The following is a 115,343-nucleotide window of genomic DNA, read 5'->3' as shown; positions in this document are numbered from 1 at the left end:
CGACGATGGCTGCGCATGCCGACGACAGAGGTGAGGCGAGATCAATGGCACCGCGCATCCGTAAGACCCTGCTGGTCGTCCACATCGTCGCCTCGGTCGCACTGACCGGGGAGGTGTGGGGGCTGGTGGTGCTCAACACGGTCGCCACGCTGACCGAGGACCTGGAGCTGGCGCACACGGCGTACCGGCTGATGCCCTTCATGATCTTCGCGGGCGGCGTACCGCTGAGCCTCACCGCGTTGATCACCGGCGTCACGCTGGGCCTGGGCGGTCATTGGGGGCTGCTGCGCTACTACTGGGTGGCGGTCAAGCTGGTCCTGCTCGTGGCCGTCATCGGGGTGGGCATCTTCGTGTTCGATCCCGAGGAGATGGCCGCGGCCACCGAAGGCGCGCGGCAGGTCGCGGACTCGCGCCAGTGGGGGCAGGTCGCGGCGTTGAGCACGCAGATCGTCATGCTGCTGGCCTCGACCGCGCTGTCGGTCTTCAAGCCGCGGTGGCGGCTGCGGTGAATATCCTGGATGGCTCTGTTGATCGTTCGCTGTCATCGGAAAGGATGAACGTCATGACGGAGCCCGTGTCGATCGAGAAGGTCGTCGCCACGCTGCCCGGTCCCTGGCAGCCGCGCGACCTCGCCACGGCCAACGAGACCGTGGTGCGGGTCGCCCGGCTCGACGGTGAGTTCCCCTGGCACGAGCATGATGAGGACGAGCTGTTCCTGTGCTGGGACGGCGCTTTCCGCATCGAGATGGAGGGCCGCGACCCGGTGACCCTTTCCAAGGGCGAGCTGTTCGTGGTGCCGAAGGGCGTGCGGCATCGCCCGGTGGCCGAGCAGCCGGCGCACGCGCTGCTGATCGAACGTCCGGAGACCGAGCAGTACGGCAACCGCTCCTAGATGGTGGGCCGCCCGCGTCACCCGCCGGGCGGCCCCTTCAGCGCACGTCGAAGTTGGCCATCATCATCATGTCCTCGTGCTCCAGGTTGTGGCAGTGGAAGACGTACTTGCCCCGGTAGCCGTCGAACTTCACCAGCACCTCGGCCTGGTCGCCGCTGCGCAGGTCGACGGTGTCCTTCCAGCCGCCGGCGTACGGGCCGGGGTCGAGCACCTGGAACGGCGCGAGGTGGATGTGGATCGGGTGCGGCACGTTCTGGGCGCGCAGCTTCCACAGCTCCACCGTGCCGAGCTTGGGCGTGGCGGCGATGGTGTCGGGGCTGAACGGCGTGCCGTTCACCGTCCACAGGGTCACCCCGTTGTGCTCGGCGCCGCCGCGTTCGAAGGTGAACTCCCGCTCGGCCACGGCGTCCGACCGTGACAGCGGCCGGATGTCGGCGAGCCGGTCCGGGATGCGGCTGTCGTCGCTGCCCCTGCGCGCGACGATGAACCGCATGACGTCGCCGGTGCCGTCCTTGCCGAGCTTGTTGCGCAGCGTGACCCGGGTGCCGATCGGGTAGCGGGAGAAGTCGACGACCACGTCGAAGCGTTCGGCCTGGGCGATCTGCAGCTCGTCGTGGCCGACGGGCGCGGCGAGCAGGCCCTGGTCGCTGCCGATCTGCGTGAACGCGGCGCCGTCCGGCGGCGGCGGGTCGAGGGCGAGCAGGTAGCGGCGGGCGTTGGAGGCGTTGAGCACGCGGAAGCGGTAGCGGGCGGCGGTGACCTCCATGACGGGCCACGGCACGCCGTTGACCAGGACGCAGTCGCCGAGCACGCCGCTCATGAAGTCGCCGGTCACGCCCGGCTCGCCCTGGAGCGACGGGTCCAGCGAGGGGTAGCTGAACGAGCCGTCCTCGGCGAACGCCCGGTCGGTGATCATCAGCGGGACGTCGCGGTCGCCGCGCGGCAGCGGCAGCGCCTCCTCCTCGTCGTCGCGGTGCAGGTGGAACCCGGCCAGGCCGCGATAGACCTGCGGGCCGGTGAAGTCCATGCGGTGGTCGTGGTACCAGAGCGTGGCGGCGGGCTGGTCGAGCGGGTAGGCGTACTCCTTCGTGCCTCCCGATGCCTTGACCAGGTCGGTGGGGTAGCCGTCGCTCTCGGGCGGGGTGCGGCCGCCGTGCAGGTGCACCACGACGGGGACGGGCAGCTCGTTGCGGTGCCGTACGACGGTGCGCCGCCCGCGCCGCGACACGATCGTGGGCCCGGGGAAGACGCCGTTGTACCCCCACACCTCCGTGCGCAGCCCTGGCAGGATCTCCACCTCGGCCGCCTTCTGGGTGATCTCGTAGTGGTCGGTGTCGCCGTCGCTGCGGCTCGGCCGCAGGACCGGCGGCACCCGGAACGGCAGCGTGAACGGCTCGGGCAGCTTCGCCTTGCTGCGCAGCAGGGCGCCCGCGCTGGACTCGGTCTCGACGTTGGCCCCGCCGCTGACCGCGATGCCCGAGCAGGCGGTGGCGAACGGCGCGAGCGCCAGCCCGCCCGCCGCCATCCGCAGCAGCTCACGGCGCGAGAGCGTCATCGCGACTCGCCTCCGCCCCTGCGCCGGTCGATCAGGACGGCGGCCGCGGCGCCCACGATCGCGAGGACCTGCGGGCCGAACCCGATCACGAAGGTCCAGGGCGGGTCCACCGTGCCGTCGTGGACGACGAGCCTGGCCACCAGTTCGCTGAACAGCAGGAATCCGGCCGCCAGGCCGACGAACAGGCCGAGGATGGCGACGCCGAGGGTGCGCATGTCGTGTGTCCCTTCTCCTTCGGGGGTCATGGACGGCGACGACCTTAGGCGGGCGGGGGTGCCGCGCACATCGGCGTACGGTCGTCGATCGGCGTCGACTTCCGGAGGATGACGTACGGCGCTATGAAGTGATTTTTGACGACATCAGGTGTCAACTTCTGACGACTGTGGATGTCAGCGCCGCTGGCCTATCCTGTGCCGGGTGGAGCTGGGAAGGAGCGGATTGCGCGCGGTGCTCACCGACGCCGCGATCGGCCTGAGCACGTCGCTGGTGGTCACCGTGGCGATCGCGATGGACCTGGGCGGCGCGCGGAGCCCCGACTTCCTGGCGTACCTGTTCGCCGTCTGCCTCGGCGCGCTGATGTTCGTCCGCCGCCACTTCCCCGTGCTGGCGCTGGTGGCGACGGCCTCCGGGCTGCTCTCCTACTACGCGGCCGGCTATCCCGCGATCGGCCTGGCGCTGCCCGTGGCCGCCGCGCTCTACTCCGCGGCCGAGGCGGGCAAGCTGCTGATCTCCGCGGTGACCGGGGCCGCGCTGATCGCGGTGAGTACGTTCTTCCGGCTGCGCGAGGGCGAGAGCCTCGCCTACCTGCTCGGCTTCGAGCTGGCCTCCACCGTCGGGCTGATGTTCGCGGCCATCGCGCTCGGCGCCGCCGTACGGGCGACCCGGCTGCTGCGCGCCGAGCAGCTGCGCACGGCGCGGCAGGCAGAGGCCGAGCGCGAGGCGGAGGCGCGCAGGCGCGTGCAGGACGAGCGGCTGCGCATCGCCCGCGACCTGCACGACGTGATCGGCCACACGATCGCGCTGGTCGCCGTCCAGGCCGACGTGGCCGAGGAGGCGCTCGACGACGACCCCGAGACGGTCAGGGCCGCGCTCAAGACCATCAGGTCGGCCGGTGAGGAGGCGATCCACGAGCTGCGCGGCACGCTCGGGCTGCTGCGGTCGCCTGGGGAGCCCGAGGACCGGGCGCCGACGGGGACGCTGCGCAACCTCGACAGCCTGCTCGCCGCCACCGGCGAGAGCGGCCTTGCGGTGGAGCTGCGCACCGAGGGCGAGCCGGTGCCGCTGCCCGCCGTGGTCGACACCACCGCGTACCGCATCGTTCAGGAGGCCCTGACCAACACGCTGCGGCACGCGGAGGCGAGCAGGGCCGAGGTCGAGCTGCGCTACGAGCGCGGCGGGCTGGGCATCCGGGTGACCGACGACGGGCGGGGCGTGGGCGGGTTCGGCGGGCCGGCGCGGGAAGGCGGCGGGCAGGCCGCCGATCCCGGCGGCGGCTCCGGCTTCGGCATCGAGGGCATGCGCGAGCGCGCCGCGCTGCTGGGCGGCAGGGTGGACGTGGCCGGGGCGCCGGAACGCGGCGGGTTCGTGGTGGACGCCTGGCTGCCTGTGGAGGTTGGACGACAGTGATCCGGGTGGTGCTGGTCGACGATCAGGACCTGATGCGCGCGGGGCTCGCCGCGCTGCTCGACCGTGCCGACGACATCACCGTGGCCGGGGAGGCGGGCGACGGCGCGGCGGCGTACGAGCTGGTGCTCGCCGAGCGGCCCGACGTGGTGCTCATGGACATCCGGATGCCCGGGGTGGACGGCATCGAGGCGACCCGCAGGATCGCCGCCGACGAGCGGCTGCGCGACGTACGGGTGATCATGCTGACCACGTTCGACACCGACGAGCACATCTTCGACGCGATCAGGGCGGGCGCGGCGGGCTTCGTGATCAAGACGACCCGGCCGGAGGAGCTGCGCGCCGCCGTCCGCACGGTGGCGGCCGGTGAGGCGCTGCTGTCGCCGTCGGTGACCAAGCGGGTGATGGCCGCGGTCGCCGGTTCGTACCGGCCCGCCGATTCCGGCCTGATCTCGCAGCTCACCGAGCGGGAGCGCGAGCTGCTCGCCGAGATCGCGGCGGGCCGCCCGAACGACGAGATCGCCGGGCGGCTGTTCATCAGCCCGGCGACCGTGCGCACGTACGTCAGCCGGCTGCTCACCAAGCTGGGCGCCCGCGACCGCGCGCAGCTCGTGCACATCGCGTACGAGAGCGGGCTGGTGCCGCCAGGGCGCGCCGGTCAGGCGTAAGGGCCGATCACGTGGACGGGCCGCCTTGTGCGTACGGGCCGCCTTATGTGTATGGGCCGCCGCGCCAGGTCGGCATCGGGCGGCGGCCGACTGCGACGTCGAGGGCCGCCCTGGCGAGCAGCCTGGTCGAGTCGAGCGTGGGCAGCGGTGACGACTCGGGGGTGACGAGCAGCGGGATCTCGGTGCAGACGAGCGCCACCGCGTCGCAGCCGCGCTCGGCGAGCCTCTGGATGATCTTCTTGAACGTCTCGCGCGAGGCGTCGGTGAAGACGCCCTTGACCAGCTCGCTGAAGATGATCTCGTTGACCAGCTCGCGGTCGCCGGGCTCGGGCACCACCGCCTCGATGCCGCGCGCCCCGAGCGCCGCCGGGTAGACCGGGCCGTCCATGGTGTAGCGGGTGCCCAGCAGGGCGACCCTGCGGTGTCCGGCGCGTGCCGCGTGGTCGGCCACCACGTGGGCGATGTGCAGGCCGGGGATGGGGAAGTCGCGGCCCGGCCGTTCCAGGGCCTGGTGGACGGTGTTGTCCGGGCAGACGAAGAAGTCCGCGCCCGCTTGGGCGAGGCGGTCGAGGCTGACCTCCATGGTCGCCCTGATCTCGTCGAAGTCGCCGCGGTCGTAGGCGGGCATGCAGCGCGCGAACGAGATGCAGTCCAGCGTCACGTCCGGATGCTCGTGCTCGCCGAGCGCCTCCTCGCCCAGCCGGCAGAAGGTGCGGAAGCACAGCGCCGCGCCCTCCGCGCTGTGGCCGAGGATGCCGAGGTGCTTGGTCATGCGGTCTCCCTGTCGTGGTGCCCTTCCATCCTCGCGGAGTGCGCACCAGGGGTGGTATGCCGGGCATGGATTAGCATCGCGGTCATGCCCTGGAAGTATGACCTGCGGGTGCTGACGTACGTCACCGCGATCGCGGAAGAGGGCTCGATCGGCGCGGCGGCCCGCCGGCTGCACCTCACCCAGCCGACGCTCAGCAGGCAGCTCCGCGAGCTGGAGAACCGGCTGGGCGTCGAGCTGTTCGTCCGGGGCAGGCGCGGCCTGACGCCGACGGCGGCCGGGCGGGCGCTGGTGGATCGCGCGGCGCGGGTGCTCGCCGAGGCGGAGGCGATCCTGGACGACGTCGCGGCGGCGGCGCGCGGGCTGAGCGGGCGGCTGACCGTGGCGTTCGCCGGGTCGGGGATCAACGGCGGGCTCGGCACCGCCCTCGGCCGGCTCCGCGACGAGCTGCCCGGCGTGCGGCTCGACCTGGTCGAGCTGTTCGACGACGTCGAGATGTCCATGGGGGTGCTGGACGGCGGCTTCGACCTGGCGGTGCACCGGCTGCCGGTGCGCCACGCGGGGCTGGTCGCCGAGCCGTGGGTGAGCGAGCCGCTCGTGCTCTTCCTCCCGGCCGCCCATCCCCTCGCCCGGGGCACCGACCCGGTGGACGCCTCCGCGCTCGCGGACCTCCCGCTGCTGCTATGGCCACGGGAGTCCGCGCCCCGCTCGTACGACGAGGTGATCGCGCTGTGTCACCGCGCCGGGTTCGCGCCCCGGGTGGTGCGGCAGGGGCGGACCGTGCAGACCATCCTCGCGCTGGTGGCCGCCGGGTTCGGCGCCACCGTGATGGCCGGCTCCTACCGCACCCTGCACCGGGAGGGCGTCGCCGCGCGGCCGATCCGCGGCACGGTCAGCAGGCTGCACCTGGTGTACCGGGCGGACGATGCGAGCCCGCTGCTCGCGCGGGCGCTGACGCTCCTCAGGCGGTCTCGCCCTTGAGAGCGTCGGTGATGGTCTGGACGGCCAGGACGTTCACGCCGATGCCGGCCACCTCCGTACGCCCGGCGTCGTGGATGCGCGAGGTCGCGTCGTCGGCGAGCACCAGCCGGTAGTCCCGCTCGCTGCCCTCGATCAGCGTCGCGCGGGGGCAGTTGGGGAAGTTGCAGCCGGCCACCACCAGCGTGTCGACGTCCCAGCCGCGCAGCAGCTCGTCGAGGCGCGTGCGGTAGAAGCCGCCCCAGCGCGGCTTGTACAGCGCCACCTCGCGCTCGCCCAGGGTCTGCGGCTCGCCGGACAGCAGCAGGTCCGCCTTCAGCGGCGGCGCGCCCGCCGGCAGCAGCTCGCCCGCGATCTCGCTGCCCTCGCTGCCCGGCAGCACGATCTTCGCCCCCTGGGAGAGCAGCGTCCGCCGTACCAGGTCGGCGTCCTCGCCGCTCGGGTCGTACAGGCGGATGAGGTGCACGATCGGCCGCCCGGCACCGCGGAACGCCTCGGCCAGCCTGGCCACCTGCGGCAGCACCTCGGTGGTGCCTGGGATGCCGTACGGCGACTCGGACAGGAAGTCGCGCTGCACGTCGATGGTCAGCAACGCGGAGGTGACCCAGTGAGGTGTCAGATGGGGGTCGGTGATGGGGTTCACGAACGCCCTCCCTCCCGGAAGTCCGATGGGCTTCCTGGAGTCTACGCCCATGATCATTTCACTGGTCGGGGCGGATGACCGTCAGGTGGAACGGTGCGGACTTCTCGGCGGCGTGCGCCACGGCGTCCCGCGCGTCGTCCAGCGTGAACTCGGTGACCTCGAAGTGGGTGAGGTCGAGCAGACCTGCACGGGCCAGGGCTATCAGCCGCGGCGGGGCCTCGCGCGGGTACATCCACTGGCCGCGCACCGTCACGTTGCCGCGCATGAGCCACCGGTACGGCAGCGCCAGCTCGGCGCCGTCCAGCATGCCGACGCCGCCCATGAGCACGACCCTGCCGCCCTCGCGCACGGCCATGGCGGCGGCCCGTACGGAGCCGGCCCCGCCGCGGGCGGGAGGATGTCGAGCACCAGATCCACCGGGCCCTGTGCGGCCATGCGCGCGCTGTCAGCGTCCGCGTCGCCGGTCAGCCGTACGGTGGCGACCCGGTCGCCGAAGCGGCGGCGCAACTCCGCCAGCGCGTGCTCGTTGCGTCCCGGCGCGACGACGCGGGCGGCGCCCATCGCCAGCGCCACGGCCACCGCCGCGCCGCCGAAGTTGCCGGTCGCCCCGCTGACCAGCGCCGTCTCCCCCGGCCGCAGCCCGCCCGCGAGGAACCCGCCGTACGGCACCAGGCACAGCGTCAGCCCCAGCCACCGCCCGGCGTCGGCGGGGTCGATGGGGCCGAGCGGCACGGCGTTCTCGGTGGGGATCAGCAGGCGCTCGGCGAACGACCCCTGGCCGTAGTGGCGCTGCAGCAGCAGCCCGCCCTCGCCTCTGGCGCTCAATCCCTGCAACGTGATGTCGGGGGTCAGCGCGCCGTCCCTGGAGCGGATGGTGGGGTCGCACAGCACCCAGTCGCCCGGGGCCAGCCGGGTGGCGTCGGGGCCGCACGCGCGTACGACGCCGATCGCCCCCGCCCCCGGCGTCACCGGCAGGGTCAACGGATACCGCCGCTCCCCGCTGAACACCTCGGCCGCGTACGGCAGCACCGGCGCCGCCACGACGTCCACCACCACCTCGCCCGTGCCCAGCGCGGGGTCCGGCACCTGCTCCACCGACAGCGGAGACCCGAACTCTTTCAGTACAGCCGCCTTCATGGCGCTCCTTCTCTTTGGGTGGTTCGTCTGCTGACCGCCCGGCTCTTCCGACGGCCCCCATGCCGACCGCCCGGCTCGTTGAACGGCATTCATGCCGGCCGCCCGACCCCAGGGACGGCCCGCACGCCGAACGCCCGGCTCGTTGGACGCCCGCCGACCGCCCGACTCCAGGGGACGCCCTCAGGCCCACCACCCGACTCGTTGGACGGCACTCATGCTGGCCGCCCGACCGGGGCGTAACCAGGACCGGTATCGTCCTGGGATGGCCCGATACCACCCTGGGAACCGCCAGACGTCGGGAAGGGGACGATCATGCCCGAGTCCACCGGCCGCGCGCTCGGCGACTTCCTGCGCTCCAGGCGGGAGCGCCTGACCCCCGAGGCGGTGGGCCTGCCACCGCGCCCGCGCCGCCGCGCTACCGGCCTGCGCCGCGAGGAGGTGGCCGAACGCGCGGGCATCGGCATCGACTGGTACGTACGCCTCGAACAGGGCCGCGCCGTCACCCCCTCCCCCGCCACGATCGACGCCCTGGCCGCCGCCCTCTGCCTGGACGAGACCGAGCACGCCCACCTGCGCACCCTCGCCCGCCACCCCACCCGCCCCGCGTTCACAGAAGAACACGCCCCGGAGGGCACCGTCCGCCTGGTGCACAGCCTCGACCGGCCCGCGTACGTGACCGGCCGCCGCTGGGACATCCTGACCGCCAACGCCGCCGCGACCGACCTGTTCACCGGCCTCGACCGGCTACCCTCCGACGATCGCAACGTCCTCGTCTACCTGCTGCTCACCCCGATGGCCCGCGAAGTCTTCGGCGAGAACTGGGCCGCGCAGGCGCGCCACACCACCGCTCAGTTCAGGGCCGCGTACGACCTGCAGGCGCCGGACGCGGCCTTCACCGCCCTGGCCGACCGTCTGCGGCGCGGCTTCCCCGAGTTCCGCCGCTGGTGGGAGGAGCACGACGTCGCGAGGAGCGGGGCGGGCGGGAAGGTGCTGCGCGGCCGCGCCTACGACTACGCGACTTTTCAAACCAACGAGGACCCGGCCCTGCGCCTGACCGTGTACACGCCCCGCTGAGCGTGGCCGGTGCCACGTGCGGGATCACCCACGTGGGATCGCTCCGCGTGCGAATAGGCGACCATGCTCCTCCCTGGTCTCCTCGAAGCAGTGGCCGGTGCCCTTCTCCAGGCCGAAGGCGGTGTGCCGGCGGACGAGACAGCGGCTGTCGGCCGACACCGAAATTCCCTCGAAGTCGTCGTCTCCAGCCAGCCCTGATGGGTTCGCAGGCGACCTGAGCGCGGACCTTCCCCTTGGCGAGATCGAAGACTGCCCACGTCTGGCCGCATCCGTCCTCGTTGTACCAACGCGCGATGAACTTGTCCTGGACCCCGAGTTCAGCAATCCGAGACTCACCCAGACGTTCGACTCGGCGGAGTGCCGCGTGCACGCGGTCAGCACCAGGCGTGCGTGTGACAGCACGGTCGCGGGGGAACACCACGGCCTGTCCGCCTTACTCCTTACCAAAAACGGTATTCCGGCCATCATGGACACCGGCGCTGACGTACGCTCCGCATTTAGCGCCAACAAAAGGCTTTTGTCATGATCTAGAAGGGAATTTCGAGTCGCATCGTCGGCCCGGAAAAAATGTCAGTGCCGATGCTTATCTTCGAGCCGACGCATTCCTCCGGCAGGTGAGTGGCTCATCACCGCTGGCCGGCCCTCAGGAAAGGCGGACAAAACATGGAACAGAGACCCGGATCGGGAACGCGCGCCGTGCAGCCCCGTGCGGCCCTATCCCCGGGCTCGCGCAGCGAGACCGGGACCTCGGCCGGGTCGGCCTCCCACCACGAGGTGCCGGCCGTGGCGCGCACTCCTGCCTCGTCGGGCCCCATCAGCAGGTGCCGCGAGGGGTAGGCGCCGAAAGCGGCGACGAAGATACGATGCGCCGTCTCGGTGTCGGCTTCGGCGAACCACGCGGCGAGGCGCAGGAAATCGTCGCGGCGGGACACGCCTGTCCGTGAGGCGGCCAGCATGTGCTTGGCGTTGGTGAGGAGCTGCCCGAGCGCCTGCTCGGCGGCGGCTCGGAGCTGGGCGGGACCCGACCGGCCGTCCTCACCGCTGTACCACGAGATCAGCTCCTGCCATTCGGCCTCCGTCCGCCCCGGCGAGCGCTCGGCGGGACTTCCGTCGGGACCGGTGAGCCGGGGGAGGGCGGCCAAGGTCGTGAGCAGCCGGTCGAGATCGGCGACGATCCTCTTGAGCCGGGCGGCGACTGCCGGCGCGTGCCGGGCGACGTCGGCCGTGATGAGGTCGACGTACTCGAGGAGAAGGGTTTTGAACGCCGAGTACTCGCCGCCGGACAGGTCATACCGTGACAGGACCTGATGGAGATAGGCGTAGAAGTCCCGGACGCTCTCCATGAACAGTCTCTGGTTGTTGAAGATCGTCGTGACGTCGGCGGCCAGCGCCTCAGCGTCGATGTCGTGGTCATGGGAGAGCCGCTGCAGGATCCGGTCGAGAACCTCGACGGTGCCGTTGAGCAGCTCCCGGGCCACTTCCCGTGCGCCGTCGGTCGCCGACAGCACCTCCTCGATCTGGCGGTGCACACGTCCGCCGAGTTTCGACACCTGATAACACGAACGGGAGCGCAGCCATTCGGCGACCGTCGCCACACGCGCGTCGCGCCCTGACCGGGTCAGATTCCCCCAATCCATGAGCCGGCGGCAGCGAGCCTCCACCTCGTCGACCGAGAGCGTGATGCCGGCGCCTGCCAGGAGAACGGCTGCCTCCGACGCTGACAGGTCCGTGAGAAGAGTGCCGGTGAACAGCCGCATTAGCGCGATGTAGTCGTACGCGAAGTCGGCGGTGGCGTAGCGATAGAGATCGAGCCGCGCCCGCGGCTCGCTTGACGCGTCGACGTCATCATCCTCTCGTCCGTTCGAAACGGACCGTCAACTCGCGCAATAAAGCTACGAGCAGCAGGGTGACGAGGGCTGGCGCCCATCAGACGAGCAATTGTCGCCGAAATCGGACGTCGCTTTCCGGGCGTTCGGGCGGCGGTCTCGCTTTTTCCGGTTACCTGTGGTGGTGCTATTCCAGAGGCAGGAGGGCGTTGATGAGGGCTTGGGCGGCGGCGTCGGTGCGGGTGGTGTCGTGGGTGGCGTAGCGGTCGAGGAGCAGGCCGCGGAGCCCCGACAGCAGGGCGGTCGCGCGGGCCTCGGCTTCCGCCTCGTCGAAACCGATACGTACGAAGGCGGCGGCCAGTGGCGTCACCCAGGCGGTCACCGCCTCCTGGACGAACGGCCGGTAGTGGTGGCCTGGTGCGGTCGCGAGGGCCATCGTCTCCAGCAGCAGCTTGACGTTGCGGCGTTGGGCGCCCTCCGCACTGTCCTGCCAGAGCGCGAAGGCCGCCTCGCGCAGGCCGGCGGCATCGCGGACGGTGCCGAGCAGGGCGGGGACGTCCGGCCGGGACGCGGTGAGCGCCTGGCTCAGGAGGTTCTCCTTGGTGCCGAAGTAGTGGACGAGCATGCGGGCGCTCGTGCCGATGGCCTCGGCGAGCCGCCGGAGCGAGAACTCGCCGACGCCGTGCCGGTCGAGGTGGTCGATGGCCGCCTCGATGAGCCGCCTGCGTTTCTCCTGGTCCGCCGCTCGCGCCACGCGCTTCGCGGACTACGAGCGGCGCAACGCCTCGTCGTGATCGGAACCGTGCCGGTGCGGCGTTCGTTTCCCAGGGCAGACGCATCTGTGCGATCGGGAGGTACGCGCGGTGGAGATAACCGGCATTTTCTCCGGCCTCATCGTCGGCATCGTGATCGGCGCGCTCGGGCGGCTCGTCATCCCGGGACGGCAGCGCATCCCGATCTGGCTGACGATCGTGATCGGTGTGGTGGCGGCCCTGATCGGCACCGCGATCGCCGCCGTTCTCGGCGTCGCCGACACCTCGGGCGTCGACTGGATCGAGCTGGGCATCCAGGTGGCCCTGGCGGCGCTCGGCGTCTCGCTGACGGCAGGCACGTACGGTAAGCGCCGCAGATGACCCGCCACGAGCAGCCGGCGTCCTCCGGCGACCCCACGCCGACCCCTCGGTACGAGGCGGTCGTCGAGGACGCGGCGCGGATCGCGCGTTCGATGGGGCCCGGGTACGTGGGCGCCGAGCATCTCTTCCTCGCCCTGCTGCGCGACCGTGACGCGGTGCCCACGCAGGTGCTCGCCGGGATGGTCGAGCTCGGCGAGCTGGAGGCGAAGCTCGTGGCGACGATGGGCGGTGATGGGTATCGCACGCCCACCACTGACGTTCTGATCGATGGGCGGGTACGGCCCTCCGGTCACCCGCCGTCCGCCCCTTGAACCCCTTCTCAGGCGATGACTCGGTGGTACTCGGCTTATGCTCAGCCGACGTCCCTTAATACTCCAGCCGCATTTAGTGATCGATGATTCGTCGCTGTCGCTGGTAATGGCAGCGGCGGGCGCGGGCTTGATGCCGACGTCGCCACTGTGACCAGCGGATTCGATGACTGGCAGGGTGCCGGGGCTGGGCAAGATGAGCATGCAGACGCCGGATCTCGTTGACGGTAAGCGGGATCAGCTCGCCGGAATCGTCACCGTTCGCACCCTCAAGCTGTGATCGTCCCTGTCGGCAGGGCCCCCTGTGTGGCCAGGCCCGAGAAAGCCTCGCCCTGCTGAGCGCCCGTTGCGCCGGGTGGGCCGGCGGCGAGGAAAGCCAGGTGAGCGTGAGCGACCATGGCCAACGTGACGTGCCGATACCAGGCCAGGTGCTTGCGGACCTGGTAATGGTCCAGGCCGACCTCGTTCTTGGTGGCCTGGAAGCATTCCTCCACGCTCCACCGCGATCCCGCCACTCGCACCAGCTCCGGCAGCGCGACCGGGCCGGTGGCCCAGCAGGTGTAGAACGCCAGCTCGCCGGAATCAGTGATGGAGCGGCGGGCCAGCAGCCACTCGGCCGGGCCGAGCGGGATCCACGCCCAGTCGTAGTAGCGGTGGCCCTTGGCACCCTGGCCGCAGGAGTAACGCTGCCACGCCTGCTCCTCCAGCGCGGCGAAGACCTCATCGGCACGCATCTTCCGGCCGGCCAGCACGATCGGGTGGTCACAGGAGACAGCGAACACGTAGCTCAAACCCCGGCTGCGGCACCGCTCACGCAACACGGGGTTGTCGCCGTAGCCCTCATCCGCGGTGAGCCAGGCGAAGGTGAGCAGCGGATCGTCGGCGGCCCGCTCGATCATCCTCCAGGCCAGCTCCGGTTTGGTCGCGAACTCCACCTGCTCCGGGATGCCGGCGTCGGTGCGCCGCTCGGGTGCGGTGAACCAGGAAGCGGGCAGATACAGTTCCCGGTCGATCAGCACCCGTTGCCGGCCGGGGTGCAGGTAGGAGGCGAACACTCCGACCTGACAGTTGGTGATCTTTCCGGCCGTGCCGGTGTACTGGCGCTGCACCCCGGCCGAGCGGCGGCCCTTCTTCTCGAACCCGGTGTCGTCGACCACCAGCACCCCGTCCAGGCACCCGAGCCGCTCGGCGACCTGGGCCCGCAGTGCATCCCGGACCGCATCGACGTCCCAGCGGGCGTGGTTGAGCAGTCGTTGCATCCCGTCGGGTGTCGCGTCTCCGGCGAACTCGGCCAGGGACCAGCCGTTCTTGCGTTCCAGCGAACTCAGCAGGCCCAGCAGGTAACCACGCGCTCTGATCCGCGGCTCACGCCGGCCGAAGAACGGTGCCACTACCTGCGCGAACAGGTCATCGAACGCATCGGCCCATACACGCGGGTCGATTTCGGCTACCGTGGCTGCCACGGCCACCGCCGATCATCTGGATTCCACACACCCACATGATCACTGCGGTGGCCGTCTCACGTCTCAGCCTCGACCAGATCGAGATCTCGAAGTGCGGCTGGAGTATTAATCGTCCGACATTATCAACTCCCCTTTGCGGACATATGGCCACGGCCCTTCACCGGTCTTGATGTTGACCCAATCGCAGTTGTCGCGATTTCCGTCTTCGTCTGCGAACCAGCAGTCCAGCAGAATATGGGGTCGGCCGCCTCTCGCGAAGCACACGTAGTAATCACGGCCGCCGATCTCGGACGCCTTCTTGATCTTCGTGTACTTGACTCGCCGCTTCACAGGCGCGAGTTTATCAATGCACGCTCGGGCGGAATGAATATAACTAGTCGGATAACCTGTCGCCGGCTCACCAAATAGGCAGATGGCCGCCGCTCCCACGGCGGCGGCCTGCGTCCTGCTACCGCTGAGCGGCCACCAGGTCGTTCGCGCTCCGGAGCACCGGCGGGGCGGCGAACGCGTCCGGGTCGGCGTCCGCGGCGCCCCTGACGGCGATGGTGACGCTCTCCCCCGGCAGGAGCGTGACGAGGCCGTCCTCGACGACCGCGTCCGGATCGAGCGCGTCGGCGAGCAGCACGAGGTCGCGTACGAGGGTGGCGGCGCGGATCGTCACCGCCCATCCGTCCGGCGTGCGCTCGGCGCTGACCTCGGTCTTCGGCGCCTCCAGGGCGGAGTCCCGGTAGTCGGTGAAGAACCAGTGCGCGCGAGCCCCGCTGAACGCGGCGACGAGCAGCTCGTTCGCGGCGTCTCCGGGCGTGGCCAGGGACGGGCCGGCGGTGTGGCGGGCGGTGCCGCGCGCCGGGATGTCGAGTTCGGCGGTCTCGGTGGCCAGCACGGTGCCGTCGTAGCGGCGGCGTTCCAGCGTGAGCGTGCCGCGCCAGGGCTCGGCGGTGTCGTTCACGGCGGTCAGCACCAGCCCATCACCGTCCGGCTGGATGGTGAGCAGCCGGTCGGCGTGGGCCTGGCGGAGCGCGTACAGCAGCGGCTTGCGGCGGCCGTAGCCGTCCACCGCCGCCCAGGACGTGACGGGCCAGCAGTCGTTGAGCTGCCACACCACGGTGCCCGCGCACAGCGGGGTGAGCGAGCGGAACCACTCGATGCCGGTGCGGACGGCGGCGGCCTGGTTGAGCGACATGGCCCAGTGCCAGTCGCGCATGTCACGGGGCAGCTTCAAGTGCGGGAGGAGGCCGTTGGTGAGCTTCGTGTTGCCGCGCGCGGCCTTCTGGTGGACGAGCATGCCCGGCGACTCGGGCGTCAGCGGGTCGTCCGAGATCGACTCGGTGAGCGTGGCCCAGGTGGGCGGGCCCTGCCAGCCGAACTCCGCCACGAAGCGGGGCCGGTAGTCACGGTAGTGCCGGTAGTCCTTCTCGTTCCAGACGTCCCAGATGTGGACGGTCCCGTGGGCGGGGTCGTTCTGCCGCTCGTCGCGCGCGGGGTTGAAGGGGCTGCCCGGCGTGTACGCCACATGCGGGGCCAGCTCGGAGACGATCGCCGGGAGCAGGTCGTAGTAGTAGCGCTCGCCCCAGGTCTGCCCGTCGAGCCCGGCGTCCCAGCCCCACTCCTGGCGTCCCCACAGGTTCTCGTTGTTGCCGTTGAACAGCACCAGGGAGGGGTGCGCGCCGAGCCGGGCCACGGCCTCACGCGCCTCGGCCTCGATCTCCGGCCACAGCGGCTCCTCCTCGGCGTAGGCGGCGCAGGCGAAGAGGAAGTCCTGCCAGGTCAGGATGCCGCGTTCGTCGCACTCGGCGTAGAAGTCCTCCTGCTCGTAGATGCCGCCGCCCCAGACCCGCAGCAGGTTGATGCCGGCGAACTCGGCCTGGTCGAGCCGGTGGGCGTACCGCGCCCGGTCCACGCGGTGGGGGAAGGCGTCGTCGGGGATCCAGTTGGCGCCGCGGATCAGCACGACCTCGCCGTTGACGGCGATGCGGAACGGCGTGCCGTGCTCGTCCGGCTCGGTCTGCAGCTCGACCGTGCGGAAGCCGATGCGGCGTTGCTGCGCGTCGAGGATCTCGCCGTCGTGCAGCAGCTCCACGCGCAGGTCGTGCAGGGCGGGGTCGCCGTGCCCGCGTGGCCACCACAGCGCGGCGTCCGGGGCGGCGAGCTCGATCGTGGCCTGCTCGCCGGTCAGGGTGTGTACGGTCTCGCGGCCGGCGAGCGTGACGCGCAGCGCCAGGCCGGCGTCGCCGGTGCGCTTGACGGTGGCGTTCACGACGGCGGTCGGGACGCCGTCGCGTACGACGCCCGACACCCGCAGCTCGGACAGCGCCGCGACGGACCAGGTCTCCAGCACGACCGGCCGCCACAGGCCGCAGGTGGAGGTGTCGATGCCCCAGTCCCAGCCGAAGCCGCAGGCCATCTTCCTGATCGCGTTGTACGGGTGGTGGTTGGTGTGGGGGCGGTAGCCGATCTCGACGCTGGCGGCGTCGGCGGCCCTGATCGAGGAGGTGAACTCGACGGTCAGCTCGTTGGCGCCGTCGCGCAGCAGGCCGGTGACGTCGAAGCGGTGGCTGCGGTGCATGTTCCTGGTCGTGCCCAGGAGGTGCCCGTTGAGCTTGACGGCGGCGGCGGTGTCGATGCCCTGGAAGAGGAGTTCCTGCCGGTCGCTGCCGTCGGGCCGCCAGCGCAGTTCGTGGCGGTAGGTCCAGTCGGCGGCGCCGATCCAGCCCTGGAGGCGTTCGTTGTCGTCGAGGTAGGGGTCGTCGATGAGGTGTGCGGCGAGCAGGTCGGTGTGGACGGTGCCCGGGACGGTGGCGGGGATGGGGCCGTGGGCGCGTACGTGCTCGGGGAAGCGGCCGGCCGCGCCCGGTTCGAGCGTCCATCCTTCGGTCAGGGCGGTGCGGGTGATGCGTGCGGTACTCATGTGATCTCCGAGTATCGCACCCGGCCGATCTCGGATCTCATTTGACGGCGCCCGCGATGAGGCCGGTGACGTAGTACCGCTGCAGCAGCAGGTACAGCACGATGCACGGGACGGCCGTGACGGCGACGCCGGCCTGGGTGAGCCCCCAGTTGAGGGTGCCGAGCTGGTTGGAGGCGAGCACGGTCAGCGTCACCGGCAGGGTGAACTTGGCCTCGTCGGTGACGAGGATGAGCGCCGCGAAGAACTCGTTCCATGAGGCGAAGAACGTGAACAGCGCGGTGCTGATCACGCCGGGGATCGCGACCGGCAGCAGCACGCGCGTCATGGCGCCGACGAGCCCGCAGCCGTCCATGAGCGCGGCCTCCTCGATGCTCGGCGGCAGGGCGGCGAAGCTGTTGCGCATCAGGAAGATGCCGAACGGCAGCTGGAACGTCGCGTACACGAGGACGAGCCCGAGCAGCGTGTTGCTCAGTCCCATGCCGTGCAGGATGGAGAACAGCGGCGTGATGATCGCCTGGAACGGGATCATGAACGTGATCAGGATGACGAAGAACAGCACCCCGCTGCCGCGGAAGCGCAGCTTGGCGAAGCCGTAGCCGGCGAGCGTGGCGAGCACCACGGTCAGCAGGGTCGCGCCGGCGGCGACCATGAGGCTGTTGCCGACGTGCTGCCAGAGGCCGACCTGGCCGGTGTCGCCGAGTGCGGCGTAGTTCTCCAGCGAGAGGCTGTGCGGGTAGAGGGTGGGCGGGTTCTCCGTCGCCTCTGCCGGTGTCTTCAGCGACTGCGACAGCATCGTGTACAGCGGGTAGAGGATGACGACGGAGACGCACAGGCATGCGGCCCACCAGGCGGCGCGCGGAAGCGTCCTGCGGACGTCGGCGATGAGGTTCATGAGTGGTCCGAGTTGCGCAGCAGGAGCATCTGCACGGCGCTGACCGCGGCGAGCACGACCATGAGCATGGCCGACAGCGCGGCGCCGTAGCCGAGCTCGAAGTTGATGAACGACGTGCGGTAGATCTGGTAGACGGCGGTGATCGTCCCGTTGGACGGCCCGCCGCTGGTCATGATGTAGAACTGGTCGAACGCGAGCAGCGAGCCGGCCACGGAGAAGACCAGCACCAGCGCCAGGGTCGGCCGCAGCAGCGGCAGCGTGACGTGCCTGAACACCTTCCAGCGGCCCGCGCCGTCGATGCGCGCCGCCTCGGTCAGCTCGCCGGGGATCGACTGCAGGCCCGACAGCAGCAGGAGCATCTGCATGCCGGTGACCTTCCACACCACCATCGCGGTGACGATGAGCAGGCCGCTGGTGGCGGTGGCGAACCAGTTGGTGTCGCGGCTGCCGAGCCCGAACCGCACGGCGAGGTCCGACAGCGGGCCGAGGCCCGGCTGGGCGAGGTAGAGCCACAGGTACGCGGCCGCCGCGAAGCCGATCACCACGGGCAGGAAGAACACCGACTGGAAGACCCGCGCCGCCCGGCTCCGGCGATGGACGAGCAGGGCGAGCGCCAGGCCGGCGATGAACAGGATCGGCGTGATCAGTGCCGTGTACTCGAGGGTGAAGCGGATGGCGTTCAGCCACTCGGCGTCGCCCAGCGCCTTGACGTAGTTGGCGAGCCCGACGAACTGGTGGTCGCCGAGCAGCGGCCACTCGTGCAGCGACATCCAGAACGTCATGACGAGCGGGATGAGGAAGAACACGGTGACGACGGTCAGGGCGGGCGCCACCACGGCCATCCCCAGCAGCTGGCGGCGCCGTCTGATGGACAGCCGGGGCCCGCGCGGCCGCGTCGCCGCCGCGGTGTCCGGCGAGCCCGGCGTCACGTTCGGAATTGCGGTCTCGGTCATGCGGCCCTCCTCCGGCCGGCTCGGCCGATGTGGTGCATCCCGCCGCGGCGGCCCGGCGCCGCGGCGGGCATCGGTCCTCAGCCCTGGTCGATGATCTGCTGGGCGGCCTGCTTGGCCGCGTCCTGCGCCGCCTTGATGTCGCCGGTGCCGAACACCGCCTGGTTGATCATCTTGGCCCACGGGCCGTTGTTGTCGTTGATGATCGCGTTTTCGACCACGCTGTACGGGGTCTGCCCGGCGGCCATCGCGTCACCGAGCACCTTGTAGCGCGGGTCGAGCGGGGCGTAGATCTTGTCGATGAGGTCGGTGCGGATCGGGACGATGCCGTTCTCGGCCAGGATGGTCTGCGCCTCCTCGCCGGTGGCCCACTTGACGAAGTCGTAGGCCACGGCCTTGTTCTTGGCGCTCTTGGCGACGCCGATGAGGTCGCCGCCGGCGAACGAGGCGGTGCCGCCCTCCTTGCCGACGATGGGCGTGGCGCCGAAGTCGAACTTCTTGTCCTTCACCAGCGTCTGCACGAAGAAGGCGCCCAGGTTCACCATGCCGACCTTGCCGCTCTGGAAGGACTGCGGCTGCACGGTGCCGCCGTCGGTCTTGGCCGAGGGAGGCATCAGCCCTTCGGTCCACATCTGGCGGTAGAAGGCCAGGGCGTCGGTCACCTCGGGGCTGTCGAACATCGCGGTCTTGCCGTCGTCGGACAGGATCTTCCCGCCGCTGGCCCACACATGCGGGGCGAACTCGAAGACGTTGCAGCCGCCGCACTGCCCGGCCATGGTGAAGCCGTAGTAGTCGCTGCCGAGCTTGCGGATCGCGCGCGCCGCCTCCAGCATCTCTGCGTAGTTGGCAGGCGGCTTGTCGGGGTCGAGTCCGGCCTTCTTGAACAGGTCCTTGTTGTAGAAGGTGACCGACGCCTCGGCGGTGAACGGCAGCGCGTAGGTCTTGCCTTCGTAGACGGCGAGCTTCTTGTGCGCCTCGCTGAGCCCGTCCTTCCAGCTCAGCGAGTTCAGCACCGGGGTGAGGTCCTCGAAGACGCCCTTGGAGGCGAAGTACGGCGCGAACACCAGGTCGATCGAGGTGATGTCCGGTCCCGCTCCGGAGGCGGCGGCGGTGCCGAACTTCTGCACGAAGTTGCCCGACGGCACGATGGTGACCGTCACCTTGCCTTCGTGCGTCTTGTTGTACTGGTCGGTGAGGAGCTTGATGAAGCCCTTGGCACTGTCGCGTACCCAGAGGGTGGCGGTGCCGGTCGGCTTGTCGCCGGCCGCCGACGTCTGGCCTGCGTCGCCGCCCCCGCAGGCCGAGACGGCGATCGCGAGAGCGGCCGCCAGGGCCGCGAGCCTCGTGGTTCTCATGGTGACTTCGCTTTCTGCCCGCGCCGCGTGCGGGCGGTGAGCCGGGCCGCTTCCCGCGCGAGGCCCGGCAGGGGGTGGAGGGGGGTGGATGGAGGGTCAGGCGGTCGGGATCCACACGCGCATGGCTCCTGGGCCGCGGTTCGCCCAGGCGTGGTAGGGGATGGCGGTGAAGGTGATCGGGGTGCGGGCGGCGGGGGCCTGGCCGTACGGGCCGTACAGCTCCGTCCCCAGCGGCTGGATCGTGCCGGACAGGCGCAGCCGGACGGGCGTGAGGTCGCCGGGGGTGCGCTCCTCGGTGATCGGGGCGGCGGTGTCGAGGCGGAGCTGCTCGACCAGGACGCCTTCGGGCAGGTCGGCCTGCTCGACGCAGTACACGATCGGCCCGCGCATGACGGCCGCGCAGCCGCGTACGGCGTCCACGCGCTCGTCGGCGCGCACCAGGCGCGGCGTCATCGGCAGCGTCAGGCGCACGGTGGCGCCGTCGTCGCAGGCCACGCGCAGGTAGTCGCCGGGAACCGGCTCGGCGAGCACGCGCCCTCCGGTGACGGTGGCGGTGGCGCCCTCGGCCCAGGACGGCACCCGGACGGCCAGCTCGCCGGCGCCGCTGACCGTGACCAGCACGTCGCCGTCCCACGGGTAGCCGGTCTCGACGGCGGCGCTCATGTTCCGGCCGGTGAACGTGCCCGCGGTGAGCAGGTGCAGCTGCAGCCCGTCGGGGCCGGACGTGGCCGTGTAGGCGCCGGCCGAGGCCAGCAGGCGGGCCAGGTTCGGCGGGCAGCAGGCGCAGTTGTACCAGGGCAGGCGCTCGCTGGGCGCGTCCTCGTGCGAGCCGTCGTGCCCGGTGCGCAGCTGGAGCGGGTTGGAGTAGAAGAACGCGGTGCCGGTGTGGTCCATGGAGGCGGCGATCGCGTTCAGCAGCGCGCGCTCCATCTCCTCGGCGTAGCGGGCCTTGCCCGTGGCCAGCAGCATCCGCCAGCACCACTGCAGGGCCGCGATGGAGGCGCAGGTCTCGGCGTAGGCGCGGTCGGGGGCAGCTCGTATGGGTCGCCGTACGCCTCGTCGCGGTGCCGGGAGCCGTGCCCGCCGGTGATGTACATCTTGGTGCCGAAGGCGCTGTCCCACAGGCGTTCCATCGCCTCCAGCAGCGTCTCGTCGCCGTTCTCCAGGTAGACGTCGGTGACGCCGGCGGCCAGGTAGAGTTGCCTGACCGAGTGCCCGATCGCCTCGGTCGCCTCCCGTACCGGCAGGTGGTCCTGGAAGTACTGCGAGCCGAAGCGGCCGGCGCCGAGCGAGCGGTGGCCGCGGCGTTCGATCTGCAGCTCGGCCGCGCGCAGGTAGGACTCCTCCCCCGTCTCCCGGTACAGCTCGACCAGGGCCGTCTCTATCTCGGGGTGGCCGTCGATGAGCGGGCGGCCGTCCTCGCCGAGCTCGCGCACGATGAGGTCGGCGACGCGGCGGGCGATCGCGAGGAAGCGTTCGTCGCCGCCGCCGCGGTGCAGGGCCACGGCCGCCTGGATGAGGTGGCCCGCGCAGTAGAGCTCGTGGGTCCACTCGAGGTCGGTGAACGGCTCCCTGCCGGTGCCCTGCACGTAGGTGTTGAGGTAGCCGTCGGGGGCCTGCGCGCGTTCGAGCAGGTCGGCCAGCTCCGTGAGCAGGTCCGCCCAGCGGCCGGTGCCGCTGCGCCCGGCCTCCCAGCCGATGGCCTCAAGCGTCTTGTACAGGTCGGAGTCGGCGAACCACGGCCCCTTGAACGTGCCCTGCGGCCCGTCTTCGCCCGCCGCGGCCAGGCGGCGGAAGTTCTCGATGGCGGAGGTCCGCTCGACGTTGTCGACGCAGTGCGGGATGGTGGCCGTGGCGTTGAGCTCCTGCCAGCCGCCGAGCAGGGACGCGGGGTCCGGCTTCGCCGCGTCCAGCGGTATGGGTGCAAGTCGCGCTGGCCTACGCGGTACGGCCGGGCCCGGGATCCGGGTTCGGGGCGGCGCGTCTTGGGTGTGCACGTTCTGCTGTTGCCTCTCGTGGAGATCGTGGAGCGGTCGACCGGGTCGCTGCTGACGCCGAACCACCGCCGCACGGTGACGTCGGGATCAATCGCGGATGGACGGGAACGTGAGGGCGGCAACACCGCCGGGAAACATGAATGAAACCTTTTCCCGTTCGTCAACATAGGACCGTGCCGTTGAACCGGTCAAGACCCGAGCGCCATGACGCCGCGAAAACAACAGCTCACAGTGGCCATCTGAGGCTCCGACCGGCATCCTGGCGTTCGGCACGGCCTATCGCGGAGCATCACACACGTGTACGGTTGAGGAAAATTTTCCTAGACGAGATCACGTGTTTCCGGCTTACGGTTGTGATCACGCAGCCCCGCCATCGACGACGAAGAACAGCACATGACCGAGGATCTTTCTCCCCAGGCCGCGGGCCGCCGCGTCGGCATCGCGGACGTGGCCGCCAGGGCCGGCGTGTCCTTGGGCACCGCGTCCAAGGCGCTCAACGGCCGTGGCAACCTCCGCGAGGAGACCCGGGCCCGGGTGCGCGCCGCGGCCGAGGAGCTGGGCTTCGCCCCCAACACCAACGCGCGCAGCCTGCTGTCCGGGCGTACGTTCACCGTCGGCATCATCACCACCGACAGCTACGGCCGCTTCAGCATCCCCGTGATGCGCGGCGCCGAGGACTCGCTCGCCGCCGGCGAGATGATCGCCTTTCTGTGCGACAGCCGCGACGACCCCATCCGCGAGCAGCACCACCTGCGCAAGCTGCTCGAACGCCGGGTCGACGGCATCATCGTGGCCGGGCGGCGCACCGACGAGCGCCGCCCTCTGGGCCGCGACCTGCCCGTCCCCGTCGTGTACGCGCTCGCGCCGAGCAGCGACCCGGACGACTGCAACGTCGTCAGCGACGAGCGCGGCGCCGCGCGCCTGGCCGTGGACCACCTCGTCAAGACCGGCCGCCGCCGCATCGCCCACATCACCGGCCCGCACTCCCACGCCTCGGCCCGCGAACGCGCAGACGCCACGATCGAAGCGCTGGCCGGGCACGGCCTCCGGCTCGTGGGCGAGCCCTACTTCGGCAGCTGGACCGAGGCGTGGGGGCGCTTCGCCGCCGCCCAGCTGCTGCGCGCCCACCCCGACGTGGACGGCGTCTTCTGCGGCAACGACGTGGTGGCCCGCGGCGTCACCGACGGGCTGCGCGAGGCCGGGGTCTCCCTGCCCATGCAGGTCGGCGTCGTCGGCGTGGACAACTGGGCCCTGGTGGCGGAGGCCGCGCGGCCACCGTTGACGACGGTCGACCTGGGGCTGGAGGAGATCGGCCGCCGGGCCGCCGAGCTGCTGATCGCCGCGATCGACGGGCATCCGCAGCCGGGCCGCCATGTGGTGGCGGGCCACCTCGTCGTGCGCGAGTCCTGACACCGGGCCGGAGCCTCAGTGACGGTCTCGGCCGGGCGGTTGCGGGCGGCCTCGGTAGGCGCGGCGGTAGGCGGCCGACGTGGTGGCCGCGTCGCGGGCCAGGTGCAGACGGCGGCCATCCCGGTGCCGCTCTCCGGCAGCGGACGCCGCGGGAACTGCGCCTGCCCGCCTTCCCGGTGCGGCGCCATGACCAGGCGGCGCGGACCTGGCTTCGGAGCTATGGCAGGTGCTCCTGCCGCTCACCTGATTCGCGCTCGTCGTAGGCGGCGCGGGCGGCGGTGACCTCGTCGATGTGCGTCTCGGCCCAGTCCTTGATGGCCTGCATCACGGGCAGCAGGCTTCTGCCCAGCGGGGTGAGGGCGTAGTCGACCCGTACCGGGACGGAGAGCGTGACCGACCGGGAGACCAGGCCATCGCGTTCGAGGGTGCGCAGGGTCTGGGTGAGCATCTTCTCGCTGACGCCGGCGATGGTCCGCGACAGGCCGCTGTAGCGCTGGGGACCATCGGCGAGGGCGGTGAGCACGAGACCCACCCACTTGTCGCCGATCCTGTCGAGAAGCTGACGTGTCGGGCAGGTCGCGAGGTAGGCGTCGTAGGCGATGCGCGCCTGCTCGCGCTGCTGGGCGGCGGTGCGGGTGGTCATCGCTCTCCATTCCGTACGGTACGCACCTTCAGGTACGTACTTCCCAACAGAGAGTAAGTCTCCATACGGTCTTCCTCAAGTTCCGACTTTTCGTGATGAGGAGATCTTCATGCGTGCAGTCGTCGTCCGTTCGTTCGGCGGGCCCGAGGTCCTGGAAGTCGCGGAGGTTCCGGTGCCGGTCGCGGGAGAAGGACAGGTGCGGATCCGGGTCGAGGCCGCGACCGTCAATCCTGTCGATCTGGCCACCCGGTCGGGTGCGCTCGCCGAGGCGGGCCTGATGTCGGCGCGGGACGTGGTGGGCCTCGGGTGGGACGTCGCGGGAACCGTCGAGGAGGTCGGCCCGGGAGTCACCGGGATCGAGCCCGGAGACCGGGTGATCGGCCTGTCCGACCGGCTGGACGTCCCGCTCGGCGCCCAGGCCGACCAGGTCGTGCTCGATGCGGACGCGGTCACGGCCGCACCCGCGGGCGTCTCGCCCGTACAGGCCGCCACACTTCCCCTGAACGGGCTCACCGCCGCGCAGGCGCTCGACGGCCTCGGCCTGAGCCCCGGGCAGACGCTGCTGGTGACCGGGGCGGCCGGCGCCGTCGGCGGTTTCGCGACCCAGCTCGCCGCCGCGCGCGGCATCCGGGTGGTCGCGGTCGCCGGAGCCGGCGACGAGCCGCTCGTCCGCGAGCTCGGAGCCGATCTCTTCGTGCCGCGTACGGCACGGCTGGGCGAGGCCGTTCGCGCCCTCGTTCCCGGCGGCGTGCACGCTGCGCTGGACGCCGCCCTGACCGGCGCGGCCGCCCTCGACGCGGTCCGGTCGCATGGGGCCTTCGCCGCGCTCGTGGCCGGAGCGGCGCCGCCTCCGCTGCGCGGCGTCCGCGTCTTCACCCACTGGATCTACGCTGACGGCGCCCGCCTCGCCGAGCTCGCCGCCCTGGTCGAGGCGGGGTCACTCACCCTTCGCGTGGCCGGGACCCTGCCTTTGGAGCAGGTCGCCGCCGCGCACAAGCGCCTCGCAGAAGGCGGCCTCCGCGGCCGTCTCGTCCTCACCCCTTGAGGCCGCTGCCGCCCCGCGCCTTGCGGGCGATCGGATGACGGGCCTTCGATGGCCGTCGGCCGGGGATCCGGCTCCCTGGCGCTGACGTACGCGTTCGGTCGCGCTGCCGCGCCGATCACGCTCGTGTTGTCGCTGCGCGCCGACACCAGGGCGTGATATGCGCTGAAGGACCGGTCCCGACGCGGACCGGCCGTTACGCTGGCCGGTGCATGCCCGCCTGCCTGCAAGGACGCATCATGGACTGCTACGACCCGATCATCCGGCTGCTGGAGCGGGGCGTGCGCGAGCAGGTCTTCCCGGGGGCGGTGTGGGCTGTCGGCGATGCGAGCGGCGTGCTCGGCTGGGGAGCCCGCGGGCTGGCCGACCCCGCCGATCCAGGGTCCGCGATGCGGCGCGAGACGATCTTCGATGTCGCAAGCCTGACCAAGATCGTCGCGGTGTGGTCCGTGATCGGCGCCCTGTGGGAGGAGGGGCGGCTGCCGCTGGACCAGCCCCTGGGCACTTTCTGGCCCGAGGTCGCGGGCCTGCCGCTCGGTCAGGTCACCGCGCATCACCTGCTCACCCATACCGCCGGCGTGCCGCTGCGGGCCAACCTCAAGGCGTCGTACGGCACCGACCCCCGCGCCGTCCGGGAGGGAGTGCTGCGTGAGGCCCTGCACCGGCCGCCCGGCGAGGCCGTCGAGTACACCGACCGGGCCGCCCTCATCCTGGGTTTCCTCGCCGAGCACCTCACCGGCGCCCCGCTCGACCGGCTCGCCGCGAGCCTGATCTGGCGGCCGCTGGGCATGACCGGCACGAGGTTCGGGCCGCTGCCGGACGCCGAGCGGGCGCGGTGCGCTCCGACCGAGTTCGACCCGGGGTCCGGCGCCCACCTCAAGGGTGTCGCCCATGACTTCTCCGCCCGTCTGCTCGGCGGCGTGTGCGGCATCGCCGGCGTCTTCTCCACCCTGGACGACCTGGCCCGCTTCCAGCGGCACCTCCTCAACCCCGCCCCCAGGGCCGGGTTCGGGGAGGCGTGGGTGACGCAGTCGCTGCGGATCCAGACCGGCGGCCTCGCTCCCCGGCGCGGCCTGTTCTGGCACCCCGGCCCCGGCGGCGACGAGGACGTGTACGTGCACTACGGCTTCACCGGCACGGCCCTGTGGGTCTCCGCCAAGCAGTCACGGTGGGCCGTCCTGCTGACGAACAAGCTCTACTTCGGCCGGGACCGCGAGCCGATCGCGGCCGTCCGCAGCGCCTTCCACGCACTCGTCTTCACCGGAAGCAGATCACTCCCCCGTGCGGCGCCAGGAGATCAGCCGGAGAGCAGGTCGCGCTGAACCAGCGAAAGGCCCGGATCCCGCCGCCTGGGGTTCGGGCCCTGCGCATATGCCGGCGCCCACCCCGCCCGCACAACCCGCACGTGACGCTCCGCGCCCGAGGCCGTGACGTCCGAGTAACCGCCGCGCCGCCGGTGAAGCTGCCCTGCCCCGTAGGAACCTGTGGCGCCGCCGCTGGTCCGGCGCCCCCGCCCGCGGGGTACTCCTCATGTGCACCACAGGTCACAGAAGTCCCTTGAGGAGGCCCATGCTCACGAAGAAGGCACTCGCCGCGGCGCTCGGCGCGGTGATGTCCGTAGCGCTGCTGACGGCAGGAACAGCGGCACCCGCCGGCGCCCAGACCAAGGCCACGACATCACTACCCGGTGCGGGGACCTTGCCGTTTACCGTTTGCAAGCTCCAGTACCTCGTCTACTACACGCTCCGAGACGTCTTGAACATCTGCTGCTGGCGCGTCGCCGACGCGCCTCTGGCCGACTGTGGGGACGTGTGGTACCCCTACTACAGCGGTGCCGCCCGGAGCGCGCCCGCGTCACCCGGCCGCACCTCCTGACAGCCGAAGACGGCGCCACCCGTCCCTCCTCGTGTGGCGCCCCGCCTGCGGCGTACGGCGACGAGCCCGCCGCCGCACCGGTGACGGCGAGCTCACCCGCCCCCTACGAACCTGTGGCGCCGCCGCTGGTCCGGCGCCTTCCCCTGACGCCCGTCGAACACACCGGCGTCTCGCTGGAGGGCAAGCAGCAAGGGCGTGTTTCAGAGGGCGATGAGCCAGTCGGTGATGGCGGAGACGTGGATGCGCAGCTGCGACACGCCGCCGGTCAACGCTCCGAGGCAGCCCCTAGGGTCGCCTGGTCACCTCGGCCGGCCGTTCGGTGATTTCGCGAAGGGATGCGGCCTCGGCGGCCAACGCCGTAGGCACGTCCGTCGTGCGGTGCCGGATCGCGCAATACGGCGGCCGGCGCGGTCCAAGGCGGCCGTGGACGCGGCCGGCGCGGTCCAAGGCGGCCGTGGACGCGGCCGGCGCGGTCCAAGGCGGCCGTGGACGCGGCCGGAGCCGAGGGTCAAGTGCTGAGAGTCCGGGCCATGCGGATCGGCGAGCCGGCGCGGCCGTCAGAACGCGCCGGGAAGCCCATGAGAAGCCGGCACGATTGACGAATCTCGTCAATCGACAATGTCATGCCCGCGTTCTTGCATAGAGGGCGAGATCGCGGGCCAGATGGGCGCGGCGCAGGCCGCGCGTTCGCAGGTATCGGAGATCCTCGGCGGTGTCGTACATGAGCTGAAGGTGGAAGTAGTTCACGTGCTCCAAAAACGCGAACAAGCCGAACACCAGACCCGGCCAGCTTCCCACTCCCGGATCGGTGACCACGCCCCGAAGGATGACGAGCAGGCCCGCGGTCAGAACGGCGACATTGCCCCAGCGGGCGACCGTGAAAGCGCCGGCTCCGGGCAGGGTTTTGCGGCCCGTGTCCAGCCTGCGGCGCTTGGCCCGCCAATAAGCGGCTCCCTCCAGCAGGAGAAGCGCGGTCAGACCGAAGCCCACGATGTTCACGGTCGTCAGCGGAAACCCGACCGCGACGAACCAGATCATCGCCTGCAGCGGGATGTTGAGCAACTCGAGCCACGCCAGCGAACGCAGCCGTCGCCGGATCCACGTATGAGAGCGATGATCCATTCGCCGCATTATCGCAGGCTCATTCAGCTCCGCATCATGGGGGTCCGGCGGCGCCGGGAAAGCGGTGCGCGAGGACGGAGTCGAACCGCCACAGCCGAAGCGTCCGGTTTACAGCCGGGTGGGCTCGCCACATGCCCAGCTCGCGCGTGAGGTGACCCCAGCAGGACTCGAACCTGCACCAGACCCGGCTTCGTAGGCCGGCGCTCTCGTCCATTGAGCTATGGGGCCGTACCCCGTACCGGATTCGAACCGGCGACCTCCCGGGTGAAAGCCGGGTGTCCTGACCACTGGACGAACGGGGCGCAGTACGTCCGGCGGGATTCGAACCCGCACTGACCGGTTCCTAAGACCGGCGCCTCTCCCATTGGGCTACGGACGCGTGGAGAGCCGCAGCGGGGACTCGAACCCCGTCCTGCTGGTTGGAAGCCAGCCGCCTTACCCGTTCGGCTTCTGCGGCTTGGTGGACCGACGGGATCTCGAAACCCGAACTCCTGCTTGCAAGGCAGGTGTGATGCCTTTTCACCATCAGCCCATGGCGCTTCGCTGTGCAATTGTCAATCAGCAAAAGGAAAGGCCGCCGGGTGGTCACCTGGCGGCCTCTGGAATGGTCCTCTCCGAGGATCATCCAGGAGCCACCTCACGCAGGGCGCGGCCCAGCTCGGCAGGGCGGCGATAGCCTCGCCCTTCCTGTCCGAGTGCGGCGGCCGCGAGAAGCATGACGTGGTTCCTTTGCTGTGGTCCGGAGGGGGCGGATCGGGCACCGCCCCGCGTTTCGTTGTCATCGACGGTAATGGCGGACTCGGCGGTCGTGCCACTTATTTTTTTCGGACGCATGAGCGCCACCGGGAATTCCCGCCGAGTTCTTAGGCCGTCGCGATGAGGCGGCGCAGGGCCGCCTGAGCGGGCGGGCCCCAGGTGGCCTTGCCGCCCGGCCGTCCGTGGACGCCGGCGTCGCCGACGTGCAGGCCGACGAGGGCGCGGATCACGGCCCACCCGCGGGCGCGGCGCAGGGTTGCGGTGTCCGGGGACGGCTCGTAGGCCGCGTGGCAGCGCTCGACGGCGGCGACGTCGGGCAGCAGGCTCCAGGCGGCGGACAGGTCGCAGGCCGGGTCGCCGGCGAACAGGTCGCCGAAGTCGATCACGCCGGAGATGACGCCGTCCGCGGTGAGGACGTTCGCCGGGTGCAGGTCGCCGTGCAGCCAGACCGGCGGGCCGTCCCAGGCGGGCGCGGTGGCGGCTGCGTCCCAGATCGTACGGACGACGCCGGCGTCCTCGCCGGAGACGAGCCCGGCCTCGACGGCCGAGGCGAGCTGATCGGCCACGTACGCGGACGCGGCGGCCAGGGGTCCTCCGCGCCCCCGGCCCCCGGTGTCCGCCTCTGCGGGGGCGGGCTGGTGGAGGGCGGTCAGGAAGGCGGCCAGGACGTCGGCCGACTCGGCGCCGCGCGTGACGGGCGCGCGGTCGGCGGGCTCGCCCGGCACCCAGGTGGTGACGATCCACGGCCGCGGGAACGCCGATGACGGCCGTCCGAGCCGCTGCGGCACGGGCACCGGCAGCGGAAGCCGCGGGGCGAGCCTCGGCACCCAGGTGTGCTCCTTGATCACCAGTTCGTCCGCGTCCTGCGTCGCCCACGGCAGCCGGACGGCGAGGTCGTCGCCGAGCCGCCACAGCTGGTTGTCCCAGCCGCGCGCACCGAGCCGCACGGGGCGATCGGCCAGGTCGGGGTGCTGCTCGCGGAGCAGCTCCCGTACGAGCTCCGCGCTGATGTCGATCTCGGTGTGCGTCATGCGGTGCAACCTAGCCGTTCCCCGGGTCCGGCGATTCCGGGCGTCCGGCGAAATTTCTTGATCATGACTCGCAACCTTTACCCGGAGTCCGTCATCAAAGAAGACATGATGAAGATGATGATGGGTGCTTCGCTCCTCGCTTGTTCGCTGCTCGTTGCCGGTGCCACCTCGGCGGTCGCCGAGGCGAAGCCGACGACGCTGGGTCCCCACGGCTACGGTGCCGTCAAGCTCGGGATGACCACCAAGCAGGCTCAGGCGACGGGGCAGATCGTCAAAAAGCTGGACGGGGGCGGCGCGGCCTGCTCGGGCTGGGACCTGAAGAAGTTCAGAACGCCGAAGAACGCGGTGGGGCTCTACATCTCGCCGCGCGTGGGGCTGGCCGCCATCTGGGCGGCGAAGGGCGTGAAGACCTCGCAGGGTATCAGGATCGGCTCCACGTACAAGCAGCTCAAGGCGGCCTACCCGGGCATCAAGAAGGACTTCCACGGCTACTACGTGGTCACGGTGCCGGGCAACAAGAAGGCGTACTACAACTTCACCGTCACTCGCGGCAAGGTCACCGAGTACGGCATCGCGCTGCGCAACCAGGACTGCTTCAACTAGTTCGACCAGGTGGTTTCTCTGCGCGAACGGGGGCGCGTCGGGCACGTCGCAAAGGGCTGAAAGCGGGGGCCGCCAGGGGGTTCGTCGGCCCCCGCTTTCACATGCGGTTCGTCGTCGGGGTCGCCGCGCTCAGGATCGCCGCTGTGACTCCGTACGCCATCGGCCGGACAACCGCCGCGCGGGGCTGAGGCGACGGCACCTCCGCCGGCCGGATGCCGCCGCTCAACGCGGCCACCCTGATCATCGACTGCACCGGCCTGCCGGCGGTCCTCACCGGGCCGCGCAGCGCCGCGACGCCCGCGGGCGAGGTCGCCTGGCGGCAAGGCGTGGCGGTCGGGCTCACCCCGGCGGGGATGCGGGCGTTGACGGGGATGGCGCCGAAACGGCTGTTCGCACTCGTCCAAGACATCGTGCCGCCGCCCGCCCAGCGTGCCTGAGCATGATTTCCATGGAGGCCGCTCCCACGCTGGCCGATTCCGGTAAGGATCCGTTGTGGATCACGATCATCAAGGCCGTGATGCTGTTCCTCTTCCTGGCTTTGAGCGTGGCCTTCGGGGTGTGGTTCGAGCGCAAGCTGATCGCGCGGATGCAGCACCGCTACGGCCCCAACCGGGCCGGCAGGTTCGCGGCGTGCTTGTCGTCGCGATAGCTGAACACGACGGCCACGTACGTGGGGATGTCCGCCGTTCCGCCTCGAATGCAGTCACATGACGCATACCGCCGCGTGCCTCTGTGGTCGCAGGATGGGCGGGCGAGGCCGGCCGTAACGCATCCCGTTATTTCGCGACTTATGGAGACGTACGTGGACACCATCACCCTGGGTGAGGTCACGCTCACCCGCGTCTGGGAGTACTTCGGGCCCGTCGGCATGACGCCCGAGGTGTTCTTCCCGGAGAGCCCGCAGGAGGCGTGGCGGGAGCATCGGTCCTGGCTGGCTCCGCATTTCCTGGACGAGCGGACCGGGATCGTCAACTCGGCGATCCAGACGTGGGTGCTGCGCAGCGAGGGCAAGGTCATCCTGGTGGACACTGGGGTCGGCAACCACAAGGACCGCCCGTACGCGCCCGTGTGGAACCGGCTCAACACGACGTACCTCGACAACCTCGCCCGCGCCGGAGTACGGCCGGAGGACGTCGACATCGTGATCAACACGCACCTGCACATCGATCACGTCGGCTGGAACACCTACCTCGACGGCCGCACCTGGGTGCCGACGTTCCCCCACGCCACCTACCTGATGCCGAAGGCGGACTTCGACTACTGGAACCCCGCCAACGAGCAGAGGACCCGGCTCGGGCGCGGCAACCAGAACGTGTTCGAGGACAGCGTCGCCCCCGTGCACGCGGCCGGGCAGACCCTGCTGTGGGAGGGCGGCCACCGCATCGACGGCAACCTACAGCTCGACCCCGCGCCTGGACACACGCCGGGCTCATCGGTGCTGACGCTGGAGTCCGGCTCGGATCGGGCGCTGTTCGTAGGGGACCTGCTGCACAACCCGTTCCAGATCCACGAGCCGGACGCCAACAGCTGCTTCTGCGAGGACCCCGCCGAGGCCCGCGCCACCCGCCGCGCGCTGCTCGGCCGGGCCGCCGACGAGAACGCGCTCATCATCCCGGCCCATCTGGGCGGGCACGGCGCGGCCGAGGTGGTCCGCGACGGCGGCAAGTTCGCCATCAAGGGCTGGGCGCCCTTCGCCCCGTACGGCGAGCGGGTCTGAGGGAGGAGAGCTCATGATCGACATCGTCACCACCACGCGGGGCGCCGTCCGCGGCGTGCGCCGGGGCGCCGCCCGGGTCTTCCTCAACATTCCGTACGCCGCCCCGCCGCGCGGCGCGGGCCGGTTCGCGCCACCGGAGCCGCACGAGCCGTGGGATGGCGTGCGCGATGCCACGGCTCCGGGCCCGAACGCGCCGCAGTCGGAGCGCCGGATCGGCGAGATGGACATGTCCGCGTATTTCGGCGCCGGCTGGAGCCGCGGCGAGGACTACCTGACGGTCAGCGTGTTCGCGCCGGCCAGCGGTGAAGGGCTGCCGGTCATGGTGTTCGTGCACGGCGGCGGGTTCGTGGCGGGATCGACGCGCTCGCCGCTGTACGACGGATCGGCGTTCGCCCGCGACGGGGTCGTCCTGGTCACGGTCAACTACCGGCTCGGCATCGCCGGATTCCTCGACCTGCCAGGGGCACCCGCCAACCGGGGCCTGCTGGACGTGGTCGCCGCGCTGCGCTGGGTGCGGGAGAACGCCGCCGCGTTCGGCGGAGACCCCTCGAACGTCACCCTTTTCGGCCAGTCGGCGGGGGCGACGATCGTCGGCGGCGTGCTCGCCACGCCCGAGGCGGCGGGGCTGTTCCAGCGGGCGATCGTGCAGAGCGGCAGCGGGCTGGGCGCGTTCACCCGCGAGCAAGCCATGCGCGTCACCGAGAAGGCCGCCGAGATCCTGGGCGTCGCGCCGCACGCCGCCGCCTTCGCCGGCGTCCCCGACGAGCATCTGGTCGAGGCCGCCACCCGGCTCGGCGGCATCAACCTGCGCACCGCGACGCACCGGGACCCGCTGATCGGGCTCAGCCCGTTCAGCCTCGTGCTCGACACGCAGCCCGCCGACGCCGTCACCGCCGGGCTCGGCAGCGGCGTCGATCTGCTCGTCGGCACCACGAGCGAGGAGGGCAACCTGTATCTCGTGCCGGTCGGCACGTACGAAGGCTCGACCGCCGCCGACGTGCACGAGGCGGCGGCGCGCTCGCACCCTGACCCGGCCGGCCTCGTCGAGACCTACCGCGCCTCGCGGCCCGGGGCCTCGCACGCGGAGCTGCGCTCGGCCATCATGGGCGACGCCCTGTTCGGGGCGGGCAGCCGGGCACTGGCGTCCGCGCACGCCGCCCATCCCGGATCGGGGACGTACGTCTACGAGTTCACCTGGCGCTCCCCCGCCCTCGGCGGGCGGCTCGGGGCGGCCCACACGGTGGAGCTGCCGTTCGTCTTCGACCTCGCGCACCGGCCCGAGCTGCACGGCCCCGACGCCCTGCTCGGCCCCGGCGAGGCTCCCGCGGACCTGGCCACCCGGGTCCACGAGACGTGGATCAGGTTCGCGCGGACCGGCAAGCCCGGCTGGGACTCCTACGACACCGGACGCCGCGCCACCATGCGCATCGGCACCGCCTGGACCCAGATCGACGACCCCCGCCCGGAGGAGCGCCGCATCTGGACATGATCCACGATCGCGGTAGGGTCGGCTGCCGTGGCGCGCTCAGGGTCGGACTTCCGCGGTTGGTACTGGTGGGCGTTGGTCGTCACGTCCGTCCTTGTGCCGTTCGTGGCGATCGCCGCGGTCGTGTTCCTCATCTCCCAGGGCCGGGAGAACGCCGACCAGTGGGCGAGCATCTTCAGCTTCGTCATCACCGGGCTCGTCGCCGCGGCGGCGATGATCGGCTGGTTGCGTCAACGCGCCAAGAGCAGGGGCGACCTCGGCACGCTGGACGTGGCCGAGCCCGAAGCGGACGCCGTCGCGGCGTGCGCCGAGCGGCTGGCCGCCGGTGTGGAGCGGGCGTGGCGAACCGAGGACTTGCGGCAGCGCCTGCTGGACCCGGAGCCCATGCCGGTCGCCTGGCGCACGCTCGGCCCGCCGGTCACCGACCACTGGCGGGTCATCGGCGGCGGCGACACGCCCATCGACCTCGACGGCAGCCTGAACGACAGCTACGACGTGGTGCGCACCAGGCTGCCCAAGGGGCGGCTGGTCGTGCTCGGCGAGCCGGGCGGCGGCAAGACGTCACTGATGGTGCGCTTCGTCCTGGACGCGCTGGCGGCGCGCGAGCCGTCCGACCCCGTACCCGTCATCCTGCGGCTGTCCACCTGGGAGCCCTCCGAGCAGCCGATCAGCAGGGTGAGGACCCCGACGAGCTGCTCACCTTCACGACCAGGCACGAGATCGAGACCCATCTTCTCGCCGGGCTGGTTCCCGCCCTCTACCCGGGTGCGAATGAGCCGGACCAGCCCGGCTGGCATCCGGGCTTCGCGGCAAGCTGGCTGTCCTTTCTCGCGCGGCACTGCGGCCGGCAGCCCATCTCCGTGCCGGGGCTGATCGACGCCGTGCCTACCTGGTTATACGGCGTGGTCCTCAGCCTGCTGTCCGGGTTGAGCGCCGGCCAGGCGGCGGTCATCGCGGCGGGGGCCGCGCTCTGGCTGCAGGCGATCCTCTCGCGCGGCATAAGGGCCGTGCAGGTCGCGCTGCTCGACCTGGCCGTGGTGCACGCCGCCGTCACCCGGCCGTCCGTCTCCCCGTACGCGCTGATCCTGGCCTTCATCGTGACCTACCTCGCCGTGTCCGTGCTGTCCGCGTCTTCCCTGCGCCTGCTGCTGGCCCGCGCCCTGCTCGCGGTGTCGGGGCGGCTGCCGTGGCGGGTGGGCGCCTTCCTGGAGGACGGTCACCGGCGCGGCGTGCTCAGGCAGGTCGGCGGCTTCTACTACTTCCGCCACGATCTGCTCCGGCGGCAGCTCGCCCACGAGGAGTGGTGAGCCGCTTCGGAATATCGCGGGTGGCGGGGGCGTTGTCGGCCGGTCGAAGCCACCGGCCCCGCGGGAGGGACATGCCCGAGTACACCTCCGATCCGGCGATCGTGGGCCGGGACGGCGAGATCGCGGAGATCATGCGGCGGGTCGCCGCCGGGCGCTCTCACGTGCTCGTCCTCTCCGGCGAGCCGGGGGCCGGTAAGAGTGCGGTGCTCGACGTCGTGGCCGGTCGCGTTCGAGGCGACGGCGGGCTGGTGCTGCGGGTCGCCGGGAGCGAGCCGGAGTCGCGTCTGGGGTTCGCGGGGCTGCATCAGCTGCTGCGGCCGGTGCTCGGTGAGCTGGACGGGCTGCCGCCGCGCCAGCGCTGCGCGCTCCGGGCCGTCCTGGGGCTGGACGAGTGTACGGAGGCCCCTGACGGCGTGCTCACCGGCTCGGCCGTGCTCACCCTGATCTCCCGGTTCGGGTCGTCGCCGCTGCTCGTCGTGGTCGATGACGCGCAGTGGATCGACCGGGCGTCGCTGGACGTCCTGTCCTTCGTGGCTCGCCGTCTGGACGCCGAGCCCGTCACGCTGCTGGTCGGCGTGCGGTCGGCGGACGCGCTGCCCGGGTTCGACACGGGCTACGACCGGCTTGAGCTGGGGCCGCTGGACGGTGTCGCCGCCAACCGGCTGCTCGACCTGCAGCCGGAGCCGCCGGTCGGTCGCCATCGGGTGCGCGTTCTGCAGGAGGCCTCCGGCAATCCCCTGGCGCTGATCGAGCTGGCCCGCGTCCGGAGCGCCGGTGTTGAGGGGCCGCTGCCGGTCACCGACCGGCTTGAACGGATCTACGCGGAGCAGGCGCGGCCCCTTCCGGAGTCGACCCGCCGCTCTCTCCTGCTGCTCGCCGCGGCCGACGCGGCGGACTTCTCCGCCGTCTCTCATGGGCTGTCCGAGGCGTTCGTGCCTGCGGAGGAGGCCGGGCTCGTACGCCGATCCGGCCCGTCGGTCTCCTTCCGCCACCCGCTGATCCGCTCGGCCGTCTACCACGCTGCCCCCTTCGAGGAGCGCCGGCAGGCGCACCTCGCTCTGGCGCGGCTGAGCGAGGAGCCCGATCGCCGCGCCTGGCACCTCGCCGCCGCGGCCACCGGTACCGACGCGGAGGTGTCGGACGCGCTGCGCGAGACCGCCGATCGGGCGCGCCGCCGTGGCGGGTACGCGGCCGCTGCCGCCGCCCTGGAGCGGGCCGCCGAGCTGAGCCCGCGCCGCGCGGACCGGGCGCGGCTGCTCGCCGAGGCCGCCGAACTTGCCGTCTTCACCGGGCAGCTCGACTGGGTGGAACGCCTGGTCGTCGCTGTCCGGGCGCACAGCGACGACCCGGAGCTGATCGGCCGGGCCTCGCTGGCCACCGGGAAGCTCATGGCGCTGCGCAGTAATCACACGACAGCCTTCGCCTTGCTGACCCGCATCGCCGCCGAGGCGTCCTTCCGTGAGATGCTCGCCTCCTCCGTAGAGGCACCGCCGCCCAAGGCCCTCACCATCTCCGCAGAGGTACCGGCCCTGCGCGCGCACCTTTCGGCCACAAAGGGGGCAGCGGCTCGGGAGCCGCATGCCGCAGCCGCAGAGGACACCCCGTCCCTGGAGGCGCTGGCCGCCGCTGCGGTGGTCCGCTACTACTCGGGTGAGGAGGCGCAGCGGCGGCGTATCGAGAGCCTGCTCGCCGCCTCCCCCGACGGCCCGTTGCGGGTCTGGGTGGAGGCCGTTTCCGATCCGCATGGCGCGGGTTCCCGGCTCAGGCCGAAGCTGCCCGAGCTGGTCGCCGCCGCCGAGGGCGACGCGGGCGGGCTGACCGTGCTCGCCGTCGTGGCCTGGCTGCTCGACCAGACCGCCCTGGCCGTGAAGACCTTCGACGAGGCGTACGACAGGTGGCGGGTCCGTGGCGCGCTGCCGGACGGTCTGGGCAGCGCCGTCGGCTGGGCGTACCTCGATCACGGCCGGTGGGCCGAGGCGCGCACGGTGGCCTCCGAGATCGCGGCGGTGGCGGCGACGGCGGGGCTGGAGCACGCCGAGGCGTGCGCGTACGCGCTGGATGCGACGGTGCTCGCGCTGCGCGGCGAGACGGACGGAGCGCGGCGGGCCGCCGAGCGGGCGCTGGCCCTCGTCGATCCGCTGGAGAGCCGCTCCATCGCGGTCGCCGCGCACCGGGCCCTGGGCCTCGCGGCCGTGGCCGACGGCGACTACGAGGCCGCCTACACGTGGTTCGGGTCGGCGTTCACCGGCGACGGCGACCCCGTTCACTATCACGTCTCCCCCACGGTGCTGGCCGAGCTCGCCGCCTCGGCCGCCCGCCTGGGACGGCGGGGCCGCCACGGCCCCGATCGACGTGTCGCCGAGCTGCTCGAACGCGCGGCCCAGCGGCTCGGCCCCGCCTCGTCGCCTCGGCTCGCCGCGCTGCTCGACCGGGGCCGCGCCCTGCTGGCCGAGCCCGACAGCGCCGGACCCGACAGCGCCAGACCCGGCAGCGCCAGACCCGGCAGCGCCGGACCCGACAGCGCCGGACCCGACAGCGCCAGACCCGGCAGCGCCAGACCTGACAGTGCCGGACCCGGCAGCGCCAGACCCGGCAGCGCCAGACCCGGCAGCGCCGAACCTGACAGTGCCGAACCTGACAGTGCCGAGCCGTACTTCCAGAGGGCGCTGGCGGGCGACGCGGGCGAGCAGTGGCCGTTCGAGCGGGCGCAGACCAGGCTCGACTACGGCGAGTGGCTGAGGAGGCGCCGCCGCATCACCGAGGCCCGCCCGCAGCTGGCCGCCGCGCTGGAGACGTTCCGCAGGCTCGGCGCGCGGCCGTGGGCCGAGCGGGCCGAGGCGGAGCTGCGCGCCGCCGGCGTCGAGGCCATCGGCGGCGTGACGCCGGACGTCCTCACCGAGCTGAGCCCGCAGCAACAGCAGATCGTCAGGCTCGCGGCCCGCGGGCTGACGAACCGCGAGATCGGCGACCGGCTCCACCTGTCGCCGCGCACGGTCGGCTCCCACCTGTACCGGGTGTTCCCCAAGCTGGGCGTCACCGCCCGCGCGCAGCTGCGCGACGTGCTCGAAGGCACCGGCCGGTGACGCGCCACAGGTCGGCGCGGACGTCGCGGCAAGGCACGTCCTTCAGGTACTGCCGCCACTCCTGGCCGGTGAGCGTACGGCCCGCGCGCTCGCACACGAGCCTGGCGTCCGTGGCCGGGCAGCTCGTCGGCGGCGTGCTGGTGGCGGTGCGGGCGTGGCGTTCGGGGTCGCGGTCATCGGACTGATCTTCTTGTCGCTGCTCGGCGGCGCGACCGACGCGGCGAGCCACAGCAGCGCATTCGCCTGGGCGCTGGTGACGAACCCCATGCTGTCGCTGCTGCTGGTGCCCGTGCTCCGGAGAGGCAGGCCCTAGCCCGCCGGGACAGCGGCGGGGGCGGGCTAGGTGCGGGATCGTGGGGCGATGCCCGTTTCTGCCGGTGGGACGAGGTCCTTGACGGCGGCGATCGGGACGTCCTCGGTGCAGGTGCGGACCAGCAGGGTCTCGACGGCGCGCAGCATGGCCGTCGCCGTCTGCCTGGTCAGGTACGCGGTGTCGATGATGAGGCTGAGCTGGCCGGTGTCGGGGGCGGTGCCCAGGGTGAAGAACGCCTTGAACCGGACGCCGGGCCAGGCGTTGGTGACGTACGTACGGGTCCTCTCCGTGAGCGGGGTCAGGTCCTCGCCGAAGCGGGGCAGGTTCGGCCAGGTTCCGTCGCCGCGCCGGTCGTTGAAGAAGGCGTCGAGGTCGGGCTCGCTGCCCCTGATGCGGCCGATCTCCTCGCGCATGGCCGTCATCTCGAACGGGTCGTAATGGGCGTTGCGATAGGCCATGAGGGCGCTGCGGTGGGCGGCCAGGCAGGTGTCGGTGAAGCCGGTCTCGGGCAGGTCGAGCACGAGCAGGGCGTCCTGGCCCACGGTGGCGACCAGCGGACGGGTGCGCGGGTCGCGCCGGTTGCTGTGGACGAGCTGCATGACCGCCCGCGGCCGGCCGCTCGCGACGGCCAGGACGGTGGCGCAGCCGGCGATGAGCACGCTCGTCGTGCTGATCGTCAGCCGCTCGGCCAGCCGGACGGCCGCCGCCGCGAGCGCCACCGACTCCATGCCGACCTCGATGAACCGGGGCTCCTCCGGCTCCCCCGGCGGATGGTCGAACACCTCGAGCGGGACGGTTTCGAGCACCTTGCGCCAGTAGCGGATCGACCGCCGCGAGCGGGCCTGGAACGGCTCCTCGCGTTCCAGCGCCGCCTGCTCCATCGGCTGCCACGGGGGCGCCGGCAGGTCGTCGCCGCGCAGCAGCGCCCGCCACTCGGCCGACAGCAGGCTCAGCGCCTGGTAGTCCACCGCCAGGTGCGAGAAGGCGAACGCCAGGGCGCGCGGCCGGCCGTCGGCCATCACGACGGCGCAGCGCAGCGGCAGGTCCGCGCCGTGATCGAAGATCGTGGTGCCGAGCTCGGCGGCGATGCGCCCCGCGGTCGCCAGCGGCCCCTCCGTGCCCGTCCGCACCAGCTCGACGGTCAGCTCGCCGCTGCGCGCCACCCGCTGCACCGGGCCGTCTGGGGTGTCGATGAACGTGGTGCGCAGGCTCTCGTGGCGTTCGAGCATCCGGCGCAGCGCGCCCAGCACGGTCGCGAGGTCGCGCCTGCCGTGCACCGGCAGCACCCAGGGGCAGTTGAGGAACGACTGGCTGGGCCCCATCAGGTGCACGGCCCGCCACATCAGCCGCTGCCCCCAGGTCAGCGGCGCCTGGCCGTCCCGCGTCCCGCTGAACCGGACCGAGGCGGTCGCCATGGCCGGGGTGGTCATCGGGCGTCCAGCAGGTCCGACACGTGGGCGGCGAGCGCGTCCACGCGGTCGAAGGCGGACAGGTCGCCGCCGAGATCGACGTCCACGCCGAAGACGTCCTCGATCGCGTCGATGAGCCTGATCCACGCCAGCGAGGTCAGGCCCAGCGCCGACAGCGAGTGGTCGCCGGCGAGCGCCTGCTCGGCGCTGATCTCGCCGTCGGACACGGCGGCCACCAGGTCCGCGAGCCTGCGTTCCAGGTCGCTGCTCACCGCGCGCCCCCCTTCGACTCCTGGCGCAGCCGTACGCTGCGGGGACGCATGTCCGTCCAGATCTCGTCGATGTGATCCAGGCACTCCTGCCGGTCGCCGGTGAAGCCCGTCGCCCGCCAGCCGTCCGGGAGCGGGCGGTCGAGCGGCAGCAGCGAGTACTGCTCCTCGTCGTTGACGACCACCTGGTGTCGTCCCGTCACGTCATTCCTCCTTCTGTCGCAGGGCTTGTACGCCGACCAGGTCGTCGGCGACGGCGTCCGGAACCTCGTCGTCGAAGCGGGCCAGGGCCGGAACCCGCATCGCGGCCAGTGTGAGCGCCAGGATGGCGAGGCCGAAGAGCACGTACATCAGGCCGATGCCGCGGCCGGGGCCGACACCGATGACCGCTCCGACCGTCGAGGCGAGCGGGCCGCCGTCCAGCAGCAGCGGGTCGAGCAGCGTGGCGGCGTACGGCGCGACGAGCCCGTACCCGATGGGCAGCGTGGACCAGGCGATGAGCGTGTTCATCGCGAACACCCGGCCGTGGAACCGCTGCGGCACCTTGACCTGCACGATCGTGGTGTAGATGCCGTTCAGCAGGGTGATCCAGAGCGTGATGCCGCACACGCCGGCGGCGATCACGACCAGGTCGGCGCGCAGGCCGGTGAGCAGGCAGAAGCAGCCGAGCACGAGGCTGCACAGCAGCACGCCGCGCAGGCGCCGCCGGCGCGGGCCGCCCCAGACGACCATGATGAGCGCGCCCAGGAACGTCCCGAGTCCGGCGAGGAAGGAGATCCTGCCGACGTCGGCGAGCCCGGCGAAGGAGAGCACCAGCGGCGAGAACATCAGCAGCAGCGGTGCGAGGAACACGTTCAGCACGACGAAGAACAGCAGCATGGCGACGAACCCCCGGTGGCCAAGGGAGTAGCGCAGGCCGCCGAGGATCTCGTCCTTGATCGACTCGCGGCGCCGCCAGGGCATGCTGTCGGGGAAGCGCACCGCCAGCACGACGGCGATGGCGACCGCGTAGCCGGCGATGTCGAGCAGGAGGATGCCGCCGAGCCCGATCGCCGACATCAGCCCGACGGCGAAGATGGGCACCAGGAGCTGGGCGGTGCCGTTGCCGAGCTGCGTGATGCCGACCGCGTGCCCGAGGTAGTGCTTGGGGACGAGCTGCGGGACGGCGGAGAAGTACGCAAGGCGCTGGAACGTGAGCGCGACGGACAGGCAGCCGAGCAGCGGGTAGATCATGTCGACCGACAGGTTCCCCGTCCACAGCAGCACGCCGAACGCGAGCTGGATCGTGAACGCGGCGATGTCTCCGGCCAGCATCACCCGGCGGCGGCTCGTCCTGTCGATGATCGCGCCGGCGACCGGTGCCACCAGCATGCCCGGCACCAGGCCGACGACCGCCATGAGCGCGAACTTCGCCACCGACCCGGTCGTGGTGTAGATCCACAGGGGGACGGCGAACTCGGTCAGCGCCGATCCCGTCATGGAGACGAGCTGGCTGAGCGCGATGGCGAGGAAGCGCGGAATGCCGGGCCGCACGCCGGTCGGGGCGGGCATCGTGTCGGCGTGCGACACGTCGTGCAACCACCAGGTACGGCCGCTGCCTCGCGGCGGCCCGGCCGGGCGGGGACCGGCCGGTTCCTTCAGGTTCCGGTGGACGGTGGTGACGATCTCGGCGAGCTCCTGTGCCCGATATTTCAGGAAGAAGTGGCCAGCCTCTGCGAGCACGACCACCGCCGACACCGAGGTGAGGAAGTGCCATTCGCGGAAGCGTTCCTGGTAGTAGTCCGTCGCCGGATCCTCGGTCCCCACGACGCTGATCACGGGAGCGCGCAGCCGCTGCGTGCCGGACTCGAACAGGCGGGTGTAGTAGTCCTCGGCCTCTCGCGAGTCGCGGCGCATGTTCCGTACGATGCGGCGGGCCTGCGCGGGGTCGAGGTCGCTCATGTCCACGCCCTGCGAGATCAGCCAGTTGACGTAGCGCTGATCGCTGCGCAGCCGCTCGGCCTCCGCGATCTTGGCGATGCGCGACATGATCCGGCCGCGCGGGCGGGCGAACGGGAAGATGCCGCCGATGTAGACGCCGTCGAGCTCGCGGCCGGCGGCTTCGAGCCGGCGGGCGATCTCCACGGTCAGCGCCGAGCCCACGCCGCAGTGCCCGTACAGGACGATCGGGCCCTCGACCTTCTCCAGGATCTCGCGCACGCACCCGGCGGCCAGCTCGTCGAACGGCAGCCTGTCCTCGTCCACGCCCACGTCGTGACCGGGGATCGCCACCGACCACAGCGCGTGCCCGTCCGGCAGGGCGTCGGCGAGCGGCTGGTAGACGACGGCACTGCCGCCACCGTACGGGACGCACACGTAGCTGAGGACCGGGCTGGTGCTGCCGGCGGCGGTCAGCCGGTGCAGCAGCGCGCGGGGGCCGCGCCGGTCCTGCGGGGTGTCGGCGAGCGCGGCCAGCTCGCGGACGGTGCGGTGCTTGAAGACGTCCATGACGCTGACCACGGCGCCCGTCTCCTGGCGCAGCCGGGCCACCACCTGGGTCGCGAGCAGGGAGTGGCCGCCGAGGTCGAAGAAGTCGTCGTCCACGCCGACCGCCTCGACGCCCAGCAGCTCGCCCCAGATGGCGGCGAGCGCGCGTTCTGTGGGGGTGCCGGGCGCGATGAACTCGACCGTGGCGTCCCTGGTCGCCACGGGTGCGGGCAGGCGGCGGCGGTCCAGCTTGCCGTTGGGGCTCAGCGGCAGGGCGGCGAGGGTGACATAGCTCGCGGGGACCATGTAGTCGGGCAGCGTCTTCTTCAGCTCGGCCCGGAGCGCGCCGTGGTCGAGGGCCTGGTCGAGCGCCTGGTCCAGGGCGTCGCCGGTGCCGGGGGTGACGTACGCGACCAGGCGGTCGTCGCGGACGATCACGGCGGCGTCCCCGACGGCGGGCAACGCGCGCAGCGCCGCCTCGATCTCGCCCGGCTCGATGCGCAGGCCGCGCAGCTTGACCTGGGCGTCCAGCCGGCCGAGGAACTCCAGCACCCCGTCAGAGCGGCGTCTGACCAGGTCGCCGGTGCGGTAGAGGCGCGAGCCCGGCGGGCCGTACGGGTTCGGCACGAACCGCTCGGCGGTGAGCGCGGGACGGTTGAGGTAGCCCCTGGCCAGGCCGGCACCGCCGATGAACAGCTCACCGGGCACCCCGATCGGCACCGGGGACATGGCGGCGTCCAGGACGTACAGGGTGGTGTTGGCGATGGGGGTGCCGATCGGGACGCGGGCCGCCGAGGTGAGGGTTTCGGGCCGGCAGTGCCAGGCGGAGACGTCCACGGCGGCCTCGGTGGGGCCGTACAGGTTGTGCAGCTCGGCGGCGGGAAGCGCGGCGACGCAGCGGCGGGCCAGGTCGGCGGGCAGCTCCTCGCCGGAGCAGATCACCCGCCGCAGCGAGCCGCACCCCGCGCCGCCGTTCTCGGCGAGGAAGACGGCCAGCATCGACGGGACGAAGTGGGCGGTGGTCACGCCCTCGGTGGTGATGAGCTTGCGCAGGTACGCGGCGTCCTTGTGGCCGCCCGGCGTCGCGAGCACCAGCCTGGCCCCGCAGCGCAGCGGCCAGAACAGCTCCCACACCGACACGTCGAAGCTGAGCGGCGTCTTCTGCGCCACGACGTCGGCCTCGCCGATCCGGAAGCGGTCCTGCATCCAGTCGAGCCGGTTGGCGATGGCGCCGTGGGTGTTCGGCACGCCTTTGGGGCGGCCGGTGGAGCCGGAGGTGTAGATGACGTAGGCGACGTCGTCGGGCCGTACCTCGGGCAGCGGTCCTGCCGCGCCGGTCCAGACGTCGGGATCGTCCAGGTCGAGGACGGTCGCGCCGGTGTCCGGCAGGTCCGGGCGGATGCTGCTTTGGGTGAGCAGCACGGCCGGTGCGGCGTCGGCCAGCATGAACGCCACCCGGTCCGGCGGGTATTCGGGGTCGATCGGCAGGTACGCGGCGCCCGCCTTGAGCACGCCGAGCAGGCCGGGCAGCAGCTCCAGCGAGCGTTCCGCGCACACGGCGACCACCGTCCCAGGGCCCGCGCCGAGGTCGCGCAGCGTGCGGGCGACCCGGTCCGCCGCGGTGTCCAGCTCGCCGTACGTCAGTGACCGCCCTTCGAAGCGCACCGCGACGGCGTCGGGAGTGCGGGCCGCCTGCGCCTCGATGGGGCCGTGCAGGGTGGCGGGGCCGGGGTATTCGGCGGCGGTGTCGTTGAAGGTGTGCAGGACCTGGCGGCGTTCGTCCTCGGTGAGCAGGTCGATGCGGGACAGCGGGGTGCCGGGGTCGGCGGCGACCCGCTCCAGCAGCGTGCACAGGTGGCCGGCGAGGCGTTCGATGGTGTCCGGCTCGAACAGGTCGGTGTTGTAGACGAACATGCCGCCCGAGTCGTCGCCGACGTACAGCTCCAGGTCGTAGCGGGTGGCCCAGGGGTCCACGGGGAAGTCGGTGACGGTCAGCCCGGCGGGCGGGTCGATGGCCTCGTGGCGGTAGTTCTGCATCGCGAACATCACGCCGAACAGCGGTGACCTGGACACGTCGCGCGGCACGTCCAGCTCGGAGACGAGCTGCTCGAACGGCAGGTCCTGGTGGGCGAAGGCGTCCAGGACGAGGTCGCGCACCCGGTCGATCAGCTCGGCGAACGTGGGGTCGCCGGTCAGGTCCACCCGCATGGTGAGCATGTTCACGAAGCAGCCGATCACGCCGTCCAGCTCGGGGACCTGCCGGCCGGCCACGGGCGATCCCACGGCGACGTCCTCGGTGCCCGCGTACCGGCCGAGCAGCGCGGCGAGCGCGGCCAGCATGACCATGTACGGCGTGGCCCGGTGCGCGCGTCCGAGCCCGGCCAGCGCGGCGGCCACCTCGGGGTCGAGGGTGAACGGGTGCGCGGCGCCCGTGTAAGTGCGTTCGGGCGGGCGTGGCCGGTCCGCCGGCAGGTCCAGCGGTTCCAGGCCGGCCAGCCGGTCGCGCCAGTAGTCCAGGTCGCGCTCGGACGGGGGCAGGCCGCGCTGCCAGGCGGCGTAGTCGGCGTACCCGACCTGCGGGGCGGGTGGTGTGCGGCCGTCGTAGCGGGCGAAGACCTCGCGCAGCAGCACGTCGGCGGACCAGCCGTCGGCGGCGATGTGGTGGACCGCGATCACCAGCACGTGGTCGTCGTCGCCCAGCCTGATCAGCAGCGCCCGTGCGATGGGGCCCGCCCCGAGGTCGAACGGCGCCGCCAGGAACCGCTCGGCCTGTTCCTTGGCGGCGGCCTCGTCGGGCGCGTCGCGGACGGTGAGGGGGAGCGTGGCGTCCGCGGCGAGCACGACGCGCGGGCGGCCGTCCTCGGTGGCGGGGAAGCGCATGCGCAGCGCGTCGTGCCCGGCCACGACGGCGTCGAGCGCGGCGGCCAGGGCTCCGGTGTCGAGCGCGCCGCGCAGCCGCAGCCGGATCGGGATCGTGAGCTGGGCGGTGCCCGGCGCGAACTGCTCCAGGAACCACAGCCGCTCCTGCGCGTGCGACAGCGGCGGCGGCTCGCCGCCGGGGCGCGCGGGAATGGTACGGCGCGGGGCCGCCCCGCGCCGCAGCCGCTGCGCCAGCAGCGCCTGCTTGGCCGCCGACAGCTCGTTCGCGCCCGTCACTGCGCCACCTCCCACAGCCCCATCGCCTCCGGGCACGTCACTCCCCCACCTCCAGCAGTTCCGCGGCCTCGGCGTCGCTGAGCGCCGAGAGTTGCTCGATCACCAGCCGCTCGACCGCGGCCGCGAGCCCGGCGACGGTCGGGTGGTCGAACACCGTGCGGATCGGCACCTCCGTCTCGACCGCGTTGCGCAGCAGGGCCGCGACCCGGGTGGCGAGCAGGGAGTGCCCGCCCAGGGCGAAGAAGTCGTCGTGGGCCCCGACCGTCTCCAGGCCGAGCAGCTCGCGCCAGACTTCGGCCACGAGCACCTCGGCGTCGGTGCGCGGGGCCACGTACTCCGCGGCGGGTCCTGGCTCGGGCGCGGGCAGGGCCGCCACGTCCACCTTGCCGGTGATCGTGAGCGGCAGCTCCGGCAGGCTCACCCAGGCCGTGGGCACGAGATGGGCCGGCAGGGCCGCGGCCAGGCGTGCCCGCAGCTCGTCCGGTTCGGCCGGCCCGGCCACGTACGCGGCCAGCCGTTCCCCGTCCGCCGTCACCACCGCCTGCCGGACACCGGGCTGGGCCAGCAGCACGGCCTCCACCTCGCCCGGCTCCACCCGGAAGCCGCGCACCTTCACCTGGGCGTCGAACCGGCCCAGGAACTCCAGCGTCCCGTCCCGCCGCCACCGCACCCGGTCGCCGGTCCGGTAGAGCCGGGAGCCGGGCGGGCCGAAAGGATCGGGGACGAACCGGTCGGCCGTCAGCGCCGGGCGCCCCAGGTAGCCCCTCGCCAGCCCCGCCCCGCCCAGGCACAGCTCGCCGGGGCAGCCGGGCGGTACGGGCTCGCCGTACGGGCCGAGGACGTGCGCGGTCGTGCCGGCGATCGGCCGCCCGATGGGCGGGCGCCCCACGGTGTCGGCCGCGCCGAGGTCGTGGGCCGTGGCGATGATGGTGCCCTCGGTCGGCCCGTAGGTGTTGATCAGGCGTACCCGGTCGCCGAACCGCTCCCGCCACCTGGCCACCGCCGCCGCGTGCACCTGCTCGCCACCGAGGATCACCAGCCGCAGCGGCTCCGGCCAGGTCACGTCGCCGAGCGCCTCGGTGAGCCGGTGCCAGTAGGCGGTCGGCAGGTCCAGCACGCTCACCTGCCGGCAGGCCGGTGTGCGCAGCACGTCGGGCAGCGAGGCGGCGCCGTCGGGCAGGAGCAGCACGCTCGCGCCCGCCGTCAGCGCCGGGTACAGCTCCTCGGCGTGCGCGTCGAAGCTGAGCGAGGCGAACTGCGCGACCCGGTCGTCCGGCCCGATCTCGTACGCCTGCCGCATCCAGTGCACGCGCGCCGCCAGGCTGCCGTGCTCGACCAGCACCCCCTTCGGCCGGCCCGTCGAGCCCGAGGTGTAGATCACGTACGCGGGGTCGTCCGGCTCGACCGGGTCCCAGTCGCCGTACCAGTGGGAATCGCCTGGCCCTGTCTCGTCGCCGGCGACGAGCACGACCGTCTCTCCCGGCAGCCGCGATGCGAGCCCGGCGTCGGTCACCACCAGCCGGGCGGCGCTGTCTGCGATCAGGAACGCGAGCCGTTCGTCGGGGTAGGCGGGATCGAGCGGCAGGTAGGCGCCCCCGGCCCGCCACACGGCCAGCAGGGCCACGATGGCCTCGGCCGACCGTTCCAGGCAGACGCCGACCACGCATCCATCGGCGACGCCGCGCCGCCGCAGGGCCGCCGCGAGCCGCGCCACCTTGGCGTCGAGCTGCGCGTAGCTCATCGCCTCGCCGCCCCACAGCAGCGCCGTGGCGTCGGGGTGCGCGGCCATGGCCCGCCTGATGAGCGCGGGCACGCTCTCCCCGTCGCCGGGGACGGCCGATCGGGACGCCGTGAGCAGGGCCGTGTCGGCCTCCGTCAGCAGGGGCAACCGGGAGATCGGGGTCTCGGGGGCGTCCGCGATGCCCTGGAGCAGGGTCTCGAGCCGGGCGGCCAGCCCTTCCACGGTGTCCGCCCGATACCGGGTGGCGTCGTAGCCGAACACCGCGAGCAGCCCTCGCTCGTTGCGCCAGAACTCCAGCGACAGCTCGAACTTGGCCTGCCGGTACCCGCCGTCGAACAGCTCCACCCCGAGGTCGCCGACCCGCTCGGGCGGAGTCCCCTCCCCCGCCTGGCTGTGCAGAATGATCATGGTGCTGAGCAGCGGATTGCGGTTCAGGTCGCGGGGCACGCCCAGCTCGCCGATGAGCCGTTCGAAGGGGACGGTCCTGTGGGCGTGCGCGTCGAGCACGGTACGCCGGGTCGCGTCCAGCAGCTCGGCGAAGAGCGGATCCCCGGACAGGTCGCCGCGCAGCACCAGCGTGTCGGTGAGGTAGCCGATGACCGGCTCCAGCTCCATCCGGTCCCTGGTCGCCCACGGGGTGCCGACCAGGATGTCGTCCTGCCCGGTGTGCCGGGCCAGCAGCACCTGGTAGGCGGCGACCAGCACCATGAACAGCGACGCGTTGTGCTCCTGCGCGATCCGTTCCAGCCGGGTCACCAGCTCCGCGGGCACCGTGAAGGTGTGGAAGGCGCCCTCGGGCCGCTCGCCTCCCGGCAGGTCGGCGGGCAGGTCGAGCACGGGCGGGTCGGCGAGCTGGTCGCGCCAGTAGGCCAGCGACTCCTCGGAGTCCTGTTCCCGCTGCCACAGGGCGACGTCGCCGTACTGGATCCTCAGCGGCGGGAGCTCGGCGTCCCTGTCCTGGTAAAGGGCGAACAGGTCGTCGAACAGGATGCCGAGCGACGTTCCGTCCGCGATGATGTGGTGCAGCACGAAGCAGAGCACGTGATCGCCGGGCCCGAGCCGGAGCAGGCTGATCCGCAGGGGCGGCGCCTGCGCCAGGTCGAACGGCGCGTTCGTGCGCTCGGCGACGAGCCGCAGCGCCTCGGATTCCGCGCCCGGCGATCCCGCCAGGTCGATGCGCTCGACGGTCACGGGGCCCGGCGGGTGGATGACCGTGATCGGCGCGCCGTCCACGTCGGCGAACGACGTGCGCAGGCTCTCGTGCCTGGCCACCACCGCGTCCAGCGCCTCCTGCAGCGCGCCGGTGTCCAGCTCGCCCCGCAGCCGCAGCACCAGATACATGTTGTACGAGGCGTCGTCCGGGTCGAACTTCTGCAGGAACCACAGGCGTTCCTGGACGAACGACAGCGGCGGGACGACCCCCTCGGGACGCGGCCGGATCTCCGCCGCCGGGCGGTCACCCTGCAGCCGGACGATCTCCTCGACGACCCCCTGGATGGTCGGATCGTCGAAGAAGGCGTCCAGCGACACGTCCACGCCCAGGCTCTCCCTGATCCTGGCCGAGATCTGGGTGATGGTGAGCGAGTGCCCGCCGAGGTCGAACAGGTCGTCGTCGATGCCGACGTCGTCCAGCTCCAGCACCTCGCACCAGATCCGCCGCACCTCCTCGACCAGCGCCCCGCCGCCGGAGCCCGGCGGCGCGGCTTGCTGTGCCGATTCGGCTTGCTGTGCCAGTTCGGTTCTCTGTGGCGGCTCGGTTGTGCGCGGCGGCTCGGGGAGCGCGGCGCGGTCCAGCTTGCCGATCGGGTTGAGCGGGAGGGCGTCCAGCAGGACGTACGCGCTCGGCAGCGTGGCGGCGGGCAGGGTCCTGGCCAGGTGGGCGGCCAGATCGCCGGCGTCGGGTTCGCCCTGGGCGGGGACGACGTAGGCGATCAGGCGGTGGTCGTCCGTTCCCTCGCCACGGACGACCACCGCGGCCTCGCCCACCTGGGGGTGCTCGCGCAGCCTGGCCTCGATCTCGCCGAGCTCGATCCGGTGGCCGAGCAGCTTGACCTGGCCGTCCCTGCGGCCGAGGAATTCGATCTCGCCGTCGTCCCGGTAGCGGGCCATGTCGCCGGTGCGATAGAGCCGCGCTCCTGGTGGGCCGAAGGGGTCGGGGACGAAGCGTTCCGCCGTGAGCGCCGGTCTGCCCCGGTAGCCGCGCGCCACCCCGGCCCCGCCGATGCACAGCTCGCCCGCGACACCCTGGGGAACCGGCCGCAGTGCCTCGTCGAGCAGGTAGATCCGGGTGTTGGCGAGGGGGCGGCCGATGGTGACGACGTCGCCGTCGCCCGGCTCGCCGTACGTGCTCCAGATCGTGGTCTCCGTCGGGCCGTAGACGTTGACGACGCGGGGGAAGCGCTCGCGTAACTCCTGCGCGAGCCGGGGCGGCAGCGCCTCTCCCCCGGTCAGCGCGGTCACGCCGGCCAGGCCGCCGGGCAGCAGCAGCCGCCACACCGACGGCGTGGCCTGGACGTGCGTGACGCCCTGTTCGGCGACCAGCCGGGCCAGCGCCTCCGGCTGCCGTACGGCGCCGTGCGGCGCGACGACGACCCGGCCGCCGGTGATCAGCGGCAGGTACAGTTCCAGTGCGCTGATGTCGAACGCGGGCGAGGTGAGCGCGAGCCAGGCGTCGGCGGGTCCCGACTCGAGCCGGTCGCGCATGGCCAGCAGCAGGTTGGCCAGGTTGCCGTGGTCGACCTCGACGCCCTCGGCAGGCCCGTCGAGCCCGAGGTGTAGATCACGTAGGCCGAGTCGCCGGGTCGTACCGGCTCCGCGAGCCGCTCCCCCGTCTCCAGGGACGCGCGGTCCACCAGCATCACCGGCCAGGGCAGCGCGTCCGTCTCGGACAGCACCAGCACGGGACGGGCGTCGTCCACGATCATGGCGAGCCGTTCCGCCGGGTGGTCGGGGTCGAGCGGCAGGTACGCGGCTCCCGCCTTGTGCACGGCGAGCAGGCTCACCAGCAGCAGGTCGGAGCGGCGCAGGTGCACGGCGACCAGCTCGCCTCGCCCGGCCCCTGCCTGCCTGATCCTGGCGGCCAGCCGCCCGGCCGCCGCGTCCAGCTCGGCGTACGTGAGCGTCCTGCCGTCGAAGGTGACGGCGCACGCGCCGGGACGGGCCCGCACCTGCTCGGCGAACAGGCTCGGCAGCGTCGCATCGGCGGGGTAGGCGACCTCGGTGTCGTTCCACTCGACGAGCATCCGCCGCGCCTGCTCCGCCGGCATGACGTCCAGCTCGCCCAGGCACGTGCCGGGATCGTCGGCGGCGTGGCGCAGCAGGGCGCGCAGGCCGTCGGCGAAGCGGGCCGCGACGTCGCGGTCCACGGCCGCCGGGTCGTAGCGCACGCACAGGGCAAGCCCGCCGGGGCCGTCCACGATCTGCAGGTGCAGCGGGTTCCGCGCGCCGCCCGCGAACATCATGCGGTCCACGGTGACCGTCAGGCCGGGGAAGACGGGGTCGGGCTCCTGCCTGCGATAGCTGATCGAGACGGGCAGTGCCGCTCGTCTCGGCGGCGCCTGGCGGAACCGGTACACCGCGCGCAGCTCGTCTCGCAGCTCGCCGACGAACGCGCGGAAGGTCTGCCCGCCTTCCGGCCGGGAGTGCACGGGCAGCTCGTTGACGAACGCGCCGATGTGGTCGCGGGTCTCGGGGCCGCGGGTGGTGACGTCGACGGCGACCGCCACGTGCTCCGCGCCGTACCGGAACAGCAGCGCGTGCACGCCGGCCAGCAGCACCTCGAAGGTCGAGGCGCCGGTCGCCGCCGCGGCCTTGCGCGCCGAGCGGGTCAGCTCGTGGTCGAGCCCGGCGTCGATCTGCTCGCCGGGCCCGTACCGCCGCCCGGTGCGCCGCTGCCCCGGCAGCATGACCTCGCCCGGCTCGCGTGCGGCCCAGAACTCGCCGGCCTCCGCCAGCACGTCCGCCGCGGGCTCCTGCCAGGTGAGCGGCAGCGGCGTCGGGGACTCGGATCTGTAGGCCGCGGCGAGGTCGCGTACCAGGATGTCCTTGGAGATGCCGTCGAAGACCAGATGGTGGGCGACGAACAGCAGCAGATGCCGCCGCTCCCCCGCCCGCGCGAGCGTGAACCGGGCGAGCGGCCCCTTCTCCAGGTCGAACGGCCGCGCGCTCTCCTCCCGGATCAGCCGGTCGGGATCGGTCCGGCCGGCGACAGTCACGGACGGTCGCGCGGCGGGGACCAGCCGGAGCCCGTCGCCGCTCTCCGCGACGGCGGTGGCGAGCACCGGATGCCGGGCGGCCATCGCTTCGCACGCGCCGAGCAGCGCGGCCACGTCGAGGTCGCCGTCGAACCACACGGCGAGCGGCATGTGGTACGCCGTTCCCGCTCCCATGCGCTCGCCGACCCATATGTCCTGCTGGACGTACGAGGCCGGCACGCTCTCCTGGCAGTGCGTCATGTGCGTTCTTCCTGTGATCGTGGTCAGGTGGCGTCGGGCCGGAGCAGGTCGAGCAGCCGCGACTTCACCACCTTGCCGAGGTGGTTCTTCGGCAGTTCGGGGACGAACAGCAGCCGGCTCGGCAGCTCGTGCCTGGCCAGCCGGTCCATCAGGAACGTCCGCAGGTCGGCGGCGCTGACCGGCGACCTGGTCACGACGGCGGCCGCGGTGACCCGGCCGAGCACCGGATGCGGCACCCCGACCACGGCGGCCTCGGCGACCGACGGATGCTCGTACAGCGCGGCCTCCACCTGCAGCGTGGACACCTTGTGCGCGCCGGATTTGATGACGTCGCTCTCCCGGTCGACGAGGTAGAGGTAGCCGTCCGCGTCGAGGTAGCCGACGTCGCCCATGCGCACCCAGCCGTCACGGAAGACGGTCTCGCTCAGCCCGCGGTCGCGGTAGTAGGAGCGGGTGCCGACAGGTGAGCGCAGCCACACCTCGCCGGTCTCCCCGGTCTTCGCGGGCCGCCCGTCCGGGCCGACGATCTTGAGGTCGCCGCCCGAGTGGGGCCGTCCCACCGAGGCCGGCCGCGTGGGGTCCACGATCATCACGGTCTGCGCCGGAGCGGCCTCGGTCGAGGTGTAGTAGTTGACGATCGTCGCCTTCGGGAACGCCTTCGCCATGCCGGCCGCGACGGCGGGCGGCAGGCTCGCCGCGGTGGATCCCAGCAGCCGCACGCTCGACAGGTCGTGCCGCTCGTGGACGCGGGCGTTGAGCAGTTCGATGGCCATGGCGGGCACCACGAAGACCGTCCCCACCCGGTACGACTCGATCAGCCGGGCGAAGCGGGCGGGCGTGAAGCGCGGCATGGTCAGCGCGGCGGGGCGGGCGCCCAGGGAGTTGACGAGCATGGTCTGGCCGGCGTTGCTGCCGATGGGGAAGGCGTGCAGGAAGTGCCGGGAGTGCAGGAGGCTGCGGCGCTTGGGGTCGGCGGACAGCCCGTAGGCGAGGTTGGCGTGGGTGGCGCCGACGCCCTTGGCCTTGCCGGTGGTGCCGGAGGTGTAGATGATCTGCGCCAGCCCGCCGGGTTGCAAGTCCCCGCGCACCGGGCTCTCGTCCGCCTGATCCAGGTCCGCCGGCGTGCCCCGCCAGCCGCCCACGTCCGGTGGATCGATCCCGGGGCCGTGCAGGACGGCGCTCACGGAGCAGTCGGTCAGCGCGTGGCGTAACTCGGCGGGGGCCAGCCGCGCGGACAGCGGCACGGCGACGCAGCCGGCTCGCATCACCCCGCACCAGGCGACGGCGAGGTCGATCCAGTCCCGCTCGTCGAACACCAGGCCGACCCGCTGCCCGCCCGCCAGGCCGCGTTCGATCAGCGCGCGGGCGACCGCGTTGGAGCGCCGGTCCCATGCGCCGAACGTGAGCGTCCCGACCTCGGCCACCACGAGCGCCGGGCTCTCGGGCTGCTCTTGGGCGCGGCGCGCGAGGAGATCCGGCACGAGCAGCCCAGCGTTACCCTTCACCACGGTGAGTGACCGAAACGTTTCGTGACCATGGCCCGCTTCCCTTGACTCGAATTCCACGCAGATCACGCCTAATACGGCCGCCCCGAAAACCGTATGGTCCGAAGAATAGGCAATTCGCGCGAGCAACAACAGAGGGAAACTTTAAGAAGTTGTCCGAAACTTTCAGAGGCGGCGGCTCCGGCCGGTGGCCCGCTCGCGGCCCTTCGAACGGGCTCGATCGCATCCCCTGCGGGATTGCATCGTTCCAAGTCTTCAGCGTGGCCGACGCCCGTCAGCGAGCTGATCGCTTCTCTCCGGCGCGTGGTCCGGATGGCCGGGTCCGGCCCCGCGCGTCACAGGTCGGCGCAGACGTCGCGGTAGGGCACGTCCTTCAGGTACTGACGCCACTCCTGGCCGGTGAGCGTACGGCCCGCTCGCTCGCACACGAGCCTGGCCACGCCCTGCGCCCCGACCGGGATGGTGGTGACGGTGTGTTCGCCGTTGCCGGAGACGTACAGGGTCTGGTCGTCGGCGCTGAAGGCGAGCCGGTCGAGGATGCCGATGGGGAAGGAGCCGAGGCGCTCACGGGCGGCGACGTCCCAGACCTGGACGCTGTAGACGTCGTTGAACGTCTCCCCCATGGACCTGCCGATCAAGGCGATGAGGGAGCCGTCGTGGCTGAACCGCATGGCCTCGACCTGGGCTTCGCTCGCCACGCGCAGCGCGGGCGGCAGCTCGGCGCCCTTGGTGAGGTCCCACAGCTCGACCGTCCCTGAGCCGAGTGCGAGCAGCGGCTCCGTGGGACTGACCGCGACGACCTGGCCCGCGCGGCCGAAGCCGGGCCCTGTGGCCTTGCCGGTGCGCAGGTCGTACACGGTCCCGGTGCCGGTCACCACGGCCGTGCCGTCGGATGTGGGCTCGATCGAGCCGGTGGAGGTGGCGAGGGCGTGCCGGGCGAGCACCCGGCCGGTGCCCGCGTCGAGGACGATCAGCTCGTTGCGGGCGTCGCGCTCGCTCTGCTCCGTCAGCGAGAGCACCAGGCTGCGGCCGTCCGGCGTGAACGCCTTCGCCAGCACGCCCTGCCGGCGCGGCACCGGGTACCGCCACAGGCGGCGGCCGGAGGTCACGTCCCAGAGCCCGACAGAGGAGTCGAGGGCTTCGGCGGCCAGCCGCCGGCCCGCCGGGTCGAACACCGCTCCGGTCGCGCCCCCGCTGCCCTCCATCGGAGCTCCGAGGCGGCGGCCGTCCCACAGGCGCAGCGGCTCCGGCCCTTTGGCGGTGGCGGCCAGGCGGCCGTTCCCGGCGAACGCGACGACCTGCTGGCCGCCGGGCAGCCGGGCCGAGGTCAGGCGGGAGCCGAGGTCGGCGGTGATGGTGGAGTTGTCGAGCAGGTAGCGGACGGTGTGGCCGTCGCGTTCCAGCCAGGCGTCCTCGGGCTCGCCTTCTGCGTGGTAGACGGCCAGTTCGTCGCCGCCGGCGGCGTCCCACAGGTGCAGGGTGCTGCCCTCGACGCCGAGCAGGCGGCGGCCGTCGGGGCTGATCCGCAGCCGCCCACCCGGCAGGTACCTCGCCGCCGACGGCTGCCAGAACGGCCGGTCCTCGTCAGGGACCTTGGTCCCGGTGGCGAGGTCCCAGGCGGTGATGTCGCCGTTCGCGCAGAGCAGCCGCCTGCCGTCGGGCGTGAACGCCACCACCGAGCCGCACGTCTTCGGGATGCGGGCGTGGACCTTGAGGTCGGGCAGGTGGATCACTTTGAGCCCGCGCTGGTTCATCTCGACCCCGGCGATGTAGTCGCCGGACGGCGCGATCGCCGGGGTGTGCTCGGCCCACAGGCGTGGCGTGTAGGACGCGCCCGTTCTGGTGTCCCAGAGGAATTCCAGCGTGTTCTCGCGCATGACGGCGGCCAGGCTCTCGTGGCCGTCGAAGACGACGTGCACGCCGGGACTGCCCTCGGTGACGCGGTGCTCGCGCAGCTTCTTGCCGGTGGCGGTGTCCCAGGCGGTGGCGGTCTGCCTGCTGACGACGACTAGGGTGCGGCCGCTCGGGCTGAGCGCCGCCGCGGTCGGCAGCATGTCCATCCCCTCAGGCCACGGCCAGAACGCGGTCTGCCGCCCCGCGGGCACGTCGTAGACCCGTACGCCGTCCTCCCCTGCGATGGCGCGGACACGCCCGCCGGCCGCCGACGCCGCGGCCGAGACGCCCTTGGCGCCCGGGTCGCGGAAGACGCCGCTCTCCGGCATGGTCAGCGACGTGGTGAGGCTGCGCCGGGTGTCGGAGCCGGGGGCCAGCCGCCAGCCGGCCACGCTGAGCAGCATCGCCTTGACCGGGTCGGTGGTCCGCAGCCGGTCGGCCTCCGCCGCGACCTGCCGCCCGACGGCCTGGTCGCGCTGGCGTGCCACCACGCGGCTCTGCTCGGCCACCTGCCTGCCCTGCAGCACGGCGATGCCGCCCGCCGCGAGCGCCACCGCGAGCAGCCCGGCCAGCGCCGCCGTGGTCAGCCGCCTGCGGCGCACGCGCCGCCTGGCCAGGCCGGTGCCGGCGGCGAGGAAGTCGCGTTCGCGCGGGGTCAGCGTGATGTGCCGGCGTCCGGTGGCGGCCCAGGTCAGCGCCTCGTCCAGGCGGCTGCCCTGGAGCAGGTCGGCGTCCTTGCGGCCGTTGTCGTCCCAGTGGCGGGCGGCGTCGCTGATCCTGGCGAGCACGGCGAGGCCGTCGCGGTCGCCGTCCACCCAGATCCGCAGCCGGGGCCAGGCGCGCAGCAGCGCCGGACGCGACAGCCGTACGGCGTCGTCCTGCTGCGTCACCAGGTAGGAGAACGCCTTGAGTATGTGCTCGATGGCCTGGACCTCGCGTTCTGAGCGGCCGGCGAGCAGGTCCTCTTTGAGCGCGTGGCGTACGGTCTCGTGGCCGTCGTCGGTCACCGTCACCAGGCGGAGGAAGACCGCGGCGGCCAGCTCGCGCTCGTCGGGGGTGAGCGCGCCGTAGGCGTCCTCGGCGATCGTGCCGAGCGCCGGGTCGGCCTGCTCGGGCACGTGCACGCCCGCCGCCGCCCTGCTGCCCGCCTCCAGCAGCGGGACACCGACGCCGCCGACCAGGGCGAGCAGCAGGTCGCGGGCGGCCGGACGGGCCGCCGGGTCCTTCTCCAGCGCGGCCGAGACCAGCAAGGCCAGCGCAGGCGGCAGCGCGCTCAGGTCGGGGTGGTGCGACAGCACGCGGTGCATGACGCCGCCCAGATTGTCGGCCCTGAACGGGTCCTCGCCGGTGGCGGCGAACACCACGATCGCGCCCCAGGCGAACACGTCGGCCGGCGCTCCCGCGCGCTGCCCGGTGAACACCTCGGGCGCCATGTACGTGGGCGTGCCCGCCACCTCGCCGGTCCTGGTCAGCGACATCTCCAGGGTGCGCGCGATGCCGAAGTCGATGACGCGCGGGCCGTCGGCGCTGAGCAGCACGTTGTCCGGCTTCAGGTCGCGGTGGATCACCCCGGCCTCGTGCACGGCGGTCAGCGCGGTGGCGATCGCGGTGGCCAGCCGGTGCAGGTCGTCGCCGGTGAACCTGCGTCCCCGCTCGACCACCCGGCGCAGGCTCGGGCCCGGCACGTACTCGCTGACGATGTACGGCCGCTCGCCCGACATGTCGCAGCCCAGCACCCGCGCCGTGCAGAACGACGCCACCCGCCGCGCCGCCGTCGCCTCCTTGGCGAACCGGTCGCGGCTCGCCTGGTCGTCGACCGCGTGCAGCACCTTGAGCGCGACCCTGCGCCCCTCCCCGTCATAGGCGTCATAGACGACGCCCTGGCCGCCGGAGCCGAGCCGCCCGGCGATCCAGTAGTCCCCGATCCGCTGCGGATCCCCAGCGGTGAGCGCTTCCACGGCGAGTTAGATGCGCGCGTGGCCGCCGTGGTTCCTGAAGCTCTTCCTCGTGGACGTGTCCGGATGGGCAGGTCCCGTTCGTGACTATGGTGAACCGCAATCCGAGGAGGAGCACGCAGTGAAGTACATGATGTTCGTCTGCAACGACCCCGAGCCCGACACCGACAGGGAGAACCTGCCGGACATCGAGGCCTGGGTGGCCGACAACGACACCCGCGGGCGGCGGCTGCAGGGCGGGGCGCTGGCGTCGGGGTCGGCGGCGACCACCGTCCGCGTGCGCAACGGCGAACTGATCCTCACCGACGGCCCGTTCACCGAGACCAAGGAGATGATCGTCGGCTTCGATCTGCTCGAATGCGCCGACCTCGACGAGGCGATCGAGGTGGCCCGCGCCCACCCGATGGTCAGGGAGGGGCGTCTGGAGCTGCGCCCGGTCCTGGAGGCGTGAACGTCCTGGAGAGCGTGGCCGCGGACGCGTACGCGCGCATCGTGGCCACGCTCATCCGCGTCACCGGCGACTGGACGCTGGCCGAGGACTGCGCCCAGGAGGCGCTGGCGCGTGCCGTGCAGCGGTGGCCGGAAGACGGCGTTCCGCCCAATCCAAGCGGCTGGCTGATGACGGTGGCGCGCAACCGCGCGATCGACACGCTGCGCCGCGCCTCGCTGGAACGCCGGAAGCTGGAGGAGCTGGCCGCGCTCTCGGTGGACGCCGGCGACGGCCCGTGGACGAGCGGTGAAAGCGGCGGGGAGGAGATCGTGGACGATCGCCTGAGACTGATCTTCACGTGCTGCCATCCGGCGCTGGCGCTGGAGGCGCGCGTGGCGCTGACGCTGCGGACGATCTGCGCGGTGCCGGCCGCCGAGCTCGCCCGTGCCTTCCAGGTCACCGAGTCGGCCATGACCCGCCGCCTGACCAGGGCCAAGCACAAGATCGCGGCGGCGCGCATCCCGTACCGGGTGCCGAGCGGCCCTGCGTTGGACGAGCGGCTGCCCGGTGTGCTCTCCGTGCTGTACCTGCTGTTCACGCAGGGCTACAACGCCGACGGCGAGCCCGCGTTCGCCGACGAGGCCGTCCGGCTGGCACGGCTGCTGCGGCGGCTGATGCCGGGGCAGGACGAGGTGGCGGCGCTGCTCGCGCTCTTCCTGCTGCAGCACTCGCGGCGGGACGCCCGTCGCGACCGCGCCGGTGAGCTGGTGCCGCTGGAGCGGCAGGACCGGTCGCGCTGGGACCGCGCCGCGATCGCCGAGGCCCTCGGCATCCTGGCCGAGCCGGCGGAGGGCGGTTTCGGGGACCGTATCACCGTGTGCGGCCCGTACGAGTTGCAGGCCCGCATCGCCGCCTGCCACGCGACGGCACCGTCGGTGGCGGATACGGACTGGGCGCAGATCGCACGCTGCTACGACGAGCTGTCCCGCATCCGCTCCACGCCGGCCGTCGAGCTGAACCGCGCCGTGGCGCACGGCTACGCGTACGGCCCTCGGGAGGGCCTTGCCCTGCTGGCCGGCGCCCGTGCGGGCGGCGAGCTGGACGGCCACCCGCTGGCCCTCGCCGCCGAGGCCGACCTCACCGCCAGGCTCGGCGACCGCGGCCGCGCGGCGGCCCTGTTCCGCGAGGCCGCCGCCGTCGCCCACACCGACGCGGAACGCCGCGCCCTGCTCGCCCGCGCCGCGGAGACGGCCCAAGGCTGACGGTCACACAAGCGGCGGTCCTGGCCGTGGACGGCCACGGCCAGGACGGCTCTGCCAGGGCGTACCGGATGTCCGGGCTAGACGATCGCGAACGCGTGCCGCGTGCGCGCGTACCCCTCCGGGAGCCGGGCGGGCAGGCCGAAGGAGGTGAAGTCGGCGGTCAGGAAGGAGACCACCTCGCCGATCCTGGAGCCGCGCACGGTGATGAGGTCGAGGCCGGCGGGCTGGTAGGCGGAGCGGCCGTCCCAGGCGTACGTGCCGAACGCGAGCTGCCCGTTCGCCTCGGTGGGCAGGACGCGCCAGCGCTGCCCCAGCACCTCGCTCAGGAAGATGCGGATCTCGGCGTGCCCGCGGTACAGCTCGGTCAGCGGCGGCATCGAGATCCGGGCGTCCTCGGTGAGCAGTGCGAGGATGGCGTCGGCGTCGCCGCTCTCCCACGCTTCGGCGTAGCGCTGGGCGACGTCCCGCCGGCCGGCCTCGCCGAGCGCGGCGAGCGCCTGCTGCTGGCTCTCCTCGGGACGCCGCGCGGCGAGGACCTTCCTGGCCCGCTGCAGCGCGCTGTTGACGGCGGGCCGGCTCGTGTCCAGCACCTCGGCGGCCTCGCCCGCGCTGTAGCCGAGGACGTCCCGCAGCAGCAGGGCGGCGCGCTGCACGGCGGTCAGGTGCTGGAGCATGGCGACGAACGCGAGCTCCATGCTCTCCCGCTGGAGCGTGCGCGCCTCGGGACCGAGCCGGTCCACCCAGCCCATCAGCCGGTCGGGGTAGGGCTCCAGCCACGCCACGTCCCCCGCCGATGGGCCGTCGGGCCGCAGGTCGGCGGGCAGTTCGCGGCGGCCGCGCCGCTCGATGAGCGTCAGGGAGCGGTTGGTCGCGATCCGGTACAGCCACGGGCGGAACGACCCACGATGCTCGACCCGTCCCAGGCCCCGCCAGGCCCGGTCAAGGGTCTCCTGCACCACGTCCTCCGCGTCGTGCACCGACCCCAGCATGCGGTAGCAGTACGCCCGCAGCTCCCCGCGCAGCGGGCCCACCAGGTCTCCGAACGCGTCGCCGTCGCCGGCCCGCGCCGCGTCGAGCAGCTCGGCCTCGGTCGTGGTGTGCGGCCGGTCGGTGGCTTCCCTCATGTCTCCTCCATCGGTGTGCGCCGCACGGCCGGACGACTCGCGTGCCTCGGCACCGCGATGAGTTCGCCCGTTCCGGCGGGTCTTAACTACCGACGGATTCGCACCGACCCCTGAGAACGGAAAATCTGTTGATGTCTACTGACGAGGACAGCACGATTATGCGCGGCGCGCAACCCGTGCGCAGGAGCACATCGTTTGCCACAGGAGCCGCGGCGTGAGCGTCATCCCCGGCGATCGCAAGACCTTCTACCAGCTGCTGGCCAACACCGTTCTGGTGTCGGTGGTCAACAGCACCGCGTGGTTCGCCATCACCTTCTACGTCTATCTGCAGACGCACTCGGTCTTCGCGACCGGCGTGATCTCCGGCATCTTCCTGGTGCTGACGGCGCTGTCCGGCATCTGGTTCGGCAGCCTGGTCGATCACCACTCCAAGAAGGCGATGATGCAGCTGTCGGCGCTGGCGTCGCTCGTGCTCTACGCCGGGGCGCTGGCCGTCTATCTGACGGTGCCGCAGGAGTCGTTCACCGATCCGGCCGGCGTGCCGCTCTGGGTGATGGTCGTGCTGCTGATGTTCGGCGTCATCGCGGGCAACATCCGCACGATCGCGCTGCCGACGCTGGTGACGCTGTTGATCCCCGAGGAGGGCAGGGACCGCGCCAACGGGCTGGTCGGCAGCTCGACGGGGGTGAGCTTCCTGGTCACGTCGGTGTTCAGCGGCGGGCTCGTCGCACTCGGCGGCATGTACTGGGTGCTCGTGCTCGGCCTGGGGGCGCTGGTGCTCGCGCTGCTGCATCTGGCCGCCGTCCGCGTTCCGGGGAATCCGGAGGCTTCCGCGCAGGAGGACGCGCCGAAGCGGTCGGTGGATCTGCGCGGCACGATGCGGCTGGTCGGCGAGGTGCCGGGGCTGACGGCGCTGATCCTGTTCACCACGTTCAACAACTTCCTCGGCGGCGTCTTCATGGCGCTGATCGACCCGTACGGGCTGACGCTGGTGCCCGTGCAGGTGTGGGGGCTGCTCTGGGGCGTTTTGAGCACCGGGTTCATCGTGGGCGGGCTGCTCGTCTCGCGTACCGGTCTGAGCCGCAACCCGCTGCGGGTGCTGCTGCTCACCAACCTCGTGCTGTGGGGGGTGACCGTGCTGTTCCCGGTGCGCTCCTCGATCGTGCTGCTGTCTGTGGGGATGTACGCGTACATGCTGCTCGTGCCGTACGCCGAGGCCGCGGAGCAGACGATCCTGCAGAAGGTGGTGCCGTACGAGCGGCAGGGGCGGGTGTTCGGCTTCGCGCAGAGCGTGGAACAGGCCGCGTCGCCGCTCACCGCGTTCCTGATCTCGCCGATCGCGCAGTTCGTGGTCATCCCGTTCATGACGGACGGCGCGGGCGCCCGGGCGATCGGCGGCTGGTTCGGCACCGGCACCGACCGCGGGCTCGCCGTCATCTTCATGGCGGCCGGCGTCATCGGCCTGCTCGCCACCGTCGTCGCCTTGCGCAGCCGCCCGTACCGCCGGCTCAGCGAGCGCGTCACCTCCTCGCCTGACGAGGACGCCGGGGGCGCGGCCGAGCCGGCACCGCCGGAGGACCTTCAGCAGGCCAGGCCCTGAACCGCCGGTTGACCTCAACCCTGGTTGAGTTTCCAGCGTGATCCGGAGACACGGGAGGATCACGATGCGGATGGATCGGGCTGGAGTTCGGCGTCCTGAGCCTCCCGCTGCGTCCTGTCGCCCTGGTCGCGGCGCAGGTGCAGACGCTCCAGCACCGGTCGGGTGGCCGGGTCGTGCTCGGCGTCGGGATCGGCGGTTTCCCCGGCTCGCCGTTCTGGCGGGCCGTCGGGGCTCCCGCGCGGGACAGGGAGCGCCGGACCGATGAGGCGTTGCGCGTGCTGCCCGGCCTCATCCGCGGCGAGGCCACGAAGGCGGGCGACGCGGAAGTCACGCTCAGCCTCGGCGGCGACGACTTGCTCCGTCAGGCGGAGACGCCGGCAGCGGCCAGGGCGCGGGCGGCTACGGTGCCGCGGCGGCGTACGGCTCCATGAGTTTCTGCTCGGCGTGGTCGAGCGCCATGCGTACGGCGCCGTACGCGATGCTCTCCTCGCCGAACGTGGACGGCGCGACCTCCGGCGGGTTGAGGCACATCTCGGCCAGGTGCGCCCGCATCCGTTCCAGCAGCACCTCTCCCCCGCGTGCCAGCGTGCCGCCCACGACGACCAGCTCGGGGTCCACCGCGGCCACGAGCACGGACGCACCCCGCGCGAGCCCGTGGGCGAGCCGGTCCACCAGCGCGAGCGCCTGCCGCTCGCCCGCCCGTGCGGCCTGGAAGAGCTCGTCCGCGCCGCGGCCCGCCTCGGCGAGCACCACCGACGCGTCCTCCCAGCCGGTGAGCGGGACCCTGCCCAGCTCGCCGGCGCTGCCGGTGCGGCCGGTACGCAGGCGGCCGTCGAGCAGCAGCCCGTGGCCCGCCCGGTAGCCGGTGAGCACGTAGACCAGGTCGTCGACGTGGCGTGCGCTGCCTCGCCAGTGCTCGGCGACGGCGGCGAGGTTGGCGTCGTTCGCCGCGAAGCCGGGGCAGCCGAACCATCGGCCCACCTGCCCGGCGAGGTCGAGCCCCGTCCAGCCGGGGATGAGAGTCGAGATCGTCACCCTGCCCGAGCGGTCCACGACGCCCGAGGTGCCCGCCGTGGCCGCCCACACGCCGCCGCGCGCCGGTCCGGCCGCCTCGACGCAGGCGGTGGCGGCCCGCTCGGCCAGCGCGAGGCGCTCGGCGGCGGGCAGGTGCTCGTCCGTGTCGAGCCGGCGTTCTGCGACGACGTCGCCGTTGAGGTCGGCCAGCATGGCGAGGATGCGCCGCGGCCCCACGTCCAGGCCGACGACGTGACCGGCGTCCGCCCGGAACGCGAAGCGCCGGGCCGGCCCGCCCCGCCCTCGGCCGGCGCGACCTCGCGTGCGAGCCCGCGCGCGGTCAGGTCGGCGAGCGCCGCCTCGGCGGTCTGCCGCGACAGGCCGGCGGCGCGCACGAGCTGCGTCAGCGTCTGCGGCCCGCCCCGGCGCAGCGCGTGCAGGGTGGCGCGGGTGTTGAGCCGGCGCAGCAGCGCCGCGTCGCGAGTTATGCCAGGAGTTGTCATAAATCCTCTTGACCGTAGGACTGCAGCGACCCTAGCTTTATGACGTATCTTCTCATAATTGGAGCGGAAAGCATGCCGCACATCGGGCTGGCGCTGGTCGGGGCGGGCGACCGGGGGACGAAGTACACGAGGTACGCGACGATGGACGGCCGCGCCAGGCTCGCCGCCGTGGCCGAGCCCGATCGGCGGCGCAGGGACGCGCTGCTCGCCGAGTACCCGGAGGCCCTGGCCTTCGGCGACTGGCGGGAGCTCGCCGAGCGGCCCCGGCTCGCGGACGCGGTGGTGATCGCGACGCTGGACGCCGACCACGTGGAACCGGCGGTGCGCTTCGCCGAGCTGGGTTACCACGTGCTGCTGGAGAAGCCGATGGCCACCGATCTGGCGGACTGCCGCCGGATCGTCGCGGCGGCCGAACGTTCCGGCGTGATATTCGCGGTCTGTCACGTGCTGCGCTACACCACCTACACCCGGCGGGTGAAGGACGTGCTCGACAGCGGGCGGCTCGGGGAGATCGTGACCATCGAGCACCTGGAGCCCGTCGGCTGGTGGCATCACGCCCACTCGTACGTGCGGGGCAAGTGGCGCCGTGCGGACCAGGCCACGTTCATGCTGCTCGCCAAGTCGTGCCACGACCTCGACTGGCTGACGTACGTGATGGGCCGCCGCGTCGCCCGGGTATCGTCGTTCGGCGGCCTGAAGCACTTCACGGCGGAGAACCGCCCGGCGGGCGCCGCCGACCGCTGCCTCGATTGCGCCGTCGCGGCCGGCTGTCCGTACGACGCCAGGCGCATCTATTCGCCGTACGTGGGCGAGGAGAAGCGCTGGCCCCTCTCGGTGCTCACTGACGACCCGACGGAGGCGGGCCTGTTGCGGGCGCTGCGCGAGGGCCCGTACGGCAGGTGCGTGTACGCCTGCGACAACGACGTGGTGGACCACCAGGTGGTGAACCTGGACTTCGACGGCGGGGCGACGGCCTCGTTCACCATGACCGCGTTCTCCCCGATGTCCCACCGCAGGACCCGCATCTTCGGCACCCGCGGCTTCCTTGAGGGTGACGGCGCCACGATCACCGTGACCGACTTCGTGACCGGCGAGGCCGAGGTCATCGAGACGAACCCGCCCGCCGACGGCCACGGAGGCGGCGACCAGGGCCTGATCGCCGCCTTCCTGGACGCGCTCACCCGGGACGACCCGGCCACGATCCTGTCGGATCCCCGGGAGAGCCTGCACAGCCATGAGGTCGCCTGGGCGGCGGAGGAGTCCCGCCTCACCGGGACGGTCGTCACCCTCTGAGACGCCCTGCTGAGACGCCCTGCTGAGACGCCCTGCTGAGACGCCCCGCTGAGACGCCCCTCCGAGACGCCCTTTGGGAACGCCCTTCTGGGGCGTCAGCGCTGCGGCTCCCGGCGGAAGGTGACGTTCGCGCTGTAGCCGAACCCGCCGCCCCGGACGGTGTTGGCGTAGACGGCGACGTCGCTGACCGGGAGCTGGGCGTTGGTGGCGTTCACGCCGACCGCAGGCCTGGTCGAGCCCTCGGTCAGCGTGCGCCGGCTCGTGGCCTCAGCTCCGTCAGGTGCGTGATCGTAGAGCAGTGCCCGCTTCGTCCGGTGCGACGTGGTCCTTCCGGCAGCCGTTGGAGCAGCCGGATCGCAGGGAGCGGTCCCGGGAGGATGCGTCTACCATGCGGGCATGCCGCGATCAGGCAGCCCCCGGCGCTCCTGGAGCGGGCTCGGTCACCTGAACGCCGGACCGGCGCTCGCGCTCGCCGCTGTCGCGCTCAGTGCCGACTGCGCGAGCGGGCAGCCCGCCGCGCGAGGAGCGTCCCCCCAACCGGTCCCCTCTTCCGCCACTCCCTCGTCCTCCTCCGCCTCGCCTTCCACCCCCTCGCCTTCTGCACCGCTGCGCAAGTACTCGCTGAAGGAGCTGAGGTCGAAGCCGTGCCTGGCCCTCGACGAGCGCGACCGCGCGGCCCTCGGCATCAAGGAGGAGGGAGAGCACAGCTCGACCAAGGGCGGGGAGGTGTGCAGGTGGGAGGTGGCGGGACAGAGCGTCAGCCTCGACCTCGACGTGCCGCTGTCCTTTGCGAAGACGATGACCAAGGACGGGCGCGTCACGCAGGTGCCGGTGGGTTTGCACCGGGGCATACAGGCCGAGTTCCAGCGCATCTGTTTCATCTTCGTCGCTGTGGACGATGTCGATCATCTGATCGGGACGACGACCATCCCGGACCGAGGGGTTTCACAGGACGCCAATGTCCGATGGGAGCCGCGGTCGTCGCCGCCGCGCTGACTCACATCCGCTGAACGTATGGGTCCCCGCCGGTGCCGTTACGAGGCGGCCGCCGGTTCCGGGGCGTGGTGGGCGCGGCGGTAGGCCAGGGGGGACAGGCCGAGGTTGGCGTAGAAGTGCTTGCGCAAGGCGACGGGGTCGCCGAAGCCGCAGGCGGTGGCGATGCGCGCGATCGGCAGCTCGGTGGTCTCCAGCAGCAGGCGCGCGTGCGCGAGCCGACGCTGCGCCAGCCACTTCTGCGGGCTGCTGCCCACCTCGCTGCGGAAGCGGCGGGTGAACGTGCGCACGCTCATGTTCGCGTGCCTGGCCATGTCCTCCAGTGTGATCGGCTCGGCCAGGTTGTCCAGCACCCACTGCCGGGTGGCCGACGTCGAACGGTCGGTGTCCTGCGGCACCGGGTGCTCGATGAACTGCGCCTGCCCGCCCTCGCGCCAGGGCGCGACCACGCAGCGCCGCGCGGCGGCCGCGGCGACCGCCGCCCCGTGGTCCATGCGGACCAGGTGCAGGCACAGGTCGATGCCGGCCGCGCCGCCGGCGGAGGTCAGGATGCGGCCGTTGTCGACGAACAAGACGTTCGGATCGACCTCGACCTTGGGGAACAGCCGCGCCAGCCGGTCGCACAGCGCCCAGTGGGTGGTGGCCCGCCGGCCGTCCAGCAGCCCGGCGGCGGCGAGCAGGAAGGCGGAGGTGCACAGGCTGACGATGCGGGTGTCCGGCCCGATGCGCTTCAGCGCGGCGGCGACGTCATCGGGCGGCTCGCCGGTCGCGAGCAGCCGCTCGCTGGGCTCCTGCGTGGCGATCACGACCGTGTCGGCGCTCTCCAGCAGCGACTCGTCGTGGTCTACGACGATCTTGTAGTCCTCGTGGGTGCGTACGGGCCTGCCGCCGATGGAGCAGGTGGTGACCGAGTACAGGCGGGTTCCGTCGGGCTCGCAGGCCTCGTTGAACACGCGAGCCGGGATGCCCAGATCCAGCGGCAGCACGCCGTCGAGCGCGAGAACGGCCACGCGATGCGTCATGGCCGGAATTGTACGGTAGATGGCTCTCCGGCCACTCACACAGGTCCCTCGCCCTCGGCCACTCTTTCTTCCTGCCGGGGGTGACGCTCCCGGCACGGAACCCGAGGGAGGACATGATGCGAGCTGTCACGATCAAGGAGTTCGGCGGGCCCGAGGTGCTGACCGTGGAGGACGTGGAGCGCCCGGAGCCGCTGCCGACCGAGGTCCTGGTACGCGTGCACGCGGCCGGGGTCAACCCGGTGGACTGGAAGACCCGGGCGGGCCAGGGCATGGCGGGCCTGCAGACGTTCCCGCTGATCCTGGGCTGGGACGTCTCGGGCGTCGTGGAGAAGGTCGGCTTCGGTGTGCACACGCTCAGGCCCGGCGACGAGGTGTACGGCATGCCGTGGTTCCCGCGCGCGGCCGGCGCGTACGCCGAGTACGTGACCGCACCGAGCCGCCAGTGGGCCCGCAAGCCGGCCACGCTCGACCACGTGCACGCGGCCGCCGTGCCGCTGGCCGCGCTGACCGCCTGGCAGATCCTGACCGCCACCGCCCACGTGCAGGAGGGCCAGCGCGTGCTGATCCACGCCGCCGCCGGCGGTGTCGGGCACTTCGCGGTGCAGTTCGCCCGCCACCTGGGCGCCCACGTGATCGGCACGGCCCGCGCCGCCCGCCACTCCTGGCTGAAGGAGCTGGGCGCCGAGGAGACCATCGACTACACGACCACCCGTTTCGAGGACGTCGCCGAGGACGTGGACGTCGTCATCGACCTGATCGGTGACGGGCAGGACCGGACGAGCACCCGTTCCCTGCGGACGCTGCGCCGCGGCGGCCTGCTGGTGGCCGTGCCCGGCGGCGTCTCCCCCGAGCTGGCCGAGGCGGCCGAGGAGGCCGGGGTGCGCACCAGCGCGTACCTGGTCGAGCCGGACGGTCCCGCGCTGGACACGATCGCGGGCCTGATCGACGCGGGTCACGTCCGTGTCGAGGTGGAGGAGACGTTCCCGCTGGAGCAGGCCGCCAAGGCGCACGAGCGCGGCGAGACCGGCCGCACCCGCGGCAAGCTCGTCCTCACCGTGAACTGACGCGGCCTTCCGAGTGACACGATGTTCTACGAGATCCGCCGCTACCAGGCCAAGCCCGGACGCCGCGACGAATGGGTGCGCTACATGGAGGACGTGGTCATCCCGTTCCAGACCGCGCAGGGCATGGACGTGACCGCCTCCTTCGTCGACGCGGAGGACCCGGACGGCTACGTCTGGATCCGCCGCTTCGATGACGAGGAGGAGAAGAAGGCGCTGTACGAGGCCGTCTACGAGAGCGACCGCTGGAAGAACGAGATCGGCCCGGTCGTCTACGACCTGCTGATCCGGGAGAGGACCGTGGTCACCCGTGTGACGCCGACCCCGGCGTCTCCCCTGAGGTGACGGCGCGGACAGGGCCCGCCCCGGACGCCGGGTCCGGGCTCTGCCGCCCGTCCGGCTCATCCGTGAGGGCCCTGGTCAGCACGTCGAGGACGGTGAACCGCTCCAGCTCCGCGGCGACGGCGTCGGCCACCATCTGGTCGAGGCAGGTCAGCGACTCCTGGATGTTGCGGCCGATCGGGCACGCCGGATCGGGCCCGTGCAGCCCGAGCACCGGGTCGTCGCCCTGGAGCAGCCGCCAGACCTGGGCGAGCGTGATGTCGCGGGGGTCGGCGGCCAGCTCCCAGCCTCCGCGCACGCCGGGGCGCGAGCGCACCAGCGCGGCCTCGCGCAGCGGCCCGAGCACGCGGCGTACGTAGACGGGGTTGACGTTGGTGCTCTCCGACAGCTCGTCGGAGCTGACCGGGCGGCCGTCGGTCTGGCCCGCGAGGTAGGTCAGGACGTGCACGGCCACGGCGAACTGCGTGTTCTTCGACCGTGCCATGCCGCCATCCTGTCATATCGCAACCGTGATGGCTACAGTATAATCAATTCGCAACTTTGATGATTGCGAATAGGAGCATCGGGATGACGATCGCCATCACAGGCGCCTCCGGCCCTCTGGGACGCGCCACCGCCGAGTACGTGCTGCAGACCACCGACCCGCGAGAGGTCGTGCTGACCACGCGCCGCCCCGAGGCGCTCGCCGATCTCGCCGCCCGCGGCGTCCAGGTGCGGCGGGCCGACTTCGGCGAGCCCGCCACGCTCGACACCGCGTTCGCGGGCGTCGAGCGGCTGGTGCTCATCTCCACCGACGTGGTGGGCGTGCGCCTCGACGGGCACCGCGCGGCGGTCAAGGCCGCCGCCGCTGCCGGGGTGCGGCACGTGATCTACACCTCGGTCCCCGAGCCGGTGCCGGACAACCCGGCGCTGGTGGTCGCCGATCACGCCGGCACGGAGCAGGCGCTGCGCGACAGCGGCATGAGCTGGACGTTCCTGCGCAACAACCTGTACGCGCACATGCAGACCGCCCGCATCCAGCAGGCGATCGCGTCGGGCCGGCTGGTGAGCAACGGCGGAGACGGCGCCGTCGCCTACGTGACCAGGGAGGACTGCGCGGCGGCGGCCGCGGCGGTGCTCACCGAGGGCGGGCACGAGGGGCAGGCGTACGACATCACCGGGCCCGAGGCGCTGACCGCGGCCGACCTGGCGGCGCTCGCGCGCGAGATCGGCGGCCGGGACGTGGAGCTGGTGGAGGTGGACGACGCCGCGTACGCCGCCGGCCTGCGGGCGGCCGGTGTGCCCGAGGAGGCGGCGCGGGTGATGACGTCGTTCGGCGCGGCGACGCGGGGCGGCTTCCTCGCCACCGTGACCTCGGCGGTCGCCGACATCACCGGGCGGCGGCCGACCGCGCTGGCGGACGTCGTACGCACCGCGCTGAAGGGCTCCTGACGCCGGGGATCGCCTGACGCTGCGGACCGGCTCGCGTTCAAGAGCCGCCTGACCGCGCGGAATCCCGCCGTTCGCACCGTTGTTTAGACTGTACTGTAAAGTCTAAATTCGTGAACGGCAGGCGAGTGAGGAGCGCGGCGGCATGACGGACCGGCCGGCGCAGACGCGGCGGCGCAGATCTTCATCGGACGGGAAGATCCTCGCGGCGGCGAAGGAGCTGTTCCTGGCCGACCGCTACGCCGGCGTCACCGTGGAGCGGGTCGCCGAGCGGGCCGGCGTCTCGCGGCAGACCGTCTACAACCGCTTCGGCGCGAAGGAGACGGTCTTCCGCGAGATGCTCCGCTACCACTGGGAGTCCTTCGATGGCAAGAGCATCACGTGTGATGCGGGTGCGAGCGCCGAGGACGTCCTGCGGGAGTTCGCCCGTTCGCTGCGGCGCTTCGCCACCGAGACCGACCAGATCCGCTTCGCCCGGCTCGTGGTCACCGAGTCCGCCCGGCTTCCGTGGATCGCCGACGAGTTCTACCGGCTGGGTAAGGGACCGGTGGCGGCGGCGTTCACCGCCTGTCTGGACGACCTGGTCGAGCGCGGCCTCCTGCGCTGCGAGGACACCTACCTCGCGGCCCGCCAGTTCATGGGGCTGGTGCAGGAGTTCCTCGTGTGGCCCGGGGTGATGGCCTTCGAGGAGGAGATCGCCGCCCAGCCGTCCGCCGAGGTGGTGATCGAGGAGGCCGTACGCACGTTCCTGGCCCGCTACGGCCCCGCCTCGCCTGGCCCGCAGCTTTAGGAGATCCCGTTTCATGCCCGCATACAAGATCGTTCTCGGCGACGTCGAGATCACCCGCGTCATCGAGTGGTCCGGCCCCGTCCGCACCGCCCGCTTCATCGTCCCGGACAGCGACGAGGAGACCTGGCGGCGCAACGAGGACTGGCTCGCGCCCGACTTCTGGAACCCCGCCGACGACGCCTACCTCTGCCACATCCAGACCTGGGTGCTGCGCAGCGAGGGCAAGACGATCCTGGTGGACACCGGGGTCGGCAACGGCAGGGAGCGCCCGCAGATCCCGCTGTTCGCCGATCTGCAGACGGACTTTCTCGACCGCCTGCGCGCGGCCGGGGTCGCACCAGAGGACGTCGACGTCGTCGTCAACACGCACATCCACTATGACCACGTCGGCTGGAACACCGAGTGGCGCGACGGGGCGTGGCGGCCGACGTTCCCGAACGCCACGTACCTGATCCCGCGCGTCGACAACACCTACTTCGACCCGGCGAACGCCCACCTGCGCCGGGCGCCGCGCGACGATCACGAGCGCATCCGCTGGGAGGGCAGCAAGCTCGTGTTCAACGACAGCATCGCGCCCATCCACGAGGCCGGGCAGGCGGTGCTGTGGGAGGGCGGCCACCGCATCGACGGCAACCTGACGCTCGAGCCCGCACCGGGGCACACCCCCGGCTCGTCCGTGCTCACCCTGCGCTCCGGCCCCGACCGGGCGGTCTTCGTCGGCGACATGCTGCACAGCCCCGTACAGGTCCTCGATCCGCGCTGGAACAGCTGCTTCTGCGACGACCTGCAGCTCGCCGCCAAGACCCGCCGCGCCTATCTCGAACGCGCCGCCGACCAGCGCGAGCTGATCTTCCCCGCCCACTGGCCCGGACACAGTGCCGCCGAGGTGCGCAAGAACGGCGACGGCTTCGCCGTCAACAAGTGGGCCGCCTTCCCCACCAGGTGACGGGCGCCCCTACAGTGGGTGCCCGTGCTCTACGGAAGGTCTGCGGAGATGGGCGCGCTCGACGAGGTGATCGCGCGGGCGCGTGACGGCTCCGGCGGCGCGGTCGTCGTGCGCGGTGAGGCGGGGACGGGCAAGACGGCCCTGCTCGACGCGGCGGCCGCGCGCGGCGGCGGGATGCGGGTGCTGCGGACCACGGGCGTCGAGTCGGAGTCCGATCTCGCGTTCGCGGCGCTGCACCAGGTGCTGTGGCCGGTGCTCGGGTCGCTCGGCGCGCTGCCCGAGCCGCAGCGGCTCGCCGTGGGCGCGGCCCTGGGGCTGGAGCCGGGCGGTGCGGGCGATCGGTTCCTGGTGGGGGCCGGGGTCCTGTCGCTGCTGGCCGAGGCGGCCGTGCCGGACGGGCTGATCTGCGTGATCGACGATTTCCAGTGGATCGACCGGGCCTCGGCCGACGCGCTGCTGTTCGCCGCCAGGCGGCTGGGCACGGAACGCATCGCGATGCTGTTCGCCGTACGCGGTGACGCCCCCGTCAAGGGGGTGCCGCGGACGGTGGACGTAGGGGGGCTGCCCGAGTCCGCCGCCGACGAGCTGCTGCGGGAGCGCCACGGCGAGCTGCCCGACCGGGTACGGCGGGAACTCGTCGCGCTGACCGGCGCGAACCCGCTCGCGCTCCACGAGATCGTCGCCCGCCTGACGCCCGCGCAGCTCGCCGGGGACGAGCCGTTGCCCGACCCGCTGCCCGGCGGCGCGCGCCTCTTCGGCGACCGGGTCGCCGCCCTGTCCCCCGAAGCCGGTCTCGTCGCCCTGATCGCCGCCGTCGAGGCCGACCTCCCGCTGGTGCTCGGGGCCGCCGAGCGGCTGGCCGGCGGGCAGGCGGCGCTGGCGGAGCTGGAGGAGTCGGGGCTGGCCGAGGTGTCGGGCGCGACCGTGCGGTTCCGGCATCCGCTCGTCCGCTCCGCGATCCTGGAGGCGGCCTCCCCCGCCGACGTGCGCCGGGTGCACGCCGTGCTGGCGGAACTGGCCTGCGACGACCGCCGCGCCTGGCACCTGGCGGGTGCCACGCTGGGCCAGGACGAGCAGGTCGCCGCCGCGCTGGTGGCCGCCGCCGAGCGGGCGCGCGAGCGCGGCGGGTACGGCGCCGCCGCCACCGCCCTGTCCCGGGCCGCCGAGCTGACCCCGGACCCGCGCGTCCGTGCCGCGCGGTTGAAGGACGCCGCCGTCGCCGCCTGGCTCGGCGGGCGTCCTGGTCAGGCGCAGTCGCTGCTGGCCGAGGCCCGCGAGCGCGCCGGCGATGACGCGCGTCTCGCCATGGAGATCGCCCGGCTGCGCGGCCGGTTCGAGCTGAACTCGGGGGACGCCGCCGAGGCCGTACGCATCCTGTCGGCGGGCGACGGCCTGGACATGCTGGCCGACGCCGTGGAGGCGGCCTCGTACGTCGGCGACACGAAGGCGATCGCCGAGCTGGGCCGGCGGGCGGCGGCGCACCCCGAGGGGTTCCTGCGCGACACGGTGGCCGGGATCGGCCTGACCCTGGACGGCGACCCCGAGGGGCCGGGCCTGCTGCGGCGGGCCCTGTCGCGGGCTCTGTCGCGGGCCGGCGAGCTGGAGGACGCGGCCGAGCACCTGTGGGCGGCGGCCGCGGCCAGCTACCTGGGCGAGAACGACCTGGCCAATGAGCTGGCCGAGCGGGCCGGGCGGGTCGCCAGGGTGTCGGGGATGAGCGGGCAGCTGCCGGTCGTGCTGGAGTTCACAGCGACGGCGGAGCGCCTGGCCGGGCGGCTGGCGCGCAGCCAGGCCCTCTCCGAGGAGGGGCTGGAGCTGGCACGCGAGGCCGGATACACGAACACCGTCGCCGCGCACCTCGCCAACCTGGCGGCGGTGGCGGCGCTGCGGGGCGAGGAGGAGCTGTGCGCGCGGCAGGCCCGCGAGGCGCTGGCCATCGCGATCCCGCACCGGGTGGGGATGCGCGCGGGGGTGGCGTCGTACGCGCTGGCGCTGCTCGATCTGTGTCTCGGCCGGTACGCGGCGGCGCACGACCGGTTCAAGGCCGTCGTCGCGGCGGGGCCGGGGGCCGGGCATCCGACCGTGGTGTGGCGGACGGCCCCGGATCGGGTCGAGGCCGCCGTGAGCGCGGGCGACGAGGAGGGCGCGCGGGCGGCGCTGGCCGCGTACGAGCGGTGGTCGGCGAACGCCGCCACGGCCGAGTCGCAGGCCCTGCTGGCCCGCTGCCGCGGCCTGGTCGAAGGTTCCGATGACGCCTTCGCCGAGGCGCTGCGGCTGCACACCAACCCGTTCGAGGCGGCGAGGACGGCGCTGCTGCTGGGCGAGCGGCTGCGCAGGACGCAGCGGCCCGGTGAGGCGCGGGCGCATCTGCGGGCGGCGCTGGAGACGTTCGAGCAGGCGGGTGCCCGGCCGTGGGCGCGGCGGGCGCAGGACGAGCTGCGGGCGGCGGGCGAGAGCGGGCAGGCACCGGCCGCCGACGTGCTGGACGTGCTGACGCCGCAGGAGCTGCGCATCGCGGGCCTGGTCGCCGACGGGCTGTCCAGCAAGGAGATCGCGGCCCGGCTCTTCCTGAGCCCGCGTACCGTCGAATACCACCTGTACAAGATGTATCCGAAGCTGGGGATCAGCTCCCGTACTGATCTGGCGCGGCTGGTAGTTCTACGGAAGGCACCCGTAAGCGGCGGCGGCATGCTGTGAGGCATGCAGAACGTGAACATCTGGAGTGAAGAGTTCGGCGCCGGCACGGACGAGCCGATCCTGTTGATCATGGGTTCGATGTCGCAGGGTGTCCTGTGGCCTGACGAGTTCGTCGGCCGGCTCACCGCCGGGGGCCGCCGGGTCATCCGGTACGACCACCGCGACACCGGCATGTCGGACACCGTGGACTTCGAAGCGAACCCGTACACGTGGGAGGACATCAAGGACGACGTCTACCGCGTGATGGACAAGCACGGCCTGGAAAGCGCGCACCTGGTGTGCCATTCGGCGGGCGGCCTGCTCGGGCAGCTCATCGCGGTGGAGCGTCCTGAGCGGGTGCGTACGCTGACCGTCATCGGCTCGTCCCCGCTCGGCGGTGGCGAGGGCGAGGTGCTCGTGCGGGCATTGATGGGGCAGCCGCAGCCCGAGGGCAGCCTGCCGGAGCCGACGCCGGAGTTCGTGGCCTTCTTCCGCCGGCTCATGGCCGCCCCGCCTCCTGCGGACCGGCGGGCGCAGATCGACGCCATGATCGCCGAGCAGCGCGTGCTGCACGGCACGGGGCTGCCGTTCGACGAGGACGCGGCGCGCCGTCTCCAGGAGCGCATCTACGACCGGGCCCGCGACCTGTCGAAGGCCGCCAACCACCGGCTGGCCGCGGCGGCCAAGCCCGACTTCGAGCCGGTGGGCGTACTCCACCAGGTCAAGGCCCCCACCCTGGTCATCGAGGGCAGCCACGAACCGGCCAAGCCGGGCCACGGCGCGATCATCGCCGAGCAGATCCCGGGGGCGCGGCTGATGATCGTGCAGGGCATGGGGCACACGCTGCCGCCGGAGGTGCACGAGGAGCTGGCCGACGCCATCCTCGCGCACACGGCCGGGTGAATCAGGACCGTGGCCCCAGGAACAGGCCGCCGCCTGGCGTCGATGACCTGGCCGGTGATCCAGCGGGCGGCGTGGGAGGCGAGGAACGCCACCACGTCGGCCACGTCGTCCGCGTTGCCGAGCCGGCACAGCGTTCAAGCCTCCGGGAGCGACGACGGGTCCAGACGCAGCGCACGATCCAGGCGCACGCGATCCGTCCGTTCAGCGAGCGCGGCTACGACGCGACGACCATGAACGACGTCGCCGAGGCGGCCGGGGTGTCGCCGATGACGCTCTACCGGCACTTCCCCACCAAGGAAGATCTCGTACTGATCGACCAGCACGGCGAGCTCATCGCCGAGCGCATCACCGCCTCCCCGCCCGATCAGCCGCTGGTACGCCGCATCGGCCGCGCACTCGTCGCCGCGGCCACCGCACTGACCGGCGACGGCGCGGAGGCCGACCGGCGGTCCCTGCTCGTCCGCCTCCGGCTCATGACCTCCACGCCCGCGCTGCGGGCCCGCCACCTGGACGACCAGTACGCGCTCAACCTCCGGATGTAGGACTTGGCGGCTGCCGGTCCTCGACGACGTCACCCGGGTGTGCACGATCAACGAGCCGAGCATGCTCTGCCTGCTGCGCGACTGGGAGGCCGTCGAGATGATCGCCGCCCGCCTGCCGGAGCCCGACGTCAAGGTGGCGGAGGTGCTCGTCCGCGCGCACAAGGCCGCGCGCGAGGTGCTGGCCGGGCGCGGCGGGCTGCGGTCCGGGTGGACCATCGGCACACAGGACTTCCAGGCGCTGCCCGGCGCCGAGGAGGTGGCCCGCGCGTACGGCTACTACCGCGAGGACTTCTTCACCGAGGCCGCCGCGGGCGACGGCTTCATCGGCGTGCAGAGCTACTCGCGTACGGTGATCGGCCCCGACGGTCCGGTGAAGGTGCCCGAGGGCGTGAGACGAACCTCCTCGGCTGGGAGTACTACCCGGCCTCGCCCGGCAACGCGCTGCGCCACTCGTGGGAGCTGGGGCGCGGCACCCCGCTCATCGTCACCGAGAACGGGTTCGCCACCCGCGACGACGAGCGCCGCATCGACCACACCGCCGCCGCGCCTGCCGGCGTGCGGGACGTCGGCGTCGGGCCCGAACTGGCCGGGGTCGCGTCCTGTCGAGGCGAAGCAGGCCAGGACGGGCTCGCCCGCCACCGCGATGGACGACGGCGTGAACGTGCGCGGCTACCTGTACTGGTCGCTGCTCGGCGTGACTCCGCCGACATCCGCAAGCCCGACTAGTAGTATTTTTTCGATCAGTCGTCGTACCGTACGGCGGCGGTCGTCCGGCCATGAGGAAAGGTGCAGCTGTGCGACGACTCGGCGTCCCGCGCCAGATCCCCCCGCCGGTGGAGGGTCATCTGCGGCTGGGCGACCCGCCCGGCGGGCCGGACGCGATCACCGTGAACTCCCGCCACCTGAGCCGGGGCGGCAGGCCGTGGTTTCCGATCATGGGCGAGTTCCACTACGCCCGCTACCCGGTGGCCGAGTGGCGGGAGGAGCTGCTGAAGGTGCGGGCGGGCGGGGTGACGGTCGTCGCCACGTACGTCTTCTGGAACCTGCACGAGGAGCGCCGCGGCGTCTTCGACTGGAGCGGCGACCGTGACCTGCGGCGGTTCGTACGCACCTGCGCCGAGCTCGGCCTTGACGTGGTGGTGCGGATCGGGCCGTGGGCGCACGGCGAGTCGCGCAACGGCGGCTTCCCCGACTGGGTGCTGCGGGCCGATTGCGAGCCGCGTACCGACGACCCACGCTACCTGGACCTGGTGCGCCCGCTGTTCGAGCAGATCGGCGCGCAGCTCGCCGGGCTGACCCGCGCGCACGGCGGCCCGGTGGTGGCGGTGCAGGTGGAGAACGAGCTGCACGACCGGCCGGGCCACCTCGTCACGATCAAGCGCATGGCCAAGGCGGCGGGCATCGACGCGCCGCTGTGGACGGCGACCGGCTGGGGGCACGCGCGGCTTCCGCCGGACGAGGTGATCCCGCTGTTCGGCGGCTACCCGGAGGCCGCGTGGGACACCGCGCACGACGGCTGGCCGCAGCAGAGCAGGGCGCACTACTTCTTCGGCCCCGGCCGCGACGACGACTCCATCGGGGCCGACCTGCGTACGACGGCGGTGACCGGGTCGGACGAGAGCCACCTCGCGCGCTACCCGTTCGCCACCTGCGAGCTGGGCGGCGGGATGTACACCTCCTACCACCGCAGGCCGATCATCCAGGCCGCCGACATCGCCGCGCTGGCGCTGGTGAAGCTGGGCAGCGGGTCGGTGTGGCAGGGCTACTACATGTACCACGGGGCGTCGCAGAAGATCGGCGCGCTGTCCACGCTGCAGGAGTCGCACGCCACCGGCTACCCCAACGACTGCCCGGTCATCACCTACGACTTCCAGGCGCCGCTCGGCGAGTACGGCCAGGTCCGCGACTCCTATCGGCACCTGCGGCGGCAGCACCTGTGGCTGGCGAGCGACGGCCCCGATCTGGCCGGCATGACGCTGGTGATGCCGCCCGACGCCCCCGCCGACACGGCCGACCGGCGGACGCTGCGCTGGTGCGTACGCTCCGACGGCCGCTCCGGGTTCCTGTTCGTCAACAACCATCAGCCGGTCGAGACCCTGCCCGCGCACGAGGGCGTGCGGTTCGCGGTCGAGCTGGGCGGGCGCGAGCTGGTCGTCCCGCGCGAGCCGGTGACGGTGCCCTCCGGGGCGTACTTCGCCTGGCCGCTGGCCCGCCCGGTCGGCGGCGCCACGCTGCTCACCGCCACCGCGCAGCCCATGGGCGTGCTGGCGGGCGACGAGCCGGTGCACGTCTTCTGCCAGACGGCGGGCATCCCGGTTGAGCTGGTCTTCGACGCGGCCACCGTGAGCGAGGTCGAGGGCCCCGCGACGGCGGAGCGCGACGGCGACCGCCTCGTGGTCACCGATCTCGCGCCCGGCACCGGATGCCTGCTGCGGATCCGCGACGCCTCCGGGGGCCGTGCGGCCGTCCTCGTCCTGGACGCCGATCGTGCGCTGAACGCGGCGGCGGGCCGGCTGTGGGGCGCGTACCGGCTGGTGCTGAGCGAGCGGCCGGTCGTGATCGAGGACGACCGGCTGACGGTCTACGGCCGGGGCTCGTCCGAGGTGCGGATCTACCCCGCGCCCGCCTCGGCGACGCGGACGGACGGCGTGTTCGGCCTGCTGCCCGCGCCGGCTCCGGCCGGTCAGCCGCCCGAGCCCAAGGTGGAGGAGATCAGGCAGGCGGGCCCGGCCCGGGCACCGGTCATCGACCCCAGGTCAGGGCGGGCGTCCGCGCCGGCCGACGCCGACTTCGAGCAGGCCGCCGTCTACCGCGTCACCGTCCCGCGCGAGGCTTTGACCGGTGATGACGAGGTGCTGCTGCGGCTCGACTGGGTCGGCGACGTCGGCCGCGCCTACATCGGCGGCCGCCTGGTGGCCGACCAGTTCTGGTACGGCCCCGCCTGGGAGATCGGGCTGCGCCGCTTCCGCGACGCGGTGCTGGAGCACGGCATCGAGATCCGGCTGCTGCCGCTGCGCGAGGACGCTCCCGTGTACGTCTCGCCGCAGGTGCGGCCCGGCTCCTATCCCGGCGGCTCCGTGCTGGAGCTGCGCTCGGTCAGCCTCGTCCCCATGCCCAGGCTCACCTTGGAGGAATCATGACGACGCTTGATGAGGCGCTGGCGGAGCTGCCCGTCATCGCCATCATCAGGGCCGCCGAGGCCCGCCACCTCGACGCGGCGCTGGAGACCCTGGCCGGGTCCGGCCTGCGGGCGATGGAGGTCACCATGCCGACCCCCGGCGCGACCGAGGCGATCCGCCGGGCCACCGGGCTTGAGGGCGTGGCGGTCGGGGCGGGCACCGTGCTCGACGCCGCCTCGGCGCGCAAGGCCGTGGACGCGGGTGCGGGCTTCCTCATCACCCCGGCCGTGCTGCCCGAGGTGATCGCGGAAGGGCGGCGGCTCGGCGTGCCCGTCCTGCCGGGGGCGTTCACGCCGACGGAGATCGTGCAGGCGTGGTCGCAGGGGGCCGCCATGGTGAAGGTCTTCCCGGCCGGTGCGGCCGGCGGGCCCGGTTACATCAAGGACGTGCGGGCGCCGCTGCCGCAGATCCCGCTGGTGCCGACGGGCGGCATCGGCATCGAGGACGTGCCCGCCTACCTGGCGGCCGGGGCGCGCGCGGTGGGGATGGGCTCGCCGCTGCTGGGCGACGCGTGCGCGGACGGCGACATGGCGGCGTTGGCCGCCCGCGCCAGACGCCTGGTCGATGTGGCCGGTCGACGGCCATCGGACGGGTGAACAAGACGCTATGACCGGGTCCGGCGCGAGGGCGCGGAGTTGCGGGCTCGGCGCTCGCGACAGAGCGCGGGAACGCGGGCTCGGCGGTCAGCGGGCCGTCTGCTCGCCGTGGATCTTCTTGGCCAGCTCGACGTCCGCGATCGAGCGCTCCATGAGCGACCGCATCGCGGTCTCGGCCGCCTTCGGCCGCTGCTTGCGCACGGCGAGCAGCACCTCGGCGTGCTTGTCCGTGGACTCGCTGGTGAGCGTGGCGTGCACGAACTGGTCGCGCAGCCGCAGCCCGGCCTCGATCGCGCTGGCCATCTGCGTCATCAGCTCGTTGTGCGCGGCGCGCAGCAGGGCGTGGTGGAAGGCCAGGTCGGCCTCGACATGATCACCGGTGGCCCCGCCGGCCGCCGCTCGCATGGCGGCCAGGGCGTCCTCGAGGTCGGCGAGGTCGCGGTCGGTGCGGCGCTGGGCCGCCATGCGCGCCACGGCGGGCTCGACGGTCAGCCGCACCTCTCCCAGCTCGTCGAGGAACCGCTCGTCCACGCGGTCGGCGAAGCGCCAGCGCAGCACGTCGGCGTCGAGCAGCGCCCACTGCTCGCGGGGCGCGACGAAGGTGCCGCGCCGGGGCCTGGCGCCGACCAGGCCCTTGGCGGCCAGCACGCGCAGCGCCTCGCGTACGGCGGTCCTGCTCACCGCGAAGCGCTCCTGCAGCTCTGCCACGTCGAGGTCGTCGTCGGGGAGGAGGTCGCCGTTGACGATGGCCGTGCCGAGGCTGCTGACCACCCGGTCGTGCGCGCCGGATCTCCCGATCTCCGTCATGGCGGAATCATGCCACGCCCGCACTCCCTGCCACCGCCCTCATGATCACCCATGCCCGAGTCAGCTGAGCATACTAGTGAGAACATTAATCATACTTTTTCTTGACGTCGTACGAGGCAGGGCGGCATCCTGCTCGTCGAGTCCCGTACCCGGGCACCTCACCTGCCGATCCTGAGGGAGCCGACCTGTTGTCCACTTTGACCATCACGCTCTGGGACTTCTCCTGGTACGCCAGGACCGGGCCCGGCGAGCCGTTCGAGGATCTGGACCGCGCCTTCGACGAGGCGGTGGCGCGCGGCTACAACACGGTCCGGATCTGCGCGATGCCGTACCTGCTGTTCGGGTCGGGGCTGGACACCTCCGCGCTGACCTTCGCCCCCTTCGGGCGCGGTTACGGCCTCGGCACCCGCTGGTACGACCTGCGTGCGAGCGCGACGCTGGACGGCCGCGCCCACTTGCTGGCGCTGTTCGAGGCGGCCAGGCGGCACGGCTGCAAGGTGATCGTCTCCTCCTGGGAGTACCAGCAGAGTTCGAGTTTCCTGGCCGATCCCGCCTGGTACGAGGCGCTGCGCGCGGTGCCGCCGGAGCGGCGGGCGGGCGCGCTGGCCGAGGCGCTGGCCGGCCTGGTCGACTTCGTGGCCGGGCACGGGCTGGCCGAGCAGATCGCGTTCGTGGAGCTGCACAACGAGGTCCAGGCCTCCTGGCTCACCGAGGCGCTGCCGCCGGGCGAGCCGCCGGTGCCAGGGCTGCGGCCGTACTTGGAGAAGGCGCTGGACGCGTTCAAGTGCCGGCATCCCGACGTGCCCGCGACCGTGAACTACGCGGGCGTGCCCCACGGCGAGCTGCGCGGCGTCCCCGCGAACATCGACGTCGCCGTCTTCCACCCCTACGTCTACGGCGTGCTGGACGAGCTGGTCGGCACGTTCGCGCTGCGCGATCCGTCCCGGCCGTTCCCGCAGGAGCGCGCCCGCCGCGAGCTGCTGCGTCCGGACGCGCCCGACCTGGCGGAGTGGGGGCCGCAGCAGGAGTGGCGGACGGCGGCCACGGTGGTGTCGCCGCGCGAGGTCTATCTGCACGACTGGTGCGACCCGGCCCGCTTCGACCGCTGGCTGTACGACCGGTACGCCGCCTACCGCTACGGCATGGACGAGAAGCTGCGCTTGTGGATCGAGGTGGCCGCCGACTGGGCCGCCGCCCGGGACCTCCCGCTGGTGTTCGGCGAGGGCTGGGTCGGCTACACCCCGCTGCGCGGCACGTTCGAGGAGGGGCCCGTGGGGGCCGGGATCTGCCTGGACGCCGTACGCCACGCCAGGGACGCCGGCGCATGGGGCACCGTCGTGTGCTCGAACGCCGCCCCGCACCACCCCATGTGGGACGACGTGACGCTGCAGGTCACCGCCAACCGGATCTTCACGGAGGGACGATGAGCGACCGCTTCACCGGCAGGACCGCCCTGGTCACCGGCGCCGCGTCGGGCATCGGCGCGGCCACCGCCCGCCGCCTGGCCGCCGAGGGCGCGCGGGTGCTGCTCGCCGACATCGCCGACGAGCCCGGCCGCGAGGTGGCCGCGTCGATCGGCGAGCGGGCCGCGTACGTGCACCTGAACGTCGCCTCCGCCGGCGACTGGGCCGCCGCCCTGGACGAGGTGCGCGACCGGTTCGGCCGCCTGGACGTGCTGCACGCCAACGGTCCCGGCCGGGTGGTGCCCGCGCGTCCGGCGCACGAGATGCCGGAGGCGGACTGGAACCTGCAGATCGACGTCTCGCTCAAGGCCGCGTACCTGGCCGCGCGGACGTTCTGCCCGCTGCTCGCCGAGACCTCGGGCGCGCTGGTCATCACCTCGTCGGTGCACGCCCAGACCGGCATCCCCGGCTGCGCGCCGTACGCCGCCGCCAAGGGCGGGCTGCAGTCGCTGGCCAGGCAGCTCGCCGTCGAGTACGCGCCGCGCGTCCGCGTCAACGCCGTCGTCCCCGGCCCGATCATGACCCCCGCCTGGGACGGCATCGATCAGGCGGGCCGCGACGCCACCCTCGCAGAGACCCCGGCGGGCCGCTTCGGCACACCCGACGAGGTGGCCGCGGCGGTCGCGTTCCTCGCCTCGCCGGACGCCTCGTTCATCACCGGAGCCTGCCTCAACGTCGACGGCGGCTGGAGCATCTCCACCACCTCCTCTTAGGAACGGAACCCCATGAAGATCGTTTCTCTGGACACCTTCCTCGTCCCGCCACGCTGGCTGTTCCTGCGGATCCGCACCGACGAGGGCGTCACCGGCTGGGGCGAGCCGATCGTCGAAGGCCGGGCGGAGACCGTCCGCGCCGCCATCGCCGAGCTCGCCGATTACCTCGTCGGCCAGGACCCGCTGCGCATCGAGGACCACTGGCAGGTCCTCACCAAGGGCGGCTTCTACCGGGGCGGCCCGGTGCTGTCCAGCGCGGTCGCCGGCATCGACCAGGCGCTGTGGGACATCGCCGGCAAGTCCGCGGGGCTGCCCGTGCACCAGCTCCTGGGCGGGCCGGTGCGCGACAAGGCCCGCATGTACGCCTGGATCGGCGGCGACCGTCCCTCCGAGGTCGCCGAGCAGGCCAAGGCGCAGATCGAGGCCGGGTTCACCGCCGTGAAGATGAACGGCTCGGCCGAGCTGACCGCCATCGACACCCCGGCCCGCACCATGGAGGTCGTCCAGCGGGTCGCCGCCGTACGCGAGGCCATCGGCGACCACAACGACCTGGTGGTGGACCTGCACGGCCGGGCCACCACCGCCATGTCCAGGCGGCTGCTGCCGCTGCTGGAGCCGTACATGCCGCTGTTCGTGGAGGAGGCGGTGCTGCCCGAGCACTCGCGCAACCTCTCCGCGCTCGCCGCCAGCACCTCCATCCCACTGGCCACCGGCGAGCGGCTGTTCTCGCGGTGGGACTTCCGCGACGTCATCGGGCACGGCATCGCGGTCGCCCAGCCGGATGTGAGCCACGCGGGCGGCATCTCGGAGGTCCGCAGGATCGCCGCGATGGCCGAGACGTACGACGTCAGCATGGCCCCGCACTGCCCGCTCGGCCCGATCTCGCTGGCCTCCAGCCTGCAGCTCGCCTTCGCCGTCCCGAACTTCCTCATCCAGGAGCAGAGCGTCGGCATCCACTACAACCAGGGCAACGACGTCCTGGACTACCTCGTCGATCGCGAGCCGCTGACCTTCCCCGGCGGGTACGCCACCCGCACCACCCGGCCCGGGCTCGGCATCGAGATCGACGAGGCCGAGGTGGAGCGGGCGGCCGAGCGCGGCCACCGCTGGCGCAACCCGACGTGGCGGCACGCGGACGGCTCCTTCGCCGAGTGGTGATGCCCGTGCTTCACGCCTCGCCGGCGATCTCGGCGATCGCGCTCGGCCCGGGGCGGATGCCACCATGGCTCAGTGGATCTCACCGACCCGGGCACGTTCCTGCTCGGCGCGCCGCACGAGTTCTTCGCCCGGCTGCGCCGCGAGGACCCGGTCTTCCTGCATCGCCGTCCCGACCGGCCGCACTCTTAGGTCGTGACCCGCTACGACGACGTGGTGCGCGTCTCGCGCGACCCGTCGTTCTCCGCCGAACGCGACGGGGCCTTCGTCGACGAGCAGCCCGACCGGCGGGGCCGGACACTGGTCAGCCTGGACCCGCCCGCGCACGGCGAGCTGCGCGGCCTGATCGACGGCGCGTTCACCGCGCAGGCCGTCGCGCGGCGGGCGGGCCACGTGCGCGCGCTGTGCGGGCAGGTCCTCGACCGGGTGGCCGGGAAGAGCGAGTGCGACTTCGCGCGGGACGTCGCGGCCGAGTTCGCGATCGCGGTGCTGGCTGACGTGATCGGTTTCCCCGATGACGAGGACCGCCGCCGGGTCCTGCGGCTGGCCGACGTCCTCGACGATCCCGAGCGGCCGCCCGCCGGAGTACCTGTGCTCGACCTTCGCCAACGGCATCCGCTCGCTGCCGGTGCGCTTCACCCCCGCCGGGTAGCGGTCAGCGGAGGCGGGACTCCAAGCCGTCGAGCACCACGCCGAGCTGGCGTTCGAAGCGCTGGTCGCCGTCGTCGCGCAGGTGGAAGGCGGCCTTGACCAGCTCGACGCCCTCCCCCAGCCACTTGTCGCGCTCCTCGGCCGAATAGCGGTCGCCGTCGTCGTCCGGCCGCCGGCGCTCCTGTTCCTCGATCACGAAGCCGACCACGAACGCCGTGATCACATCGAGCGCGTCGTCCGCCTCGGCCAGCGAGAAACCGGCCCCGGTCAGCAGCTCAAGCCAGGACTCCTTCTGCCGCACCACCTCCGGGTCGACGTAGCGGGTGCCGCTGAAGATGCGCGCGCCGTCGCGGTGGCGCAGGTACTCGGCGCGCAGGACGCGGGCGTACGCGGCCAGGCCCTCGCGCCAGCCGGCGCCGTGATCGATCTTTCCGAGCGCCTCGATCACCCGGCGGATGACGAACGTGGCCATCTCGTCGAGCAGTTCCTGCTTGTTGCGTACGTGCCAGTACAGCGCGGGCGCCCCCACGCCGAGCCGGGACGCGAGCGCCCTGACCGTGAGCGCGTCCATGCCCTTGTCATTGAGCAGGTCGAGGGCCGCCGCCACGATCCGCTCCCGAGTGATGCCCTTCGCCACGCTTGACACCTTAACAAAGTTCAGGGCATCGTTGAGGCCGTCGGAATTGAACTTAGTTCAGGAGGCGCTGTCATGCGTGCTGCCGTCATCGAATCCCCCGAAGCCGCCCCGTGTGCGCGGACTTCCCCGACCCCGAGCCGCACCCGGGCCGCGCGCCGGTCAGGCTCGTGGGCGCGGGCCTGCACCACGTCGTCCGGGGCATGGCCACCGGCCGCCACTACGGCAGCGGGAAGGGGTTCCCGATCGTCCCCGGCATCGACGCGGTCGCCAGGACGCAGGACGGGCGGCTGGTCTACACCGGCCTCCCCCGTGCGCCCTGGGGCACGTTCGCCGAGTCGATGGTCACCCCGTTCGAGGTGGAGGTCCCTGAAGGGGCCGACCCGCTCGCCGTCGCCGCCGGCATGAACCCCGCGTCGGCGGGCTGGATGCCGCTGACCGCCCACCGCAGGGAGACGGGCGCGCTGGGCACGGTGCTGGTGCTCGGGGCCACCGGCATGTCGGGCGGCCTGGCCGCGCGGGCGGCGCTGGCGCTCGGCGCGAAGCAGGTCATCGCGGCCGGACGCGACCGCGAGTCGCTGGACCGGCTGGGCGCACTCGGCGCCGTCACCGTCCCGATCTCCCAGGAGGACGCGCGCGCGGTGCTCGCCCCCGTGCTGGCCGACGCGCAGCCCGCGCTGATCCTCGACTTCGTGTGGGGCTGGGTGGCCGAGGCCGCCTTCGCCGCGCTGTCGGCCTTCCGCCCCGGCAACGAGGACGAGACGGTCTCGTACGTGCAGATCGGCTCGCTCGCCGGGAACGAGGCGGCGCTGCCATCGGAGCTGCTGCGCAGCCGGCGGTTCCGGGTCACCGGCAGCGGACTCGGCTCGGTCTCCAAGGCCGACCTGATCACCGAGTTCCCCGAGATGATCGCGCGGTTCGCCGACGGCACGTTCGAGGTGCCGTACACCGCCTATCCGCTGAGCCGCGTCGGCGAGGCGTGGGCGCACCAGGGGCGCACCCGCGCGGTCATCGTCCCCGACTGAGTCCGAGAGAGTCCGGAGAAAGGAGAGACATGATGCCGAAGCGCGCTTTGGTCGTCGGGCTCGGGATCGCCGGCATGTCCGCGGCGATCGGGCTCCGGCAGGCGGGATGGCAGCCGGTCATCGCCGAACGGGCCCCGGAACGCCGCAGGGGCGGCTACTTCATCGGCCTCATGCCCGAGGGCAGGCAGGCCGCCGAGGATCTGGGCATCTCCGGCCACCTGCACACCCGCAACCCGCCCGGCGGCGGGAAGGCGTGGTCGCTCAACCGGCGCGGCGGCCTCGAACCCGGGCTGGGGTTCCTGCATCAGCCCGGCGACCCCGCCGCGGTGGTCCGCGGCGACATCGAGGCCGCGCTCTGGGAGGGCGTGTGCGGAGGCGGGACGGACGAGCCCATCCCCGTATGGTTCGCCACCAAGCCGGTCGGGATCGACGAGCTCGACGGCGGCGTCCGGGTGCTGCTGGAGGACACCCGTACGGGGGCGCTGCGCAGCGAGACCTTCGACCTGGTGGTGGGCGCCGACGGGCTGCGCTCGAACGTGCGCCGCATGGTCTTCGGACCGCACGAGGAGTTCATGACCGACTGGCACGCCATGATCTGCGCGTTCCAGCTCAAGGAGCAGGTCCCGTCGTTCGGGGAGTCCGACAGCGTCACGGTCGCGCGGGCGGGGCGTGCGGTGTGGGTGTTCGGGTTCGCCGACCGGCCTCCGACCGTGCTGCTGACGTACCGGACCGACGACGTCCAGGCGGAGTTCGCCGCCGACCGGATCGCGCGGTTGCGCGAGGTGTTCTCCGACCTGGACGACCCCGTCGTGCGGCACGCCCTGGACGCCCTGGAGGAGACGCCTGACTTCCTGTTCGACTCGGTGCATCAGGTGAAGATGCCCACGTGGAGCAGGGGGAGGGTGGTGCTCGTCGGCGACGCGGCCTGGTGCCTGAACCTGTACTCGGGCATGGGCGCCACCTTCGGTCTGCTGGGCGGTGCCGAGCTCGGCCGGGCTCTACGGGGGCATCCCGGCGACCTCGGCGCCGCGCTGACCGAGTGGGAGTCGCGGCTGCGCCCGTCCGTCGTCAAGCACCAGCACATGGCCCGGCTGAAGAGCCAGATGTTCGTGCCGTCGAACCTGCCCATCGAGGCCGTCCGCTCCGTGGCCGTGCGCCTGGCCTGCACCCTGCGGGAACGCAGGCGCGCCAAGGCTCAGGCGGCGTGACCGTCCGGTCGCGCGCGGGCCTCTCGCCTCGCGGCCGGGCGCCTGATCCCGGGTGCTCGCCGGTGCCGCCGGAGATCCAACAGGTTCTCCGGCGGCACCTGCGCGCCGCCTACGACTCTCCCGTACGCCGCTTCCTGCTGGAACGCGGCCAGGAATCAGGGTCGTCTTGAGCGCGGCGGGAACGCGCGCGTAGTATCAGGGCAGTCGTACAGGACGATCGCCCTGATTGGAGGGAGCCATGGCCTCCCCTGCGGCCGAGCGCGGGCGCGCGGTCCGGGAACGGCTGCTCAACGCGGCCGCCGAGCTCATCCCCGAACGCGGATGGACGGCGGTGAGCACGCGGATACTCGCCGAGCGGGCCGGGGTGACGCCGAGCGTGGTGCACTACCACTTCCCCTCGCTGGCGAGCCTGCTGAACGAGGCCGCGGTCGGCCGGATGCGGGCTCTGCTCGCCGAGATGAACGAGCTGCTGGCGAGCGCACCGCCGCCCGGCGCGGCGATCGAGGTGCTGTTCGGCTCGATCGAGGAGTACACCGGCACCGACCCCACCTCGCTGCTGTTCGTCGAGGCGTATCTGGCGAGCACCCGCGACGCCGAGCTGCGTGAGCGGATCGCCGAGCTGGTCGCCGAGTTCCGGCAGCGGTTCGGGGAGTCGCTGGAGCGGCACGGCGTGCCCGACCCGTACGGGACCGCCGCCGTGCTGGCGGCCTGCGTGGACGGCCTGATGCTGCACCGGGGCCTGGGGCTGAAGGCCGATGGCGCCTCGGCGGTGCTGCGCAGGCTGCTCGCCACGGCCTCCGAGCCCGCCGCACCCGCCACACCCCGTGCTACCGCCACGCCCAACGCCACCACCACACCTCACGCCGCCCCTGGCGCCGCCCCTGATTCCGCCGCCCCCGAGGAGGAGCGCCCATGAGAACCGTGATATCCGGAGCCGGGATCAGCGGTCTGGCGCTGGCCCACCGGCTCGCCGCCCTGGGCGGTGAGGTCGTGGTGGTGGAACGGGCTCCGGGGCCCCGACCGCAGGGCTACATGATCGATTTCTTCGGTCCCGGGCTGGAGGCGGTCGAGGCCATGGGGCTGCTGCCGGCGTTCGAGCGGGCGGCCTACGACTATCCCGAAGGGCACCTGGTCGGCGAGGACGGCCGCCGCCGGGCCACGCTCCGTACAAAAGGGTTCGCGCGCGGCCGGCTGCTGAGCCTCATGCGTCCCGACATCGAAGCGGTGCTGGCCGAGCACCTTCCGGCCGAGGTCGAGGTGCGTTACGGCGTGGCGCTGACCGGGGTGGACGAGCGGGCGGGCGGGGTGGCGGTGACGCTCTCCGATGGGGCCGCGCTGGAGGCCGATCTGCTGGTGGGCGCGGACGGTATCCATTCGACGGTGCGCCGGCTGGTGTTCGGTCCCGAGGAGCGCTACCTGCGCTACCTGGGGCTGCACACGGCGGCGTTCACCTTCGACGCGCCGGACGTGCACGCCGCCACCCGGCGCGCGTTCTGTCTCACCGACTCGGCCGACCGGCAGATGGGCTTTTACGCGCTGCGCAACGGCCGGGTCGCCACGTTCCTGGTGCACCGCAGCGCCGACCCGGCGCTGCCGGACGATCCGCGGGAGGCGATCCGGCGCGCCTACGCCGGTCTCGGCTGGGTGACGCCGCGCGCCCTGGAGCAGATCCCGCCGGCCGAGGAGATCTACTACGACCAGGTCGCGCAGATCGAGACGCCGCGCTGGAGCTCGGGCCGTACCGTGCTGCTCGGCGACGCCGCCTACGCCGTGTCGCTGCTCGCCGGGCAGGGCGCATCGCTCGGGATCGCGGGCGCGTACGTGCTGGCCGACCGGCTCGCGCACGCGCCGTCGATCGAGGAGGCCACGGCCGGATTCGAGCGGATGTGGCGGCCCGTGGTCGAGGAGCGGCAGCGCAACGCCCGCTCGCTGGCGCGCTGGTTCCTGCCCTCGTCGCGGTCGGACCTGCGCATCCGGCGCGTGGTGCTCGCGCTCAGCCGGGTCCCCTTCGTCACCGGGTTCGTGACGTCGGCGCTCACCGGCAAGGACGTCCGCCTCGCCGACATCCTTCCCGGCACGCCGGTCGCCGCTCGAACCCGGCCGTAGCGGGGTAGCGTGCCCTTGACCCCAGCCCGTACGCCCGGAGGAGCCGATGCAGCGACAGACACCCGCCCAGGACGACGTGCTCGGCTACTTCGACACGCTGTCGAACTGGGGGCGCTGGGGCGACGACGACCAGCTCGGCACGCTCAACCACATCACCGATGACGTCCGCCTGGCCGCCGCGCGTGCGGTGCGGCACGGCAGGAGCGTGTCGTGCGCCTGGGAGGTCGCCGTACCGGAAGAGATGGAGCGGGCGACGACGGCCTGCCCGTGCGCCGCCGACATGCCGGGTGCCGAGCACATGCCGTCGCCCACCTTCCGCAACGACCGGCGCTGGGGTTTCTCCACCGAGCGGCTCGGCCTCATCTTCCACGGCAACACGATCACCCACCTCGACGCGCCGTGCCACATCTTCTGGGACGGCGCGATGTACAACGGGCGGCCGCACGAGCTGGTCGACGCCGACAAGGGGTCGGCGTGGGCGGCGGTCACGGCCGCGGCGCTCGGCATCGTCACCCGCGGCGTCCTGCTCGACGTCGCCACGGTGCGCGGGGTGCCGTGGCTGGAGCCGGGTCAGGGCGTCTTCCCCGAGGACCTTGAGGAGGCCGAGCGCCGCCAAGGGGTGCGGGTACGTCCGGGCGACGCGGTGCTGCTGCGCACCGGGCGCGGCCGCCTCCGGCACGAGGCGGGCCCGCAGGGCGGGTACGAGCAGGCGGGCTGGCATGCGGCCTGCCTGCCGTGGCTGCACGAGCGGGACGTCGCGCTGATCGGCGCCGACACTCCGCAGGACGTCCAGCCGTCCGGGTACGCCGACGTGCTGATGCCGGTCCACGCCGTCGGCCTGGTCGCCATGGGCCTGTGGCTGCTCGACAACTGCGATCTGGAGGCGTGTACGGCGACGGCGGCCGAGCTCGGCCAGTGGGACTTCCAGCTCGCGGTCGCGCCGGTCCGCTTCGCCGGCGTCTCCGGCAGCCCGGTCAACCCGATCGCCACCTTCTGATCGGTTTGTTCGGCACAGTCCGAACAAACCGATAGTATCGATGGATGAGCGTCGATGAGTTCGTGGAGAGCGCCGGGCTCTTCTACGAGCGGCTCGGGCTGAGCCGCACGTCGGGCCGCGTCATGGGCTGGCTGCTCGCCGCCGAGGCCGACAGCGCCGACGCGCCGGAGCTGGCCGAGGCGCTGGGCGTGGCCAAGAGCAGCATGAGCGTCGCCCTGCGGCAGCTGGAGCAGGCGGGCCTGATCGAGCGGTTCCGGGTGCGCGGCGGGCGGCGTGACCGCTACCGCCTCGCCGAGGACGTCTTCCTGCGCGCCTTCCGCGCGAAGCTGGCCGAGTTCGAGGGCTTCCGCGCCCTGGCCGAGCAGGGCCTGCGCGCCGTGGGCGACGACCCGGCCCGCAGGCGGCGGCTGGAGCTCATGCGCGACATGTACGCGTTCATGATGGACCGCTTCCCGCGGCTGCTCGACGAGTGGGACGCGCTCAAGGAGCGCCGATGAGAGCGCTGCTGCTGGCCGTGGGCAGCCGCGGCGACGTGCAGCCCTTCCTCGCGCTGGCCGTGGGGCTGCGGGCCGCCGGCCACCGGCCGCTGCTGGCGGCGCCCCGCCGTTTCGCGCCGCTCGCCGCCGCGCGCGGCGTGGAGTTCGCCGGGCTCGACGACGCGCTGCTCGCGCTGCAGGACACCGTACGCGGGCAGGGCGTGCGCGCCGCCGTCACCGCCGCACGCTCGCTCCAGCCGATGCTGCGCCGCCTGCTCGCCGACCAGGCGGCGCTCGCCGCGCATCCGGCCGACCTGGTCGTGCATCACCCCAAGGCGCTCGGCGGCCCCTCGCTCGCCGAGAAGCTCGGCGTCCCGGCCGTCGCCGGCCTGCTGCTGCCGCTCTACCTGCCCACCTCCGCCTTCCCCTCGCCCATCTTCCCCGTCCGCGTGCCGCGCCTGCTCAACAGGGCGACCTGGCGCGTCGCCTCCGCCGTCGAAGCGCCGCACCGGGGCACCGTACGCCGCTGGCGGGCCGAGGCGCTCGGCCTGCCCGCCCGGTCACGGCCGATGTCCGAGCTGGTCGCGGCGGGCGACGTGCTGCACGCATGGAGCCCGCACCTGCTTCCCGCGCCCGCCGGCTGGCCCGCGTCCGCCCGGCCGACCGGCTTCTGGACGCTGCCAGGAGACGACCGGCCACCGCCGGAGCCGCTGGCCCGCTTCCTCGACGGCGGCGACCCGCCGGTCTACGTCGGGTTCGGCAGCTCCTTCAGCGGCGATCCCGAAGCGCTGACGCGCACGGTGCTGGAGGGGGTGCGGCTGGCCGGGCGGCGCGCGGTGCTGGCCACCGGCTGGGGCGCGCTGCGCCGCGCGGCCGGTGGGGACGACGTGCTGGTGGTCGAGGAGGCTCCGCATGAGTGGCTGTTCCCGCGCGTGGCGGCCGTCGTGCACCACGGCGGCGTCGGCACGGTGGCCGCGGCGCTGCGCGCCGGCGTCCCGCAGGTGATCCGCCCCTTCCTGGGCGACCAGCCGTTCTGGGCCCGGCACCTGCACCGGCTCGGCATCGCGCCGGCGCCGCTCACCGGCCGCCTCTCCCCCACCCGCCTCGCCGCCGCCATCGAGTCGGCGGCCGCGCTCGCGCCCGCCGCCCGGGCGCTGGGCGAGCGGGTCGCCGCCGAGGACGGCGTCGCCGCCGCCGTCGCCCGCATCACCGCTTAGCGGCCCGTCACGCCTTCGCCTTCGGCCCCCTGATCTTTCTGGCGACGCCGTACCAGGCGGGCAGCCCGCGCTCGTCGTCGAACCAGCGGGCGACCACGATGTCGGTGGAGGAGTGCAGCAGGATCGAGGTCACGATCGTCACCGCCACGATCTGGAACACCTGCGGCGCCGCGGTGATGCCGGAGGCCAGCACGAGCAGGCCGTAGACCACGGAGGCGAAGCCCTTGGGGCCGAACCAGGCCACCGCGGCCTGCTCGCGCAGCGACAGCCCGGCGCGCAGGAAGGACACCCAGATCGCGATGGGACGGGCCAGCGCCAGCGCGCCGAGGGCGAACAGCCAGCCCTGCCAGCCCACCGCGAGCAGGGACGGCGTGATGAGAGCGCCGAACACCAGCAGCGCCGCCAGCTTGAACACCTCGGCGATCAGCTCGCCGAAGTGCTCGAACGACTCGCGCTGCCGCGGCCCGAAGGTGGCAACGGTGATGCCGGCGGAGAAGGCGGCCAGGAACAGGTTGCCGTGCGTGGCCTTGCCGATGGCGAGCACGAGCAGGCCGATGGCCAGGGCGTTGAGCGGCTCGTACTGCGTGGAGGCGGCGAACCAGCGGGTCTGCTCCAGCTTGATGGCCAGCCACGGCACGGCCACGCCGATCAGCACGCCGAGGCCCAGCTCCAGCGCCAGCTCGCCCAGGTGCAGGTCGTGCGAGCCGGCGGCGATGGCCAGGAACACCAGCACGAACGGCAGCGCGAGCCCGTCGTTGACGCCGGACTCGACGTTGAGCAGCTGCCGCAGCCGGGGCGGCACCTTCTCGTTGCCGACCAGCGCGGCGGCGAAGACCGGGTCGGTGGGCGCCAGGATCGCCCCGACCAGCAGCGACTCGATCCAGCCGAGCCCGAGCAGGTAGTGCGCGCCGACCGCGGTGATGACCAGCGTGAGCGGCAGCCCCCAGCCCAGGGCACGGCCCGGCAGCCGCCACGCGCTGCGCAGGTCCTGCCAGCCCACCCGCATGCCGTCGGTGAACAGCACCGCGAACAGCGCCAGCTCCGACAGCGTGGCCACCAGCGGATCTGCCGCCGTCAGCGAGATCACGCCGAGCACGCCGTCGCCGAGCACGAATCCGGCGACCAGGAACAGCGCGGCCGTGGACAGGATCGTGCGGTGGGCGAGGCTGGACAGCAGCACGGCCAGCAGGAGCAGGGCGGCGAACGCGGTCAGGAGCATGGGGGAACGGACCTCCGGTCGGTCACTCGGAACTGGACATCCGCCGACCAGACTTCCCGGCACACCGCGACCTACGGTAACAGCACCGTGCTCGCCGACGTCCAGCCGCCTTCAGGCGAGGCGGCGGCCGGCCTCCGAGCGGACGAAGTCGCCCATCGCGGCGTACACGTCGGCCATGGCGGCGCCGATCGCGCCGGCGTGCTCGGCCGACAGCACGTTCACGCCCAACCGGCAGGTGAGGTGGCGGTGCAGGACGATGGTGCCGGCGTGCATCGCGCTCATCACGGCGGCGGCGTCGCGGGTCCTGGCCGAGCCCGCGGGGAAGCGGTCGGGCCAGGTGGCGGTCAGGAACTGCTCGGTCACCCGGACCGCGCCCTCGAAGAAGGCGTCGGCGGCGGGGCTGCCGTCGACCATGGCGCGGGCGAGGTAGCGCGCCATCGGCTCGCTGGTGTCGTACAGGGCGGCCAGGCCGCCCGGGTCCGGCTCGGCGGTCTCGTCCTTGGCGCGCTCGACGAGCCGGGCGAGCACGTACGCGTCGCAGGCGTCGCGCAGACCGTCCTTGGTGCCGTAGTGGTGCTGGACCAGGCCCACGGACACGCCCGCAGCGGCGGCGATGTCCTGCAGCCTGGCCGCCTTGACGCCGCGCTCGGCGAACTCGGCCAGTGCGGCGTCCCTGATCCTCGCCCGCGCCGTCACCTCGTCGAGCGGTCTCCCCTGGCGGTCGCTCACGCCGGGACTATATCTCGATATTGTTTCCGGTATCGGGATATTGTGCTGATGGTGACAACCTTTTCACGTTCGGCGGCGCGGGCGGGTGCGTCTTGGTACGTTCATGGGCGGTGTGCCGGGAAGTCTGGTCGGCGATACCGTTGAACGTCGATTCTGAGAGGCCCCCATGCGCGCCCGCGATCTGACCGCGCCCTTCCCCACCGTCACGCTCGACACCTCGGTGCACGAGGCCGCCAGGCTGCTGTCCGAGCAGCGGCTGCCGGGCCTCATCGTGCTCGACGGCCGGGGGCGCCCGTTGAGCATTCTGCCGGGCACCCAGGTGCTGCGGCTGGCGGTGCCCGCGTACTGCATGGAAGACCCGATGCTGACGCGCGTCGTGGACGAGGCGCACGCCGACCGGTTCCTGCGCTCCCTGGCCGACCGCACCGTGCGCGACGCCCTGCCCGAGCAGCCGCGCGAGCTGCCGATCACCGATCCCGACGCGACCATGCTGGAGGTCGCGGCGCTCATGGCCCGCACGCACAGCCCGGTGGTGGCGGTGGTGGAGGACAGGCAGCTCTTGGGCGCGGTGACGTTGCAGGCGCTCATGGACTGGGCGATCACGACCTGACGCCGCGATAGCCGGCCATCGCGGGTCCGGAAAACCCGTCGTGGACAGCGCGGCGCCTCGCGTCTATTTTGTTTACGAGACCGTTCCGTTTATTAATGAGGTGGCCATGGACGCCGACGTCCTCGTGGTGGGAGCCGGGCCGGTCGGCCTGGCCCTGGCGATCGCCCTGCGCCAGCACGGCGTCTCGGTACGCGTGATCGACCGGGCGCCCGGCCCCGCCACCACGTCGCGGGCCAACTTCGTGCACGCGCGCGGCTCGGAGGTGCTCGACCGGCTGGACGCGCTGAGCGGCCTGCCGGAGGAGTCGGTCAGGGCGATGACGATCACGACGTACGCCGGCGAGCGCCCCGTGATGCGCATCCGGTTCGGCGATCCCGGGCTGGACACCGCCGCTCCCCCGATGGTGATCTCCCAGGCCCGCGTCGAGGCGCGCCTGCGCGACCGCCTGGCCGAGCTGGGCGTGCGGCCGGAGTGGGGCTGCGGGCTGGTCGCGGCCGAGCAGGACGCGGGCGGCGTCACCGCCGTGCTCAGCGACGGCCGCAGCCTGCGGGCGGGCTGGCTGGCCGGCTGTGACGGCTCCGGCAGCACCGTGCGCAAGCTCGCCGGCATCGGCTTCCCCGGCGTCAAGCTGAGCGAGCGCTTCCTGCTCGTCGACGCGACACTCGACACCACCCTCGACAGGTCGGGCACCAGCGGCTGGGTGCACCCGCAGGGCATGCTGGGCGCCATGCCCATGCCCGGCGGGCAGTGGCGGCTGCTCGCCTACGACCCCGCGTTCACCGAGGACAAGCCGGGCGAGGAGCGGATCGTCGAGCGCATGGCCCGCATCCTTCCCGAGCGGACGGGGCTGAGCGGCATCCGGCTGCTCGACGCGTCGTGGGCGTCGCTGTTCCGGGTGCACCGCCGCCTCGCCGACGCCTACCGCCGCGGGCGCGTCCTGCTGGCCGGGGACGCGGCGCACGTGCACGCCCCGTTCGGCGGCCAGGGCATGCTCACCGGCATCGGTGACGCCGAGAACCTCGCGTGGAAGCTGGCGCTCGTCGTGCAGGGCAGGGCCGGGGAGCGCCTGCTGGACACCTACGAGGCCGAGCGGCGCCCGCTGGCCACTCAGGTGCTGCGCGGCAGCACCGCCACCACCAAGGTCAACATCGCCTCTGGGCCCGTCGGCCGCTTCCTGCGCGACCGGGTGATCGTGCGGGTGATGAACGTCGCGTGGGTGCAGCGGCGGGTCACGTACACGACGTCCCAGCTGTGGGTCAGCTATCGGCGCGGCCCGCTCGGCGGCGGCGGGCGCAGGCCGCGCCCCGGCGACCGTGTTCCCGACCTGGCCTGCGAGCGGCCCGACGGCACCTCTACCCGGCTGCACGCCGAGCTGCGCGGCCGCTGGGCGGTGCTCGGCGGCCACGACGCGTTCCAAGCCGCGCATCGGCGGCTCGGCGGCCACGTCGTGCACCTGCGGCCGGTGCGCACGCTGCCCGCTATGCTCGTACGCCCGGACGCCCATCTGGCCTGCAAGGGCGGCCCCGCCGAGATCACCGGTTGGCTGGACGGAGCACTCGCGTGACCGCTGCCCGAGGACGCGGACGCCCCCGCGACCCCGAGACCGACTCCGCCATCCTGCGCGCCGCGCTCGAGCTGTTCATCGAACGCGGTGTGGAGGGCACCAGCATCGAGCAGATCGCCAAGCGCGCAGGGGTGGGCAAGCTCACCGTCTACCGCCGCTGGAGCACCAAGGAGGACCTGATCGCGCAGGCCGTCGAGCAGACGGTCAGCGCCGACATGGTGCCCACGCCCGGCGAGGTGCGGGATCTCGCGCCGCAGGACATCGTCGAGCGGGCGCTGAAGACGGCGGCGGAGACGACCGCGAGCCCCGCCTTCCGCGCGCTGGTCGCCCGCATGATGGGCGCGGCCGTCAGCCACCCGCGGCTCATGGCCGTCTACTGGAAGCACCACGTGCTGCCCCGCCGCGAGCTGGCCGCGGCCATGCTGCGCCGCGCCCAGCAGGAGGGCACGGTGGCCGCGGACGCCGACCTCGATGTGCTCATCGACATGATGGCCGGGGCGGTCACCTGGCGGGTGCTCCAGCCCGACCCGCCCGACGCCGCCGCCATGCTCGGCTATCTCAAGAGCGTCTATCGCCAGGTCGGCCTGTATCGGGACGCCGATTAGTTATTCGGTGAACGCCGCGCGGCCATTGTTCGGCGTTAAATGCGGCTAACCGCGGTTCATCTCCCGTTATGAGAGCCGAGAGGGAGACCGTCACCGCCGGGACACCCCTAATGCTTAGGGGTTGGTTTGCCGCACCACTCCCCGTAATGTCCGGCTCGCATGGATAGTCGATATGCATTTCACTGGCTCTCTACGGGGGAGTTGTATGAGTAGAACCGCGCCGGGCCCTGTGAGTCAGCTGCCGCAGGAGACCATGCGCGACAGGATCGCCGAGCTCGAGCTGTTGCGGGACGGCATCATCCAGGGACCCGACCCGAGGGCCACCGACAAGCAGCACGCCGCCGGGAAGCTGACCGTGCGGGAGCGGTTGGACGCTCTGCTGGATCCGGGCTCGTTCATCGAGGTGGAGCCGTTCCGCCGGCACACGGCCACCGGGTTCGGGCTGGAGGACCGGCGCCCCTACACCGACGGGGTCGTGGCCGGTTGGGGGCGGGTGCACGGGCAGGACGTGATGGTCTACGCCCACGACTTCCGCATCTTCGGCGGCGCGCTGGGCGCGGCGCACGCCGAGAAGATCCACAAGGTGATGGACCTGGCCGCCTCGGCGAAGGTGCCGCTGATCGGACTGAACGACGGCGCGGGCGCACGCATCCAGGAGGGGGTCACGGCGCTGGCCGGCTACGGCGGCATCTTCCGCCGGCATGTGCGCATGTCGGGGGTGGTGCCGCAGATCAGCGTGATGCTCGGCCCGTGCGCGGGCGGGGCCGCCTACTCCCCGGCGCTGACGGATTTCGTGTTCATGGTGCAGGGCACGGCGCAGATGTTCGTCACCGGCCCCGATGTGGTGCGGGCGGTGACGGGTGAGGACATCACCCGCGAAGGCCTGGGTGGGGCGGAGGCGCACTTCACCCGCTCCGGGGTGGCCGGGTTCGTCTACGACGACGAGCAGGCGTGCCTGGAGGACGTGCGGTTCCTGCTGTCGATGCTGCCGCCCAACAACCAGGAGCTGCCCCCTGCCGTGGCCTGCACCGACCCGGTCGACCGGCGTAACGACGCGCTCATCGATCTGGTGCCCAGTGATCCGGCGCAGAGCTACGACATGACGGCGGTCATCGAGGAGGTCGTCGATGACGGGCAGTTCTTCGAGTTCCATCAGGGCTGGGCGCAGAACTTGATCTGCGGGCTGGCCCGGCTCGGCGGGCACGTGGTCGGGATCGTCGCCAACCAGCCCGCTCACCTGGCGGGCGTGCTCGACATCGGGTCGTCGGAGAAGGGCGCCCGCTTCATCCAGATGTGCGATGCGTTCAACATCCCCCTGGTCAGCCTGGTGGACGTGCCCGGCTTCCTGCCCGGGGTGAACCAGGAGCACGGCGGGGTGATCCGGCACGGCGCCAAGCTGCTGTACGCCTACTGCGCGGCCAGCGTGCCCCGCGTCCAGGTGATCGTGCGCAAGGCGTACGGGGGTGCGTACATCGTGATGGACTCCCGCTCGATCGGCGCCGACCTGTCCTTCGCCTGGCCGACGAACGAGATCGCGGTGATGGGCGCGGAAGGCGCGGCGAACGTCATCTTCCGGCGGGAGATCGCCGCCGCCCCCGACCCCGAACGGCAGCGCATCAGGCGCGTGGAGGAGTACCGGCGCACGCTCATGCACCCCTATCACGCCGCAGAGCGTGGCCTGGTGGACGACATCATCGACCCCCGCGACACCCGGGCCCGGCTGATCAGGGCGCTGGAGCTGCTGCGCGCCAAGCACGTGCCCCCGCCGTACCGCAAGCACGGAAACCCGCCGATGTGAACGAGATCAAAGTCATCGCCGGAGCTCCCACGGCCGAGGAGATCTGCGCGCTGGTCTGCGCGCTCCGCCTGCGCACCGCCGCCCCCGCGCCCCCGCCCCGCCGTACGGCCCCCTGGGTGCGGCAGGGAGACCACCCGGCCGCCGAACATCTGGTGCCCGGCCCGGCAGGCGAGCGGTGGATCGAGTCCGGGTCCCCCCTGTGAGCGAACCCCTGCCGGGGACCACGAGAGCATGACGAACCGCCGCCCACCGGGGCGACCTCCGGCGGAAAAGGCGGCTCGAATGGCCACTGCCGACCCCTTGCCCCGCACCGCCGATTCCGGCGAATTCCCTGCGTAAACCCGCGAAAAATGGCGGACTTATCGCGGGACAGCCGGTTCCCACGTTAGGGGCGGCTAGGGGTACTTCTGGGGCGGAACCCCGCCTTAGCCTGAACTCTGCTGCCTGAGGGAGATCGTCAACTATGCGCAATATCCGGCCGAGATACACCGGGAAATTCATCCACGACTTTCTCGACCAAAGCGCCGCGGGTTATCCCGAGTCGCCGGCGGTGAGGGACTCGAGCGGGACGTTGACCTATCACGAGCTGGACACGATCAGCCACGCGGTGGACCACTGGCTGGAGCAGCAGGGCGTCGGCCCGGGCGCGCGCGTGGTGGTGCAGGCCCCCACCGACCGCCGGCTGGCCGCGCTGTTCTTCGGCGTCTCCCGCCGTGGCGCCATCTTCGTGCCGCTCAATCCGGCGATGAAGGATTTCCACCTGCGTTCGGTGCTGGAGAACGCCGACCCCGCGCTGGTGCTCGCGGAATCGGCCGGCGGACGGCCCGACGCCGTACGCGCGCTCACCGAGGCGCCGGTCCACGGCTTCGACGCGGTCTGGGCGGAGATCACCGGCCTGGCGAGCCAGGGCGCCCGCGCCGCCGTGACCAAGGAGATCGACCCCGCCGACCCGGCCGCGCTGGTGTACACCTCGGGCAGCACGGCGGCGCCGAAGGCGGTGATCTGCCCCCACGCCCAGGTCTGCTTCGCCACCGTCGCGCTCGTCGAGGCGCTCGGCTACCGGCAGGACGACGTGGTCTTCTGCCGCTTCCCCATGTCGTGGGACTACGGGCTGTACAAGCTGCTGATGACCTGCGCCGTCGGCGCGGAGATCGTCTTCGCCGACGCGAGCGCCGACCTGCGGCTGGTGGACCACCTCCGGAGGACCGGGGCGACCGTGGTGCCGATCGTGCCCTCGCTGGCCAACATGATCATCGCTTCGGCGCAGCGGCGGGGCGAGCCCACCACCGGGGTGCGGCTGTTCACCAACACCGGTGCGGCGCTGCCCGCCGCCACCATCGAGGCGCTGCGCACGCACTTCCCCGGCGCCCGGGTGGTCCGCCAGTTCGGCCAGACCGAGTGCAAGCGCATCTCCGTCATGCCGCCGGAGGAGGATCGCGAACGCCCGGACTCCGTCGGGCTGCCGCTGGCCGGGACCAGCGTGCAGATCCTCGGCCCCGACGGCGAGCCGGTGCCCACCGGCACCACCGGGGAGATCGTGGTGACCGGCCCGCACGTGATGCCGGGGTACTGGCGCAACCCCGAGATGACCGCCAAGACGTTCCGCCGCGACCCGCGTACCGGGGAGGTGCGCCTGCACACCGGCGACTACGGCCATCTCGACGAGGACGGATACCTCTACTTCGACGGCCGCCGCGACGACATGTTCAAGCGCAAGGGCATCCGCATGAGCACGGTGGAGATCGAGGCGGCGGCCCTCGACATCCCCGGCGTCCGCGCCGCCGCCGCGCTCCCTCCTGACGGCGACCACGACCTCGCGATCTACGTCGAGCCCGCCGACGGCGCCGAGCTGGAGCCCCACACCGTGCTGCGCGAGCTGGCCGCCCGGCTGGAGCCGGCCAAGGTGCCCGCCACCTGCCAGGTGGTCGCGGAGCTCCCGCAGTCGGCGCACGGCAAGTACGCCCGCGACCAGCTCCGCCGCCTGCACGCCAAGAAGACCCCGCACGCCATGAAGACGGGGCCCGGGCGGCCGCGCCTGTCCCGCGAGGAGCTGGTGCGCAGGTTCGGCTCCCCGCTGTACGTCTACGACCTCGACAAGGTGACGGCGGCGTACCGGGACCTGGCCGACTTCATGCCGGAGGGCACCGCGATCTACTACGCGCTCAAGGCCAACCCGCATCCCGACGTGGCCCGTGCGCTGCGCGAGGCGGGCGGCGGCGGCTGCCGGGCGGAGATCAGCTCCACCGGTGAGCTGGCCGCCGCGCTGGCCGCCGGCTTCACCGGCGCCGACTGCATGTACACCGGGCCGGGCAAGACGGCCGGGGAGCTGGCCGAGGCGCTCGCCGCCGGGGTGCGGCTGTTCTCGGTGGAGTCGCTCACCGACCTTGAGCACATCGGCGCCGCGGCCACCGCGCAGGGCACCGTCGCCAGGTGCCTGCTGCGCATCAACAGCGCCACCGCGGCCGCCGCCACCAGCATCCGGATGACCGGCGCGCCCTCCCAGTTCGGCAACGACATGGAGGAGCTGCCCGCGCAGGTGGAGGCGATGCGCGCGATCCCCGGCACCCGGATCGTCGGCGCCCACTTCTTCCCGCTCAGCAACGCCGCGGACGAGGAGAGCCTGCTCGGCGAGTTCCAGCACACGGTGACGGTGGCCGCCGAGGTGCGGCGCATCCTGGGCGAACCGTTCGAGCTCGTCGATCTCGGCGGCGGGTTCTCCGCCCCGTACGGGGTGCCCGGCACCCGTCCCGCATACCCGAACCTGCGTAAGGGCCTGGAGGAGGCGCTCGACCAGCACCTGCCGCAATGGCGGGAGGGACGGCCGGGCATCGCCTGCGAGTCGGGCCGCTACCTGGTGTCCGACTGCGGCGAGCTGCACTGCACGGTCGTCAACGTCAAGCAGAGCAGGGGCCGCACGTTCGCCATCCTGGACGCCGGGATCAACGCGTTCGGCGGCATGTCCGGCCTCGGCCGGCTGCTTCCCGCCCAGGTCAGACCCCGGCAACCCGACGGCGACGCCCGGCCGGGCCGCAAGGCCGCGCTCGCCGGTCCCCTGTGCACGCCTGGCGACCTGCTCGCCCGCGAGGTCGAGTTGCCCGACCCGGCGCCCGGCGACCTGGTGACGATCCCGCACGCCGGCGCGTACGGGCTCACCGCCAGCCTCTCGCTCTTCCTCGGCCGCCCCGCACCCACCGAAGTGGTGATCCGCGGAGGCGAGGTCGTCTCCGTCTCCCAGTTGCGCCGCGAGCGCGTCTACGAACCGTCGCCGACCCCTGACCCCCGGAGCGCATGATGGCATTTCCTGGTGACCACGGCGGCCCTTCCGAGGCCGGGCTCGACGGCCTCGCCGCGTTGCCCGTCGCCGAGCAGCGCAGGGCGCTGCTGGAACTGGTGCTCAGGGAGACCGGCGAGGCGCTGCTCGGCGTGGAGGGCGGCGACCCCGCCGCGGTGACGTCCAGCCGGCCGTTCCGCGAGCTGGGCCTCGACTCGCTGGCCGCCGTTGACCTGCACGACCGGCTGGTCGCCGCCACCGGCGTCGACCTGCCGATGACGCTGGCCTTCGACTACCCCACGCCCGAGCTGGTCGCCGAGTACGTGCGCGCCGCCGTACTCGGTCTGCCCGTGCCGCAGCCGGCCTCGGGCCGCGGGCACGACCTCGACACGGGCGCGGGCGACGACCCGATCGTCATCGTCGGCATCGGCTGCCGCTTCCCCGGCGGCGCCGACTCCGCCGAGACGCTGTGGCGGATCTTCGCCGAGGAGCGCGAGGTGCTCGGCGGCTTCCCCACCGACCGCGGCTGGGACCTGGACAACCTCTTCGACCCCGACCCGGACGCCCCCGGCAAGAGCTACGTCGACCGCGGCGGCTTCCTGCCCGACGCGACCGGCTTCGACGCCGACTTCTTCGGCATCAACCCGCGCGAGGCCCTGGCCATGGACCCGCAGCAGCGCGTGGTGCTGGAGACCTGCTGGGCCGCGCTGGAGCATGCGGGCATCGACCCGACGTCGCTGCGCGACCGGGCCGTCGGCTCGTTCTTCGGGGCCGAGGTGCACGAGTACGGCGTGCGCGTGCACGACGCGCCCGAGGGTCTCGACGGCTACCTGATGACCGGCAACGCGCCGAGCGTGGTCTCCGGCCGGCTCGCCTACCTGCTCGGCCTGTCCGGCCCCGCGATCACCGTGGACACGGCCTGCTCGGGCGCCATCGTCTCGCTGCACCTGGCCTGCAACTCGCTGCGCTCCGGCGAGTCCGACCTGGCCCTGGTCGGCGGCGTCGCGGTGATGGGCAGCCCCGGGATGTTCACCGCGTTCAGCCGGCAGCGCGGTCTCGCGCCCGACGGGCGGGTGAAGGCGTTCGCCGACGCCGCGGACGGCACCGCGTTCTCCGAAGGCGTCGGCGTGCTGGTCGTGGAGCGGCTGTCGGACGCCCGCCGCAACGGCCACCGCGTGCTCGCCGTCGTCCGCGGCACCGCGATCAACCAGGACGGCAGGTCCAACGGGCTCACCGCGCCGAGCGGTCCCGCGCAGCGGCGGCTCGTCCTGGACGCGCTGGCGGCGGCCGGGCTGCGGCCCGCGGACGTGGACGCGGTCGACGCGCACGGCACCGGCACCGCGCTGGGCGACCCGATCGAGGCGCACGCCCTGCTCGCCACCTACGGCCAGGACCGCAGCACGCCGCTGTGGCTGGGCTCGGCCAAGACCAACCTCGGGCACACGCAGGCGGCCGGCGGCATGGCCAGCGTGATCAAGATGGTCATGGCGATGCGGCACGAGCTGCTGCCGAAGACCCTGCACGTGGACGCGCCCTCCTCCAAGATCAACTGGTCGAGCGGGGCGGTGGAGCTGCTCACCGAGGCCCGGCCGTGGCCGCGCGTCGAGGGGCGGCCGCGCCGGGCGGGTGTGTCGTCGTTCGGGATCTCCGGCACCAACGCGCACGTGATCCTGGAAGAGCCGCCGCTGGAGGTGCCGTCTGCTGTTGGTGACGGTCCTGTGGTGCTGTCGCCTGTACGCGGGGTCGTGCCGGTGGTGGTGTCGGGCAAGAACGAGGCCGCGCTGCGGGCGCAGGCCGAGCGGCTGGCGGACTTCGTGGCCGCGCACTCCTCGGCCGGCGTGGCTGAGGTGGCGGCCGGGCTGGCCCGGCGGGCCGCTTTGGAGCATCGGGCCGTACTCCCGGTGTCGGATCGGGATGGGCTGCTGGCCGGGCTGCGTTCGCTGGCGGCCGGTGAGCCTTCGGGCGTCGTGGGCCGGGTGCGGCCTGGTCGTCTCGCCGTGGTGTTCTCCGGCCAGGGTGCGCAGCGCTTGGGGATGGGGCGGGAGCTTTATGCGACATTTCCCGTCTTCGCGCGGGCCTTCGATGAGGCTCTGGAGCTGCTCGAAGCCGAGTTCCGCGCTTCGGACTTCGTGAGCGATCTGGCGCATGGGCTGAGCTTGCGGGAGATCATCCAGGGCTCCGAGTTGCTGGATCAGACGGTGTTCGCGCAGGCCGGGCTGTTCGCTTTCGAGACGGCGCTGTTCCGGCTGCTGGAGTCGTTCGGTGTGCGGCCGGACTTCGTGGCCGGGCACTCGCTGGGTGAGATCACCGCCGCACACGTCGCCGGGGTGCTCGACCTGGCGGATGCGTGCCGGTTGGTGGCCGCTCGCGGGCGGCTCATGCAGGCGCTGCCGGCCGGTGGTGCGATGGCCGCGATCGGCTGCGGCGAGGACGAGATCGCCTCCGTGCTGGCTGCACACGATCAGGTGGCCATCGCCGCGGTGAACGCGCCGGGCGCGGTCGTGGTCTCCGGTGCCGCCGCTCAGGTCGATGAGGTGGTCGCGTGGGCGCGCGAGCAGGGGCATCGGACCCGCCCGCTGCGGGTGTCGCATGCGTTCCACTCGCCGTTGATGGAGCCCATGCTGGCCGAGTTCGAGCAGGTCGTCGCCGGGCTGACGTTGCGTCGCCCGGAGCTCGCCGTGGTCTCGAACGTCTCCGGCGAGCTGGCGGGTGAAGAGGTCACCGAGCCTTCTTACTGGGTGGAGCATGTGCGCCGTCCGGTGCGGTTCGCCGACGGCGTCGAGGTCATGCGGCGGCGCAGCGTCACCCACTTCCTGGAGGCGGGTCCCGACGCCCAGCTCGCCCCCATGATCGAACAGACCCTGACTCAGGCCGAGGGCGAGCCCGCCTCGGTGGTGGCGCTGCTGCGCCGCGACAAGGACGAGACCGACCACGTCGCCACCGCGCTCGGCCGGGCCTGGGTCTCCGGCGTCGACCTCGACTGGACCGCCTGGCCGACCGGTGCCCGCGCGGGCGACCTCGACCTGCCCACGTACCCGTTCCAGCACCGCCGCTACTGGCTGGAGCCGGCCCCGTCGGGTGACCCGGCCGCGCTGGGCCTGCGCGCCGCCGGCCACCCGATCCTGAGCGCGGTGGTGGAACAGCCGGGCGGCGGCGCCATCCTGACCGGACGCCTGTCGGCCGCCGCCCAGCCCTGGCTGACCGACCATGCCATCAACGGCACCCCGATCCTGCCCGGCACCGCGTTCGTCGAGCTGGCGCTGCGCGCGGGCGACCAGGTCGGGTGCCCCACGCTCGACGAGCTCACCCTGCACGCCCCGCTGGACCTTTCAAGCCGGAGCCAGATCGCGATCCAGGTGACCGCCGGTCCCTCCACGGCGGACGGGCGACGTCCCGTGGAGATCCACTCCATCGCCGAGGACGGGATCTGGCTCCAGCACGCCACCGGCTTCCTCTCCCCCGCCCCCGCTACCGCCACGGCGGACGACTTCGCCGCGTGGCCGCCGCCCGGCGCGGAACCGCTCGACATCACCGGCCTCTACCCGGCGATGGCCGAGCGCGGCTACGGCTACGGTCCCGCCTTCCGCGGCCTCACCCGGGCCTGGCGGCGCGGCGATGAGGTGTTCGTCGAGGTGGCACTGGCCGAGGGCGTGGACGCCTCGGGCTTCGGCGTGCACCCGGCGCTGCTCGACGCGGCCCTGCACGCCACCGACCTGCTGCCCGGCCACGACGAGGACACGTCGTTGCCGTTCGCCTGGCGCGGGGTGTCCCTGCACGCCGGCGGGGCGCGTGCGGCGCGGGTCAAGGTGCGCCTCGACGGTTCGGATGGGGTACGGCTCGACATCGCCGATCCCGCCGGTCGCCCGCTGGCCACCGTGTCGTCCCTGGCTTACCGCCCGGTGCCCGCCCAGTGGTCCGGTGCGCGTACCGCGACTCATCGGTGGCTGCACGAGCTCGTGTGGCGGCCGGTGGACGTGACGGCCTCCCCGGCCGGCGCCGACACGATGATCGACGCCACCGAGTGGACCGTCTCGGCCGGCGGCGAGCTGCTGGACCGCCTGCGCGATGGCGTGGGCTCGGTGCTGGCTCGCGTACAGGAGTGGCTGGCCCGCGAGCCGGAGGGCGACGGGCGGCTGGTGGTGGTGACCCGGGGCGCGGTGTCCGTGGCCGATGACGGCCCAGCGGATCCGGTCCAGGCGGCAATCCTCGGGCTCGTACGGGCCGCGCAGGCGGAGAATCCCGGACGTATCACGCTCGTCGATGTCGAGAGCGCCGGCGATGGTGTGGCCGCGGCGCTCGCCTCCGGCGAGCCCGAGGTCGCGCTGCGCGGCGGCCGGGTGTGGGTGCCGCGTCTGAAGCGCGTGGAGCCGTCCTCCCCGTCGGTGCTCGATGGTGCGGTGTGGCCGGTCGATGGAACGACTTTGATCACCGGTGGCACGGGTGGTCTGGGTGCCGTGGTGGCGCGGCATCTGGTGTCCGAGCACGGCGTACGGCATCTGCTGCTGGTTTCCCGTCGGGGTCCGGACGCGTCCGGCGCTGTCGAGCTGCGTGAGGAGCTGGCCGGGCTCGGCGCCGAGGTGACGATCGCGGCCTGTGACGTGGGCGATCGTGAGGCGCTCGCCGCTTTGCTGGCGGGGGTCCCTGAGGATCGGCCGTTGTGTGCGGTGGTGCATGCGGCGGGTGTGGTCGATGACGGAGTGATCTCCTCGTTGTCGCCGGAGCGTGTGGATGCGGTGCTGCGGCCCAAGGCGGATGCACTGTGGCATTTGCACGAGCTGACGCAGGACCGTGCTCTGGAACGGTTCGTGGTGTTCTCCTCGGTGGCCGGGGTGGTGGACGGCGCCGGTCAGGGCAACTACGCCGCCGCTAACGCGTTCGCAGACGCCGTGGCCGTGACGCGGGCCGCTCGCGGGCTGCCCGCCGTGTCGCTGGCCTGGGGGCCGTGGGCCGAAGAGCGAGGCATGGTCGGCCGGATCAGCACGCGCGATGAAGCTCGCATGCGTGCCACCGGTTCGATCTCCCTGACCACCGAGGAAGGGCTCGCGCTGCTGGACGCCGCCGTGCAGTCCGGGCAGCCGTTCCTCGTTCCTGCCCGCTTCGACGCGGTGGCGCTGGGACGGCGCGGGGCCGAGCTGCCGCCCGTCCTGCGCGAGCTGGCCGCCGGTACCGGACGCCGTGCCGCAGCCGCCGCACCCTCCGCGACCCCCGAGCCCGGCTCGGACACGCCGCCTGTGGTGGCGGAGCTGGCGGGACTGCCGGAGGCGCAGCGGCAGCGGCGGTTGCTGGAGGTGGTGTCCGCTCAGGCGGCGGCCACCCTGGGGCACGACAGTGCGCAGGCCATCGATGCGGATCGGCCGTTCCAGGACCTGGGCTTCGACTCGCTGACCGCCGTGGAGCTGCGTAACCGGCTGCATCAGGTGACCGGGCTGCGGCTGACGCCCACGCTGGTCTTCGACCACCCCACGCCTCGCGCCCTGGCGGCGCACCTGGACAGGACCTTGTCCGGTACGCGCCGCACGACCCCCACCGTCACCGTGAAGACGAGCGGGGATCGCGAGGATGATCTGATCGCGGTGGTCGGCATGGCCTGCCGCTTCCCCGGCCAGGTCACCAACCCCGAAGAGCTGTGGCGGCTCCTGATCGAGGACCGCGACGGCATCACCGGCTTCCCCACCGACCGGGGCTGGGACATCTCCAGCCTGTACGATCCGGAGCCCGGCAAACTGGGGCGCACCTACACCAAGCAGGGCGGTTTCCTGCACGACGCGGCGTACTTCGACCCTGCTCCGTTCGATATCGGCCCGCGCGAGGCCGCCGCCATGGACCCGCAGCAGCGGCTCCTTCTGGAGACCACCTGGGAGGCCCTGGAGCGCGCCGGCATCGACCCGTCGGGGCTGCGCGGCAGCCAGACCGGGGTGTTCGCCGGGGTGATGTACCACGACTGGGGCACGCGGCCCGGCCGGGTTCCGGAGGAGTACGCCGGTTACCTGGGCAACGGCAGCCTGGCCAGCGTGGTCTCCGGGCGGGTGGCGTACGCGTTCGGCCTGGAGGGACCTGCGGTGTCGGTGGACACCGCGTGCTCCTCGTCGCTGGTGGCTCTGCACCTGGCCGCGCAGGCGCTCCGCAACGGCGAGTGCGACCTGGCGCTGGCGGGTGGCGTGACCGTGATGTCCACGCCCGATACGTTCACCGACTTCGGCCTCCAGCGGGGTCTTGCCGCCGATGGGCGATGCAAGTCCTTCGCCGATGCCGCTGATGGTGTCGGCTGGGGTGAAGGCGTCGGCGTGCTGGTGGTCGAGCGGCTGTCCGATGCCCGCCGTCGCGGGCATCGGGTCCTGGCCGTCGTACGCGGCAGCGCCGTCAACCAGGACGGTGCCTCCAATGGTCTGACGGCCCCCAACGGGCCTTCGCAGGAGCGGGTGATCGCGCAGGCGCTCGCGTCGGCGGGGATCGGCCCTGACCAGGTGGACGTGGTCGAAGGCCACGGCACCGGCACCTCCCTGGGCGACCCGATCGAGGCCCAAGCGCTGCTGGCGACCTACGGCCAGGACCGCAAGGAGCCGTTGTGGCTGGGCTCGGTCAAGTCGAACCTGGGCCACACCCAGGCGGCCGCCGGCGTGGCCGGTGTGATCAAGATGATCCTGGCCATGCAGCACGAGCTGCTGCCCAAGACCCTGCACGTGGACGCCCCGTCGTCGAAGGTGGACTGGTCCGCCGGAGCGGTGGAGCTGCTCACCGAGCCGAAGCCCTGGCCCAAGCAGGCCGATCGGCCGCGCCGCGCGGGCGTGTCCTCCTTCGGCATCTCCGGCACGAACGCCCACGTCATCATCGAGGAACCACCCGCCGAGGAAAGCCCGAAGCCGGTTGACGCGGGCGGCACCGTGCTGCCGGTGCTGGTCTCGGCCAAGACCGAGCCCGCGCTGCGCGCCCAGGCCGACCAGCTCGCCGCCTACGTGGCCGAGCATCAGGAGGCGCAACCGCTGGAGGTGGCGGGTGGGCTGTCGCGCCGGGCTGCTTTGGAGCACCGGGCGGTGCTGCCGGTGTCGGATCGGGATGGTCTGCTGGCTGGGCTGCGCGCTTTGGCTGGCGGCGAGCTGGGGGCGTCCTCTGGAGTCCAGGGCCGAGTGCGATCCGGCCGTTTGGCCGTGGTGTTCTCCGGCCAGGGTGCTCAGCGGTCGGGGATGGGGCGGGAGCTGTATGCGGCGTTCCCGGTCTTCGCCCGAGCCTTCGACGAAGCCTGCGAGCTGCTGCAAGCAGAACTCGCCGGGACGGATGTCGCAGCCGGGCTGGCCGGTGGGCTGAGCGTGCGCGACATCATCCTCGGCGACTCGGCCCCTGACGAGGTGCTGGATCAGACGGTGTTCGCGCAGGCCGGGTTGTTCGCCTTCGAGACCGCCTTGTTCCGGCTGCTGGAGTCGTTCGGCATCCGGCCGGACTTCGTGGCCGGGCACTCGCTGGGTGAGATCACCGCCGCACACGTCGCCGGAGTACTCGACCTGGCGGATGCGTGCCGTCTGGTGGCCGCTCGCGGGCGGCTCATGCAGGCGTTGCCGGCCGGTGGTGCGATGGCCGCGATCGGCTGCGGTGAGGACGAGATCGCCTCCGTGCTGGCTCGTTACGATCAGGTGGCCATCGCCGCGGTGAACGCACCTGGCGCGGTCGTGATCTCCGGTGCCGCCGACCAGGTCACCGAGATCGTCGAGTGGGCGCGTGAGCAGGGGCATCGGACCCGCCCGCTGCGGGTGTCGCATGCGTTCCACTCGCCGTTGATGGAGCCGATGCTGGCCGAGTTCGAACAGGTCGTCGCCGGGCTGACACTGCGACGCCCGGAGCTGGCGCTCATCTCCAATGTCTCCGGCGACCTGGCAGGCGAAGAGATCACCGAGCCCGCGTACTGGGTGGAGCACGTACGCCGCCCGGTCCGCTTCGCCGACAGCGTCACCACCCTGCACGAGCAAGGCGTCACCTGCTTCATCGAAGCAGGTCCAGACGCCCAGCTCACCCCCATGGTCGAACAGACCCTCACCGACGCCGATCCCGCCGTCGTACCCCTCATCCGCCGAGACCGCGACGAGACCACTCACCTCATCACCGGCCTAGGCCAAGCCTGGGCGAGCGGCACCGACGTGAACTGGTCCGCCTGGCCGGGCTTGAGCACCGTGAAGCCTCTGGATCTGCCCACCTATGCCTTCCAGCGGCGGCACTACTGGTTCCAGCCCGCCTCGTCCGGTGACGCGGCGTCGCTCGGCCAGACCGCCATCGACCACCCGATCCTGGGCGCGGTCGTGGAGCAGCCGGACGGCGGCGCGATCCTGACCGGCCGCCTGTCGGCGATCACCGAGTCGTGGCTCGCCGACCACGTGATCAGTGGCACCACCATCCTCCCCGGTACCGGCTTCGTGGAGCTGGCCCTGCACGCCGGCGAGCAGGTGGGCTGCCCGACGATCGACGAGCTGACCCTGCACACGCCTCTGCCCGTCCCCGATGGCGGTGACGTCGTCATCCAGGTCTCCGTGACCGCCCCCGACGGCGACGGCCGACGGCAGATCACCATCCACTCCAGGAGCGACGGCGGACAGTGGACCCGGCACGCCACCGGCGCGCTCATCCCGGCCCCGGGCAACGTACCGGCGGATATGCAGGCATGGCCACCGTCCGATGCCCAGCCCCTGGACACCACCGGCCTGTACGAGCGCCTCGTCGACCACGGTTACGGCTACGGCCCGTCCTTCCACGGCCTCACCCGGGCCTGGAGAGACGGCGACGACCTGTACGCCGAAGTGACGCTCCCCCAGGAGGCCGGGTCCTCGTCCCGGTACGGCCTGCACCCCGCGCTGCTCGACGCCGCGATGCACGTGGATCTGGTGGCCGGGCCGAAGGCCACGCTGATCCCGTTCAACTGGAACGGCGTCACCCTGCACGCCGCCGGCGCCGACGCGGTGCGCGTACGGCTGCGCAGGCTGGACGGCGACGAGGTCACCCGGCTGGACCTGGCCGACTCTTCGGGACGGCCGGTGGCCACGGTGGAGACGGTGGTGTCCCGGCCGGTCCAGGCCGAGCAGCTGGCGCAGGCCGGCCGGCGGCGGGGTCGCTGCTCACGGTGGCATGGCGGCCGGTAACGCCGCCAGGACATCCCGGCGCGGTGGACGTCTCCGGCGCGCTCGTCATCGACGTCACCGCTGAGACCTCCGGCGGCAGCGCGCCCGATCGCGTACGGCGGGCCCTCCGCCCGGTCCTCACCGGCCTGAAGGAGTGGTCTGCGGAGCAGGGCGGCCGGCAGGCCGTGGTGGTCACGCGGGGTGCGGTGGCGGTGCGCGACGGCGAGGCACCGGACCCGGCGCGGGCCGCGGTCTGGGGCCTGGTACGTGCCGCCCAGGAGGAGAACCCGGGCCGGATCGTTATCGTCGATCTCGAGCCGGCCGGTGACGTGGCGGAGGGTGTGCGCGTCGCGCTGGCCGCCGGGGAGCCTGAGCTGGCGATCCGCGACGGCCGCCCGTGGGTCCCCCGGCTGACCCGCGCCACGCGACCGGGCAACGGCCGCGCAGCCGACGACCGGTTCTCCGGCCCCTGGCCGGTCGACGGGACGACGCTGATCACCGGCGGCACCGGCGGCCTGGGCGCCCTCATGGCCAGGCACCTGGTCACCCAGCACGGCGTACGCCATCTGCTCCTGGTCTCCCGCCGCGGCCAGGACGCCCCAGGAGCCACCGACCTCCGTGACGAGCTGGCCGGGCTGGGCGCCGAGGTGACGATCGCCGCCTGCGACGTCGCCGACCGCGACGCCCTCGCCGCCCTGCTGGAGCAGATCCCCGACGCCCACCCCTTGCGCGCGGTGGTGCACGCGGCGGGTGCGGTCGCGGGCGGGCTGCTCGGCAACCTGACGGAGGACGGGCTTGACCGGGTGCTGCGGCCCAAGGCGGATGCCGCCTGGCACCTGCACGAGCTCACGCAGAAGCACGACATCGCCCGCTTCGTCCTGTTCTCGTCGGCCGGCGGGATGGTGCTCGCCGCCGGGCAGGGCGACTACGCGGCGGCCAACGCCTTCCTCGACGCCCTCGCCGTCGAACGCGCCGCCGCCGGACTGCCCGCCACATCCCTCACCTGGGGCATGTGGGCGGTGGACACCGGGCTCGGCGGTCCGCTGCAGGAGGCCGACCTGGCCCGGGTGCGCAACCTCGGAATACCGGCGATCTCCGCGGAGACGGGGCTGGCGCTGTTGGACGCGGCGCTGCGGGTGCCCGCGCCGGTGCTCGCGCCGATCCAGCCGGACGTGCGTACGCTGCGCACGCGCGGCGACGACCTGCCCGCGCTGCTACGCGACCTGGTGGGCCCGCGCCGTACGGCCGCCGTGGCCGAGCGGGCCAACGGGTCGGGTGACGCGGCCGGGCTGCGCGAGCGGCTGGCCGGGCTGCCCGCGCGGGAACGGGACCGGGTGCTGCTCGAGCTGGTCCAGGCCGAGGCGGCGATGGCGCTCGGACACGACTCGGCGGACATGATCGACGCCGATCGCGGCTTCGTCCAGCTCGGCTTCAGCTCCCTGGCCGCCGTCGAGCTGCGCAACCGCCTGCGCCAGAAGACCGGCCTCCCGCTGCCCGCCACGCTCGCCTTCGACCAGCCGAACGCCACCGCGGTGGCCCGCTACCTGGCCGAACGCCTGGCCCCCGCCGAACCCGAACCCTCCCAGCCCGCTCCCCCGGCCGCCGACGAGGCTTCCTCGGCTGCGGAGGACGAGGACTTGACCGCCGCCTCTGCCGAGGAGCTCTTCGAGATCCTCGACCGGGAACTCGGCGACGTGTAGCAAGGCTCCCGCGAACAGCGTCGCCTGCACGGCCGCACTCCTCACCTGCCCCAGGCCCGCCTGCCCCGCCGGTGCCCGGCAGCTCGACCGGCCCGCCCGGCTGGACGAGGAGGAGTGCGGCCGTGCTGTGTGCTGGGACCATGCGCAGAGGCGAAAGGCCGGCAGCCCGCAAGCCCCTGGGAGCTTCCGGGCGAGTCGGGTGCGACCAGGGGCTCCACATACGGGACAGGCCCGGCCGCCGGGATCGGCTGCCGGGCCTGTCCAGGGATTCTCCGCGGGCCTACCAGCCCCGTCGTACGGTCTCGACGATGTGGGCCTGCTGCTCCTCGGTCAGCCACCACCCCACGGGCAGGCAGACGACGCGCTCGGCCACGCTGTCCAGCCCGGGCAGCAGAGTGGCGAAGCGGCGGACGCAGGTGTGGGTGTCGTTGCGTTCGTGGACGTTGCTGACCATGATCTCGGCTTCGTCCATGCGCTTGATGAAGCCGGCCCGGTCCTCGACCTTCACCGGGTAGATCCAGAAGGACGACTCGCGGTCGGGCGCGCGTTCGGTCAGTTCGAGGCCGGGGACGCCGGCGAGCTCACGGTCGTAGTAGGCGGCGTGGGCGCGGTGGCGGGCCACGACCTCCTCCGCCCAGTCGAGGTTCGCGAGCCCGATGGCGGCGTTGATGTCGGTCATGTGGAACTTGTAGCCCCACTCGGCGACGTCGGGCGGGTTGCGCAGCCGGTCGGCGCGGCGGTTGATGCCGAACCAGCGCAGCAGCGTGGCGCGTTCGTGCAGCTCGTCGTCCGGCAGCACCAGGGCGCCGCCGTCACCGCAGGTCAGGTGCTTGATGGCCTGGAAGCTGTAGACGGCGATGTTGCCGTGGGTGCCCATGCGGGCGCCCTGGAAGGTGGCGCCCCAGGCGTGGGCGCAGTCCTCGATGACGACGGGGCGGAAGCCGAAGGTGGCCTCGGCGTCGTCGAGGATCTTCGCCAGCCGGGCGAGGTCCACGGGGTAGCCGGCGAAGTGCACGACGACGATCGCGCGGGTGCGGGGTGAGATCTTGCGTGCCAGGTCGTCGAGATCGACGTTGAGCGAGGCGGGGTCGACGTCCACCCATTTGATGCGCAGCCGGTTGGCCAGGATGGTCCAGTTGGTCGCCTCCATGGTGAGCGGCGTGGAGAGCACCTCGCCTTCCTCGTCGCCGGACGCGGCGACCATGTGCAGCGCGAGGTGCAGCCCCGAGGTGCCGCTGTTGACGGTGGCGACGCGCGGGTTGCCGATGCGCTCACCCAGCGCCCGTTCGAACTCGGCGACCTTGGCGCCCTGGCCGATCTGGCCGCTGCCGACGACCTCGGCGACCGCGGCCGGGGCCGACTCCGACATGGGGACCTTGAACAGCGGGATCAACGCGTGGCTCCGTTCGCTGCGGCGGCGAGTTCGGCGTAGCGGGCCTGGCAGTCGGCGTAGGAGGGCAGGATGCCGAGCCGCTCGGCCTCCTTGAACGAGGGCGCGGCGCGGTCCTTGTCCGACAGGACGGGTTCGCGGTCGCGCGGCCAGGGCAGGTCGAGGTCGGGGTCGAGCGGGTTGATCTCGTAGGAGTTCTCCGGCGACCAGGTGGCGGAGCACAGGTAGAAGACCGTGGCCTGGTCGCTGAGCGGGGCGAACCCGTGGGCGAGCCCTTCTGCGAGGTAGAGGGCGTGCCGGTTGTCCTCGCTCAGCTCGACCGCGACGTGCTGTCCGTACGTGGGCGAGCCCTGCCTGATGTCGACGACGATGTCGCGGATGGCGCCGGCCGGGCAGCTGACGTAGCGGGCCTGGCCCGGCAGGTGGATCGCGTGGAGTCCGCGAATGGTGCCGCGCACGGACACCGAACAGTTGACCTGGGCGACGTTCAGCGGGTGGCCGACGGCTTCGGCGAACGCGGGCTGTTTGAAGACCTCGAGGAACATTCCTCGGGAATCGGGGAAGATCTTGGGCTCGACGAGGAACGCCCCGCCGATGCCGAGTTCGCGGATTCGCATCGGATCCCTCCTTCGACGTTATGGTCAGGGCCCTGAACTGGGGCGACAACCCCTAGGGCACCCTTATGAGCCGCGCACCCAGCGGCGGTTGTCCCGGTACCACGCGACGGTCTCGGCGAGGCCCTTTTCGAAGTCGACGGCCGGACGGTAGCCCAGCTCCCGGCGGATCTTGCGGTCGTCGACGGAGTAGCGGCGGTCGTGGCCCTTGCGGTCCTCGACGAACTCGACGCGGTCCCATCCGGCGCCGCAGGCGGCGAGGAGCCGTCCGGTCAGCTCGCGGTTGGTCAGCTCGGTGCCGCCGCCGATGTTGTAGACCTCTCCGGGGCGGCCGCCCTGGCGTACGAGCTCGATGCCGGCGACGTGGTCGGAGACGTGCAGCCAGTCGCGGGCGTTCATGCCGTCGCCGTACAGCGGGACCGTGCCGCCGTCGAGGAGCCGGGTGACGAACAGCGGGATGATCTTCTCGGGGTACTGGTACGGCCCGTAGTTATTGGAGCAGCGGGTGACGCGCACGTCGAGCCCGTGCGTGCGGTGGTAGGCGAGGGCGAGCAGGTCGGCCGACGCCTTCGACGCCGAGTACGGCGAGCTGGGCGCGAGCGGCTCCTCCTCGGTCCACGAGCCTTCGGCGATGGAGCCGTACACCTCGTCGGTGGAGACGTGCACGAACGTCTGGAGCCCGTGCTCGACAGCCGCGGCGAGCAGCGTGTACGTGCCGGTCACGTTCGTGCGGACGAAGTCGCCCGCGTCGCTGATGGAGCGGTCGACGTGGGACTCGGCGGCGAAGTGCACCACCTGGTCGTGCTCGGCCATCAGCTTGCCGACGAGGCGGGCGTCGCAGATGTCGCCGTGCACGAACGTGTAGCGGCCTTCGGCGGGGGCGAGGTTGGCCAGGTTGCCGGCGTAGGTGAGCTTGTCGAGGACGGTCAGCTGGTGTTCGCCGCGCTCGGCGAGGGTGCGGACGTAGCAGGAGCCGATGAATCCGGCGCCGCCGGTGACGAGGATCCTCATCGCTGGTAGCTGCTCGCGATGCTCATGACGTACTGGCCGTAGCCGGACTGGGCCTGCTCGGCTCCGAGCCGGTAGCACTGCTCGGCGTCGATGAAGTCCATGCGGAGCGCGACCTCCTCCAGGCAGGCGATGCGCACGCCCTGGCGTTGTTCGAGTGTCTGCACGTACTGG

General features: G+C 72.5%; 90 protein-coding genes, 6 tRNA genes and 3 pseudogenes (1 of these 99 cut by a window edge). 55 read left to right on the top strand and 44 right to left on the bottom strand.

Features of this window, described 5'->3' with window-relative positions:
• Nucleotides 1-44 precede the first annotated feature (44 nt).
• On the top strand, nt 45-509 hold the full coding sequence (locus WBK31_RS12330; RefSeq protein ID WP_406674841.1) for a hypothetical protein: 465 nt from the start codon (nt 45-47) through the stop codon (nt 507-509).
• 53 nt (nt 510-562) lie between these two features.
• Entirely contained in the window at nt 563-892 is a 330-nt protein-coding gene (locus WBK31_RS12325; RefSeq protein WP_406674840.1) for a cupin domain-containing protein, read from the top strand.
• Nucleotides 893-929: 37 nt separating this feature from the next.
• Here the strand turns inward: WBK31_RS12325 and WBK31_RS12320 are convergent, their stop codons facing one another.
• Together WBK31_RS12320 and WBK31_RS12315 are read right to left on the bottom strand one after the other, a co-directional pair.
• Complete coding sequence (locus tag WBK31_RS12320) at nt 930-2,447, bottom strand: multicopper oxidase family protein (protein ID WP_406674839.1); 1,518 nt, start codon at nt 2,445-2,447, stop codon at nt 930-932.
• Nucleotides 2,444-2,662, bottom strand: a complete 219-nt coding sequence (locus WBK31_RS12315) for a DUF5957 family protein (RefSeq protein ID WP_406674838.1) — start codon at nt 2,660-2,662, stop codon at nt 2,444-2,446. The genes WBK31_RS12320 and WBK31_RS12315 overlap by 4 nt, the downstream gene beginning before the upstream one ends.
• 202 nt (nt 2,663-2,864) lie before the next feature.
• Here WBK31_RS12315 and WBK31_RS12310 point away from each other — a divergent pair, with 202 nt between their 5' ends.
• Nucleotides 2,865-4,073 carry a sensor histidine kinase gene (locus WBK31_RS12310; protein WP_406674837.1) on the top strand — a complete coding sequence of 403 codons (1,209 nt, stop codon included), beginning with the start codon at nt 2,865-2,867 and terminating at the stop codon, nt 4,071-4,073.
• Nucleotides 4,070-4,738: a response regulator gene (locus tag WBK31_RS12305; protein ID WP_406674836.1), complete on the top strand. Its 669-nt coding sequence runs from the start codon at nt 4,070-4,072 to the stop codon at nt 4,736-4,738. The genes WBK31_RS12310 and WBK31_RS12305 overlap by 4 nt, the downstream gene beginning before the upstream one ends.
• Before the next feature lie 43 nt (nt 4,739-4,781).
• On the opposite strand, the gene WBK31_RS12300 is transcribed toward WBK31_RS12305, so the two are convergent.
• Complete coding sequence (locus WBK31_RS12300; RefSeq protein ID WP_406674835.1) at nt 4,782-5,510, bottom strand: aspartate/glutamate racemase family protein; 729 nt, start codon at nt 5,508-5,510, stop codon at nt 4,782-4,784.
• Nucleotides 5,511-5,594: 84 nt separating this feature from the next.
• Between WBK31_RS12300 and WBK31_RS12295 the strand changes: the two genes are divergently transcribed.
• Nucleotides 5,595-6,488 carry a LysR family transcriptional regulator gene (locus WBK31_RS12295; RefSeq protein ID WP_406674834.1) on the top strand — a complete coding sequence of 298 codons (894 nt, stop codon included), beginning with the start codon at nt 5,595-5,597 and terminating at the stop codon, nt 6,486-6,488.
• Here WBK31_RS12295 and WBK31_RS12290 read toward each other — a convergent pair.
• From WBK31_RS12290 to WBK31_RS12280, 3 genes are read right to left on the bottom strand one after another with little or no spacing between them, the layout of a single operon-like run.
• Nucleotides 6,469-7,128 (bottom strand): cysteine hydrolase family protein, encoded by a 660-nt coding sequence (locus WBK31_RS12290; RefSeq protein WP_406674833.1) that lies wholly within the window; start codon nt 7,126-7,128, stop codon nt 6,469-6,471. The genes WBK31_RS12295 and WBK31_RS12290 overlap by 20 nt on opposite strands.
• A gap of 58 nt (nt 7,129-7,186) precedes the next feature.
• On the bottom strand, nt 7,187-7,450 hold the full coding sequence (locus WBK31_RS12285) for a hypothetical protein (RefSeq protein WP_406674832.1): 264 nt from the start codon (nt 7,448-7,450) through the stop codon (nt 7,187-7,189).
• A complete protein-coding gene (locus WBK31_RS12280) occupies nt 7,378-8,265 on the bottom strand; it encodes an alcohol dehydrogenase catalytic domain-containing protein (RefSeq protein WP_406674831.1) in 888 nt (295 codons plus the stop codon). Before WBK31_RS12280 ends, WBK31_RS12285 begins: the two co-directional genes overlap by 73 nt.
• Before the next feature lie 312 nt (nt 8,266-8,577).
• Between WBK31_RS12280 and WBK31_RS12275 the strand changes: the two genes are divergently transcribed.
• Nucleotides 8,578-9,339, top strand: a complete 762-nt coding sequence (locus tag WBK31_RS12275; RefSeq protein WP_406674830.1) for a helix-turn-helix transcriptional regulator — start codon at nt 8,578-8,580, stop codon at nt 9,337-9,339.
• Nucleotides 9,340-9,965: 626 nt separating this feature from the next.
• Here the strand turns inward: WBK31_RS12275 and WBK31_RS12270 are convergent.
• Together WBK31_RS12270 and WBK31_RS12265 are read right to left on the bottom strand one after the other, a co-directional pair.
• Nucleotides 9,966-11,126: pseudogene (locus WBK31_RS12270) on the bottom strand (DUF2397 domain-containing protein); the annotation flags it as partial.
• A gap of 226 nt (nt 11,127-11,352) precedes the next feature.
• Complete coding sequence (locus WBK31_RS12265) at nt 11,353-11,919, bottom strand: TetR/AcrR family transcriptional regulator (protein ID WP_406674829.1); 567 nt, start codon at nt 11,917-11,919, stop codon at nt 11,353-11,355.
• Between the two features lie 109 nt (nt 11,920-12,028).
• Between WBK31_RS12265 and WBK31_RS12260 the strand changes: the two genes are divergently transcribed.
• Nucleotides 12,029-12,298 carry a GlsB/YeaQ/YmgE family stress response membrane protein gene (locus WBK31_RS12260; protein ID WP_406674828.1) on the top strand — a complete coding sequence of 90 codons (270 nt, stop codon included), beginning with the start codon at nt 12,029-12,031 and terminating at the stop codon, nt 12,296-12,298.
• A complete protein-coding gene (locus WBK31_RS12255) occupies nt 12,295-12,609 on the top strand; it encodes a Clp protease N-terminal domain-containing protein (RefSeq protein ID WP_406674827.1) in 315 nt (104 codons plus the stop codon). The genes WBK31_RS12260 and WBK31_RS12255 overlap by 4 nt, the downstream gene beginning before the upstream one ends.
• A 266-nt stretch (nt 12,610-12,875) precedes the next feature.
• Here the strand turns inward: WBK31_RS12255 and WBK31_RS12250 are convergent, their stop codons facing one another.
• From WBK31_RS12250 to WBK31_RS12220, 7 genes and pseudogenes are all read right to left on the bottom strand, one after another.
• Entirely contained in the window at nt 12,876-14,012 is a 1,137-nt protein-coding gene (locus tag WBK31_RS12250; RefSeq protein ID WP_364070935.1) for an IS701 family transposase, read from the bottom strand.
• Nucleotides 14,013-14,517: 505 nt separating this feature from the next.
• Nucleotides 14,518-16,977: a glycoside hydrolase family 2 protein gene (locus WBK31_RS12245; protein WP_406674826.1), complete on the bottom strand. Its 2,460-nt coding sequence runs from the start codon at nt 16,975-16,977 to the stop codon at nt 14,518-14,520.
• Between the two features lie 37 nt (nt 16,978-17,014).
• On the bottom strand, nt 17,015-17,869 hold the full coding sequence (locus WBK31_RS12240; RefSeq protein WP_364069157.1) for a carbohydrate ABC transporter permease: 855 nt from the start codon (nt 17,867-17,869) through the stop codon (nt 17,015-17,017).
• The gene (locus WBK31_RS12235) at nt 17,866-18,822 is read right to left on the bottom strand and encodes a sugar ABC transporter permease (RefSeq protein ID WP_364069155.1); all 957 of its coding nucleotides are present in this window, start codon (nt 18,820-18,822) and stop codon (nt 17,866-17,868) included. Before WBK31_RS12235 ends, WBK31_RS12240 begins: the two co-directional genes overlap by 4 nt.
• Nucleotides 18,823-18,899: 77 nt before the next feature.
• Nucleotides 18,900-20,174, bottom strand: coding sequence for a sugar ABC transporter substrate-binding protein (locus WBK31_RS12230; protein ID WP_364069153.1), 1,275 nt, complete (start codon nt 20,172-20,174; stop codon nt 18,900-18,902).
• Nucleotides 20,175-20,270: 96 nt separating this feature from the next.
• Complete coding sequence (locus WBK31_RS12225; RefSeq protein ID WP_406675482.1) at nt 20,271-20,837, bottom strand: hypothetical protein; 567 nt, start codon at nt 20,835-20,837, stop codon at nt 20,271-20,273.
• A gap of 138 nt (nt 20,838-20,975) precedes the next feature.
• A pseudogene (locus tag WBK31_RS12220) lies at nt 20,976-22,171 on the bottom strand (glycoside hydrolase family 127 protein); the annotation flags it as partial.
• A 393-nt stretch (nt 22,172-22,564) separates the two neighbouring features.
• Between WBK31_RS12220 and WBK31_RS12215 the strand changes: the two are divergent.
• Nucleotides 22,565-23,581: a LacI family DNA-binding transcriptional regulator gene (locus WBK31_RS12215; protein ID WP_364069149.1), complete on the top strand. Its 1,017-nt coding sequence runs from the start codon at nt 22,565-22,567 to the stop codon at nt 23,579-23,581.
• Between the two features lie 217 nt (nt 23,582-23,798).
• On the opposite strand, the gene WBK31_RS12210 is transcribed toward WBK31_RS12215, so the two are convergent.
• Nucleotides 23,799-24,224, bottom strand: a complete 426-nt coding sequence (locus tag WBK31_RS12210) for a helix-turn-helix domain-containing protein (RefSeq protein WP_364069147.1) — start codon at nt 24,222-24,224, stop codon at nt 23,799-23,801.
• A 109-nt stretch (nt 24,225-24,333) separates the two neighbouring features.
• On the opposite strand from WBK31_RS12210, the gene WBK31_RS12205 reads away from it, so the two are divergent.
• The 3 genes from WBK31_RS12205 to WBK31_RS12195 all read left to right on the top strand — a co-directional run bounded on the left by WBK31_RS12205 (nt 24,334) and on the right by WBK31_RS12195 (nt 27,141).
• Complete coding sequence (locus WBK31_RS12205; protein WP_406674825.1) at nt 24,334-25,269, top strand: NADP-dependent oxidoreductase; 936 nt, start codon at nt 24,334-24,336, stop codon at nt 25,267-25,269.
• 236 nt (nt 25,270-25,505) lie between these two features.
• Complete coding sequence (locus WBK31_RS12200) at nt 25,506-26,588, top strand: serine hydrolase domain-containing protein (RefSeq protein WP_406674824.1); 1,083 nt, start codon at nt 25,506-25,508, stop codon at nt 26,586-26,588.
• Nucleotides 26,589-26,835: 247 nt separating this feature from the next.
• Nucleotides 26,836-27,141 carry a hypothetical protein gene (locus WBK31_RS12195; RefSeq protein ID WP_364069141.1) on the top strand — a complete coding sequence of 102 codons (306 nt, stop codon included), beginning with the start codon at nt 26,836-26,838 and terminating at the stop codon, nt 27,139-27,141.
• 621 nt (nt 27,142-27,762) lie between these two features.
• Here WBK31_RS12195 and WBK31_RS12190 read toward each other — a convergent pair.
• The 8 genes from WBK31_RS12190 to WBK31_RS12155 all read right to left on the bottom strand — a co-directional run bounded on the left by WBK31_RS12190 (nt 27,763) and on the right by WBK31_RS12155 (nt 30,050).
• Nucleotides 27,763-28,263: a hypothetical protein gene (locus tag WBK31_RS12190; RefSeq protein ID WP_364069139.1), complete on the bottom strand. Its 501-nt coding sequence runs from the start codon at nt 28,261-28,263 to the stop codon at nt 27,763-27,765.
• A 65-nt stretch (nt 28,264-28,328) separates the two neighbouring features.
• Nucleotides 28,329-28,409: transfer RNA gene (locus tag WBK31_RS12185), tRNA-Tyr, on the bottom strand.
• Between the two features lie 6 nt (nt 28,410-28,415).
• Nucleotides 28,416-28,491 (bottom strand) — tRNA-Arg (locus tag WBK31_RS12180).
• 1 nt (nt 28,492) lies between these two features.
• Nucleotides 28,493-28,565, bottom strand: a tRNA-Glu gene (locus tag WBK31_RS12175).
• 4 nt (nt 28,566-28,569) lie between these two features.
• Nucleotides 28,570-28,642 (bottom strand) — tRNA-Leu (locus WBK31_RS12170).
• A 6-nt stretch (nt 28,643-28,648) separates the two neighbouring features.
• Nucleotides 28,649-28,720: transfer RNA gene (locus WBK31_RS12165), tRNA-Gly, on the bottom strand.
• A gap of 1 nt (nt 28,721) precedes the next feature.
• Nucleotides 28,722-28,795: transfer RNA gene (locus tag WBK31_RS12160), tRNA-Ala, on the bottom strand.
• Between the two features lie 331 nt (nt 28,796-29,126).
• Nucleotides 29,127-30,050: an aminoglycoside phosphotransferase family protein gene (locus WBK31_RS12155; RefSeq protein ID WP_364069941.1), complete on the bottom strand. Its 924-nt coding sequence runs from the start codon at nt 30,048-30,050 to the stop codon at nt 29,127-29,129.
• 63 nt (nt 30,051-30,113) lie between these two features.
• Between WBK31_RS12155 and WBK31_RS12150 the strand changes: the two genes are divergently transcribed.
• The 9 genes from WBK31_RS12150 (at nt 30,114) to WBK31_RS12110 (ending at nt 38,559) form a co-directional block, all read left to right on the top strand.
• Nucleotides 30,114-30,653, top strand: coding sequence for a hypothetical protein (locus WBK31_RS12150; RefSeq protein ID WP_406674823.1), 540 nt, complete (start codon nt 30,114-30,116; stop codon nt 30,651-30,653).
• A gap of 212 nt (nt 30,654-30,865) precedes the next feature.
• Nucleotides 30,866-31,090 (top strand): hypothetical protein, encoded by a 225-nt coding sequence (locus WBK31_RS12145; RefSeq protein WP_406674822.1) that lies wholly within the window; start codon nt 30,866-30,868, stop codon nt 31,088-31,090.
• A gap of 11 nt (nt 31,091-31,101) precedes the next feature.
• Nucleotides 31,102-31,302 carry an NADH-quinone oxidoreductase subunit H gene (locus WBK31_RS12140; protein ID WP_364069947.1) on the top strand — a complete coding sequence of 67 codons (201 nt, stop codon included), beginning with the start codon at nt 31,102-31,104 and terminating at the stop codon, nt 31,300-31,302.
• Nucleotides 31,303-31,464: 162 nt separating this feature from the next.
• Entirely contained in the window at nt 31,465-32,370 is a 906-nt protein-coding gene (locus WBK31_RS12135) for an MBL fold metallo-hydrolase (protein ID WP_364070068.1), read from the top strand.
• A 13-nt stretch (nt 32,371-32,383) separates the two neighbouring features.
• On the top strand, nt 32,384-33,859 hold the full coding sequence (locus WBK31_RS12130) for a carboxylesterase/lipase family protein (protein WP_406674821.1): 1,476 nt from the start codon (nt 32,384-32,386) through the stop codon (nt 33,857-33,859).
• Between the two features lie 27 nt (nt 33,860-33,886).
• Entirely contained in the window at nt 33,887-34,729 is an 843-nt protein-coding gene (locus WBK31_RS12125) for a hypothetical protein (protein ID WP_406674820.1), read from the top strand.
• 8 nt (nt 34,730-34,737) lie between these two features.
• Nucleotides 34,738-35,163 (top strand): hypothetical protein, encoded by a 426-nt coding sequence (locus WBK31_RS12120; RefSeq protein WP_406674819.1) that lies wholly within the window; start codon nt 34,738-34,740, stop codon nt 35,161-35,163.
• A gap of 71 nt (nt 35,164-35,234) precedes the next feature.
• The gene (locus tag WBK31_RS12115; protein ID WP_406674818.1) at nt 35,235-38,246 is read left to right on the top strand and encodes an AAA family ATPase; all 3,012 of its coding nucleotides are present in this window, start codon (nt 35,235-35,237) and stop codon (nt 38,244-38,246) included.
• A 154-nt stretch (nt 38,247-38,400) separates the two neighbouring features.
• The gene (locus WBK31_RS12110; RefSeq protein ID WP_364069956.1) at nt 38,401-38,559 is read left to right on the top strand and encodes a hypothetical protein; all 159 of its coding nucleotides are present in this window, start codon (nt 38,401-38,403) and stop codon (nt 38,557-38,559) included.
• 26 nt (nt 38,560-38,585) lie between these two features.
• Here the strand turns inward: WBK31_RS12110 and WBK31_RS12105 are convergent, their stop codons facing one another.
• From WBK31_RS12105 to WBK31_RS12075, 7 genes and pseudogenes are all read right to left on the bottom strand, one after another.
• Entirely contained in the window at nt 38,586-39,989 is a 1,404-nt protein-coding gene (locus WBK31_RS12105) for a condensation domain-containing protein (RefSeq protein ID WP_364069958.1), read from the bottom strand.
• On the bottom strand, nt 39,986-40,240 hold the full coding sequence (locus tag WBK31_RS12100) for a phosphopantetheine-binding protein (RefSeq protein WP_364069960.1): 255 nt from the start codon (nt 40,238-40,240) through the stop codon (nt 39,986-39,988). The genes WBK31_RS12105 and WBK31_RS12100 overlap by 4 nt, the downstream gene beginning before the upstream one ends.
• Complete coding sequence (locus WBK31_RS12095) at nt 40,237-40,440, bottom strand: MbtH family protein (protein ID WP_364069962.1); 204 nt, start codon at nt 40,438-40,440, stop codon at nt 40,237-40,239. Before WBK31_RS12095 ends, WBK31_RS12100 begins: the two co-directional genes overlap by 4 nt.
• 1 nt (nt 40,441) lies before the next feature.
• A complete protein-coding gene (locus WBK31_RS12090) occupies nt 40,442-45,859 on the bottom strand; it encodes an amino acid adenylation domain-containing protein (protein WP_406674817.1) in 5,418 nt (1,805 codons plus the stop codon).
• Between the two features lie 37 nt (nt 45,860-45,896).
• Nucleotides 45,897-52,033, bottom strand: a pseudogene (locus tag WBK31_RS12085) (amino acid adenylation domain-containing protein); the annotation flags it as partial.
• A gap of 44 nt (nt 52,034-52,077) precedes the next feature.
• Nucleotides 52,078-53,559, bottom strand: coding sequence for an AMP-binding protein (locus WBK31_RS12080; protein ID WP_364069968.1), 1,482 nt, complete (start codon nt 53,557-53,559; stop codon nt 52,078-52,080).
• Between the two features lie 335 nt (nt 53,560-53,894).
• Complete coding sequence (locus WBK31_RS12075) at nt 53,895-57,410, bottom strand: protein kinase domain-containing protein (protein WP_406674816.1); 3,516 nt, start codon at nt 57,408-57,410, stop codon at nt 53,895-53,897.
• 127 nt (nt 57,411-57,537) lie between these two features.
• Between WBK31_RS12075 and WBK31_RS12070 the strand changes: the two genes are divergently transcribed.
• Entirely contained in the window at nt 57,538-57,858 is a 321-nt protein-coding gene (locus WBK31_RS12070; protein ID WP_406675481.1) for a YciI family protein, read from the top strand.
• A complete protein-coding gene (locus WBK31_RS12065) occupies nt 57,855-59,099 on the top strand; it encodes an RNA polymerase sigma factor (RefSeq protein ID WP_406674815.1) in 1,245 nt (414 codons plus the stop codon). The genes WBK31_RS12070 and WBK31_RS12065 overlap by 4 nt, the downstream gene beginning before the upstream one ends.
• Before the next feature lie 77 nt (nt 59,100-59,176).
• On the opposite strand, the gene WBK31_RS12060 is transcribed toward WBK31_RS12065, so the two are convergent.
• A complete protein-coding gene (locus WBK31_RS12060) occupies nt 59,177-60,223 on the bottom strand; it encodes an RNA polymerase subunit sigma-70 (protein WP_364069974.1) in 1,047 nt (348 codons plus the stop codon).
• Nucleotides 60,224-60,437: 214 nt separating this feature from the next.
• Between WBK31_RS12060 and WBK31_RS12055 the strand changes: the two genes are divergently transcribed.
• Nucleotides 60,438-61,823, top strand: coding sequence for an MFS transporter (locus WBK31_RS12055; protein WP_364069976.1), 1,386 nt, complete (start codon nt 60,438-60,440; stop codon nt 61,821-61,823).
• Between the two features lie 74 nt (nt 61,824-61,897).
• Complete coding sequence (locus WBK31_RS12050; RefSeq protein ID WP_406675480.1) at nt 61,898-62,254, top strand: LLM class flavin-dependent oxidoreductase; 357 nt, start codon at nt 61,898-61,900, stop codon at nt 62,252-62,254.
• Here the strand turns inward: WBK31_RS12050 and WBK31_RS12045 are convergent.
• Nucleotides 62,223-63,074: an ROK family protein gene (locus WBK31_RS12045; RefSeq protein WP_406674814.1), complete on the bottom strand. Its 852-nt coding sequence runs from the start codon at nt 63,072-63,074 to the stop codon at nt 62,223-62,225. The two genes, WBK31_RS12050 and WBK31_RS12045, sit on opposite strands and share 32 nt — an antisense overlap.
• A 338-nt stretch (nt 63,075-63,412) precedes the next feature.
• Between WBK31_RS12045 and WBK31_RS12040 the strand changes: the two genes are divergently transcribed.
• Both WBK31_RS12040 and WBK31_RS12035 read left to right on the top strand, forming a co-directional pair.
• Nucleotides 63,413-64,633 (top strand): Gfo/Idh/MocA family protein, encoded by a 1,221-nt coding sequence (locus WBK31_RS12040; protein ID WP_406674813.1) that lies wholly within the window; start codon nt 63,413-63,415, stop codon nt 64,631-64,633.
• A gap of 396 nt (nt 64,634-65,029) precedes the next feature.
• On the top strand, nt 65,030-65,629 hold the full coding sequence (locus WBK31_RS12035) for a DUF3558 family protein (protein ID WP_364069984.1): 600 nt from the start codon (nt 65,030-65,032) through the stop codon (nt 65,627-65,629).
• Nucleotides 65,630-65,667: 38 nt separating this feature from the next.
• Here WBK31_RS12035 and WBK31_RS12030 read toward each other — a convergent pair whose 3' ends face one another.
• The gene (locus tag WBK31_RS12030; protein ID WP_364069986.1) at nt 65,668-66,648 is read right to left on the bottom strand and encodes a helix-turn-helix domain-containing protein; all 981 of its coding nucleotides are present in this window, start codon (nt 66,646-66,648) and stop codon (nt 65,668-65,670) included.
• Nucleotides 66,649-66,761: 113 nt separating this feature from the next.
• Here WBK31_RS12030 and WBK31_RS12025 point away from each other — a divergent pair, with 113 nt between their 5' ends.
• Together WBK31_RS12025 and WBK31_RS12020 are read left to right on the top strand one after the other, a co-directional pair.
• A complete protein-coding gene (locus WBK31_RS12025) occupies nt 66,762-67,712 on the top strand; it encodes an NADP-dependent oxidoreductase (RefSeq protein ID WP_406674812.1) in 951 nt (316 codons plus the stop codon).
• A gap of 21 nt (nt 67,713-67,733) precedes the next feature.
• Nucleotides 67,734-68,054: an NIPSNAP family protein gene (locus WBK31_RS12020; protein ID WP_364069990.1), complete on the top strand. Its 321-nt coding sequence runs from the start codon at nt 67,734-67,736 to the stop codon at nt 68,052-68,054.
• Here the strand turns inward: WBK31_RS12020 and WBK31_RS12015 are convergent.
• The gene (locus WBK31_RS12015) at nt 68,014-68,535 is read right to left on the bottom strand and encodes an Rrf2 family transcriptional regulator (RefSeq protein WP_364069992.1); all 522 of its coding nucleotides are present in this window, start codon (nt 68,533-68,535) and stop codon (nt 68,014-68,016) included. The two genes, WBK31_RS12020 and WBK31_RS12015, sit on opposite strands and share 41 nt — an antisense overlap.
• A gap of 83 nt (nt 68,536-68,618) precedes the next feature.
• On the opposite strand from WBK31_RS12015, the gene WBK31_RS12010 reads away from it, so the two are divergent.
• The 8 genes from WBK31_RS12010 to WBK31_RS11975 all read left to right on the top strand — a co-directional run bounded on the left by WBK31_RS12010 (nt 68,619) and on the right by WBK31_RS11975 (nt 79,111).
• A complete protein-coding gene (locus tag WBK31_RS12010) occupies nt 68,619-69,482 on the top strand; it encodes an NAD(P)H-binding protein (protein WP_406674811.1) in 864 nt (287 codons plus the stop codon).
• Between the two features lie 142 nt (nt 69,483-69,624).
• Nucleotides 69,625-70,269, top strand: a complete 645-nt coding sequence (locus WBK31_RS12005) for a TetR/AcrR family transcriptional regulator (RefSeq protein ID WP_378789647.1) — start codon at nt 69,625-69,627, stop codon at nt 70,267-70,269.
• A 13-nt stretch (nt 70,270-70,282) separates the two neighbouring features.
• Complete coding sequence (locus WBK31_RS12000) at nt 70,283-71,215, top strand: MBL fold metallo-hydrolase (protein ID WP_406674810.1); 933 nt, start codon at nt 70,283-70,285, stop codon at nt 71,213-71,215.
• A 24-nt stretch (nt 71,216-71,239) separates the two neighbouring features.
• Nucleotides 71,240-73,912: an ATP-binding protein gene (locus WBK31_RS11995; protein ID WP_406674809.1), complete on the top strand. Its 2,673-nt coding sequence runs from the start codon at nt 71,240-71,242 to the stop codon at nt 73,910-73,912.
• Nucleotides 73,913-73,915: 3 nt separating this feature from the next.
• Nucleotides 73,916-74,794: an alpha/beta fold hydrolase gene (locus WBK31_RS11990; RefSeq protein ID WP_364070002.1), complete on the top strand. Its 879-nt coding sequence runs from the start codon at nt 73,916-73,918 to the stop codon at nt 74,792-74,794.
• Nucleotides 74,795-74,865: 71 nt separating this feature from the next.
• A complete protein-coding gene (locus WBK31_RS11985; protein ID WP_406674808.1) occupies nt 74,866-75,336 on the top strand; it encodes a TetR/AcrR family transcriptional regulator in 471 nt (156 codons plus the stop codon).
• 794 nt (nt 75,337-76,130) lie between these two features.
• Nucleotides 76,131-78,476: a beta-galactosidase gene (locus WBK31_RS11980; RefSeq protein WP_378789654.1), complete on the top strand. Its 2,346-nt coding sequence runs from the start codon at nt 76,131-76,133 to the stop codon at nt 78,474-78,476.
• A complete protein-coding gene (locus tag WBK31_RS11975) occupies nt 78,473-79,111 on the top strand; it encodes a bifunctional 4-hydroxy-2-oxoglutarate aldolase/2-dehydro-3-deoxy-phosphogluconate aldolase (protein WP_378789656.1) in 639 nt (212 codons plus the stop codon). Before WBK31_RS11980 ends, WBK31_RS11975 begins: the two co-directional genes overlap by 4 nt.
• Nucleotides 79,112-79,198: 87 nt before the next feature.
• Here the strand turns inward: WBK31_RS11975 and WBK31_RS11970 are convergent, their stop codons facing one another.
• On the bottom strand, nt 79,199-79,918 hold the full coding sequence (locus WBK31_RS11970; RefSeq protein WP_364070012.1) for an FCD domain-containing protein: 720 nt from the start codon (nt 79,916-79,918) through the stop codon (nt 79,199-79,201).
• Nucleotides 79,919-80,106: 188 nt separating this feature from the next.
• On the opposite strand from WBK31_RS11970, the gene WBK31_RS11965 reads away from it, so the two are divergent.
• From WBK31_RS11965 to dgoD, 3 genes are read left to right on the top strand one after another with little or no spacing between them, the layout of a single operon-like run.
• Nucleotides 80,107-81,345 (top strand): cellulase-like family protein, encoded by a 1,239-nt coding sequence (locus WBK31_RS11965; RefSeq protein WP_406674807.1) that lies wholly within the window; start codon nt 80,107-80,109, stop codon nt 81,343-81,345.
• Nucleotides 81,342-82,094: an SDR family NAD(P)-dependent oxidoreductase gene (locus tag WBK31_RS11960; protein ID WP_378789659.1), complete on the top strand. Its 753-nt coding sequence runs from the start codon at nt 81,342-81,344 to the stop codon at nt 82,092-82,094. Before WBK31_RS11965 ends, WBK31_RS11960 begins: the two co-directional genes overlap by 4 nt.
• Nucleotides 82,095-82,106: 12 nt before the next feature.
• Complete coding sequence (gene dgoD / locus WBK31_RS11955) at nt 82,107-83,252, top strand: galactonate dehydratase (protein WP_364070018.1); 1,146 nt, start codon at nt 82,107-82,109, stop codon at nt 83,250-83,252.
• A gap of 69 nt (nt 83,253-83,321) precedes the next feature.
• Here the strand turns inward: dgoD and WBK31_RS11950 are convergent, their stop codons facing one another.
• Together WBK31_RS11950 and WBK31_RS11945 are read right to left on the bottom strand one after the other, a co-directional pair.
• Nucleotides 83,322-83,888 carry a hypothetical protein gene (locus WBK31_RS11950; RefSeq protein WP_406674806.1) on the bottom strand — a complete coding sequence of 189 codons (567 nt, stop codon included), beginning with the start codon at nt 83,886-83,888 and terminating at the stop codon, nt 83,322-83,324.
• Between the two features lie 16 nt (nt 83,889-83,904).
• Nucleotides 83,905-84,537 carry a TetR/AcrR family transcriptional regulator C-terminal domain-containing protein gene (locus tag WBK31_RS11945; protein ID WP_364070022.1) on the bottom strand — a complete coding sequence of 211 codons (633 nt, stop codon included), beginning with the start codon at nt 84,535-84,537 and terminating at the stop codon, nt 83,905-83,907.
• 110 nt (nt 84,538-84,647) lie between these two features.
• On the opposite strand from WBK31_RS11945, the gene WBK31_RS11940 reads away from it, so the two are divergent.
• The 7 genes from WBK31_RS11940 (at nt 84,648) to WBK31_RS11910 (ending at nt 91,563) form a co-directional block, all read left to right on the top strand.
• Nucleotides 84,648-85,559, top strand: coding sequence for a hypothetical protein (locus WBK31_RS11940; RefSeq protein WP_406674805.1), 912 nt, complete (start codon nt 84,648-84,650; stop codon nt 85,557-85,559).
• A gap of 29 nt (nt 85,560-85,588) precedes the next feature.
• The gene (locus WBK31_RS11935; RefSeq protein ID WP_364070026.1) at nt 85,589-86,767 is read left to right on the top strand and encodes an FAD-dependent monooxygenase; all 1,179 of its coding nucleotides are present in this window, start codon (nt 85,589-85,591) and stop codon (nt 86,765-86,767) included.
• A 238-nt stretch (nt 86,768-87,005) separates the two neighbouring features.
• Nucleotides 87,006-87,683, top strand: coding sequence for a TetR/AcrR family transcriptional regulator (locus tag WBK31_RS11930; protein ID WP_364070028.1), 678 nt, complete (start codon nt 87,006-87,008; stop codon nt 87,681-87,683).
• On the top strand, nt 87,680-88,873 hold the full coding sequence (locus WBK31_RS11925) for an FAD-dependent monooxygenase (protein WP_364070030.1): 1,194 nt from the start codon (nt 87,680-87,682) through the stop codon (nt 88,871-88,873). Before WBK31_RS11930 ends, WBK31_RS11925 begins: the two co-directional genes overlap by 4 nt.
• A gap of 46 nt (nt 88,874-88,919) precedes the next feature.
• The gene (locus WBK31_RS11920) at nt 88,920-89,870 is read left to right on the top strand and encodes a cyclase family protein (protein WP_364070032.1); all 951 of its coding nucleotides are present in this window, start codon (nt 88,920-88,922) and stop codon (nt 89,868-89,870) included.
• Nucleotides 89,871-89,914: 44 nt separating this feature from the next.
• Entirely contained in the window at nt 89,915-90,367 is a 453-nt protein-coding gene (locus tag WBK31_RS11915; protein ID WP_364070034.1) for a MarR family transcriptional regulator, read from the top strand.
• The gene (locus WBK31_RS11910) at nt 90,364-91,563 is read left to right on the top strand and encodes a glycosyltransferase (RefSeq protein ID WP_364070036.1); all 1,200 of its coding nucleotides are present in this window, start codon (nt 90,364-90,366) and stop codon (nt 91,561-91,563) included. The genes WBK31_RS11915 and WBK31_RS11910 overlap by 4 nt, the downstream gene beginning before the upstream one ends.
• A gap of 7 nt (nt 91,564-91,570) precedes the next feature.
• On the opposite strand, the gene WBK31_RS11905 is transcribed toward WBK31_RS11910, so the two are convergent.
• Both WBK31_RS11905 and WBK31_RS11900 read right to left on the bottom strand, forming a co-directional pair.
• Nucleotides 91,571-92,782: a cation:proton antiporter gene (locus tag WBK31_RS11905; RefSeq protein ID WP_364070038.1), complete on the bottom strand. Its 1,212-nt coding sequence runs from the start codon at nt 92,780-92,782 to the stop codon at nt 91,571-91,573.
• Nucleotides 92,783-92,893: 111 nt separating this feature from the next.
• A complete protein-coding gene (locus tag WBK31_RS11900; protein ID WP_364070040.1) occupies nt 92,894-93,511 on the bottom strand; it encodes a TetR/AcrR family transcriptional regulator in 618 nt (205 codons plus the stop codon).
• Between the two features lie 166 nt (nt 93,512-93,677).
• On the opposite strand from WBK31_RS11900, the gene WBK31_RS11895 reads away from it, so the two are divergent.
• From WBK31_RS11895 to WBK31_RS11860, 8 genes are all read left to right on the top strand, one after another.
• Entirely contained in the window at nt 93,678-94,121 is a 444-nt protein-coding gene (locus tag WBK31_RS11895) for a CBS domain-containing protein (protein WP_378789672.1), read from the top strand.
• Between the two features lie 40 nt (nt 94,122-94,161).
• On the top strand, nt 94,162-95,685 hold the full coding sequence (locus WBK31_RS11890; RefSeq protein ID WP_364070044.1) for an FAD-dependent oxidoreductase: 1,524 nt from the start codon (nt 94,162-94,164) through the stop codon (nt 95,683-95,685).
• On the top strand, nt 95,682-96,290 hold the full coding sequence (locus WBK31_RS11885; RefSeq protein WP_364070046.1) for a TetR/AcrR family transcriptional regulator: 609 nt from the start codon (nt 95,682-95,684) through the stop codon (nt 96,288-96,290). Before WBK31_RS11890 ends, WBK31_RS11885 begins: the two co-directional genes overlap by 4 nt.
• A gap of 205 nt (nt 96,291-96,495) precedes the next feature.
• On the top strand, nt 96,496-98,088 hold the full coding sequence (locus tag WBK31_RS11880; protein WP_378789674.1) for an acyl-CoA carboxylase subunit beta: 1,593 nt from the start codon (nt 96,496-96,498) through the stop codon (nt 98,086-98,088).
• The gene (locus WBK31_RS11875) at nt 98,085-98,291 is read left to right on the top strand and encodes an acyl-CoA carboxylase epsilon subunit (protein ID WP_378789676.1); all 207 of its coding nucleotides are present in this window, start codon (nt 98,085-98,087) and stop codon (nt 98,289-98,291) included. Before WBK31_RS11880 ends, WBK31_RS11875 begins: the two co-directional genes overlap by 4 nt.
• 260 nt (nt 98,292-98,551) lie before the next feature.
• A complete protein-coding gene (locus WBK31_RS11870; protein WP_406674804.1) occupies nt 98,552-101,380 on the top strand; it encodes an AMP-binding protein in 2,829 nt (942 codons plus the stop codon).
• On the top strand, nt 101,377-110,478 hold the full coding sequence (locus WBK31_RS11865; RefSeq protein ID WP_406674803.1) for an SDR family NAD(P)-dependent oxidoreductase: 9,102 nt from the start codon (nt 101,377-101,379) through the stop codon (nt 110,476-110,478). Before WBK31_RS11870 ends, WBK31_RS11865 begins: the two co-directional genes overlap by 4 nt.
• 23 nt (nt 110,479-110,501) lie before the next feature.
• On the top strand, nt 110,502-112,157 hold the full coding sequence (locus tag WBK31_RS11860) for a type I polyketide synthase (protein ID WP_406674802.1): 1,656 nt from the start codon (nt 110,502-110,504) through the stop codon (nt 112,155-112,157).
• Between the two features lie 280 nt (nt 112,158-112,437).
• Here the strand turns inward: WBK31_RS11860 and WBK31_RS11855 are convergent, their stop codons facing one another.
• The 4 genes from WBK31_RS11855 to rfbA all read right to left on the bottom strand — a co-directional run.
• Nucleotides 112,438-113,550, bottom strand: coding sequence for a DegT/DnrJ/EryC1/StrS family aminotransferase (locus tag WBK31_RS11855; protein WP_364070054.1), 1,113 nt, complete (start codon nt 113,548-113,550; stop codon nt 112,438-112,440).
• Nucleotides 113,547-114,164 (bottom strand): dTDP-4-dehydrorhamnose 3,5-epimerase, encoded by a 618-nt coding sequence (gene rfbC, locus WBK31_RS11850; protein WP_364070056.1) that lies wholly within the window; start codon nt 114,162-114,164, stop codon nt 113,547-113,549. Before rfbC ends, WBK31_RS11855 begins: the two co-directional genes overlap by 4 nt.
• Before the next feature lie 63 nt (nt 114,165-114,227).
• Nucleotides 114,228-115,172, bottom strand: coding sequence for a dTDP-glucose 4,6-dehydratase (gene rfbB, locus WBK31_RS11845; RefSeq protein ID WP_364070058.1), 945 nt, complete (start codon nt 115,170-115,172; stop codon nt 114,228-114,230).
• Nucleotides 115,169-115,343: the 3' portion of a glucose-1-phosphate thymidylyltransferase RfbA gene (gene rfbA / locus WBK31_RS11840; RefSeq protein ID WP_364070060.1), read on the bottom strand. The gene runs 701 nt beyond the window's last position; only the last 175 of its 876 coding nucleotides appear in the window; its start codon lies off the right edge, out of view; the stop codon is at nt 115,169-115,171. The genes rfbB and rfbA overlap by 4 nt, the downstream gene beginning before the upstream one ends.

It is taken from the genome of Nonomuraea sp. N2-4H (assembly GCF_045291505.1).
Classification (GTDB): domain Bacteria; phylum Actinomycetota; class Actinomycetes; order Streptosporangiales; family Streptosporangiaceae; genus Nonomuraea; species Nonomuraea fastidiosa.
This window is presented reverse-complemented; position numbering and strand designations above follow the sequence as displayed.

Excerpts from the sequence above, each read along its gene's own strand:
- WBK31_RS12330 (WP_406674841.1), top strand. The coding sequence starts at position 45 with ATGGCACCGCGCATCCGTAAGACCCTGCTGGTCGTCCACATCGTCGCC.
- WBK31_RS12325 (WP_406674840.1), top strand. The coding sequence starts at position 563 with ATGACGGAGCCCGTGTCGATCGAGAAGGTCGTCGCCACGCTGCCCGGT.
- WBK31_RS12320 (WP_406674839.1), bottom strand. The coding sequence starts at position 2,447 with ATGACGCTCTCGCGCCGTGAGCTGCTGCGGATGGCGGCGGGCGGGCTG.
- WBK31_RS12315 (WP_406674838.1), bottom strand. The coding sequence starts at position 2,662 with ATGCGCACCCTCGGCGTCGCCATCCTCGGCCTGTTCGTCGGCCTGGCG.
- WBK31_RS12300 (WP_406674835.1), bottom strand. The coding sequence starts at position 5,510 with ATGACCAAGCACCTCGGCATCCTCGGCCACAGCGCGGAGGGCGCGGCG.
- WBK31_RS12295 (WP_406674834.1), top strand. The coding sequence starts at position 5,595 with ATGCCCTGGAAGTATGACCTGCGGGTGCTGACGTACGTCACCGCGATC.
- WBK31_RS12285 (WP_406674832.1), bottom strand. The coding sequence starts at position 7,450 with ATGGGCGGCGTCGGCATGCTGGACGGCGCCGAGCTGGCGCTGCCGTAC.
- WBK31_RS12280 (WP_406674831.1), bottom strand. The coding sequence starts at position 8,265 with ATGAAGGCGGCTGTACTGAAAGAGTTCGGGTCTCCGCTGTCGGTGGAG.
- WBK31_RS12275 (WP_406674830.1), top strand. The coding sequence starts at position 8,578 with ATGCCCGAGTCCACCGGCCGCGCGCTCGGCGACTTCCTGCGCTCCAGG.
- WBK31_RS12255 (WP_406674827.1), top strand. The coding sequence starts at position 12,295 with ATGACCCGCCACGAGCAGCCGGCGTCCTCCGGCGACCCCACGCCGACC.
- WBK31_RS12245 (WP_406674826.1), bottom strand. The coding sequence starts at position 16,977 with ATGAGTACCGCACGCATCACCCGCACCGCCCTGACCGAAGGATGGACG.
- WBK31_RS12240 (WP_364069157.1), bottom strand. The coding sequence starts at position 17,869 with ATGAACCTCATCGCCGACGTCCGCAGGACGCTTCCGCGCGCCGCCTGG.
- WBK31_RS12235 (WP_364069155.1), bottom strand. The coding sequence starts at position 18,822 with ATGACCGAGACCGCAATTCCGAACGTGACGCCGGGCTCGCCGGACACC.
- WBK31_RS12230 (WP_364069153.1), bottom strand. The coding sequence starts at position 20,174 with ATGAGAACCACGAGGCTCGCGGCCCTGGCGGCCGCTCTCGCGATCGCC.
- WBK31_RS12225 (WP_406675482.1), bottom strand. The coding sequence starts at position 20,837 with ATGAGCGCCGCCGTCGAGACCGGCTACCCGTGGGACGGCGACGTGCTG.
- WBK31_RS12215 (WP_364069149.1), top strand. The coding sequence starts at position 22,565 with ATGACCGAGGATCTTTCTCCCCAGGCCGCGGGCCGCCGCGTCGGCATC.
- WBK31_RS12210 (WP_364069147.1), bottom strand. The coding sequence starts at position 24,224 with ATGACCACCCGCACCGCCGCCCAGCAGCGCGAGCAGGCGCGCATCGCC.
- WBK31_RS12205 (WP_406674825.1), top strand. The coding sequence starts at position 24,334 with ATGCGTGCAGTCGTCGTCCGTTCGTTCGGCGGGCCCGAGGTCCTGGAA.
- WBK31_RS12200 (WP_406674824.1), top strand. The coding sequence starts at position 25,506 with ATGGACTGCTACGACCCGATCATCCGGCTGCTGGAGCGGGGCGTGCGC.
- WBK31_RS12195 (WP_364069141.1), top strand. The coding sequence starts at position 26,836 with ATGCTCACGAAGAAGGCACTCGCCGCGGCGCTCGGCGCGGTGATGTCC.
- WBK31_RS12190 (WP_364069139.1), bottom strand. The coding sequence starts at position 28,263 with ATGGATCATCGCTCTCATACGTGGATCCGGCGACGGCTGCGTTCGCTG.
- WBK31_RS12155 (WP_364069941.1), bottom strand. The coding sequence starts at position 30,050 with ATGACGCACACCGAGATCGACATCAGCGCGGAGCTCGTACGGGAGCTG.
- WBK31_RS12150 (WP_406674823.1), top strand. The coding sequence starts at position 30,114 with ATGACTCGCAACCTTTACCCGGAGTCCGTCATCAAAGAAGACATGATG.
- WBK31_RS12145 (WP_406674822.1), top strand. The coding sequence starts at position 30,866 with ATGCCGCCGCTCAACGCGGCCACCCTGATCATCGACTGCACCGGCCTG.
- WBK31_RS12140 (WP_364069947.1), top strand. The coding sequence starts at position 31,102 with ATGGAGGCCGCTCCCACGCTGGCCGATTCCGGTAAGGATCCGTTGTGG.
- WBK31_RS12130 (WP_406674821.1), top strand. The coding sequence starts at position 32,384 with ATGATCGACATCGTCACCACCACGCGGGGCGCCGTCCGCGGCGTGCGC.
- WBK31_RS12115 (WP_406674818.1), top strand. The coding sequence starts at position 35,235 with ATGCCCGAGTACACCTCCGATCCGGCGATCGTGGGCCGGGACGGCGAG.
- WBK31_RS12105 (WP_364069958.1), bottom strand. The coding sequence starts at position 39,989 with ATGACCACCCCGGCCATGGCGACCGCCTCGGTCCGGTTCAGCGGGACG.
- WBK31_RS12070 (WP_406675481.1), top strand. The coding sequence starts at position 57,538 with ATGATGTTCGTCTGCAACGACCCCGAGCCCGACACCGACAGGGAGAAC.
- WBK31_RS12060 (WP_364069974.1), bottom strand. The coding sequence starts at position 60,223 with ATGAGGGAAGCCACCGACCGGCCGCACACCACGACCGAGGCCGAGCTG.
- WBK31_RS12040 (WP_406674813.1), top strand. The coding sequence starts at position 63,413 with ATGCCGCACATCGGGCTGGCGCTGGTCGGGGCGGGCGACCGGGGGACG.
- WBK31_RS12035 (WP_364069984.1), top strand. The coding sequence starts at position 65,030 with ATGCCGCGATCAGGCAGCCCCCGGCGCTCCTGGAGCGGGCTCGGTCAC.
- WBK31_RS12030 (WP_364069986.1), bottom strand. The coding sequence starts at position 66,648 with ATGACGCATCGCGTGGCCGTTCTCGCGCTCGACGGCGTGCTGCCGCTG.
- WBK31_RS12025 (WP_406674812.1), top strand. The coding sequence starts at position 66,762 with ATGATGCGAGCTGTCACGATCAAGGAGTTCGGCGGGCCCGAGGTGCTG.
- WBK31_RS12020 (WP_364069990.1), top strand. The coding sequence starts at position 67,734 with ATGTTCTACGAGATCCGCCGCTACCAGGCCAAGCCCGGACGCCGCGAC.
- WBK31_RS12015 (WP_364069992.1), bottom strand. The coding sequence starts at position 68,535 with ATGGCACGGTCGAAGAACACGCAGTTCGCCGTGGCCGTGCACGTCCTG.
- WBK31_RS12010 (WP_406674811.1), top strand. The coding sequence starts at position 68,619 with ATGACGATCGCCATCACAGGCGCCTCCGGCCCTCTGGGACGCGCCACC.
- WBK31_RS12005 (WP_378789647.1), top strand. The coding sequence starts at position 69,625 with ATGACGGACCGGCCGGCGCAGACGCGGCGGCGCAGATCTTCATCGGAC.
- WBK31_RS12000 (WP_406674810.1), top strand. The coding sequence starts at position 70,283 with ATGCCCGCATACAAGATCGTTCTCGGCGACGTCGAGATCACCCGCGTC.
- WBK31_RS11990 (WP_364070002.1), top strand. The coding sequence starts at position 73,916 with ATGCAGAACGTGAACATCTGGAGTGAAGAGTTCGGCGCCGGCACGGAC.
- WBK31_RS11975 (WP_378789656.1), top strand. The coding sequence starts at position 78,473 with ATGACGACGCTTGATGAGGCGCTGGCGGAGCTGCCCGTCATCGCCATC.
- WBK31_RS11970 (WP_364070012.1), bottom strand. The coding sequence starts at position 79,918 with ATGACGGAGATCGGGAGATCCGGCGCGCACGACCGGGTGGTCAGCAGC.
- WBK31_RS11960 (WP_378789659.1), top strand. The coding sequence starts at position 81,342 with ATGAGCGACCGCTTCACCGGCAGGACCGCCCTGGTCACCGGCGCCGCG.
- dgoD (WP_364070018.1), top strand. The coding sequence starts at position 82,107 with ATGAAGATCGTTTCTCTGGACACCTTCCTCGTCCCGCCACGCTGGCTG.
- WBK31_RS11935 (WP_364070026.1), top strand. The coding sequence starts at position 85,589 with ATGATGCCGAAGCGCGCTTTGGTCGTCGGGCTCGGGATCGCCGGCATG.
- WBK31_RS11930 (WP_364070028.1), top strand. The coding sequence starts at position 87,006 with ATGGCCTCCCCTGCGGCCGAGCGCGGGCGCGCGGTCCGGGAACGGCTG.
- WBK31_RS11925 (WP_364070030.1), top strand. The coding sequence starts at position 87,680 with ATGAGAACCGTGATATCCGGAGCCGGGATCAGCGGTCTGGCGCTGGCC.
- WBK31_RS11920 (WP_364070032.1), top strand. The coding sequence starts at position 88,920 with ATGCAGCGACAGACACCCGCCCAGGACGACGTGCTCGGCTACTTCGAC.
- WBK31_RS11915 (WP_364070034.1), top strand. The coding sequence starts at position 89,915 with ATGAGCGTCGATGAGTTCGTGGAGAGCGCCGGGCTCTTCTACGAGCGG.
- WBK31_RS11910 (WP_364070036.1), top strand. The coding sequence starts at position 90,364 with ATGAGAGCGCTGCTGCTGGCCGTGGGCAGCCGCGGCGACGTGCAGCCC.
- WBK31_RS11905 (WP_364070038.1), bottom strand. The coding sequence starts at position 92,782 with ATGCTCCTGACCGCGTTCGCCGCCCTGCTCCTGCTGGCCGTGCTGCTG.
- WBK31_RS11895 (WP_378789672.1), top strand. The coding sequence starts at position 93,678 with ATGCGCGCCCGCGATCTGACCGCGCCCTTCCCCACCGTCACGCTCGAC.
- WBK31_RS11880 (WP_378789674.1), top strand. The coding sequence starts at position 96,496 with ATGAGTAGAACCGCGCCGGGCCCTGTGAGTCAGCTGCCGCAGGAGACC.
- WBK31_RS11870 (WP_406674804.1), top strand. The coding sequence starts at position 98,552 with ATGCGCAATATCCGGCCGAGATACACCGGGAAATTCATCCACGACTTT.
- WBK31_RS11865 (WP_406674803.1), top strand. The coding sequence starts at position 101,377 with ATGATGGCATTTCCTGGTGACCACGGCGGCCCTTCCGAGGCCGGGCTC.
- rfbC (WP_364070056.1), bottom strand. The coding sequence starts at position 114,164 with ATGCGAATCCGCGAACTCGGCATCGGCGGGGCGTTCCTCGTCGAGCCC.
- rfbB (WP_364070058.1), bottom strand. The coding sequence starts at position 115,172 with ATGAGGATCCTCGTCACCGGCGGCGCCGGATTCATCGGCTCCTGCTAC.